Source organism: Sphingomonas donggukensis, assembly GCF_023674425.1.
GTDB classification, from domain to species: Bacteria; Pseudomonadota; Alphaproteobacteria; order Sphingomonadales; family Sphingomonadaceae; genus Sphingomonas; species Sphingomonas donggukensis.
Genome location: NZ_CP098401.1, coordinates 1,578,377 through 1,691,586, shown reverse-complemented (window position 1 = coordinate 1,691,586; position 113,210 = coordinate 1,578,377). Strand labels below are relative to the sequence as shown.

At 67.9% G+C, this 113,210-nt stretch carries 107 protein-coding genes, 3 tRNA genes and 1 pseudogene (2 of these 111 running past the window's edge); 51 read left to right on the top strand and 60 right to left on the bottom strand.

Annotated elements, in window-relative coordinates; translation table 11 throughout:
- Window positions 1–206: the end of a GspE/PulE family protein gene (locus tag M9980_RS08315; RefSeq protein ID WP_250749151.1), read on the top strand. It extends 1,282 nt beyond the left edge of the window; only the last 206 of its 1,488 coding nucleotides appear in the window; its start codon lies off the left edge, out of view; its stop codon occupies window positions 204–206.
- Window positions 207–348: 142 nt separating this feature from the next.
- Window positions 349–1,572, top strand: coding sequence for a type II secretion system F family protein (locus tag M9980_RS08310; RefSeq protein ID WP_250749149.1), 1,224 nt, complete (start codon window positions 349–351; stop codon window positions 1,570–1,572).
- Here M9980_RS08310 and gspN read toward each other — a convergent pair.
- Entirely contained in the window at window positions 1,569–2,198 is a 630-nt protein-coding gene (gene gspN / locus M9980_RS08305) for a type II secretion system protein N (RefSeq protein ID WP_250749139.1), read from the bottom strand. The genes M9980_RS08310 and gspN overlap by 4 nt on opposite strands.
- A 188-nt stretch (window positions 2,199–2,386) precedes the next feature.
- Between gspN and M9980_RS08300 the strand changes: the two genes are divergently transcribed.
- The 7 genes from M9980_RS08300 to M9980_RS08270 all read left to right on the top strand — a co-directional run bounded on the left by M9980_RS08300 (window position 2,387) and on the right by M9980_RS08270 (window position 11,544).
- Window positions 2,387–3,328, top strand: coding sequence for an ABC transporter substrate-binding protein (locus M9980_RS08300; protein ID WP_250749138.1), 942 nt, complete (start codon window positions 2,387–2,389; stop codon window positions 3,326–3,328).
- A 1-nt stretch (window position 3,329) separates the two neighbouring features.
- Window positions 3,330–3,863, top strand: coding sequence for a type II secretion system protein GspJ (locus M9980_RS08295; protein WP_250749136.1), 534 nt, complete (start codon window positions 3,330–3,332; stop codon window positions 3,861–3,863).
- Window positions 3,860–4,762 (top strand): type II secretion system minor pseudopilin, encoded by a 903-nt coding sequence (locus tag M9980_RS08290; protein WP_250749133.1) that lies wholly within the window; start codon window positions 3,860–3,862, stop codon window positions 4,760–4,762. The genes M9980_RS08295 and M9980_RS08290 overlap by 4 nt, the downstream gene beginning before the upstream one ends.
- Window positions 4,763–4,795: 33 nt before the next feature.
- Window positions 4,796–6,178 carry an L-serine ammonia-lyase gene (locus M9980_RS08285; protein ID WP_250749115.1) on the top strand — a complete coding sequence of 461 codons (1,383 nt, stop codon included), beginning with the start codon at window positions 4,796–4,798 and terminating at the stop codon, window positions 6,176–6,178.
- A gap of 275 nt (window positions 6,179–6,453) precedes the next feature.
- Window positions 6,454–9,612, top strand: a complete 3,159-nt coding sequence (locus M9980_RS08280; RefSeq protein ID WP_250749098.1) for a bifunctional cytochrome P450/NADPH--P450 reductase — start codon at window positions 6,454–6,456, stop codon at window positions 9,610–9,612.
- A gap of 119 nt (window positions 9,613–9,731) precedes the next feature.
- Entirely contained in the window at window positions 9,732–11,198 is a 1,467-nt protein-coding gene (locus M9980_RS08275; RefSeq protein WP_250749076.1) for a WS/DGAT/MGAT family O-acyltransferase, read from the top strand.
- The gene (locus M9980_RS08270) at window positions 11,191–11,544 is read left to right on the top strand and encodes a phasin family protein (RefSeq protein WP_250749073.1); all 354 of its coding nucleotides are present in this window, start codon (window positions 11,191–11,193) and stop codon (window positions 11,542–11,544) included. The genes M9980_RS08275 and M9980_RS08270 overlap by 8 nt, the downstream gene beginning before the upstream one ends.
- Before the next feature lie 136 nt (window positions 11,545–11,680).
- On the opposite strand, the gene M9980_RS08265 is transcribed toward M9980_RS08270, so the two are convergent.
- From M9980_RS08265 to M9980_RS08250, 4 genes are all read right to left on the bottom strand, one after another.
- Window positions 11,681–12,472: an esterase/lipase family protein gene (locus M9980_RS08265; protein WP_250749070.1), complete on the bottom strand. Its 792-nt coding sequence runs from the start codon at window positions 12,470–12,472 to the stop codon at window positions 11,681–11,683.
- A 61-nt stretch (window positions 12,473–12,533) separates the two neighbouring features.
- Window positions 12,534–13,064 (bottom strand): GNAT family N-acetyltransferase, encoded by a 531-nt coding sequence (locus M9980_RS08260; RefSeq protein ID WP_250749068.1) that lies wholly within the window; start codon window positions 13,062–13,064, stop codon window positions 12,534–12,536.
- On the bottom strand, window positions 13,061–14,146 hold the full coding sequence (locus M9980_RS08255; RefSeq protein ID WP_250749066.1) for an alpha/beta fold hydrolase: 1,086 nt from the start codon (window positions 14,144–14,146) through the stop codon (window positions 13,061–13,063). The genes M9980_RS08260 and M9980_RS08255 overlap by 4 nt, the downstream gene beginning before the upstream one ends.
- On the bottom strand, window positions 14,143–14,502 hold the full coding sequence (locus M9980_RS08250; RefSeq protein ID WP_250749061.1) for a poly(R)-hydroxyalkanoic acid synthase subunit PhaE: 360 nt from the start codon (window positions 14,500–14,502) through the stop codon (window positions 14,143–14,145). Before M9980_RS08250 ends, M9980_RS08255 begins: the two co-directional genes overlap by 4 nt.
- Before the next feature lie 110 nt (window positions 14,503–14,612).
- Between M9980_RS08250 and M9980_RS08245 the strand changes: the two genes are divergently transcribed.
- Together M9980_RS08245 and M9980_RS08240 are read left to right on the top strand one after the other, a co-directional pair.
- Window positions 14,613–15,557, top strand: coding sequence for a DUF808 domain-containing protein (locus tag M9980_RS08245; RefSeq protein ID WP_250749058.1), 945 nt, complete (start codon window positions 14,613–14,615; stop codon window positions 15,555–15,557).
- Window positions 15,558–15,755: 198 nt separating this feature from the next.
- A tRNA-Pro gene (locus M9980_RS08240) sits at window positions 15,756–15,832 on the top strand.
- A 22-nt stretch (window positions 15,833–15,854) separates the two neighbouring features.
- Here the strand turns inward: M9980_RS08240 and M9980_RS08235 are convergent.
- A complete protein-coding gene (locus M9980_RS08235; RefSeq protein ID WP_250749055.1) occupies window positions 15,855–17,153 on the bottom strand; it encodes an FAD-dependent oxidoreductase in 1,299 nt (432 codons plus the stop codon).
- Between the two features lie 62 nt (window positions 17,154–17,215).
- Between M9980_RS08235 and pnuC the strand changes: the two genes are divergently transcribed.
- A complete protein-coding gene (gene pnuC, locus M9980_RS08230; protein ID WP_250749052.1) occupies window positions 17,216–17,791 on the top strand; it encodes a nicotinamide riboside transporter PnuC in 576 nt (191 codons plus the stop codon).
- Window positions 17,788–18,300 carry an AAA family ATPase gene (locus M9980_RS08225; protein WP_250749050.1) on the top strand — a complete coding sequence of 171 codons (513 nt, stop codon included), beginning with the start codon at window positions 17,788–17,790 and terminating at the stop codon, window positions 18,298–18,300. The genes pnuC and M9980_RS08225 overlap by 4 nt, the downstream gene beginning before the upstream one ends.
- Before the next feature lie 9 nt (window positions 18,301–18,309).
- Here the strand turns inward: M9980_RS08225 and M9980_RS08220 are convergent, their stop codons facing one another.
- Window positions 18,310–19,287, bottom strand: coding sequence for a CsgG/HfaB family protein (locus M9980_RS08220; protein WP_250749047.1), 978 nt, complete (start codon window positions 19,285–19,287; stop codon window positions 18,310–18,312).
- A gap of 106 nt (window positions 19,288–19,393) precedes the next feature.
- On the opposite strand from M9980_RS08220, the gene lepA reads away from it, so the two are divergent.
- Both lepA and M9980_RS08210 read left to right on the top strand, forming a co-directional pair.
- Entirely contained in the window at window positions 19,394–21,187 is a 1,794-nt protein-coding gene (gene lepA / locus M9980_RS08215) for a translation elongation factor 4 (protein ID WP_250749044.1), read from the top strand.
- 345 nt (window positions 21,188–21,532) lie between these two features.
- A complete protein-coding gene (locus M9980_RS08210) occupies window positions 21,533–24,208 on the top strand; it encodes an HD domain-containing protein (RefSeq protein WP_250749027.1) in 2,676 nt (891 codons plus the stop codon).
- 81 nt (window positions 24,209–24,289) lie between these two features.
- On the opposite strand, the gene M9980_RS08205 is transcribed toward M9980_RS08210, so the two are convergent.
- The gene (locus M9980_RS08205; protein WP_250749024.1) at window positions 24,290–25,261 is read right to left on the bottom strand and encodes a hypothetical protein; all 972 of its coding nucleotides are present in this window, start codon (window positions 25,259–25,261) and stop codon (window positions 24,290–24,292) included.
- A gap of 131 nt (window positions 25,262–25,392) precedes the next feature.
- Here M9980_RS08205 and modA point away from each other — a divergent pair, with 131 nt between their 5' ends.
- The 4 genes from modA to M9980_RS08185 all read left to right on the top strand — a co-directional run bounded on the left by modA (window position 25,393) and on the right by M9980_RS08185 (window position 28,943).
- Window positions 25,393–26,160, top strand: a complete 768-nt coding sequence (modA, locus tag M9980_RS08200; protein WP_250749021.1) for a molybdate ABC transporter substrate-binding protein — start codon at window positions 25,393–25,395, stop codon at window positions 26,158–26,160.
- Window positions 26,161–26,275: 115 nt separating this feature from the next.
- Window positions 26,276–26,950 carry a molybdate ABC transporter permease subunit gene (gene modB, locus M9980_RS08195; RefSeq protein ID WP_250749018.1) on the top strand — a complete coding sequence of 225 codons (675 nt, stop codon included), beginning with the start codon at window positions 26,276–26,278 and terminating at the stop codon, window positions 26,948–26,950.
- Window positions 26,940–27,545: an ATP-binding cassette domain-containing protein gene (locus tag M9980_RS08190; protein WP_250749003.1), complete on the top strand. Its 606-nt coding sequence runs from the start codon at window positions 26,940–26,942 to the stop codon at window positions 27,543–27,545. The genes modB and M9980_RS08190 overlap by 11 nt, the downstream gene beginning before the upstream one ends.
- A gap of 93 nt (window positions 27,546–27,638) precedes the next feature.
- Entirely contained in the window at window positions 27,639–28,943 is a 1,305-nt protein-coding gene (locus tag M9980_RS08185; RefSeq protein WP_250748988.1) for a TolB family protein, read from the top strand.
- Window positions 28,944–29,131: 188 nt separating this feature from the next.
- Here the strand turns inward: M9980_RS08185 and rpoC are convergent, their stop codons facing one another.
- The 3 genes from rpoC to rpoB are packed head-to-tail and all read right to left on the bottom strand — an operon-like array spanning window position 29,132 to window position 37,791.
- The gene (gene rpoC, locus M9980_RS08180) at window positions 29,132–33,418 is read right to left on the bottom strand and encodes a DNA-directed RNA polymerase subunit beta' (protein ID WP_250748986.1); all 4,287 of its coding nucleotides are present in this window, start codon (window positions 33,416–33,418) and stop codon (window positions 29,132–29,134) included.
- Window positions 33,415–33,630 (bottom strand): hypothetical protein, encoded by a 216-nt coding sequence (locus tag M9980_RS08175; protein WP_250748983.1) that lies wholly within the window; start codon window positions 33,628–33,630, stop codon window positions 33,415–33,417. The genes rpoC and M9980_RS08175 overlap by 4 nt, the downstream gene beginning before the upstream one ends.
- A gap of 3 nt (window positions 33,631–33,633) precedes the next feature.
- Complete coding sequence (gene rpoB / locus M9980_RS08170; RefSeq protein WP_250748980.1) at window positions 33,634–37,791, bottom strand: DNA-directed RNA polymerase subunit beta; 4,158 nt, start codon at window positions 37,789–37,791, stop codon at window positions 33,634–33,636.
- Window positions 37,792–38,125: 334 nt separating this feature from the next.
- Here rpoB and M9980_RS08165 point away from each other — a divergent pair, with 334 nt between their 5' ends.
- The 5 genes from M9980_RS08165 (at window position 38,126) to M9980_RS08145 (ending at window position 45,208) form a co-directional block, all read left to right on the top strand.
- Window positions 38,126–39,454, top strand: coding sequence for a hypothetical protein (locus M9980_RS08165; protein ID WP_250748978.1), 1,329 nt, complete (start codon window positions 38,126–38,128; stop codon window positions 39,452–39,454).
- 366 nt (window positions 39,455–39,820) lie between these two features.
- Complete coding sequence (locus M9980_RS08160; protein WP_250748975.1) at window positions 39,821–41,740, top strand: CocE/NonD family hydrolase; 1,920 nt, start codon at window positions 39,821–39,823, stop codon at window positions 41,738–41,740.
- Between the two features lie 123 nt (window positions 41,741–41,863).
- Entirely contained in the window at window positions 41,864–42,667 is an 804-nt protein-coding gene (locus M9980_RS08155; RefSeq protein ID WP_250748961.1) for a hypothetical protein, read from the top strand.
- Between the two features lie 107 nt (window positions 42,668–42,774).
- A complete protein-coding gene (locus M9980_RS08150) occupies window positions 42,775–44,016 on the top strand; it encodes a threonine synthase (protein WP_422921348.1) in 1,242 nt (413 codons plus the stop codon).
- A 46-nt stretch (window positions 44,017–44,062) separates the two neighbouring features.
- On the top strand, window positions 44,063–45,208 hold the full coding sequence (locus M9980_RS08145; RefSeq protein ID WP_250748958.1) for a hypothetical protein: 1,146 nt from the start codon (window positions 44,063–44,065) through the stop codon (window positions 45,206–45,208).
- A 6-nt stretch (window positions 45,209–45,214) separates the two neighbouring features.
- Here M9980_RS08145 and M9980_RS08140 read toward each other — a convergent pair whose 3' ends face one another.
- From M9980_RS08140 to M9980_RS08105, 8 genes are all read right to left on the bottom strand, one after another.
- Window positions 45,215–45,991, bottom strand: coding sequence for a helix-turn-helix domain-containing protein (locus tag M9980_RS08140; RefSeq protein ID WP_250748956.1), 777 nt, complete (start codon window positions 45,989–45,991; stop codon window positions 45,215–45,217).
- 252 nt (window positions 45,992–46,243) lie between these two features.
- On the bottom strand, window positions 46,244–46,624 hold the full coding sequence (gene rplL, locus M9980_RS08135) for a 50S ribosomal protein L7/L12 (RefSeq protein ID WP_250748953.1): 381 nt from the start codon (window positions 46,622–46,624) through the stop codon (window positions 46,244–46,246).
- Between the two features lie 57 nt (window positions 46,625–46,681).
- Entirely contained in the window at window positions 46,682–47,197 is a 516-nt protein-coding gene (gene rplJ, locus M9980_RS08130; RefSeq protein WP_250754849.1) for a 50S ribosomal protein L10, read from the bottom strand.
- 464 nt (window positions 47,198–47,661) lie between these two features.
- Window positions 47,662–47,835 carry a hypothetical protein gene (locus tag M9980_RS08125; RefSeq protein ID WP_250748951.1) on the bottom strand — a complete coding sequence of 58 codons (174 nt, stop codon included), beginning with the start codon at window positions 47,833–47,835 and terminating at the stop codon, window positions 47,662–47,664.
- A 97-nt stretch (window positions 47,836–47,932) separates the two neighbouring features.
- On the bottom strand, window positions 47,933–48,139 hold the full coding sequence (locus tag M9980_RS08120) for a hypothetical protein (RefSeq protein ID WP_250748949.1): 207 nt from the start codon (window positions 48,137–48,139) through the stop codon (window positions 47,933–47,935).
- Between the two features lie 66 nt (window positions 48,140–48,205).
- Window positions 48,206–48,418, bottom strand: a complete 213-nt coding sequence (locus tag M9980_RS08115; protein WP_250748947.1) for a cold-shock protein — start codon at window positions 48,416–48,418, stop codon at window positions 48,206–48,208.
- A 682-nt stretch (window positions 48,419–49,100) separates the two neighbouring features.
- The gene (locus M9980_RS08110; protein WP_250748945.1) at window positions 49,101–49,439 is read right to left on the bottom strand and encodes a hypothetical protein; all 339 of its coding nucleotides are present in this window, start codon (window positions 49,437–49,439) and stop codon (window positions 49,101–49,103) included.
- Between the two features lie 14 nt (window positions 49,440–49,453).
- Window positions 49,454–50,974, bottom strand: a complete 1,521-nt coding sequence (locus M9980_RS08105; protein ID WP_250754846.1) for a L,D-transpeptidase family protein — start codon at window positions 50,972–50,974, stop codon at window positions 49,454–49,456.
- Window positions 50,975–51,476: 502 nt separating this feature from the next.
- Between M9980_RS08105 and M9980_RS08100 the strand changes: the two genes are divergently transcribed.
- Together M9980_RS08100 and M9980_RS08095 are read left to right on the top strand one after the other, a co-directional pair.
- Complete coding sequence (locus M9980_RS08100) at window positions 51,477–51,938, top strand: DUF2975 domain-containing protein (RefSeq protein WP_250748944.1); 462 nt, start codon at window positions 51,477–51,479, stop codon at window positions 51,936–51,938.
- On the top strand, window positions 51,938–52,174 hold the full coding sequence (locus M9980_RS08095) for a helix-turn-helix domain-containing protein (protein WP_250748942.1): 237 nt from the start codon (window positions 51,938–51,940) through the stop codon (window positions 52,172–52,174). Before M9980_RS08100 ends, M9980_RS08095 begins: the two co-directional genes overlap by 1 nt.
- Before the next feature lie 261 nt (window positions 52,175–52,435).
- Here M9980_RS08095 and rplA read toward each other — a convergent pair whose 3' ends face one another.
- Window positions 52,436–53,128 (bottom strand): 50S ribosomal protein L1, encoded by a 693-nt coding sequence (gene rplA / locus M9980_RS08090; RefSeq protein ID WP_250748940.1) that lies wholly within the window; start codon window positions 53,126–53,128, stop codon window positions 52,436–52,438.
- 4 nt (window positions 53,129–53,132) lie between these two features.
- Window positions 53,133–53,564 carry a 50S ribosomal protein L11 gene (gene rplK / locus M9980_RS08085; protein WP_250748938.1) on the bottom strand — a complete coding sequence of 144 codons (432 nt, stop codon included), beginning with the start codon at window positions 53,562–53,564 and terminating at the stop codon, window positions 53,133–53,135.
- A 200-nt stretch (window positions 53,565–53,764) separates the two neighbouring features.
- Between rplK and M9980_RS08080 the strand changes: the two genes are divergently transcribed.
- From M9980_RS08080 to M9980_RS08065, 4 genes are all read left to right on the top strand, one after another.
- Window positions 53,765–54,661 (top strand): hypothetical protein, encoded by an 897-nt coding sequence (locus M9980_RS08080; RefSeq protein WP_250748935.1) that lies wholly within the window; start codon window positions 53,765–53,767, stop codon window positions 54,659–54,661.
- A gap of 25 nt (window positions 54,662–54,686) precedes the next feature.
- A complete protein-coding gene (locus M9980_RS08075) occupies window positions 54,687–57,008 on the top strand; it encodes a GH92 family glycosyl hydrolase (RefSeq protein WP_250748933.1) in 2,322 nt (773 codons plus the stop codon).
- Between the two features lie 144 nt (window positions 57,009–57,152).
- Complete coding sequence (locus tag M9980_RS08070) at window positions 57,153–57,551, top strand: VOC family protein (protein ID WP_039097455.1); 399 nt, start codon at window positions 57,153–57,155, stop codon at window positions 57,549–57,551.
- 113 nt (window positions 57,552–57,664) lie between these two features.
- Window positions 57,665–57,919, top strand: coding sequence for a hypothetical protein (locus M9980_RS08065; RefSeq protein ID WP_250748916.1), 255 nt, complete (start codon window positions 57,665–57,667; stop codon window positions 57,917–57,919).
- Between the two features lie 236 nt (window positions 57,920–58,155).
- On the opposite strand, the gene nusG is transcribed toward M9980_RS08065, so the two are convergent.
- The 5 genes from nusG to M9980_RS08040 form a co-directional block, all read right to left on the bottom strand.
- Complete coding sequence (gene nusG, locus M9980_RS08060) at window positions 58,156–58,692, bottom strand: transcription termination/antitermination protein NusG (RefSeq protein ID WP_250748915.1); 537 nt, start codon at window positions 58,690–58,692, stop codon at window positions 58,156–58,158.
- Window positions 58,693–58,733: 41 nt separating this feature from the next.
- Window positions 58,734–58,931 (bottom strand): preprotein translocase subunit SecE, encoded by a 198-nt coding sequence (secE, locus tag M9980_RS08055; protein ID WP_250748897.1) that lies wholly within the window; start codon window positions 58,929–58,931, stop codon window positions 58,734–58,736.
- Window positions 58,932–59,184: 253 nt separating this feature from the next.
- A tRNA-Trp gene (locus M9980_RS08050) sits at window positions 59,185–59,261 on the bottom strand.
- Between the two features lie 51 nt (window positions 59,262–59,312).
- On the bottom strand, window positions 59,313–61,673 hold the full coding sequence (locus M9980_RS08045; RefSeq protein WP_250748894.1) for a putative bifunctional diguanylate cyclase/phosphodiesterase: 2,361 nt from the start codon (window positions 61,671–61,673) through the stop codon (window positions 59,313–59,315).
- A gap of 97 nt (window positions 61,674–61,770) precedes the next feature.
- Entirely contained in the window at window positions 61,771–63,528 is a 1,758-nt protein-coding gene (locus M9980_RS08040) for a fatty acyl-AMP ligase (protein ID WP_250748891.1), read from the bottom strand.
- Window positions 63,529–63,658: 130 nt separating this feature from the next.
- On the opposite strand from M9980_RS08040, the gene M9980_RS08035 reads away from it, so the two are divergent.
- From M9980_RS08035 to M9980_RS14300, 5 genes and pseudogenes are all read left to right on the top strand, one after another.
- Window positions 63,659–64,204: a regulatory protein RecX gene (locus tag M9980_RS08035; protein WP_250748888.1), complete on the top strand. Its 546-nt coding sequence runs from the start codon at window positions 63,659–63,661 to the stop codon at window positions 64,202–64,204.
- A 58-nt stretch (window positions 64,205–64,262) separates the two neighbouring features.
- Window positions 64,263–64,856: a cold-shock protein gene (locus M9980_RS08030; protein WP_422921397.1), complete on the top strand. Its 594-nt coding sequence runs from the start codon at window positions 64,263–64,265 to the stop codon at window positions 64,854–64,856.
- 2 nt (window positions 64,857–64,858) lie between these two features.
- Window positions 64,859–65,347, top strand: a complete 489-nt coding sequence (locus M9980_RS08025) for a DUF192 domain-containing protein (RefSeq protein WP_250748882.1) — start codon at window positions 64,859–64,861, stop codon at window positions 65,345–65,347.
- Window positions 65,348–66,215: 868 nt separating this feature from the next.
- Complete coding sequence (locus tag M9980_RS08020) at window positions 66,216–66,608, top strand: NADH:ubiquinone oxidoreductase subunit NDUFA12 (protein ID WP_250748879.1); 393 nt, start codon at window positions 66,216–66,218, stop codon at window positions 66,606–66,608.
- A gap of 124 nt (window positions 66,609–66,732) precedes the next feature.
- Window positions 66,733–67,101: pseudogene (locus M9980_RS14300) on the top strand (DUF2155 domain-containing protein); the annotation flags it as partial.
- 35 nt (window positions 67,102–67,136) lie between these two features.
- On the opposite strand, the gene aat reads toward M9980_RS14300, so the two are convergent.
- The 3 genes from aat to M9980_RS08000 form a co-directional block, all read right to left on the bottom strand.
- The gene (gene aat, locus M9980_RS08010) at window positions 67,137–67,886 is read right to left on the bottom strand and encodes a leucyl/phenylalanyl-tRNA--protein transferase (protein ID WP_250748876.1); all 750 of its coding nucleotides are present in this window, start codon (window positions 67,884–67,886) and stop codon (window positions 67,137–67,139) included.
- 67 nt (window positions 67,887–67,953) lie between these two features.
- A complete protein-coding gene (locus M9980_RS08005) occupies window positions 67,954–68,337 on the bottom strand; it encodes a hypothetical protein (protein ID WP_250748854.1) in 384 nt (127 codons plus the stop codon).
- A gap of 104 nt (window positions 68,338–68,441) precedes the next feature.
- Window positions 68,442–68,948 carry a hypothetical protein gene (locus M9980_RS08000; protein WP_250748850.1) on the bottom strand — a complete coding sequence of 169 codons (507 nt, stop codon included), beginning with the start codon at window positions 68,946–68,948 and terminating at the stop codon, window positions 68,442–68,444.
- Between the two features lie 105 nt (window positions 68,949–69,053).
- Between M9980_RS08000 and ppc the strand changes: the two genes are divergently transcribed.
- The gene (gene ppc / locus M9980_RS07995) at window positions 69,054–71,729 is read left to right on the top strand and encodes a phosphoenolpyruvate carboxylase (RefSeq protein ID WP_250748847.1); all 2,676 of its coding nucleotides are present in this window, start codon (window positions 69,054–69,056) and stop codon (window positions 71,727–71,729) included.
- 48 nt (window positions 71,730–71,777) lie between these two features.
- Here ppc and M9980_RS07990 read toward each other — a convergent pair whose 3' ends face one another.
- Window positions 71,778–72,173, bottom strand: a complete 396-nt coding sequence (locus tag M9980_RS07990; protein WP_250748845.1) for an acyl-CoA thioesterase — start codon at window positions 72,171–72,173, stop codon at window positions 71,778–71,780.
- A 66-nt stretch (window positions 72,174–72,239) separates the two neighbouring features.
- Between M9980_RS07990 and M9980_RS07985 the strand changes: the two genes are divergently transcribed.
- Window positions 72,240–72,455 (top strand): hypothetical protein, encoded by a 216-nt coding sequence (locus M9980_RS07985; protein WP_250748842.1) that lies wholly within the window; start codon window positions 72,240–72,242, stop codon window positions 72,453–72,455.
- 10 nt (window positions 72,456–72,465) lie between these two features.
- Here M9980_RS07985 and M9980_RS07980 read toward each other — a convergent pair whose 3' ends face one another.
- From M9980_RS07980 to M9980_RS07940, 9 genes are all read right to left on the bottom strand, one after another.
- Window positions 72,466–72,870 carry a hypothetical protein gene (locus M9980_RS07980; protein WP_250755078.1) on the bottom strand — a complete coding sequence of 135 codons (405 nt, stop codon included), beginning with the start codon at window positions 72,868–72,870 and terminating at the stop codon, window positions 72,466–72,468.
- 252 nt (window positions 72,871–73,122) lie between these two features.
- On the bottom strand, window positions 73,123–73,542 hold the full coding sequence (locus M9980_RS07975; protein WP_250748838.1) for an ExbD/TolR family protein: 420 nt from the start codon (window positions 73,540–73,542) through the stop codon (window positions 73,123–73,125).
- Between the two features lie 75 nt (window positions 73,543–73,617).
- Window positions 73,618–73,932 carry a hypothetical protein gene (locus M9980_RS07970; RefSeq protein ID WP_250748835.1) on the bottom strand — a complete coding sequence of 105 codons (315 nt, stop codon included), beginning with the start codon at window positions 73,930–73,932 and terminating at the stop codon, window positions 73,618–73,620.
- 22 nt (window positions 73,933–73,954) lie between these two features.
- Complete coding sequence (locus M9980_RS07965) at window positions 73,955–74,548, bottom strand: YdeI/OmpD-associated family protein (RefSeq protein WP_250748833.1); 594 nt, start codon at window positions 74,546–74,548, stop codon at window positions 73,955–73,957.
- A 39-nt stretch (window positions 74,549–74,587) separates the two neighbouring features.
- Window positions 74,588–74,932 (bottom strand): DNA primase, encoded by a 345-nt coding sequence (locus M9980_RS07960; protein ID WP_250748815.1) that lies wholly within the window; start codon window positions 74,930–74,932, stop codon window positions 74,588–74,590.
- Between the two features lie 76 nt (window positions 74,933–75,008).
- Window positions 75,009–76,277 (bottom strand): multidrug effflux MFS transporter, encoded by a 1,269-nt coding sequence (locus M9980_RS07955; RefSeq protein ID WP_250748812.1) that lies wholly within the window; start codon window positions 76,275–76,277, stop codon window positions 75,009–75,011.
- Window positions 76,278–76,329: 52 nt separating this feature from the next.
- On the bottom strand, window positions 76,330–78,084 hold the full coding sequence (locus M9980_RS07950) for an AMP-dependent synthetase/ligase (RefSeq protein ID WP_250754844.1): 1,755 nt from the start codon (window positions 78,082–78,084) through the stop codon (window positions 76,330–76,332).
- A gap of 106 nt (window positions 78,085–78,190) precedes the next feature.
- A complete protein-coding gene (gene ggt / locus M9980_RS07945) occupies window positions 78,191–79,975 on the bottom strand; it encodes a gamma-glutamyltransferase (RefSeq protein WP_422921347.1) in 1,785 nt (594 codons plus the stop codon).
- Between the two features lie 39 nt (window positions 79,976–80,014).
- Window positions 80,015–81,031: a quinone-dependent dihydroorotate dehydrogenase gene (locus tag M9980_RS07940; RefSeq protein WP_250748809.1), complete on the bottom strand. Its 1,017-nt coding sequence runs from the start codon at window positions 81,029–81,031 to the stop codon at window positions 80,015–80,017.
- 90 nt (window positions 81,032–81,121) lie between these two features.
- On the opposite strand from M9980_RS07940, the gene M9980_RS07935 reads away from it, so the two are divergent.
- The 9 genes from M9980_RS07935 (at window position 81,122) to M9980_RS07895 (ending at window position 87,592) form a co-directional block, all read left to right on the top strand.
- On the top strand, window positions 81,122–81,538 hold the full coding sequence (locus M9980_RS07935; RefSeq protein WP_250748806.1) for an RrF2 family transcriptional regulator: 417 nt from the start codon (window positions 81,122–81,124) through the stop codon (window positions 81,536–81,538).
- Entirely contained in the window at window positions 81,538–83,022 is a 1,485-nt protein-coding gene (gene sufB / locus M9980_RS07930) for a Fe-S cluster assembly protein SufB (protein WP_250748803.1), read from the top strand. The genes M9980_RS07935 and sufB overlap by 1 nt, the downstream gene beginning before the upstream one ends.
- On the top strand, window positions 83,019–83,327 hold the full coding sequence (locus M9980_RS07925; protein ID WP_250748800.1) for a cytoplasmic protein: 309 nt from the start codon (window positions 83,019–83,021) through the stop codon (window positions 83,325–83,327). The genes sufB and M9980_RS07925 overlap by 4 nt, the downstream gene beginning before the upstream one ends.
- Window positions 83,314–84,057 carry a Fe-S cluster assembly ATPase SufC gene (gene sufC, locus M9980_RS07920; protein WP_250748797.1) on the top strand — a complete coding sequence of 248 codons (744 nt, stop codon included), beginning with the start codon at window positions 83,314–83,316 and terminating at the stop codon, window positions 84,055–84,057. Before M9980_RS07925 ends, sufC begins: the two co-directional genes overlap by 14 nt.
- The gene (locus M9980_RS07915; protein ID WP_250748794.1) at window positions 84,054–84,398 is read left to right on the top strand and encodes a hypothetical protein; all 345 of its coding nucleotides are present in this window, start codon (window positions 84,054–84,056) and stop codon (window positions 84,396–84,398) included. The genes sufC and M9980_RS07915 overlap by 4 nt, the downstream gene beginning before the upstream one ends.
- On the top strand, window positions 84,395–85,468 hold the full coding sequence (locus M9980_RS07910) for a SufD family Fe-S cluster assembly protein (protein ID WP_250748791.1): 1,074 nt from the start codon (window positions 84,395–84,397) through the stop codon (window positions 85,466–85,468). Before M9980_RS07915 ends, M9980_RS07910 begins: the two co-directional genes overlap by 4 nt.
- Window positions 85,469–85,605: 137 nt before the next feature.
- Window positions 85,606–86,790 (top strand): cysteine desulfurase, encoded by a 1,185-nt coding sequence (locus tag M9980_RS07905; RefSeq protein ID WP_250754840.1) that lies wholly within the window; start codon window positions 85,606–85,608, stop codon window positions 86,788–86,790.
- Entirely contained in the window at window positions 86,787–87,239 is a 453-nt protein-coding gene (locus tag M9980_RS07900) for an SUF system Fe-S cluster assembly protein (RefSeq protein ID WP_250748776.1), read from the top strand. Before M9980_RS07905 ends, M9980_RS07900 begins: the two co-directional genes overlap by 4 nt.
- On the top strand, window positions 87,239–87,592 hold the full coding sequence (locus M9980_RS07895) for a HesB/IscA family protein (RefSeq protein WP_250748773.1): 354 nt from the start codon (window positions 87,239–87,241) through the stop codon (window positions 87,590–87,592). The genes M9980_RS07900 and M9980_RS07895 overlap by 1 nt, the downstream gene beginning before the upstream one ends.
- 89 nt (window positions 87,593–87,681) lie before the next feature.
- On the opposite strand, the gene M9980_RS07890 is transcribed toward M9980_RS07895, so the two are convergent.
- From M9980_RS07890 to hisG, 13 genes are all read right to left on the bottom strand, one after another.
- Window positions 87,682–88,845, bottom strand: coding sequence for an acyl-CoA dehydrogenase family protein (locus tag M9980_RS07890; protein ID WP_250748770.1), 1,164 nt, complete (start codon window positions 88,843–88,845; stop codon window positions 87,682–87,684).
- A 57-nt stretch (window positions 88,846–88,902) separates the two neighbouring features.
- The gene (trhO, locus tag M9980_RS07885; protein WP_250748760.1) at window positions 88,903–89,847 is read right to left on the bottom strand and encodes an oxygen-dependent tRNA uridine(34) hydroxylase TrhO; all 945 of its coding nucleotides are present in this window, start codon (window positions 89,845–89,847) and stop codon (window positions 88,903–88,905) included.
- A 7-nt stretch (window positions 89,848–89,854) separates the two neighbouring features.
- A tRNA-Phe gene (locus M9980_RS07880) sits at window positions 89,855–89,930 on the bottom strand.
- Window positions 89,931–89,965: 35 nt separating this feature from the next.
- Window positions 89,966–90,160 carry a DNA gyrase inhibitor YacG gene (locus M9980_RS07875; protein ID WP_250748758.1) on the bottom strand — a complete coding sequence of 65 codons (195 nt, stop codon included), beginning with the start codon at window positions 90,158–90,160 and terminating at the stop codon, window positions 89,966–89,968.
- The gene (locus M9980_RS07870) at window positions 90,138–91,166 is read right to left on the bottom strand and encodes a ribonuclease E/G (RefSeq protein ID WP_250748756.1); all 1,029 of its coding nucleotides are present in this window, start codon (window positions 91,164–91,166) and stop codon (window positions 90,138–90,140) included. Before M9980_RS07870 ends, M9980_RS07875 begins: the two co-directional genes overlap by 23 nt.
- Entirely contained in the window at window positions 91,159–91,737 is a 579-nt protein-coding gene (locus M9980_RS07865; protein ID WP_250748740.1) for a Maf family protein, read from the bottom strand. The genes M9980_RS07870 and M9980_RS07865 overlap by 8 nt, the downstream gene beginning before the upstream one ends.
- Window positions 91,738–91,757: 20 nt before the next feature.
- The gene (gene infA, locus M9980_RS07860; RefSeq protein WP_026325702.1) at window positions 91,758–92,003 is read right to left on the bottom strand and encodes a translation initiation factor IF-1; all 246 of its coding nucleotides are present in this window, start codon (window positions 92,001–92,003) and stop codon (window positions 91,758–91,760) included.
- Window positions 92,004–92,113: 110 nt separating this feature from the next.
- Entirely contained in the window at window positions 92,114–94,003 is a 1,890-nt protein-coding gene (locus M9980_RS07855) for an alpha/beta hydrolase family protein (protein WP_250748736.1), read from the bottom strand.
- Between the two features lie 186 nt (window positions 94,004–94,189).
- Window positions 94,190–96,346, bottom strand: a complete 2,157-nt coding sequence (locus M9980_RS07850; protein WP_250748718.1) for a sodium-translocating pyrophosphatase — start codon at window positions 96,344–96,346, stop codon at window positions 94,190–94,192.
- Window positions 96,347–96,476: 130 nt separating this feature from the next.
- On the bottom strand, window positions 96,477–97,349 hold the full coding sequence (gene thiL, locus M9980_RS07845; RefSeq protein WP_250748715.1) for a thiamine-phosphate kinase: 873 nt from the start codon (window positions 97,347–97,349) through the stop codon (window positions 96,477–96,479).
- A 132-nt stretch (window positions 97,350–97,481) separates the two neighbouring features.
- A complete protein-coding gene (gene nusB, locus M9980_RS07840) occupies window positions 97,482–97,952 on the bottom strand; it encodes a transcription antitermination factor NusB (protein WP_250748714.1) in 471 nt (156 codons plus the stop codon).
- Window positions 97,953–98,011: 59 nt separating this feature from the next.
- On the bottom strand, window positions 98,012–99,307 hold the full coding sequence (gene hisD / locus M9980_RS07835) for a histidinol dehydrogenase (RefSeq protein WP_250748713.1): 1,296 nt from the start codon (window positions 99,305–99,307) through the stop codon (window positions 98,012–98,014).
- 91 nt (window positions 99,308–99,398) lie between these two features.
- Window positions 99,399–100,058: an ATP phosphoribosyltransferase gene (gene hisG / locus M9980_RS07830; RefSeq protein ID WP_250748712.1), complete on the bottom strand. Its 660-nt coding sequence runs from the start codon at window positions 100,056–100,058 to the stop codon at window positions 99,399–99,401.
- A gap of 65 nt (window positions 100,059–100,123) precedes the next feature.
- On the opposite strand from hisG, the gene M9980_RS07825 reads away from it, so the two are divergent.
- Window positions 100,124–101,218 carry a DUF2332 domain-containing protein gene (locus tag M9980_RS07825; protein WP_250748701.1) on the top strand — a complete coding sequence of 365 codons (1,095 nt, stop codon included), beginning with the start codon at window positions 100,124–100,126 and terminating at the stop codon, window positions 101,216–101,218.
- A gap of 221 nt (window positions 101,219–101,439) precedes the next feature.
- Here the strand turns inward: M9980_RS07825 and M9980_RS07820 are convergent, their stop codons facing one another.
- The 4 genes from M9980_RS07820 to M9980_RS07805 form a co-directional block, all read right to left on the bottom strand.
- A complete protein-coding gene (locus M9980_RS07820; protein WP_250748700.1) occupies window positions 101,440–102,327 on the bottom strand; it encodes an alpha/beta fold hydrolase in 888 nt (295 codons plus the stop codon).
- 102 nt (window positions 102,328–102,429) lie between these two features.
- Entirely contained in the window at window positions 102,430–103,329 is a 900-nt protein-coding gene (locus M9980_RS07815) for a pirin family protein (RefSeq protein WP_250748698.1), read from the bottom strand.
- A complete protein-coding gene (locus tag M9980_RS07810; protein WP_250748696.1) occupies window positions 103,326–104,030 on the bottom strand; it encodes a glutathione S-transferase in 705 nt (234 codons plus the stop codon). The genes M9980_RS07815 and M9980_RS07810 overlap by 4 nt, the downstream gene beginning before the upstream one ends.
- A 2-nt stretch (window positions 104,031–104,032) precedes the next feature.
- Entirely contained in the window at window positions 104,033–104,320 is a 288-nt protein-coding gene (locus M9980_RS07805; RefSeq protein ID WP_250748694.1) for a BolA family protein, read from the bottom strand.
- A gap of 30 nt (window positions 104,321–104,350) precedes the next feature.
- On the opposite strand from M9980_RS07805, the gene M9980_RS07800 reads away from it, so the two are divergent.
- Window positions 104,351–104,971, top strand: coding sequence for a J domain-containing protein (locus M9980_RS07800; protein ID WP_422921345.1), 621 nt, complete (start codon window positions 104,351–104,353; stop codon window positions 104,969–104,971).
- 3 nt (window positions 104,972–104,974) lie between these two features.
- Here M9980_RS07800 and M9980_RS07795 read toward each other — a convergent pair whose 3' ends face one another.
- Entirely contained in the window at window positions 104,975–106,591 is a 1,617-nt protein-coding gene (locus M9980_RS07795) for a M20/M25/M40 family metallo-hydrolase (RefSeq protein WP_250748690.1), read from the bottom strand.
- An 84-nt stretch (window positions 106,592–106,675) separates the two neighbouring features.
- Between M9980_RS07795 and M9980_RS07790 the strand changes: the two genes are divergently transcribed.
- Window positions 106,676–107,689, top strand: coding sequence for a phytanoyl-CoA dioxygenase family protein (locus M9980_RS07790; protein WP_250748689.1), 1,014 nt, complete (start codon window positions 106,676–106,678; stop codon window positions 107,687–107,689).
- Window positions 107,690–107,696: 7 nt separating this feature from the next.
- Here the strand turns inward: M9980_RS07790 and M9980_RS07785 are convergent, their stop codons facing one another.
- Window positions 107,697–108,182 carry a DNA-deoxyinosine glycosylase gene (locus M9980_RS07785; RefSeq protein WP_250748687.1) on the bottom strand — a complete coding sequence of 162 codons (486 nt, stop codon included), beginning with the start codon at window positions 108,180–108,182 and terminating at the stop codon, window positions 107,697–107,699.
- A 51-nt stretch (window positions 108,183–108,233) separates the two neighbouring features.
- Here M9980_RS07785 and M9980_RS07780 point away from each other — a divergent pair, with 51 nt between their 5' ends.
- Complete coding sequence (locus tag M9980_RS07780; protein ID WP_250748685.1) at window positions 108,234–109,226, top strand: cysteine synthase A; 993 nt, start codon at window positions 108,234–108,236, stop codon at window positions 109,224–109,226.
- 113 nt (window positions 109,227–109,339) lie between these two features.
- Window positions 109,340–109,561, top strand: coding sequence for a hypothetical protein (locus M9980_RS07775; protein WP_250748683.1), 222 nt, complete (start codon window positions 109,340–109,342; stop codon window positions 109,559–109,561).
- A 318-nt stretch (window positions 109,562–109,879) separates the two neighbouring features.
- On the opposite strand, the gene M9980_RS07770 is transcribed toward M9980_RS07775, so the two are convergent.
- A complete protein-coding gene (locus M9980_RS07770) occupies window positions 109,880–111,187 on the bottom strand; it encodes a UDP-glucose dehydrogenase family protein (protein WP_250748681.1) in 1,308 nt (435 codons plus the stop codon).
- Window positions 111,188–111,300: 113 nt separating this feature from the next.
- Window positions 111,301–113,210, bottom strand: the 3' portion of a protein-coding gene (locus tag M9980_RS07765; protein ID WP_250748678.1) for a TonB-dependent receptor. 1,027 nt of this gene lie beyond the right edge of the window; the window shows 1,910 of its 2,937 coding nt (coding positions 1,028–2,937); its start codon lies beyond the right edge, outside the window; it ends in the stop codon at window positions 111,301–111,303.

Genomic DNA, 113,210 nt, shown 5'->3' with positions numbered 1-113,210 from the left:
GCTATCGCGGGCGTGCGGGCGTGTACGAAGTGGTGGCAGTCGACGAGCGGTTGCAGGCGATGATCCACAACGGCGCGTCGGAAGCCGAGCTGGAACGTACGGCGCGGGAGCGCAATCCGGCGCTTCTCGACGACGGCATCGCCAAGGTCCGCGCCGGGGTAACGACGGTCGAGGAAGTCGCGCGCGTCACGCGCGACGACGCGTGAGGGGTCGCACGCAAATCCTCCCCGGCACGGGGAGGTGGCACGCGCAGCGTGACGGAGGGGGGCCTCCGCAAACGCTTCACTTGCGGCCCGCCCCCTCCACCGCCTGCGGCGGTCCCCCTCCCCGTGCCGGGGAGGATTTCTGATGCCCGCCTTCGCCTACCAGGCCGCCGACCGCGCTGGCGCCACCCGCAAGGGCGTGGTCGACGCGTCGAGCGCTCCCGCCGCCCGCGCGATGCTGCGCGAACAGGGCCTGCTGCCTTTGTCGGTCGAGCCCGCCGCCGACAAGGGCGCGGCGATCGGCGCGATCCGGCTGCCGTTCGCACGGCGCGGCGTGACTTCTCGCCAACTGGCGACGATGACCCGCCAGATCGCGACGCTGGTCGGCTCCGACATCCCGGTCGAGGAGGCGCTCCGCCTCGTCGCCGCGCAATCCGAAGCGCGCAGCGTCAGCACGTTGCTGATGGAGGTGCGCGCCAGCATCCTTGACGGGCGCAGCTTCGCCGCATCGCTCGCCAACCATCCGAAGGCGTTTCCCGAATTCTATCGCGCCTCGGTCGCGGCGGGGGAGAGTTCGGGGCGGCTGACCGACGTGCTCAACCACCTCGCCCACTTCGTCGAGACGCGCCACGGCAACGCGCAGAAGCTCCAACTGGCCTTGCTCTACCCCGCGCTGCTCGCGACCGTGTCGATCGGCATCATCGTTCTGCTGATGATCTACGTCGTCCCCGATATCGTCCGCGTGTTCGTGTCGCGCGGGGCCGATCTGCCGTTCCTGACGCGCGCTCTGATCGCGATTTCGGCGTTCCTGCAGGACTGGGGATTGCTGCTGCTGCTCGTCCTGCTGGTCGGCGGGTTCGTGTTCGGGCGCTGGGTGCGGGTGCCCGCCAACCGCCTGCGCCTCGACCGCATGTTCGCCGAGCGCCGCCCGTTCAAGCGCTTCAGCCGGCAGCACAACGCCGCGCGCTTCGCCGGCAGCCTCGCGACCCTGGTCGAAAGCGCGGTGCCGCTGGTCGAGGCGCTCCACGCCGCCGCCGCGGTCACCCCCAACCGCCACGTCCGCGCCCGCGCACTGATCGTCGCGGCGCGGGTGCGCGAGGGGCTCAGCTTGCGCGCCGCGATGGCGGAGGCGGCGGTGTTCCCCTCGATGCTGACCGCGATCGTCGCGAGCGGCGAAAGCTCGGGCAAGCTTGCCCCGGCACTTGGCCGCGCGTCCGACGAACTGGAACGCGAACTCGACGCGCTGGTGGCGACACTCGTCGCGCTGGTCGAGCCGATGGTGCTGCTGATGATGGGCGGCATGGTGTTGATGATGGTGCTGGCGATCCTGCTGCCGATCATCAACCTCAACAATCTGGTGACGCTTTAAATCGCTCCCTTGATGCTCGCGCCCGGCGGCAGGCCGACGAACGGCAGCGCCGCGGCACCCTCCGGGGTCATGCCGATATCGACCGTGCCGCTTTCCGACAGGGTAATCGTCATCAGCGTCCGCCGCCGCTGGGTAGCCGGCGCCAGCCGAAGCCGGCTGATGTCGCCGACATGCTCGGCGGTCAGTATGAGCGGCGCGACGCTGGTCGGCGCACCGCCGCGCTTGGGCGTGCAGCTGCCGAGATCGCTGGTCAGCGTGCCCTGCGCCATCTGCCCCGACCCGCCCAGCTTGGCGCGCGGAAAGTCCATCTGCATCCGCATGTCGCAGGTGAAGGGCAGGTCTGGCTGGATCGCCTGAAGAAGCGTGCTGTCTGCCGATCCGCTCATCGCATCGACCGTCGTGGACGATGGCCCGACCAGCGCCCGGCCGCCAAGATTGGTATCGCTGCCCGTCGCACGCCAGTCGACCGCGAAGGCGAGGTTGACCAGGCTCCTGAGCGGCGCCCACTCCCATTCCAGTCTGCTGCCCCCGGCAAGGCCAACCTCGCCGTTCCAGATCGTCCCGCCGACGCCGGTGCGCCACGCGCCGTCATCGACGACGGCGCTGGCCGGGATCGTCGCGATCATGGCGACGGCGTAAGCGGCTATACCGATTGCGGAGAACGCGATAAGACGACGCCGCGCGCCTTCGCGTGCGATGTCGGAGGCGTGTGGTGAATCGTCGGGACGCTCTGAGGCTTCTGCGATCGAGCCTCGTCGTATCAGCGGCGTCATCCGTCGTATCCCCCCTCGCGTTCGGCGCCAAGAAACGGGACATGCGCCCCGTGGCGCTGCTGCTGCCGCTGACCGGCGAGCGCGCCGCGCTGGGGCTTAGCATGCAGCGCGCGGCCATGCTCGCGGAAACCGACGCGCGGTTGCTGGTCGCGCTCGACACCGCAGGGACAGCGGGAGGTGCGGCGACCGCAGCGCAGGCTGCACTGAAGCGCGGCGCGGCGATGATCCTGGGGCCGCTGACATCGTGGGAGGCGAGTGCCGCGGCACAGGTCGTCGCGAACCGCGTCCCCGTCATCGCCTTCACCAACAATCCTGCCGCTGCCGCGAACGGCGCCTATGTCTTTGGCCTGACCGCTCAGCAGGTGACGACGTCGGTGCTGGGGTACGCCCGGTCGCGCGGGGTGAAGTCGGTGGTCGTGGTCGGCGACGGATCGGCGTGGAGCAATGCCGCGAGCGAGGCGGCGGTGAAGGCGCAGGGCGGCGTCGGCCTGGACGTTCGCGCGATCACCGTGACCGCGGGCGGCACATTGCCCGCCGCCGGCGACCCGCCCGATGCGGTGCTGATCCCGGGCAGCGGCGACGCCTTGCTCGCCGCGGCGCGCAACCTGAAGGACAGCGGCATCCAGTTGCTCGGCACCGTCCAGGCACTCGATTACCGGCCCTCGGCGCTCGCTGCGCTTGACGGCGCGTGGATCGCCGCGCCGGATCCCAAGGCGTTCGGCGAGTTTGCCGCCGACTTCCAGGGCCGCAACGGTGGCGCGCCGGGTGCAGTCGCGGCCCTCGCATACGACGCGTCGAAGATCGCTAGTAAGCTGCGCGACGCGAATCAGCTGAACCGCGAGGGCCTGCTCGGCAGCGACGGTTTCGCCTGCGTCACCGGCGCGGTGCGCTTCCGCACCGACGGCAGCTGCGCGCGCGACCTGTCGATCCTGGTCGCCAGCCCCGACGGTTATGCGAGCGTCGCCACCAGCCGGGGTGCGTGACGTGACCCGGCGGGCCGAGGCGCCCGATGCCGGCTTCACGCTGATCGAGCTTCTCATCTCCCTGCTGCTGTTCGCGCTGATCGCGGTGGCGGGGATCGCGCTGGTCGACAGCGTGCTGGGGGTTGAGGGGCGGACGGGCGCTCGGCTCGATCGCCTCACCGATCTGCAACGCGCGATGCTGGTGGTGTCGGGCGACGTCGAGCAGGTGTCGGCAGGCGATATCACAGGCGGGGGCGCCAGCCTGACCTTCCGCCGCTCGGCACCCGGCGTCGGCGGCCCGCCGGTCACTGTCCGCTACGGCCTCGACCGCGGCGTGCTGGTCCGCGATGCGGGCAGCGGCACGCAGGCGGTGCTGCGTGACGTGGCGGGTGTGCGCTGGCGCTTCTACGAAGGCGGCTGGTCCGATCGCTGGCCGCTCGGCGAGGCGAAGGCGTGGCCGCGCGCGGTGGAGGTCGAGGTGACGCTGACCGGAACCCCGTCCGGCGCGGTGCGGCGGGTGATGCTGCTGCCGGTGCGGGCGAGGGACGTGTCGTGAAGCCCGCGCGAAACGACGAGGCCGGCATGATCCTGGTCAATGTGCTGATGTTCGTCGCGATCGCCGCCGGCCTCGTCCTGTTGATGATCGAGCGGGAGGAAATGGCGCTCGACCGGTCGCTGCGCGTGCGCGAAGCGGCGGTGGCGGCGGCGGCGGTGCGCGGGGGCGAGGTGTCGGCGATCGTGGCACTGCGCCGCGACCAGCTGGTCGCCCCGGACACCGACAGCCCCAGCGAACCGTGGGGGGCACTTGCCGAAAACAAGGCGCCGATCGCGGGCGGCACGTTCGATCTCGCGATTTCGGATGCCGAGGGGAAGTTCAACGTCAACAGCCTGCGCTCGGGCGCGGCGATGGCGTCGATCATGTTCGATCGTCTGGCCGAGGTTGCGGGGATCGATCACGATACGGCGCTGAAGGCGGTCGAACTGGTGCGCGCCCACGGTCCCTTCACCGACTTGCGGCCCCTGCGCTTCGCCGGGTTCGACCCCGCGACGGTCGCGCGGCTGGAGCAGCTGGTGACGGCACTGCCGGGCGAAACTGCGATCAACCTGAATACGGCGAGCCCGGAGGTTCTGGCCGTGTTGTTCCGCGATCCCGTCATCGCCGATCGTCTGGTGCAGGTCCGCGCGCGCCAGGGGTTTCTGACGACCAAGGACCTGGACGACCAGAACGTCACCCAGCCGCCCGGCACGTCGTTTCGGTCCAATACCTTCTGGGTGCGCACCCGCGCGACCGTCGGCGATACGGTGCAACAGGGCGCGACGCTGATTCAGCGGTCGCTCGACGAGCAGGGGGTGCGCCGGACGGTGCCCGTCGAACGCTGGCTCGGCGCCGCGGTGCCGCCCGATGCGCCGGCATTCGGGCAGGGCGATGGCGCGGTCGCCGCGCGCGCGGGATAGTATCGCGCGATACGAGACGCTACGGCATCCGCCATGACCGAAGCCAGCCTGTCCGTCCGCGCCAACATCGGTCGCCCGATCAGCGTCGTCGAGCTGTTCACGATCGGCATCGGCCCGTCGAGCTCCCACACCGTCGGCCCGATGCGCGCCGCCCGCGCCTTCGCCGGATCGGTCGCCGACCGCGACGTCGCGCGGGTGACGGCGACGCTGCACGGCAGCCTGGCGCTGACCGGGCGCGGCCACGCCACCGACACCGCGGTGCTGGTCGGCCTGTCGGGCTGGGAGCCGGAGAAGGTCGATCCGGATGCCGTACCCGACATCGTCGCCGGCATCGCGGGCACTCACCGGCTGATGCTCGACGGCGAACGCGCGATCGATTTCGATCCCGAGCGCGATCTGGTGTTCGACTACGGCTTCCTTCCCGGCCACCCCAACGGCATGACCTTCGTTGCGACGCTGGCCAACGGCGGCGACGTGACCGCACGCTATTATTCGATCGGCGGCGGCGCGATCGCGGAGGAAGGGGCGGTCGCCTCCCGCGCCAACGTCTCGCTGCCGTTCCCGTTTTCGTCGGGGGAGGACATGCTGGCGCTCGCCGCGGCGCAAGAGTGCTCGATCGCCGACCTGGAGCGTGCCAACGAAGCGGCTTGGCGCTCGCCGGAGGATACCGACGCCTTCCTCGACGAAGTGCGCCAGGCGATGTTCGACAGCATCGCCCGCGGCGTGCGCTGCGACGGCATCCTGCCCGGCGGATTGCAGGTGAAGCGCCGCGCGAAGGCGCTCCACACCTGCCTGATGGAACGCGGCCCCCGCAGCGATCCCAGCGCCGTGTTCGACTGGGTCAGCCTGTGGGCGCTGGCGGTGAACGAGGAGAATGCAGCGGGCGGGCGCGTCGTCACCGCGCCGACCAACGGCGCCGCGGGGGTGATCCCGGCAGTGCTCAAATATTACGAGGCATTCGTCCACGGCGCGACCCGCGCCGGCGCGCGCGACCTGCTGCTGACCGCCTCCGCGATCGGCAGCCTGTACAAGAAGCGCGCGTCGATCTCCGCGGCGGAAATGGGGTGCCAGGGCGAAGTCGGCGTCGCCTGTTCGATGGCCGCCGCTGGCCTCGCCGCGGCGCTCGGCGGCACGCCCCCGCAGGTCGAGAACGCTGCCGAGATCGGCATGGAGCACAACCTCGGCCTCACCTGCGATCCGATCGGCGGCCTCGTCCAGATCCCGTGCATCGAACGCAACACGATGGGCGCGATCAAGGCGATCAACGCCGCGTATCTGGCGCTCCACGGTGACGGCAGCCACGTCGTCAGCCTGGACGCGGTGATCGAGACGATGCGCCAGACGGGCGAGGACATGCGATCGAAGTACAAAGAGACCAGCCAGGGCGGGCTGGCGGTGAACGTGGTGGAGTGTTGAGCACTGTCCACGATCGCTAATGCCGTTAACCCTCCACCGTTCGTGTCGAGTAGAGACCGAGTAGCGGCGCAGCCGCGTATCGAGGGCTCGTATCGAGACAGTGTTGCTTGGGCGCGACCTCTCGATACGCGCTTTCGATACGGCCTTCGGCCTACTCAATCGCTACTCGAGGCGAACGGTTATGGCTAAACCGACCCCGCCGTAGCGGCGACGTCTTCCCCCTTGCACCCCGCTCGGAATCGTCCGACCCTGCACCGACAGCGCAGGAGAGAAGGTTGCCCGAGATCGCGACGATTCCAGCACCGCCGGGGTTGCCGGTCGTCGGGCACCTCCACCAGATCGCGCGGGCCGGGCTGATCGGACATCTGCTCAACGTCAGCCGCGATTTTCCGGACGGCATCTTCAAGCTGAAATTCGGGAGCCGCGTCGGCATCTTCGTGACCAGCGCCGATCTGGTCGCGGAGCTGTCCGACGAAACCCGCTTCCGCAAGGTGCCGGGGCCGGGCCTGCGCATCGTCCGGCGGTTTGCCGGCGACGGGCTGTTCACCGCCTTCACTGAGGAGCCGAACTGGGGTCGCGCGCATCGCATCCTGCTACCCGCCTTCAGCCAGCGGTCGATGCGCGGCTATTACGACGTCATCCTTCAAGTGTGCGACCAGCTGATCGCGAAGTGGGATCGGCTGGCGGGCACTGATGTCGAGGTCGCCGACGACATGACGCGGCTCACGCTGGACAGCATCGCGCTCGCCGGGTTCGGCCACGCCTTCAACAGTTTCGAAAAGGACCAGCTCGACAGCTTCCTAGAGGCGCTGGGCCGGGCGCTCGGCGAATCGCTCAACATGATTACGCGCCTGCCGATCCAGCAGCGCTTCGCGAAGAAGGCGCAGGCCGCGTTCGACGCCGACATCGCCGAGATGAACACGCTGGTCGACGGCATCATCGCCGACCGGCGGCAGAACCCCACCGACGGCAACGACCTGCTCAACCTGATGCTCACCGCGCGCGATCCGGAGAGTGGGGAGGGGCTCGACGACCTGAACATCCGCTACCAAGTGCTGACCTTCCTGATCGCGGGGCACGAGACGACCAGCGGGCTGCTGACGTTCGCTTTCCATCTGTTGCTGCGCCACCCGCATGTGCTGGCGCAGGCCTATGCCGAGGTCGACCGCGTGCTGCCCGGCGACACCCGGCCCGAATATGCACACGTCGCGCAGTTCCACGTGATCGAGCGCATCATCAAGGAAGCGCAGCGGCTGTGGCCGACCGCGCCGGCGTTCTCGCTCGGCGCGTATGAGGACGAGGTGATCGGCGGCAAGTATCTGATCCGCAAGGATCGCCCGATCAACGTCTTCGCCCCCGGCCTCCACCGCGATCCCAAGGTCTGGGAGCGCCCGGACGAATTCGACATCGACCGCTGGCTGCCCGAGGTCGAGGCGGCGCGCCACCCCCACGCCTACAAGCCGTTCGGCAACGGCGCCCGCGCCTGCATCGGCCGCCAGTTCGCGATCGTCGAGGCGAAGCTGGCGATGGCGATGATTCTCCAGAAGTTCGCGATCAGCGATCCCGTCGGCTACCGCCTGACGATCAAGGAAACGCTGTCGATCAAGCCCGACGCCTTCACGATACGGATCGCGAAGCGCCAGCCGCACGAGCGGATCGCCGTCTCTGCACCGGTCGCAATCGCGGATACCGCGCCGGTCGCGTCGGTAGCGGGGGAGGGGCAGCGCCTCGCTGTCCTGTATGGCACCTCGCTCGGCACCGCCCGCGACATCGCCGAAGAGATCGCCGATCGTGCCCGGCTGGATGGTTTCGATACCGTCGTGCGGGCGCTGGACGAAAGTTTCGCGCTGGGGCTGGAGGCGGAGGACCGGGTGCTCGTGGTCGTGACCGCGACCTACAACGGTCGCGCGCCCGACAGCGCGGTGCAGGTCGAAAAGGCGATCGAGCTCGGCCATTTCGACGCCGCGCGCTGGCCCGAGGCACGCTTCGCCGTGCTCGGCATCGGCAACAGCCAGTGGCCGAATTACCAGAATTTCCCGAAGACGATCGACGCCGCGCTGGAGAAGTCGGGCGCGACCCGGCTGATTGCGCGGGCGGAAGCCGACGGGCGCGGCGACTTCGACGGCGCGGTCGCGGCGTTCGTGCGCGACCTGTGGGCGGCGCTCGGCGGCACCGTGCCCTCGACCGTCGCCGCGCCCGCGCTCAGCCTGACGATGGTCGACAGCGGCGATGCGCGCGTCGCGGTGCTGCCCGACCACGCGCAGGTGCTGACGGTGATTGAAAACCGCGAACTCGTGCACCCCGCCGACGGCCTGTGGGATTTCGCGAAGGAACCGCCGCGCCCCTCGACCCGGTTCATCCGGCTGCGCCTGCCGGAGGGCGTGACATACCGCACCGGCGACCATATCGCGGTCTATGCCCACAACCGCCCCGAACTGGTCGCGCGCGTGCTGCGGCGATTGGACGTGCCCGCCGATGCGAAGGTGTCGATCGACGGCACCAGCGGACGTTTTCGTCATCTGCCGCTGGGGCGCACGGTCAGCGTGCGCGCGCTGCTCACCGATTTCGTCGAGTTGCAGGATCCGCTGCCCAAGCGCGCGCTCGACGTGATCGCGGCGCACACACGATGCCCGGATACGAAGGCGAAGCTGGCCGCACTCGACTGGGACGAGGTGACGGCGAAGCGGCTGACACTGATCGACCTGCTCGAAACACTGCCCGCCGCCGAGCTGCCGCTCGACGCCTTCGTCGAGCTGTCATCGGCGATCGCCCCGCGCTTCTATTCGATCGCCTCGAGCCCGCTGGTGTCGCCGAACGAGCCTGCGCTGATCGTCGGCACGATGGCGGCGCCGGCATGGTCGGGCCTCGGCGAGCACCAGGGGTTTGCCAGCACCTACATGCGCGATCTTGCGCCCGGCGACACGCTGTTCGGCTACGTCCGCAGCCCCAACCCTCCGTTCGCGCCGCCCGCCGATACTAGCGTGCCGATGATCCTGATCGGCCCCGGCACCGGCTTCGCGCCCCTGCGCGGGTTCATCGAGGAGCGCAGCGTCGCCGGCGGCGCGACGTCGCTGTTGTTCTTCGGATGCCGCCACCCCGACCACGACTGGTTCTGCCGCGACGAGGTGAAGGCGTGGGCGGCGGCGGGCGTGGTCGAACCGTTCGTCGCCTTCTCCGCGGTCGAATCGAGCCCGTGGACCTTCGTGCAGGACGCGCTCTGGGCCGAGCAGGAGCGCGTGTGGGCGGCGATCCGCGCCGGAGCGCAAATCTACCTCTGCGGCGACGGGCGCTACATGGCGCCCGCGGTCCGCGACACGCTGATCCGCATCCATATGCAGCAGGTTGGCACCGAACACGCGGTGTCGTCGGCGTGGCTGGAGGAGATGATCGAAACCGGGCGCTTCCACCAGGACGTGTTCGGGTTCGGGAAATAGGTGGAAAGCCCTCTCCCCGTTGGGGATAGGGTTGGGAGAGGGGCGGTGCGGCAGGTGGGCGGTCTCGGTGAGACGTCCCCCTCTCCCCGGCCCTCTCCCCAACGGGGAGAGGGAGACATATGCACCAACTATCCGGGCAGGATGCGTCGTTCGTCTATCTGGAAACCCCGCACACGCCGATGCACATCGGGTCGGTCGGCATCTACGATCCCTCGACCGCGCCGGGGGGCAGGGTGCGTTTCAAGGATATCCTCGCCTTCGTCGCGTCGCGGCTGGGCGGGGCGCGCAGCTTCCGCCAGCGGCTGGTGCGGGTGCCGCTCGACCTCGACCATCCGTACTGGATCGAGGATCCCGATTTCGACATCGAGTTCCACATCCGCCACATCGCGCTGCCCGCGCCGGGCGACTGGCGGCAATTGTGCATCCAGGTCGCGCGGCTCCACGCCCGTCCGCTCGACCTGAACAAGCCCTTGTGGGAATTCACCATCGTCGAGGGGCTCGACAATATCGCGGGGCTGCCAAAGGGCTGCTTCGCGCTGGTCGCCAAGGTTCATCACGCCGCCATCGACGGCATGTCGGGGGTCGAACTCTCCGCCGCGGTCCACGACCTGTCGCCCGACAAGCCCAACCGCATCCCCGACGACGACTGGTCGCCCGACAGCCTGCCCGGCATCGGCGACATGCTGATCCGCACCTATTTCAACAATCTGCGCGCCCCCTTCAAACATGCCGAGGTGCTGGCCAACACCATCCCCGGCCTCGCGCGGCTGACGAAGGGCGTCGGCAAGGGTGACGTGAGCCTCGCCGGCGTGAAGCCCGCGCCGAAGACCCGTTTCAACGGCAAGGTCGGTGCCCACCGCGTGTTCGATGCCGTGCCCATGAAGCTCGCCGACATCGCCGAGATCAGGAAGGCAGTGCCCGGCGCGACCGTGAACGACGTGATCCTCGCGGTCGTGGGCGGCGGCCTGCGCGGCTATCTGGAGGCGAGGGGCGAGCTGCCCGACGCCAGCCTGACCGCGATGGCGCCGATCAGCGTGCGCGGGGAGGGGGAGAAGGCGGCGCTCGGCAACCTCGTCTCCGCGATGGTCGTGGCGCTCGGCACGCATATCGCCGATCCGCTCGAACGGCTGCGCTATGTTCACGGCGAGGCGAGCAATTCGAAGGCGATGACGAATGCGGTCGGCGCCAAGACCTTGAGCGACTACAGCCAACTGATCCCTTCGGGCCTCGCCGGCCTGTCGGCGCGGCTCTACACGCGTGCCGGCGCGGCCAACGCCCACGCGCCGGTGTTCAACTGCGTCGTCACCAACGTGCCCGGCAGCCGCGTGCCGTTGTACTTCGCGGGCGCGCAGATGGTGGCGATGTACGGGACGGGGCCGATCTTCGATTCGATGGGCCTTATCAACACGGTGTACAGCTACGTCGACACGATCGCGATCAGCTTCACCAGCGACCGCGACATGATGCCGGACCCTCAAGACTATGCCGATGCGCTGAAATCGGCGTTCGAGGCGTTGAAGGCAGCAGCGGCGCCGAAACCCGCGCCGGCAAAACCCAGCAAGAAGGCAGGAGGCAAGAATGGCTGACCCGAAATCGACGACCGAGAAGGTCAAGGATACCGTGAACGAGAAGGTGATCGACCCGATGAAGCGCGCCGGCGAGGCGATGAAGGCGTCGGGCGAAAAGGTCGCCGAAGGCAGCTCGCAGGTCGGGCTGAAGGTGATCGACCAGGCCGAGCAGAACGCCCGCGAAGCCTTTGCCGCGATGCGGGCCGCGGCGGGCGCCAAGGATCTGTCTGAAGTGATGAAGATCCAGAGCGATTACCTGCGCGAACAGGGCAGCCGCAGCATGGCGCAGGCGCGCGAGATCGGCGAGCTCATCATGCAGTTCGGTCGGGAAAGCGCCGCTCCGTTCCGCGGGGACAAGGGCTAGGCCGAAACTCCTCCCCGGCACGGGGAGGGGAACCGCCGGAGGCGGTGGAGGGGGACTGCCGCGGGCGCTGCGCCGTCGGCTCGCCCCCTCCGTCATCGCTGCGCGATGCCACCTCCCCGTGCCGGGGAGGATTAGATCAATGCGCGTGGCCGCTCGACGGATACACGATCCGCCCGAGTCCGCGCCGTTCGAACCGCGCGAATGCCCCCTCCGGCTGCGCCAATCGGTCAACGATTGCGTTCAGCACGGCGGGGTTGACGCCCAGCCCGATGTGGCTGCCATACACTTCGATATTGTCGGTGTTGGCGCATTCGCCTTCGCGGCAGTTTTGCCATGCAACAACGCCGTCGCCCTTAGAGTAGATCGCCGTCGTCGGGACGGGCGGGGCGGAGGCGCTCTGTTCGCGTAGTTTCCGGGTGTGGTCGCCGTCGATGCGGTCGCCGGTCAGCGCCTCATAGGCGCGCCAGACGTTCGATGCCTTGGGGCTGCCCGCGAAGGGCGATCCCAGCGTGATGACCTGACGCACCAGATCGGGCCGCCAGTTGGCGAGCAGGCGCGCCATCACGCCGCCCAAGCTCCAGCCCACGAGGCTGACTTTCTGGCCGGTCAGGGCATGAACTTCCTCCAGCCGCGCGATTAGCTTCTCGCCCTCGCGCCCGATCGCTTTTGGCCCCAGGTTGCGCCCGAGGTTCCAGCTATGCGCCTCATAGCCCTTTGCGGTCAGGAAGCGGCGCAGGATGCCGGTCGAGATGTCGGTGGTGACGAACCCTGGCAGCACCAGCACCGGGTGTCCGTCGCCGCGCGGCCCGGCCATCAGCCACGGCGCCGTCCACGCCAAGCTGCCCAGTTCGAAGAGCGCGCGTGGCAATTCGGTCAGTGCCAGGAATTTTGAGGGCGGGGGCACCGCATTGCCGTCGATCGTCGCCATTCTTTGCGTCCTCTATGTTGCGCTGCGGTGTAACGCCCCGCAGTCGCGTAAATGTCCGCGGTTACGCGTCCTGCATCCCGAATGCCGTCTGGCGCACGGCCTCGCGCTCCAGATCGAGGCTGAGGATCGCGATATCGTGCAGCCGTCCCTGCCGGTCGATCGCGTGGTCCTTCAACAGCGCCTCACCGCGAAAACCCTGGCTTTCGAACAGCTCGATCGCCGCCGATTGATCCGGCGTCATCCGCGCGGTGAGCTTCTTCAGCCCGTGGTTCTGCGCCGTGCGAATGATCGCTGCCAGCAGCGCGCGCCCGACGCCCTGGCCCCGCGCCGCGGTCGCGACGAGCACACGGACCTCACCGACATGCCCCGACCAACCGAGCGGATCGCGGACCAGCGCGGCGGAGCCGGTGATGCGGCCCTCATCCTCATGCAGCAGGCTGTCGATATCCCCGTCCGAAATCGCCGCGGCCCAGGCATCGACGACGCGCGGATGGCGCAAATCGCGGCCGAGGAACATGAGGTCATGCTCGGGCAGCCCTTGCGCGAACGCCAGCATCGCCGTCCGGTCGTCGCTCGCGAACGCGCGGATCAAAGCGACCGCTCCTGCAGCCACTGATCGAGTTTCGGCCAAAGCCGCTTCTGCGCGTTCGCCCCCGCGACCAGGCTGACGTGCCCGCCCTTCAGCACCACCTGCTCCTTGTCGGTCGAGCCGACGCGCTCGATCAGCGGGGCCGATGCGGCGCTCGGGACGATATGATCGTGCTCGGCGACGACGTGGAGGAAGGGGAGGGTGATCGCCCCCAGATCGACCGCGCGCCCCGCGACATCCATCGTCCCCGCCATCAACCGGTTCTCCCACATCAGTTTCTTGGTCGTCTCACGGAAATATTCGCCGGCCAGCGGCAGCATGTCGGCGGCCCAGCGATCGAACATGCGATAGCTTTTGACGAATTCGTCGTTCCAAAGATTGTCGAACAGCCGGATATTGCCCGCGATGCGCGCGCCGGGGCGCAGCAGGTCGAACGCCTGGTACAGCATGTCCGCCGGGCACTGGCCGAAGGTGTCGACCAGCCGGTCGACGTCGAAAAACCGCGGGTCGGCCCACGCCTGGAACATCTCCATCGCCGCGAAATCCACCGGCGTGGTGAAGCACACCAGATTCTGCGCCGGGCCGTCCGGATGCAGTGCCGCCCACAGCACCGACAGCACGCCGCCGAAGCAATAGCCGACGACCGTCAGGTCGGGCTCGCCGGTTTCGTCCAGCACGCGGGTGATCGCCTCGGGCAGGAAGCCGAGCACATAGTCGGCGAGCGTCAGCTTGCCCTCGTCCGCGCGAGGCGCGGTCCAGTCGAGCATGAACACGTCATATCCGGCGTCGAGCAGGAATTCGACGAAACTCTGCCCCGGCACCATGTCGAAGATATAGCCGCGGTTGGTCGTCGCCATGACCAGCAGGATCGGCACGCGGTACACTTCATCGACGCGCGGATGATAATGGTAGAGCCGCATCGTGCCACGATCGATCAGCACGTCCTTCGCCGACGCGCCGAGCACCGGGGCGGGGGAGGCGAAATAGCCAAGCCCCTTGATGTTGCGCTGGAGCGCGCGGTCGAATTCGACCCGGGCCGCGGCGATCGGGTCGGCGGTCGACTGCTGTGCGCCGGTGCCGCTCAACCTTTCGCCTTGAGCGGCTTCTTGGAGCGGGCGGGCTTCGGGCGCGGCGCTGCGGTTTCGGCGGGGGCGCCGGCGATCCGCTCCAGCAGCGTTTCGATCCGCCGCAGCCGGTCCTCGACACCGGCCATGCGTTCGCTCAGGCCCGTCACTTCCTCGCGGCTCGGCATGTTGGCGGCGGCGAGCGCGCGGCCCATCGCGTCCTTCGAAGCTTGTTGCAGTTGAGCGCCGGCGCTCGTCGCGGCGCCCATCGCGCGCGCCGCCTCGGGCGACTTCATCGCCTGCGCGCCGTACTGGTTGGCCATGCTCTCCCACTGGCCGAGCATGTCCCGAAAGAAGGATGCGGGATCGACCGTCATTATGTGCGCGATCGTTGCCGGGTTCGCCGCGTCCGTCAAGCGCAACCAAATCTGGTGCGCCGCGGCATTTCGTGCGTTAGCGGGGTCGGACAGACCAGACAGGAATTGCGATGCCCGGTGGATTGGTAGCCCTGCTCGACGATATCGCGGCGCTCGCGAAGCTGGCGGGCGCGTCGCTCGACGATGTGTCGGCGGCCGCAGTGCGGGCGGGGACCAAGTCGGCGGGCGTGGTGATCGACGATACCGCAGTCACCCCGCAATATGTCCACGGCCTCAGCCCCGACCGCGAACTGCCGATCATCGGCAAGATCGCGCTGGGGTCGCTGAAGAACAAGCTGATCTTCCTGCTGCCCGCCGCCCTCGTGCTCAGCGCGTTCGCGCCGTGGGCGATCACCCCGATCCTGATGGTCGGCGGCGCATACCTGTGTTTCGAGGGCGTGGAGAAGGTCTGGCACGCACTGGGCGGCGGTGACCATGCCGAGGCCGTTGTCGAGATCACCGACCCGAAGGCACTCGAGGATCGCCAGGTGTCGGGCGCGGTCCGCACCGACTTCATCCTGTCGGGCGAGATCATGGCGATCGCTCTGTCGGACCTGGAGGGCGAGCCGCTGCTGACGCAAGGCGTGGTGCTCGCCATCGTCGGCATCGCCATCACCATCGGCGTGTACGGCGTGGTCGCGCTGATCGTGAAGATGGACGATGTCGGTCTGCGGCTGGCGAAGTCGGCCTCGGGGGCGAGCCAGGCGGTCGGCCGCGGGCTGGTCGCGGCGATGCCGAAATTGCTGAAGGCGCTGTCGATCATCGGCACCGCGGCAATGATCTGGGTCGGCGGCGGCATCATCGCGCACGGGCTGGATGTCTTCGGGCTGGGCGCCATCCCGCACGCCATCGAACACGCCGCGGAGGTCGCCGGTGCGGCGACGCTGGTCGCGCATGGCGCGGTCCACTGGCTGGTCGGCGCGATCGGCGCGGCCATCGTCGGCGGGATCGTCGGTGCGGTGATTGTCGTGGGGTATCAAGCATACACAAGGATGCGGGGCGGGGCAGCGCACTAAAATCCTCCCCGGCACGGGGAGGGGGACCGCGAAGCGGTGGAGGGGGCGGGCAGCAAACGCTGCGCTATCGGATGGCCCCCTCCGTCAGCGCTTTGCGCTGCCACCTGCCCGTGCCGGGGAGGATGGAAATAAGTCCACCACCACTTTCCCCTTGAACCCTGCGCGCCCGCCCGCTAGGCGCCGCACCCTGCAATGTGTCGGGGCGTGGCGCAGTCTGGTAGCGCACTGGTCTCGGGGTCCAGGGGTCGGAGGTTCGAATCCTCTCGCCCCGACCATTGCAGCGATGTCCCCGAAATTTCAGCCGCCGCGCGCATCCAGCATAGCATCGATGCCGACGAATTTCTCGCGCGGGGCGCCGACGCGGGCCTGTGCGACTTCGGCGGCGTCGATCCGCTGCCAGTCGCGGAAGGTGACGATGTCCACGCCGCGTGACGTCAGCAGCGCGTCGAGGCCGGCGCGGCCCGCCTTGCCCGAATCGCTTGGCATGTCCGCGGCGATCTTCTCGACGATCGCGAATCCGTCGGGGCGGTTGGTGCCTATTGTCCCCGTGGGCCCGCGCCGCGCCCAGCCGACCGCGTAGAGCCCGCCCGATATTCGACCGTCGTCGTTGGCGAACCGCCCGAGCGCCTCGTCATAGGGCACGCCTTCGATTTTGGGGGTACGATAGCCGATGCAGCTGACCACCATCGACGCCGGGATCGCATAGGTCTCGCCGGTCCCGCGCGCGCTGCCGTCGGGTTGCAGCGCGGTGCCCTCGACCACCACCCGCTCGACCCGCCCGTCGCCCTCGATCGCAACCGGCTTGGCGAAGAAGTCGAACACGATGCTTATCGGCTTGTAGTCGGAGCGGGCAGCGAAGTCCCGGAGGTGCGCGACCGACTTGCGCTGGCCTGGCTCCAGCGCGTCGTCATCCTCACGCGGCGGCAGGTCGGAGGGGTCGACGACCGGCATGGCGCGAGACAGGTGGCCAAGCTCGCCCAGTTCCTTCGGCGTCATAGCGATCTGGTGCGGTCCGCGCCGGCCGAGCAGCGTGATGTCGCCCGCGTGGCTCGCGCGCAGGCGGTCGAGCGCATGGCCGACGATGTCGGAGCCCGAAAACTCGTCCTCCGCCTTCGCCAGGATGCGCGCGACGTCCAGCGCGACATTGCCGTTACCGACGATCACTACGCCGCCGCCATTGAGCGCGGGGGCGAGCGCCGCGTGATCCGGATGGCCATTGTACCAGCCGACGAACGCCGCCGATCCGATCACGCCGGGCAGGTCGTCGCCCGGAATGCCGAGCGGTCGGTCGGCGGGCGCCCCGGTCGCCAGCACGACCGCGTCGTACAGCTCCAGAAGCTCCGGGATCGACACGTCGCGCCCCACCGCGACATTGCCGACGAAGCGCACATTGTCGCCGAGCGCCGTCGCCTCGTACCGGCGCGATACCGCCTTGATCGACTGGTGATCGGGCGCGACGCCGGTGCGGATCAGCCCGAACGGCACCGGCAGCCGGTCGACGATATCGACCCGCACGGTGTCCCCGAACGCCTTTTGTGCGGCCTCCGCAGTGTAATAGCCGGCCGGGCCGGACCCGATCACCGCGATATGCCGCATGCTGCTCTCCGCTTTTGGCGCGGATGCTAGCGGCTTGCCGGCGGGGCGGCTAGGAGGGGGACATGACATCGCTCGAATGGGTGGCCGCGGCACTGGGCCTGATCTGCGTCGCGCTCGCCGTCCGGCGCAATTTGTGGAACTACGCTTTCGGCATCGCCTCGACCGGGGTTCTTGCGTTCGTCGTGTTCGATGCGCGGCTGTACAGCCAGGCGCTGCTCCAGCTCTTCTTCGTCGCGATCAACGCCTACGGTTTCCTCAACTGGCGCCGCGCCAAGGCGGACGGCGGCGAGGTTGCGGTCGAGCGGATGAGCGCGATCGAGATCGCTTTGTGGCTCGCCGCCGCGGTCGTGGCGACGCTTGGCTGGGGCCTCGCGATGGACCGGCTGACCGACGCGGCGCAGCCGCTGGGCGATGCCGCGATCGCCGTCGCCAGCGTCGCCGCGCAGCTGCTTATGGCGCGGCGCAAGCTGGAGAACTGGCTGTTGTGGATCGCGGTCGATGTCGCGTCGGTGCCGCTGTTTCTCGCGCAGGGGCTGACGGTCGTCGCCGGCCTCTACCTCGTCTATCTCGCGCTCGCCGTCTGGGGCCTCGTCGACTGGCGGCGCGCGTATCGCCTGTCCGGAGCCGTTCCCGCATGACCCGAACCATCTGCCTCCACGGACCCGAGAGCACCGGCAAGTCGACGATCGCACCGCGGCTCGCCGCGCGGCTGGGCGGGGCGGTGATCGACGAATATGGCCGCACCTATGCCGAGGCCAACGGGATCGAGTTCACGATGGATGACCTCGTCGCGATCGCGAAGGGGCACGACGAACGCACCCGCGCCGCCATCCAGCGCGGGGTCGATCCGGTGATCCTCGACACCGACCCGCTGATGACCGCGGTGTGGGCCGACATGCTGTTCGGCCACCGCGACCCGTGGTTCGATGCGTGGACAGGCACCGCCGACCTGTACCTGCTGTTCGACATCGACCTGCCGTGGATCGAGGACGGGACGCGAATGTTCGGCCAGGCGGTGGAGCGTCGGCGCTTCTTCGACCTGTCCCGCGCCGAGCTGGAGCGGCGCGGCGTGCGCTGGGCGCTGGTGTCGGGGCAGGGCGAGGCACGCTTCCGCAGTGCGCTCACCGCGGTCGAGGACGCCGCCTGAGCGCCCGCGTCAATATGGCTGCTGCGACGGCGCCAGTTTCGTGTTCAGTACCCAGCCGACGTTGTCGTTCTCGTCGGCGACTTCCCACCACAGGCCGTTCTTGTTGCCGGTCGGATAGACGATCGAGCCGGCGGGTATCGTGCGGATGATCCGCCCCGACGCGGCGGCGGTGGATCGCATCGCCACCGCCCCTTGAGCGGTAAAGGTCTTTGCCGGCGCCGCCTCCGCCGTGCCGACCGCACCGGGCTGGACCAGGCCGAGTTCGTTGACCATCTTCGAATAGGCCTGGATGAAGGCGAGGGTCACGATCCGCCCGATGTCGGTGTTGTCGTAACCGCCACCGACCGCCGCCGCGGCGCCCCCGCCGAAGAAGCCGCCCCCGCCGCCGCCGAAGCTGACGCTGTTCTTCGCGGCATAGCCGTCGACCGTGGAAATCGTCTCGGTCGTGCGGACGTTCGTCAGCGACAGCACCGTGTTCGCCTCCATCTTGCGGCTGCTTACGCCGCCCAGCAGCCCGCCGACCGCACGCCCGCCCAGCAGCCCGCCGAGCGCCCCGCCAACCGCGCTGCCGCCCGAACTGCGGTTCGATGCCTGCACCTCCGCGATCAGCACGTAATCGGCGGCCTTGATCTGGCCCTGGCCGACGTTCGACCGGCGTTGCAGCCCCAAATTGCCGCCAATGTCGCGCTCGCGCTGCGCCGCCGACAGGCCGGATCCGCGATCGACCAGGTTGAAACACCCCGACCGCTGGACCAGCACCTTGATGAGCTTCTGTGGCCCGGTCAGCTGGAACTGCGTCCACCCCGACGGATCGTCGCCGTCCATCACCGACACCGTGCCCAGCTTGCGCGTGCAGCGCGGCACGTCGGTCGCCATCTGCTCTTGCGTGCGCTGGGTCTTGGACGGGCGGGCCTGTGCCAGCACGGGCGCGGGCACCAGCAGGGCCGTGAGCGCGAGGGAGCCGAACAGGCGTGCGTTGCGCGTCATATGGAGCCCCCGTCGAGTCGTTACGGGTCCAGCATATCCCTGTTGCCAGACGAAGCCAATCGGCGGCGGTTGTGCGGATCGGCGCGGCGCTGCTAGGGCGCTTGCCATGACTCCGCTCGACAAGATCCGCAATTTTTCGATCATCGCTCACATCGATCATGGCAAGTCGACGCTCGCCGACCGGCTGATCCAGACCACCGGGGGGCTGGCGGCGCGGGAGATGTCGGCGCAAGTCCTTGATAACATGGAGATCGAGAAGGAGCGCGGGATCACCATCAAGGCGCAGACGGTACGCCTGGAGTGGAAGGGCCATATCCTGAACCTGATGGACACGCCGGGCCACGTCGACTTCGCCTATGAGGTCTCGCGCAGCCTGGCCGCGTGCGAGGGTGCGCTCCTCGTCGTCGACGCCGCGCAGGGCGTCGAGGCGCAGACGCTCGCCAACGTGTACCAGTCGATCGAGCACGACCACGAGATCATCCCCGTCATCAACAAGATCGACCTGCCGAGCGCCGAGCCTGAGAAGGTGCGCCACGAGATCGAGGAGATCATCGGCATCGACGCGTCAAACGCGGTGCTGTCGAGCGCGAAGTCGGGGATCGGCATCGAGGAAATACTGGACGCGGTGGTCGAGCGTATCCCGGCGCCCAAGGGCGACAAGGACGCGCCGCTCAAAGCCATGCTGGTCGACAGCTGGTACGACCCGTACCTGGGCGTCGTCATCCTGGTGCGCGTGATCGACGGCATGATCCGCAAGGGCCAGCAGATCAAGTTCATGGCCGCCGGCACCACCCACCTGATCGACCGCGTCGGCGCGTTCCGCCCCAAGATCGAGCAGCTGCCCGACCTGGGCCCCGGAGAGATCGGCTTCATCACCGCGCAGATCAAGGAAGTCGCGCAGGCCCGCGTCGGCGACACGCTGACCGACGCCAAGCGCCCGACGCCCGAGCCGCTGCCGGGGTTCAAGGAAGTCCAGCCGGTCGTCTTCTGCGGCCTGTTCCCGGTCGACGCCGCCGATTTCGAGAAGCTGCGCGAGAGCATCAGCAAGCTGCGCCTGAACGACGCGTCGTTCAGCTTCGAGATGGAAACGTCGGCTGCCCTCGGCTTCGGCTTCCGCTGCGGGTTCCTGGGGCTGCTCCACCTGGAGATCATCCAGGAGCGGCTGATGCGCGAGTACGACCTCGACCTCATCACCACCGCGCCGTCGGTGGTGTACCAGATCGAGCTGACCCACGGCGCCGGGCACATCGACCTGCACAACCCCGCCGACATGCCCGAGCCCAACCGGATCGAGAGCATTGCCGAGCCGTGGATCCAGGCCGTCATCTACGTGCCCGACGAATATCTCGGCAGCATCCTGAAGCTGTGCCAGGACCGCCGCGGCATCCAGAAGAACCTGACTTATGTCGGCGGGCGCGCGCAGGCGACCTACGAACTGCCGCTCAACGAAGTGGTGTTCGATTTCTACGACCGGCTGAAATCGCTGTCGAAGGGCTATGCGAGCTTCGATTACGAGCAGATCGGGTACCGTGAGGGCGACCTGGTCAAGATGGGCATCCTGGTCAACGAGGAGCCGGTCGATGCGCTGAGCATGATCGTCCACCGCGGCACCGCCGAAGTGCGCGGGCGCGGCATGGTCGAGCGGCTGAAGGAACTGATCCCGCGCCACATGTTCAAGATCCCGATCCAGGCCGCGATCGGCGGCAAGGTGATCGCGCGCGAGACGATCAGCGCCATGCGCAAGGACGTGACCGCCAAATGCTACGGCGGCGACGCCACGCGCAAGCGCAAACTGCTGGACAAGCAGAAGAAGGGCAAGGCGAAGATGCGGGAATATGGCTCGGTGAGCATCCCGCAGGAGGCGTTCATTGCTGCGCTGAGGATGGGCGACGACGCCTGAGGCCAACGAGGGGATTGCGCAGCAATCGCCGAGTTGGACGAAGACCAGCGTCGCGCCCGGCCGGCGGCGCTACGAGCGCCGACCGACGACGCGGCTTTGCCGCGGCGGGTGCGGATTTGGGCTTTGCACGCCACTTATGGTCGATCAGCTTGCGTCAGTGAGGTTACGAAAGTGGTGCGCTTTTACCCGTTCACACGACTGCCGAAGATCGTGGTGTAACGCTTCGGTCTGAAGACCGGACTTTTTGGACGCGTTCTTCCGTTCCCAACGTCTCGCTGCAGTCAAGAGAAGATATGCCGTCTTGGTGAATTCCGACCATGCATCTAAGCTTGCAAGCGGACACCAATGGAGAGTTCGGTTTTGGGGCAATTTGAGGAGCTCGGGCTCTGGCATCGCAACATTGGAGAGGGCACGGCCCCCGACAGGCGCGAGCAATTGCGTGCTAGCTATCGCCAGTTCTGGAACAACGCGGTCGAATTATCGCGAGAGATTCAGCGGGACCTGCCGCAACTAACACTGCATGACGATCGGCATTTTGAGGCTTTGTGGGCTCGCGCGGATCAAGTCGCGGGCAATGAATTCAAACTGACTCCGCTCGAAGTTTTTGTCTTTGGTGGCGCCATCCTTCTACACGACGCCGCTAATTCGCTTGCTGCTTTCCCAGGTCGTCTGGCCGCGGTCGAGGCGACGTCAGAATGGCGCGACGCCTTGGCACAATGGGCCGAGCGACAAGATGAAGGCGCGCTCTCCGAGCCAGACGTTGAAACGAGACGAGCTCTGCTCCTAGACACGTTGCGTGCCATCCATGCGGAGCGCGCACTCGACCTTGCCGACTTCGAGGTTGAGACGGTCGGTCGACGCCACTATCTTCTGGACGACGATCAGCTACGGACCCATCTTGGCGCTCTAATCGGTGAGATTGCTGCCAGTCACCATTGGGATACGGGCACGCTGGCTAATCGCCTTGGGGGCACGCGCGGCTCACTTGCAGGTATGCCCGCTGACTGGACGATCCGGCCCATCTTGCTGGCCGGCCTGCTGCGCTGTGCCGACGCGACCCAGCTTGATCAGGATCGCGCACCCGATTTCCTTTTTGGGCTTCTGCAATTACGTGGCTTGTCCGAGCAGCATTGGCGTGCGCAGAACCGGCTTGCCCATCCATATGTCGATCCTGCGCAGCCCGAGGCACTGGTTTTCACGTCCACTCGGCCGTTCCTCGAGGAAGACGCGAGTGCTTGGTGGATAGCCTATGATGCGCTTAGCGTCGCGAATCGTGAACTTCAAGCGACGGACGCTCTCCTGCGCGATGTCGGCTTACCACCGCTACAAGTAAACCGGGTCCGCGGCGCCGAGACGCCAGATCGCCTCGCCGCGCTGGTTCAGGTCAGCGGCTGGCGCCCAGTGCTTGCCGACGTCAGAATTTCGCGGGTCGACAGAATCGTCGAGTTGTTCGGCGGCGAAAAGCTCTACGGCCATCAGATGTGGGTGCCAGTTCGCGAGCTGATTCAGAACGCTGCCGACGCAATTCGGTATAGGCGGGAGCTGGAACCGGAGAATAGCCCCTACAGCGGTCGGATCGTCGCACGTTTGCGCGATGATGGCGCGGACCACGTGCGGATTGAGATCGAGGATGATGGGCTCGGCATGTCGGAGGCGGTACTTACTGGGCCGCTCATCGACTTTGGCGAAAGCTACATCTCCTCCAGCCTCGTCAAAGCTGAGCGGCCCGGACTTTTGTCTAAGGGGCGCAAGCGTACCGGAAAGTTTGGCGTCGGCTTCTTCTCGACATTTATGATCGCTGACGAGATCACGGTGCTTTCGCGTCCTTTCGATCAAGGTCTAGATCAATCTCGAACGCTCAAATTTTCTAAGGGGGCTCCGACCCGGCCGATTCTACTTGATGCGGGTAATGTCACCGCGAGCGCGACAGTATCGACACGCGTCACGTTAAAGCTCGCCCGAACGATGTTGGAGCAAGTCCTGCACTTCGATTCGGCCTTCAGCCGCTCGGAGACACCCGTGACATTCACGGAAATGATCGGTGCTCTTTGCCCAATGCTTGATGTTGACATTTTTGTGGATGTGGCGGGGCAGAATACAAAAATTCACTCGCGTAACTGGTTTGATGAAGATCGGGCAGCTTGGCTGCGGCGCATCTCGCTCCCGCACGTGAACAAGGCCATCAACGTCTCAATTGAGGCGATCGAGGCAGAGATAGCCGAAGCAGCACCGCGACTGACGTTCTTAGACCCCGACGATCCGTCAGCCGGTCTGGCGGCGGTTTCTGGCGTGGCCGCGCGTGGTGTTCGCGCTGTCGGCATGTTCCGTGCAACCGAGGGGTTCAACCAGTACGCCAACGACTTTTGGGGAGCGGTCGACTATCAACCAGCTGGACCACGTCGATCCTTTGGACCTCCAAGATCACGTACCTTGTTGGCCGATTGGGCCACTAAACAGGCGCTGCTGGCAGCGCAATCGGTCCCAGTCGGACCGCAACAACGTGTTATTGCTCGGCGAGTTGCCGATTTCGACGGCGATGCAACGCCGATTGCCTCAATCAGCTTTGATCGTGAGTGGTTGAGCCTAGAGGAGGCTTTCGATAAGGCGTGTAGGGTCGGGCGGGTCTATGCGCCCATCATGCGATACGCCCGTCAGGCGGAAGCTTGGTCCATCGGAACGGTGCGCGAGCGGCAATCAGGCTTCATTGACAACTACTTCCCAAATGAACTGGAATTCCTCGTACCGATTATTGAAGGATCCGACTCAAGCGAAAATGCTTTCTACGCGATTCCAACTACTGACCGACCGGCGCATCATTCCTTTTTAGGGATGATGAACCGGCTATGTGCTTCACGCAGTGTGAATATCACTGGACGTTTCCTCGAACGTTTTGCGGCCGCGCGTTACGTCGGGGAGGATTCGCCTCGGCAGCGACTAACGCATGGCAGTTTGATCCACTGCAACGTTCTGGAGCTGACTTTCTCAAAACCAAGCGAAATGCTGGCCGCATCGCCTCGCTAATTGAGTCTTCTTAGTCTGGCTCCGAGTTACCCCCTGCCAATCCGCTACCAGCCCAACAGCAGCCGCCCACCCCTCTCCACCTCACCCTCGCCCCTCACACCAAGCCTTCCACCCCTCCGCCGTCCCCGCCGCTTCCCACTCGGCCTGCGCCTCGGCAATCCGCTTCGCCGCGGCGACCTGCACCGCCAGTCGCGCCTTGTCGTTATAGGCGTCGCGGCCGAAGCCGTTCTGGATGCGGGGCCTTCGCACGGGCGGGCGGGGCGGGGCGGCCTCCTTGGCCCATGCTTCCTCGCGGATCGTGGCGAGCAGGTCGCTGACTTCGCTGGCGTAGGGTTCGTCGCCGAGGGGCTCGCCGCGCGGGCCCATGCCGGTGGCGCGGTCGATCAGCGCCAGCGTGCGGCCGCCGGCGTCGAGGATCAGTTCGATGTGGGTGAGCTGGCGCAGGGTGAAGTCGGCGGCGACGACGCGGCCCTCCAGCCGCAGCCTGCGTTCTGCGCGGACCTTTGCCTCATAGCGTTTCAACAGCACCTCGTTGATGCGGTCGCTCTCGGCCTGGTCGGCCTCGGCGCGGTCTGCTTCCGTCTGGGCGGCTTCGGTCTGGGCGGCCGCGGCCTCTTCCCGCGCGATCGTGTCGGGGTGGCGGGTGCCGGTGGGGAGCGCGGCGAGGGCGCCGTAGCGGCGGGGCAGGTGGTGGCGCAGGATGAACATCAGCAGCCGATCGTTGTACCAGCGCTTCTCGCCGACCTGCTCGCCCTTCCAGAACACGGGGACGGGAACGCCCTCCCGCGCGCGTTCGATGGCGATGTCGGCGAGGCTCTGGACGCCGTGGTCGAGCGCGACTTCCCACGCCGCGGCGAAGCTTTCCGCGCCGGGCTGGCGACGGAGGTAATAGGCGCCCTCCGGACTCATGTTGATACGACCGGCGGCGGCCTTCACCGATCCGGTTTCCGCGAGCGCGGCGATGAAGGCGCGCTGGCGTTCGACGGTCCAGCCGTCATGCCGGTATTTCCGGGGGACGGGCTCGAACTCGCGGACCGGCCGCAGCGTAGGCACTCTGTTCTGCATGGCGCGCGCATATAACCATATCGGTTCGTGTAGGACAGGGGGTTCGTGCGCGCGCGCCTGTGGGCGCGGGGTGGCGCCGGCGTGCGCGCGCGATATAGCTGGGGCATGGGAGATGCCCGATGACCGCGATGTTCCGCCGACTGTCGATGCTCGCCGCGATGCTGGTCGCGATCGGTGCCGCGCCACCGCCCGCTGAGGGGCCGCGGGTGCTGGCGGCGGCGAGCCTGCAGGAATCGATGACCGCGGCGGCGGAGGCGTGGGCGCGCGCTGGTCACCCGCGACCGCGCGTGGCGTTCGCGGCGTCCTCGGCGCTGGCGCGGCAGGCGATGGCGGGGGCGCCGGCGGACCTGTTCGTGTCGGCGGACGAGGCATGGATGGACGTGCTGGAGCGCGGCGGACGGGTGCGGGCGGGGACGCGCGCCAACCTGCTCGGCAACCGGCTGGTGCTGGTGGCGCCGGCGGCGTCGCGGGTCGCGGTGCGGCTGGGGCGGGGCGGCAACCTCGCGGCGGTGCTGGGCACGGGGCGACTGGCGATGGCCGATCCGGCGGCGGTGCCGGCGGGGAAGTACGGGCAGGCGGCGCTGGAGCGGCTGGGCGACTGGCGCGCGGTGTCGGGCCGGGTGGTGCGGGCCGAGAACGTCCGCGCCGCGCTGGCGCTGGTCGAGCGGGGCGCGGCACCGCTGGGGGTGGTGTACGCCACCGACGCGCGGGCGTCGCGCGCGGTGCGGGTCGTCGCGGTGTTCCCGGCGGCGAGCCACCCGCCGATCCGCTATCCGATCGCGATCCTGAAGGGCGCGACGAGTGCGGACGCCGCGCCGTTCCGCGCGTTCCTGATGGGGCCGCGCGGGCGGGCGATCTTCGCGCGCTATGGGTTTGTCGTAAGGTGAGGCACCCGGGCCACAGTTTTCCGTTCGTTTCGAGCGTAGTCGAGAAACGCGAACGCGCGCCCGGGGCCGTTTCTCGACTGCGCTCGAAACGAACGGTCGGGGCATCGGCGCGATCATGCTGACGGCCGAGCAATGGGGGATCGTGGCGCTGTCGCTGAAGGTCGGCGGCGTTGCGGTGATCGCGACGTTGCCGGTGGCGTTCGCGCTGGCCTATCTGCTGGCGCGGGCGCGGTTTCCGGGGAAGCTGCTGGTCGATGCGGTCGTGCATCTGCCACTGGTGCTGCCGCCGGTGGTCACCGGATGGATGCTGCTGCTCGCCTTCGCGCCGGGGGGCGTGCTGGGGTTCGCGGGCGGGGGCGTGCTGTTTCGCTGGACGGGGGCCGCGATCGCGAGCGGGGTCATGGCGCTGCCGCTGATGGTGCGCGCGATCCGCCTGTCGATCGAGGGGGTGGACGCGCGGCTGGAGAATGCCGCGCGGACGCTGGGGGCGGGGCGGTGGCGGGTGTTCGCCAGCATAACGCTGCCGCTCAGCATCCCGGGCATCCTCGCCGCGACGATCCTCGGGTTCGCCCGCGCGCTGGGGGAGTTCGGCGCGACGATCACTTTCGTCAGCAATGTGCCCGGAGAGACCGACACGCTGCCGCTGGCCATCTACGCCGCGCTGCAGGTGCCGGGCGGGGAGGCGACCGCGTGGCGGCTGGCGGCGGTGTCGGTCGCGCTGTCGCTGGCCGCGCTGGTGGCTTCGGAGCTGATCGCGCGGCGCGCGGGGCGGGGGCAGCATGCGCTTTGACGTCGATGTCGCCGCCCGCGTGGGGGAGGCGGAGGTCGCCTGCGCCTTCGCCGCGGATGATGGCCTGACCGTGTTGTTCGGCCCGTCGGGGGCGGGGAAGACGAGCGTGCTGAACATGATTGCCGGGCTGCTCCCCCCGGCGCGCGGGCATGTGCGGGTCGGCGAGCGGACGCTGTTCGACGCTGCGGCGGGCGTGGACGTGCCGCCCGCGGCGCGGCGGATCGGCTATGTCTTCCAGGACTCGCGGCTGTTCCCGCACAAGCGGGTGCGCGCGAATTTGCTGTACGGCGCGGCGAGCGACGCGCGGCTGGCGGAGACGGTCGCCTTCCTCGGCATCGCGCACCTGCTTGATCGCTGGCCGAAGACGCTGTCGGGCGGAGAGGCGCGCCGCGTGGCGATCGGCCGGGCGCTGCTGAGCGATCCCGACATACTGTTGCTCGACGAGCCGCTGTCGTCGCTCGACGCGTCGCGCCGCGCCGAGATCGAGGGGGTGATCCTGACCCTGCGCGACACCGCGCGCCTGCCGATCGTGCTGGTGACGCACGATGCGGGGGAGGCGGAGCGGCTGGGGACGCAGGTGGTGGCGATGGGCTGAAGACGGGCGTTCGTCGTGTCTCACGCGCCGGTCAGGCCGCACTGCCGCCGCAATTGGCCGCGACACGAAAGCAGGTCATCGACGGGAGCCGGCATGCGGGGACTTGGTTTGCTGTGGCTCGCGTTCGTCCTGTGCCTCTCCGCGACCGACGCCGCCGCGCAGGCCCCCAGACACCCGATCACGATCGACGACGTGCTCGGCATGGAGCATGTCGACCGCGCCGTCTTCGCGCCGGATGGCGAATGGGCCGCGGTGGTGGTGCGGCGCGCGGCGACCGCCGACGAGGTTTACGGCCGCACCGCGTTCGAGGTCGATCCGGGGCGCAGCGACGTCTGGATCGTGTCGGCGAAAACCGGCGAGCGCCGGCGCATCACTGACGGCAAAGCGCGCGCGGCGGGATATTGGTGCGCCACCTGGTCGCCCGACGGTCGCCGCCTGGCAATGCTGTCGACGCAGCCCGAGGGCGCCGAGCCGCGCGGCGGCGACAACGTGCGGCTGTATGTGTGGGATCGCGCGAGCGGACGCCTGACGCGGCAGGGCGCCGCCGCGATGATGACGCAGACGCGCTACGGCAGCCCGCTGACCATGCCCGACCTGCGCGGCGGGGCCGATCGCGGGACGGTGCCGCATAGCTGTGCCGAGGAGGAAAATGCGCCCTTCGTCTGGCTCGACAACTACCGCATCCTCGCGGCCACGCTGCCGGCCGGGCGTGTCTCCGGACTGATCGATCAATATGGCCGCGCTTCGCGTGATGGTGTGCGCGATGCCGAGCGGGTGCGCGCCGGGCAGCAACCGACCGGCGTGGCGTTCGGCAGCGGTGCGGCGCAGGTGCCGGGTGACGCGGCCGAGCACACCATCCTGCGCATCGTCGATATCGCCACCGGCGCAGGCCACGAGGTTGCGCGGGTGCCCGTGTTTCCGCTGCTCGGCGCGATGAGCGTTGCCGTCTCGCCCGATGCCCGCCGCCTTGCCGTGCTGGCGACCACCGCCGCGCTGCCGCCGGTCGCGGGCAAACGACGCCCGTTCGTGTATGATGACATGTGGGCGGTCGAGCGGCGGCTGGGCTTCGTCGATCTGGCCGGCGGCGATGGCGTGCGCTGGGCGGTCCTGCCCGCCGCTGCGCGCTACCCGCTCGAACTCTATCACTGGTCGCCCGACAGCCGGCGGGTCGTGCTGCGCGCGCGAGCCGATTCGTTCGGCGACCGCACGCAACTCTACATCGTTCCCGCGTCGGGCGCCGGCGCGAGGGCGTTCGGCAGCGGGCCGATCGCGGTGGATACTGTTCGCACCGCGCCGACCGACGAGAGCCCGGTCGTCTGCGCGGATATCCGTGACATCCGTACTGGCTGGACACCGCGCACCGGCACCACACCGATCCGACGCTGCAAGCGGATCTAGGCCGCCCGAGGCCAGAAAAAAGCCGCCGCCCGGTGTCCCGGACGGCGGCTTTTTGTCTTGTCGAGTTCGCCACGCCGTCAGACGAAGCCGCTGTGCGCCGCGCCATCGGACGGAAACGGCTGCGCCGTTGCCACCGTCTGCCGTGGCGGGTTCCCGGATTGCTCGCGCAATCCGGGGCCGCCCGCGCCTCAGTCCTCGGTGTTCAGATACTCGCCGGCATCGGCGTCGGTGCCGGTACCGCTGGTGACGACCGCGGCGAGCGCGTCGTCGCCGGTGCCGGCTTCATCGCGGGTCGAGCGCATGGCTTCCGCCTCACGCTCCTGCTCGGCGGAGTCCGGCGCGATCACCATCGCTGCGGCCAGCGCGCGCTGCTGCGCACGCAGGGCTGCATCGCGGCTGGTGGCGGCGACGCGCATGCGATTCATGCCCGCACCCGTGCCCGCCGGGATAAGCCGGCCGACGATCACGTTCTCCTTCAGGCCGTTCAGGTTGTCGACCTTGCCCTGCACCGAAGCCTCGGTGAGCACGCGGGTCGTTTCCTGGAACGAGGCCGCCGAGATGAAGCTGCGGGTCTGCAGCGACGCCTTGGTGATGCCGAGCAGGACCGGCTTGCCCTGCGCACGCGCCTGCTTCTTGTCGAGCTTGGCGTTGTGCTCGTCCATCTCGTCGCGATCGACCTGCTCACCCTTCAGCAGCGTGGTGTCGCCGCCGTCGGTGATCTCGACCTTCTGCAGCATCTGGCGAACGATCACCTCGATGTGCTTGTCGTTGATCTTCACGCCCTGGAGTCGATAGACTTCCTGGATTTCCGACACGAGATATTCCGCCAGCGGCTCGATGCCGAGCACTTCCAGAATGTCGTGCGGGTCGGGCGAGCCGCCGATCAGATTGTCACCACGCTTGATGAAATCGCCTTCCTGAACGTCGATGACCTTCGACTTCGGGATCAGATATTCGACGATCTCGCTGCCATCCTCGGGCTGGATGCCGATCTTGCGCTTGGCCTTATAGTCCTTGCCGAACACGACCCGACCGGAAACCTTCGCGATGATCGCGTTTTCCTTGGGCGTGCGCGCCTCGAACAGTTCGGCGACGCGCGGCAGACCGCCGGTGATGTCGCGGGTCTTGGCGGATTCGCGCGCGACACGGGCAAGCACGTCGCCGGCCTGAACCGTCGCATTGTCCTCGACCGACAGCACCGCACCCGGCGCCAGCATGTAGCGCGCGGCATCGGCATCGCCGTTCTCACCGGTCAGGGTCAGGCGAGGACGCAGATCCTCCTTGGTCTTGGTGGTCGTGCGGTTCTCGGTCACGACGCGCTGGGTGATGCCCGTCGCTTCGTCGGCCTGCTCGGTCATCGTCTTGTTGTCGATCAGGTCCTGGTACTTCACGGTACCCGCCGTCTCGGTGATGACCGGCATGGTGAACGGATCCCATTCGGCCATACGGTCGCCGCGGGACACGATGTGCCCGTCGTCGAACAGCATGTAGGCGCCGTAGGGGATGCGATCCACCGACAGCTCGCGCCCGTCCATGTCGACGATCGCGACTTCGCCCGAACGGCTGAGCACCACGCGGCGCCCGCGCTGGTCCATGATGATGCGCAGGTCGCGGAACTCGACCGTGCCGTCGGCATGCGCCTCAAGGTTGGACGTTTCGTTGAGCTGTGCCGCACCGCCGATGTGGAAGGTACGCATGGTCAGCTGGGTGCCCGGCTCGCCGATCGACTGCGCCGCGATGACACCGACCGCTTCGCCGATGTTGACCGGCGTACCGCGGGCGAGGTCACGCCCGTAGCACTTGCCGCACACGCCGATCTTGGCCTCGCAGACCAGCGGGCTGCGAATCTTCATGCCGGGCACGTTCAGCGCCTCGATCTGCGTGATCATCGGCTCGTCGAGCAAGGTGCCCGACGGGATGACGACCTTGCCGTCCTTGTCGACCACGTCCTCGGCCGTGGTGCGGCCCAGGATACGCTCGCCGAGCGACGCGATCACGCTGCCGCCCTGGACGATCGCCTTCATCTCCAGCGCGCGCTCGGTCCCGCAATCCTCCTCCATGATGACGCAGTCCTGCGACACGTCGACCAGGCGGCGGGTGAGGTAGCCCGAGTTGGCGGTCTTCAGCGCGGTGTCCGCGAGGCCCTTGCGGGCGCCGTGGGTCGAGTTGAAGTATTCAAGGACGGTCAGGCCCTCCTTGAAGTTCGAGATGATCGGCGTCTCGATGATCTCGCCCGACGGCTTGGCCATCAGGCCGCGCATGCCGGCCAGCTGCTTGATCTGCGCCTGCGAGCCGCGGGCACCCGAGTGGGCCATCATGTAGATCGAGTTGATCGGCATCTCGCGACCCGTTTCCGGATCCTTCTTCACCGCCTTGATCTCGTCCATCATGGCGCTCGCCACCTGGTCGCCGCAACGGCTCCAGGCGTCGATCACCTTGTTGTACTTCTCTTGCTGCGTGATCAGGCCGTCCTGATACTGCTGCTCGAAGTCCTTCACGAGCGCCTTGGTCTCATCGACCATACCGACCTTCGCGTCCGGAATGATCATGTCGTCCTTGCCGAACGAGATGCCCGCCTTGAACGCGTGACGGAAGCCCAGTGCCATGATCGCGTCGGCGAACAGCACGGTCTCCTTCTGGCCGGTGTGGCGATACACCTCGTCGATCACGTCGCCGACGTCCTTCTTGGTGAGAAGGCGGTTGACGGTCTCGAACGGCACCTTGTGGCTCTGCGGCAGCGTCTCGCCCAGCAGCATGCGGCCCGGAGTCGTCTCGTAGCGCTTCAGGTACTGCTTGCCGTTCTCGTCGGTCTGCGGAACGCGGCTGACGATCTTGGTGTGGAGCGTGACCGCGCCGGCCTGCAGCGCCTGATGCACTTCCTGCATGTCGGAGATCAGCATGCCCTCGCCGGGCTCGCCTTCCTTCATCATCGACAGGTAATACAGGCCCAGCACCATGTCCTGCGACGGCACGATGATCGGCTTGCCGTTGGCGGGCGACAGGATGTTGTTGGTCGACATCATCAGGACGCGCGCTTCCAGCTGCGCTTCGAGGCTCAGCGGAACGTGGACGGCCATCTGGTCGCCGTCGAAGTCGGCGTTGAATGCCGAGCAGACGAGCGGGTGCAGCTGGATTGCCTTGCCCTCGATCAGCACCGGCTCGAACGCCTGGATGCCCAGGCGGTGGAGAGTCGGCGCGCGGTTCAGCATCACGGGATGCTCGCGGATCACTTCGTCCAGGATGTCCCAGACTTCCTTGCGCTCCTTCTCGACCCACTTCTTGGCCTGCTTCAGGGTCATCGACAGACCCTTGGCGTCGAGGCGCGCGTAGATGAACGGCTTGAACAGCTCGAGCGCCATCTTCTTTGGCAGGCCGCACTGATGCAGCTTCAGCTCCGGACCGGTCACGATGACCGATCGGCCCGAATAGTCGACGCGCTTGCCGAGCAGGTTCTGGCGGAAACGGCCCTGCTTGCCCTTGAGCATGTCGGACAGCGACTTCAGCGGACGCTTGTTGGCGCCGGTGATCGTGCGACCGCGGCGACCGTTGTCGAACAGCGCGTCGACGGCCTCCTGTAGCATGCGCTTCTCGTTGCGGACGATGATGTCCGGCGCGCGCAGTTCCATCAGTCTTTTCAGACGGTTATTGCGATTGATGACGCGGCGATACAGGTCGTTCAGATCCGACGTCGCGAAACGACCGCCGTCCAGCGGCACCAGCGGGCGCAGCTCGGGCGGGATGACCGGCACGACGTCGAGGATCATCCACTCCGGGCGGTTGCCCGAATCGATGAAGCTCTCGACGACCTTCAGGCGCTTGATGATCTTCTTGGGCTTCAGCTCGGACTTCGTCGTCGCCAGTTCCTCAAGAAGCTCCTTGCGCTCACCCTCGAGGTCGAGGTCCATGAGCATGATCTTGACCGCTTCCGCGCCGATGCCGGCGGTGAAGGCGTCCTCGCCATATTCGTCCTGTGCGTCGAGCAGCTCGTCCTCGGTCAGCAGCTGGAACTTCTCCAGCGGCGTCAGGCCCGGCTCGGTGACGATATAGCTCTCGAAATACAGCACGCGCTCGAGCTGCTTCAACTGCATGTCGAGCAGCAGGCCGATGCGGCTCGGCAGCGACTTCAGGAACCAGATGTGCGCCACGGGAGCTGCGAGCTCGATATGGCCCATCCGCTCGCGGCGGACCTTCGACACGGTTACCTCGACGCCGCACTTTTCGCAGACGATGCCCTTGTACTTCATGCGCTTGTACTTGCCGCACAGGCACTCGTAGTCCTTGATCGGACCGAAAATGCGCGCGCAGAACAGGCCGTCACGCTCGGGCTTGAACGTGCGGTAGTTGATCGTCTCGGGCTTCTTGATCTCGCCGAACGACCAGCTGCGGATGCGGTCGGGCGAGGCGATGCCGATCTGGATCTGGTCGAAGGTCTCGGGCTTCGCGATCGGATTGGCGAAATTGGTCAGTTCGTTCATTTGTCGCTTCCCTTATGTGGGGAAAAAATCTGCTGGTTCGATTTATCGACCCAGGCTCCGAAATGTTTGCGGCTCAGTCCGTAGCAGATCGCTCCACCAGCAAAGACCAATCCGAAGATCAGCAGCTGGATCGCAATGCCATCTTGGAACCAGGCAATCAGACCTGACCAAAATAACAACTGCGCGACCACAGCTACTGTCTTCCAGTCCATGCGTTACTCCGCCGCCTGCGCCAGCGGTTCGCCGTCGGCGTCGAGTTCGTTGTTCTTCAACTCGACGTTCAGACCCAGCGAGCGCATTTCCTTGACGAGCACGTTGAAGCTCTCCGGAATGCCGGCCTCGAAGGTGTCGTCGCCCTTGACGATCGCTTCGTACACCTTGGTGCGGCCGACGACGTCGTCCGACTTCACCGTCAGCATTTCCTGCAAGGTGTACGCCGCGCCGTAGGCCTGGAGCGCCCAGACCTCCATCTCGCCGAAACGCTGTCCGCCGAACTGCGCCTTGCCGCCCAGCGGCTGCTGGGTGACGAGGCTGTACGGCCCGATCGAACGCGCGTGGATCTTGTCGTCGACCAGATGGTGGAGCTTCAGCATGTAGATGATGCCGACGGTGACCTTGCGGTCGAAGGCATCGCCCGTGCGCCCGTCGTACAGCACCGACTGGCCCGACGTATCGAGGCCCGCCAGCTCCAGCATCGCCGACACGTCGCTTTCGCGCGCGCCGTCGAACACGGGCGTGCCCATCGGGACGCCGGTGCGGATGTTGTGCACCAGCTCGGCGACCTGCTCGGGGGTGCGCGACTGGATGTCCTCGGCATAATGGTCGCCGTAGATCTCGACCAGGCGATCCTTCACCGCCGCGGGCATCTCGCCCGCCTGCGCATCCGGGTTTGCCTCTCGCCAGTCCTCCAGCGCCGATGCGACCTGCATACCCAGGTTGCGCGCGGCCCAGCCGAGATGCGTCTCGAAGATCTGCCCGACGTTCATGCGCGAGGGCACGCCGAGCGGATTGAGCACCAGGTCGACCGGCGTCCCGTCGGCGAGGAACGGCATGTCCTCCGCCGGCAGGATGCGCGAGATCACGCCCTTGTTGCCGTGACGGCCGGCCATCTTGTCGCCCGGCTGCAGCTTGCGCTTCACCGCGACGAAGACCTTGACCATCTTGAGCACGCCCGGCGGCAGCTCGTCGCCCCGCTCCAGCTTCTCGCGGCGGTCGTGGAACTTGTCCTGGATGCGCTTGGCGGCTTCGTCATACTGCGCCTTAACGGCTTCCAGGTTCGACTGGACCGTGTCGTCGGCGACCGAGAACTTCCACCACTCATGGCGATCGACGCCGTCGAGCAGATCCTGGTCGATGGCGACGCCCTTCTTGATGCCCTTCGGCGCCGCGGTCGCGGTCTGGCCGATCAGCATGTCGCGCAGACGGCTCCACGTCGCGCGGTTCAGGATCGTGCGCTCATCGTCCGAGTCCTTCTTCAGGCGCTCGATCTCCTCGCGCTCGATCGCCATCGCGCGCTCGTCCTTGTCGATGCCGTGGCGGTTGAAGACGCGGACGTCGACGACCGTGCCCGACACGCCCGGCGGCAGGCGCAGCGACGTGTCGCGCACGTCGGACGCCTTCTCGCCGAAGATGGCGCGGAGCAGCTTCTCCTCCGGCGTCATCGGCGATTCACCCTTGGGGGTGATCTTGCCGGCCAGGATGTCGCCCGGCTCCACTTCGGCGCCGATGTAGACGATGCCCGCCTCGTCGAGGTTGCGCAGCGCCTCCTCGCCGACGTTCGGGATGTCGCGGGTGATGTCCTCCGGCCCGAGCTTCGTGTCGCGGGCCATCACCTCGAACTCGTCGATGTGGATCGACGTGAACACGTCGTCCTTCACGATCCGCTCGCTGATGAGGATCGAGTCCTCGTAGTTGTAGCCATTCCACGGCATGAACGCGACGAGCGCGTTGCGCCCGAGCGCCAGCTCGCCGAACTCGGTCGAAGGACCGTCGGCCAGCACGTCGCCGGCGGCGACCACGTCGCCCACCTTCACCAGCGGTCGCTGGTTGATGCAGGTCGACTGGTTGGACCGCTGGAACTTCATCAGCGTGTAGATGTCGACGCCCGACTGGCCGGCGTCGATCTCACCGCTGGCGCGGATCACGATGCGCGCGGCCTCGACCTGATCGACGATACCGGCGCGGCGGGCCGAGATGGCGGCGCCCGAATCGCGCGCGACCGTCTCCTCCATGCCGGTGCCGACGAACGGCGCCTCGGCCTGGACCAGCGGCACCGCCTGGCGCTGCATGTTCGAACCCATCAGCGCGCGGTTGGCGTCGTCGTTTTCCAGGAACGGGATGAGCGACGCGGCGACCGACACCAGCTGCTTGGGGCTCACGTCCATCAGCGTGATCTGCTCGGGCAGCGCCATCAGGAACTCGCCCGCCTGACGCGCCGACACCAGTTCCTCGGTGAAGCGGTTGGCGTCGTCGAGGTCGGCGTTGGCCTGCGCGATGGTGTGCTTGGCCTCCTCCATCGCCGACAGATAGACGACGTCGTTGGTCACCGCGCCGTCGACGATGCGGCGGTAGGGCGTCTCGATGAAGCCGTACTTGTTGACGCGGCTGAAGCTCGCCAGCGAGTTGATGAGGCCGATGTTCGGGCCTTCCGGCGTCTCGATCGGGCAGATGCGGCCGTAATGGGTCGGATGCACGTCGCGGACTTCGAAGCCCGCGCGCTCACGCGTCAGACCGCCCGGCCCGAGCGCCGAGACGCGACGCTTGTGCGTCACTTCGGACAGCGGATTGGTCTGATCCATGAACTGCGACAGCTGCGACGAGCCGAAGAACTCGCGCACTGCGGCAACCGCGGGCTTGGCATTGATCAGGTCGTTCGGCATGACCGTCGACACGTCGACCGACGACATGCGCTCCTTGACCGCGCGCTCCATGCGGAGAAGCCCGACGCGGTACTGGTTCTCCAGCAGCTCGCCGACCGAACGGACACGGCGGTTGCCGAGATTGTCGATATCGTCGACTTCGCCCTTGCCGTCCTTCAGGTCGACCAAAGTCTTCACGACCGCCAGGATGTCCTCGATGCGCAGCGTCGTCATCGTGTCGGGCGCGTCGAGATCGAGGCGCATGTTGAGCTTCACGCGGCCCACCGCCGACAGATCGTAGCGTTCCGGATCGAAGAACAGGCCGGCGAACAGCGCCTCTGCCGTCTCCAGCGTCGGCGGCTCGCCGGGGCGCATGACGCGGTAGATGTCGCTGAGCGCCTGCTCGCGCTCCTCGGCCTTGTCGGCCTTCAGCGTGTTGCGGATCCACGGCCCGGTCGACATGTGGTCGATGTCGAGCAGCTCGATGCGCTCGATCCCGGCCTTGTCCAGCAGTTCCAGGTTCTCGGCCGAAACCTCGTCGCCCGCCTCGATATAGATCTGGCCGGTCTTCTCGTTGATCAGGTCATAGGCCGAATAGCGTCCGAAGATTTCCTCGGTCGGGATCAGCAGGTCAGTCAGGCCGTCCTTGGCCGCCTTGTTCGCGGCGCGCGGCGAAATCTTCTGGGCGGCGGGGAACACGACCTCGCCCGACTTCGCATCGACGATATCGAACGACGGCTTCGCGCCGCGCCAGTTCTCCGGCGCGAACGGGATCTGCCAGCCGCCCGAACCGCGGACGAAGGTCACGCGGTTGTAGAAATGGTTGAGGATTTCCTCGCCCGACATGCCGAGCGCGTACAGCAGCGTCGTGACCGGCAGCTTGCGCTTGCGGTCGATGCGGACGTTGACGATGTCCTTGGCGTCGAATTCGAAGTCGAGCCACGAACCGCGATACGGGATGACGCGCGCGGCGAACAGGAACTTGCCCGACGAATGGGTCTTGCCGCGATCATGGTCGAACAGGACGCCCGGCGAGCGGTGCATCTGGCTGACGATCACGCGCTCGGTGCCGTTGATGAAGAAGGTGCCGTTGCCCGTCATCAGGGGCATGTCGCCCATGTAGACGTCCTGCTCCTTGATATCGATGACCGACTTGGCTTCGGTATCGGGATCAACCTCGAACGCGGTCAGGCGCAGCGTGACGCGCATCGGGGCGGCATAGGTGATGCCGCGCTGGCGGCATTCCTCGACGTCGAACTTCGGATCCTCGAGAACATAATCGTCGAAGTCGAGATAGGCGGTGCCCGCGAAATCCTGGATCGGGAAGACGCTGCGCAGCGTCTTTTCCAGGCCCGAGACATGGCCCGTCGACTTGTCGGAGCGCAGGAACTGCTCATAGCTTTCGCGCTGAACCTCGATCAGGTTCGGCATCTGCACCACTTCGTGGATGTCGCCGAAGACCTTGCGGATGCGGCGCTTGGTGGTGCCGCCCGGTACGATCGCTTTAGTCGCCATGAAATTCCTGCCTCGTCAGCCGTCTAGCCCCGGATCAGACCCGCGGGGCGCGGACGCAGCACAGGACGCCAAAAGGGCGCTCGCATCCCATCTTCGGGATCCGGCACCTTTTCGAGAGCGTCCTGTATCAGAACCGCCAGTCTCCATTCGTACGATGCGCTGCGCGACGGCGCATCATGTCCCGAAACTGTGGTAGGAGACGCCATATAGGTGCGCCGCAACATCGTGTCAAACCGGCGACGATTTCTCAGTTCATCGACAGATAAGCACGGTTCGGCGCTAAAACGATCCGTTTCGGGGCCGGAATCTTCGGCTGGTTCATTGTCACAGCGATATGAAACAGGATCGAACCCCCGCCCGCCGCGCGGCTTGGCTGCTGCTTGCCGCCCCCGCGCTTTTGGTCACGCCTGCCTATGCGCAGGACACTCCGCAGACCGCGCCGCCGCCGGTGCAGCGCACCGTGCCCGACGCGCCCGCGCCGGTCACGCAGGCCGCTCCGACGCCGACGACCGACACCACGTCGACCACGTCGCGCACCACGATCGCGCCCGGAGCGCGTGAGGTTGTCGACGAGGCGCGGATCGCGGCGCAGCGCGCGGCACCCGCGCGTCAGGCGAGCCGGGCGCCCGCCCGTGCGATGCGGACGGTGACGACGCGCACCACCACGGCGCGGGCCCCGGCTGCTGCCGCGCCGGTCGCCGCACCGGCGCCGGCGCCCGTCGCCGCTGCGCCCGCCACCGACCCGATCGCGCCGCCCCCCGCCACCGATCCGGTTGCGCCGACCGCGAACGACGCGACTGCACCGGTGGAGGCGCCCGTCGCAGCCGATACGCGCACGACGACGACCGAGACCGGCGGCGCGCCGCTGTGGCCGCTGGTGCTGATCGCGGGCCTCATCATCCTGGCCGGTGCCGGGTACGCGATGTGGAGCCGCCGCCGCCGCGCGCAGGCCGAGCTGTATGAGGCGGAGCCTGCGTATTACGAGGAGCCGGTGGCCTATGCCGAGCCGGTCGAGGAGCCTGCCTATGTCGCTCCGGTTGCAGCAGCAGCACCCATTGCCGCAGCCCCGCTGATGGCGCGTGACACCGCGACAGACGTCGAGTCCGTCGCGGCAGAGGATGCGACGCTGACCGAGGCGGAGGCCGAGGAAGTCGCCGCGCTGACCGGCGGTACCGCGCCGGTGTCCAACCGCCCGTGGCTCGAATTCGCGATGCGCCCGGTGCGCGCGGGAACCAGCGCCGACGAGGCGGTGGTCGAGATCGAGCTGACCGTCGCCAATTCGGGCAGCCAGGCCGCGCGCAACGTTCGCGTCTCCGCCTTCATGCTGAGCGACCGCGAGGCGACCGACATGGAGCGTCTGCTGCTCGACCGCCCGGGTGATGCCGCGGTCGATCCGGTGACGATCGAGCCGGGCGAGGGCGCCCGCATCGATGCGACGCTGGCGGCTCTGAAGGCCGACATCGGCGAGGAAGGCGCGTTTTCGCCCGTCGTGATTGCGGATGCCCGCTACACCCTGCCCGACGGCAGCGAAGGGCGCACCTTCGCGTCGTTCGTGGTCGGGATCACCCGCGAAGGTGGCGAAATCTCGCCGATCGACCTGGCCGACAGGGTGATGCGCGAAGACATAGAGGCGCGCCTCCACGGCCAGCCGCAACACGCCTGATACTCCCGAAAGGGATGTAACCGCGGCCCGCTCCTCGCTTGCGAGGGGCGGGCCGTTTGGTTTGCGGCGCAGAAGAAGGAATGGTTCAGGGAAGGCACGAAGGCGCGAAGGAGTAGCAGGATTGTTCACGCGGAGACGCGGAGATTGTGTGGCGTGTCCCACCTTCCGCGAAGCGGCCTCAGCTCTTTTGTGACTGAGGCGATAAGCGCGCTCCGCGCGATACATTCCTTCGCGTCTCCGCGCCTCCACGTGAACAAATCTTCTTCGCGCCTTCGCGCCTTCCCTGAACCATTCCTTCTCCCCTTGCGCCGCCCCCACGCACACGCCTAGCTTCGCAACCATTCCTCCCCCGGAGCCCGTACGCCCATGACCAAGTTCTTCCTGCTCGCCGCCACCGCGCTCGCCGTCACGCCTCTCGCCGCGCAGCAGACCGCGCCCGCGGGCGGGGACGTGCCGGCGAACTACAGCGTGCCCAAGACGAACTACGATTACGACAAGCGCGTGGTCATGGTGCCGATGCGCGACGGGACGAAGCTGTACACCGTCATCGTCGTGCCCAAGGGCGCGAAGGATGCGCCGATCGTGCTGACGCGCACGCCGTACAACGCCGCGGGCCGCGCCAACCGCATGGACAGCCCGAAGATGCTCTCCGCCCTGCCGCTCGCCGACGAGGCGTTCGTGAAGGACGGCTATATCCGCGTCTATCAGGACGTCCGCGGCAAATACGGGTCGGAGGGCGACTATGTCGTGACGCGGCCCGTCATCGGCGCGCTCAATCCGACCAAAGTCGATCACGTCACCGACGCCTATGACACGATCGACTGGCTGGTGAACAAGGCCAATCTGCCCGAATCGAACGGCAAGGTCGGGATGATCGGGTCGAGCTACGAGGGGTTCACCGTCGTCATGGCGCTGCTCGCCCCGCACCCGGCGCTGAAGGTCGCCGCGCCCGAAAGCCCGATGATCGACGGCTGGATGGGCGACGACTGGTTCCACTACGGCGCCTTCCGCCTCGCCAACATCGCCTGGCTGGGCGGGCAGACCGGGTTCAAGGGCGCGGGCAAGGCGCCTCCGACTGGCGGTTACGACGACTACGACAACTTCCGCACGGGCTCCGCGGGCGACTGGGCAAAGCGCGCCGGCTACGACACGCTGCCCTACTGGCAGCGGATGCAGGCGCATCCCGATTACGACGCGTTCTGGCAGGGCCAGGCGCTCGACAAGCTGCTCGCGGCCAATCCCTCCAACGTGCCGACCATCTGGGAACAGGGGCTGTGGGATCAGGAGGACATGTACGGCGCCATTACCGCGTGGGAGGCGTTGAAGGCCAAGGGGAAGCTCGGCAACAATTTCCTGGTCATGGGGCCGTGGCGGCATAGCCAGATCAACCGCGAGGGGCGCGAGCTCGGGCCGTTCAAATGGGACGGCGACACCGCGCAGCAGTTCCGCGAGCAGATGGTGCTGCCGCTGTTCAACCAGTATCTGAAGGACGGGCCGGCGGCGAACCTGCCGCAGGCTGCGATCTACAACACCGGCGAGAACAAGTGGGACCGGCTGACCCAATGGCCGCTGGCGTGCGAGAGCGGGTGCGCCGCGCCGCTGAAGCCCATCTATCTGCAGATGGGCGGCAAGCTCGGCTGGGAGAAGGGCGGGGCCGGCGGTGACAGCTATGTCTCCGATCCCGCCAAGCCCGTCCCGCACCTGCCACGCCCGGTCAATTTCGGGGACGGGCGCTGGGGCGACTGGCTGGTCAGCGACCAGCGCCATGCCGATGGCCGCACCGACGTGATGACCTACCAGACCGACGTGCTGACCGCCCCCGTCCGCGTGTCGGGCGCGCCGTTTGCGGAGATTTTCGCCAAGACCACCGGCACCGACGGCGATTTCGTGGTGAAGGTGATCGACGTGTTCCCCGACGAGGTCGCGAGCGATCCGAAGATGGGCGGATACCAGTTGCCGATCAGCCTCGACATCTTCCGCGGACGCTACCGCGACAGCTTCGCCAAGCCCTCTGCGATCCCCGCAGGCAAGGTCCAGAAATACCGCTTCCGCCTGCCGACCGTGAACCACGTCTTCCAGCCCGGCCACCGCATCATGGTGCAGGTCCAGTCGAGCCTGTTCCCCCTCTACGATCGCAACCCGCAGACCTATGTGCCCAACATCTTCCTGGCGAAGCCGTCGGACTACCAGCCCGCGACCGTTACGCTGGAACGCGGTGGCACGCAGGCGAGCGCGGTGTGGCTGCCGGTGGTGGCGGTGGACCAGAGGGGAGTGATGGCGCGGTAGTCGGCGCGGACCCGCCGCGGCGGGGAGCGGGATCGAGGGGCATCTGGCAATGCGTCCGCACCGATCGCTTGCTCGCACGCACCACGGCGTTACGCTGATGTCTAAAGACCGTGAGGGGGCGCAATGTTCACTGCACTTGCCGTGACAGCCATATTCCTTGCGGATGTCGCGACCGGGTCCGAGCCTTCGACCGCGCGCTGGTCTTTGCAGGTAAAGCCGGGCCGTTGCAGCCTGGAGAGGCAAGGTCCTGGAACGGTGTCCGCCGTAGCAATCGACACGACGCCCGGAAGCGACAGCTATCGTTTGGCAATCGTGGGCGACGTGCGTGGGGCGTCTGCCTCTCTAGCCCCCGCCTCGCTGACCTTTGCACCATCACAGCAGGTCACGACGGGCTTCGTCAGGGCGGTGAAGCCGTCGAGCACCACCCCGGTTCTGCTGATGCAAGGCTTGCCACCTTCGGTGCTGGACGGTCTGTCTGGTGCCTCCGCCGTGACCGTGAATGTCAAGGCGGGAGGGACGATGTCCGTGGCACTCATCGGCACCGCCAAGGCCGTCGAAGCTCTGCGCAAATGCAGTGCCGATCAGCTCGTTGAATGGGGCGCTGATCCTGCGCAGTTCCTACCTGGCGGCACAATGCCGATCGCGCTGAAGCCTCGTGACGACTGGATTTCGAACAGTGAGCTTTTGAAGCTTGCGCGCCAGACAAGGCGACCTGTGGTCGACGACGACTTCCGCCTGATCGTGGCAACCGATGGGCGCATCTCCGAGTGTCACGCTTTGGCAGAAGCCACCGAATCGGAATTCGCCAAGGTCGCCTGCGCCGCCGTTATGGGAAGAAAATTACTCAACCCGGCAAGAGACGCCAGCGGCAACGCCGTCCTGGGCGCTGTGACGTTCCGGGTGAGCCTTGTGCGCAGCCCATCCTAGACTCCGCCTTGGATCTTGTCGCTTTTTGCGAATGCACGGTGATTTGGACAGCTCCCCACTCGATCCCGAACATTGACCTTCCCACGGCATCGTCCGACAGGCGACGCATGATCGCATCGAACGCCAACCTCACCGCCGCCCGCCAGAGTTTCGTCACCCATCTCGAATGTTCGATGACGGGCGAGCGGTACGAGGCCGATACGCTCCACGGGCTCTCGGCGGTCGGGCGGCCGTTGCTGGTGCGCTACGACCTCGACGGCGTTCGCGGGGCGATGACGAAGGACGTGCTCAGCCGCCGGCCTGCCGACCTGTGGAAGTACCGCGAACTGCTCCCCGTCCGCTCGCCCGACAACATCGTCAGCCTGGGCGAGCAGGAAACCCCGCTCGTCACGCTCGACCGGGTCGGCGCCAAGCGTGGTGCTCGCGCGCCGATCGTCAAGGACGAGGGGCGGTTGCCCACCGGCAGCTTCAAGGCGCGCGGGCTGGTGATGGCGGTCAGCATGGCCAAGGCGCTGGGGGTGCAGACCATCGCCATGCCGACCAATGGCAATGCGGGCGCCGCTGCCGCCGCCTATGCCACCCGCGCCGGCATCGAGATGGTCGTGTTGTGCCCAGACGACACGCCCGAGATCAACGTGCGCGAGATCGCGGCGCAGGGGGCCCGCGTGTACCGCGTCAACGGCCTGATCGACGATTGCGGCGCCATCGTTGGCGCGGCGTGCAAGGCGAACGGCTGGTTCGATTTTTCGACCCTGAAGGAGCCGTATCGGATCGAGGGCAAGAAGACGATGGGGCTGGAACTGGCCGAGCAGCTCGGCTGGGAGATGCCCGACGCGATCTTCTACCCGACCGGCGGCGGCACCGGCCTGATCGGCATGTGGAAGGCGTTTGACGAGCTTGAGGCGCTGGGCTTCATCGGCGCCGAACGCCCGCGCATGTATGCGGTGCAGGCAGAGGGCTGCGCACCGATGGTCCGCGCGTTCGAGGCGGGCGTCGAGCACGCCGATCGCTGGGAGGACGCACACACCGTCGCCGCGGGCATCCGCGTGCCCAAGGCGGTCGGCGACTTCCTGATCCTGCGCGCGGTGCGCGACAGCGGCGGCGCGGCGCTGGCGGTGAGCGATGCCGCGCTGCTGGCGGCGGTGGACGAGGCCGCGGGCGACGGCCTGCTACTGTGTCCGGAGGGGGGCGCGACGCTCGCCGCCTACGACCGCGCGCTCGACGCGGGAAAGGTCGGGCGCGACGAGCGCGTCGTGCTGTTCAACTGCGCGACCGGCCTGAAATACCCGATGCCCGACAAGTCGCGCACGATCGACCGCCACGCCGCGATCGACTTCGCGAGCCTGTAAGCCCATGCAGCCGATGTTCAGCTTGCCCGCCCTAGCGCCCCGCGGCGTGACTCGTCCCATCCTTCGTGCGTTGCTGCTGGCCGGCATATTGGCCGCGCCCGCGCTGGCGCAGGACAATGTCCAGGCGCCGCCGGTCCAGACGACGCCGACGCTCAACAACTTCAGCCTGCCGCCCGGCACGCCTACGCCCACGCCGACCCCCAGCACGGTGCCGACGCCCGCGCCGACTGCCGCTCCGCCACCGGTCGTCCCGACCGTGCGCGCGACGCCGACGCCGGCAGCGACGCCGGCGCCGCGTGCGACCCCGCGGGCAACGCCGACGGCTGCTCCGACGGCTGCGGCTACGACGCCGCCCGAATCAGTCGCGCCCGCGCCAGAGGCGGTGGCCACGCCTGTCGCGCCGGCGCCCACGCCCACGCCGCTGCCAACCGGATCGCCGCTGGCCGAGCCTTCGCCCGTCCCGACGGCTTCCCAGCCGGCCTCGAACGCGCTGTGGTGGCTGGGCGGTGGCGTCCTGCTGCTGCTCGCCGGTGCGGTCGGTTTCGTGCTGTGGCGCCGTCGCGAGACAGACGACGCGATGGCCGAGGATGTGCCCGCCCAGGACGACGACGCGATCGCCTATGTCGCCCCGGTTCCCGCGCCGTCGCCGCCCGCCGCACCCGTGCAGGCCGCGCCGACGCCCGCGGTCGATACCCCGCCGGGCCGCAGCCTCGTCACGACGCTGCGCCCGCGCGAGATGTGGACGCAGGGGCCCGACGCGGTGCTGGCGTTCGAACTCGTCGTCACCAACCACGGCACCGCGAGCGCCGACGCCATCCGTACCACGATCGCGCTGACGAGTGCCGGTCGCGACACCGCCGCCGAGATCGCGGCGTTCCAGGCGGGTGCCGATTTCGCCGGCGGGCCGGAGCCCTTCACGTTGCAACCCGGCGAAAGCTTCGTGCTGGGCGGCGAAATCCTGCTGCCCGGGGACGCGATGCGCGTGAACGAGGTGGGCGACCGCGCGATGATCGTGCCGGTCGCGATGGTCGCGATGCGCTGGCGCGGCGGGCTGTCGGTGCGGACCGCGGGCGATGCGTTCGTGATCGGCACGGGCGATGCGGGGGCGACGCGCCTCGGCCCGATTTGGGTCGACCGGGCGGGCGTGCGCTTCGCCAAGCTCGACGCCCGCCGCTTCGTCGCGCGGGGGTAACGCGCGCTATTCGATCCAGACGCCGACGACCCGCCACGCCCCGCCTTCGCGGTCCAGCGATACGGTTTCGATCGCTTCGGCCTTGTTGGCGAAGCGGGTGCGGAACTTGACGATTTCATAGCCCGCGGGCGGCGCCGGCACGCTCTGCTGGTCGATAAACGTGCGGGAGATCATGGCGCCAAGCGGCGTGCGCGCCTTCACCGATGCCGCGGCCCACACTTCGGCGGTGTTGAGCTTCCGGAAGGACGCACCGGTCGCGCGGTAGCTCTCGTCCCACCGCCCCTGATCCACCAGCGCCATCCACTGCCGCGCCGCCTCCGCCACCTCTGACGCGGGCGCGACCGCCGACGGGGCCGCGGTCTGCTCTGGGAGCGATGCGGTGTTGGGCATGGCAATCAGGGCGACGAGACTGAGGGCGAGGGTCATGACGAGCACTCCAAGGACGATCCGGGGACGGCGGATGGCCGACCCCACGCCGCTGTCCGGCGCCACCTCCTGATCCACCGGGGCGCGGGGCAAATCTGCCCCGAATTCCGCGTCCCCGAGAATATGGGGGTGCGCCGGCCCGTCGCTTTCGACCGCCAGCAGCAGGCGCGCCGCCTCGCGGCTGCTCGACACCGCCAGCTTGCGCCGCGCATCGCGGAGCCGTTCGTTGATGGTGTGGACCGACAGGTCGAGGCTGCGCGCGATCGACTTCGCATCGTGCCCCCGCACGATCAGCCGCAGAGTCTGCTTTTCCTTTTCGGACAAGGTTCCGACGGACGCGGGGACGTGGACGTTCATGCGGGGCGAAAATTAGGGGTGGTGGGGGCGGCGGGCTACCCCCAAAAAATTGTGGCCGGGGAGTGAGGGGTGTCGGGAGCCGGTACGCATGCGAGGAGCACGAAAAAGGGCGACCCGCTTGTGGCGGGCCGCCCTTTTTCTTTGGCTTGGCCGTCAGAGGAGTAAATCCCCTGACGTCGGACGGCGCTTCGCGCCGCCGGCCGGCCTTGTGCGAGGTCGGGCTGGCGTCGCCAGCCCGTCCCGCACTGCGGCTTACTTGATCTCGACAGTCGCGCCGGCTTCTTCCAGCTGCTTCTTGATCTTCTCGGCCTCGTCCTTCGACACGCCTTCCTTGACGGCCTTCGGAGCCGACTCGACCAGCGTCTTGGCTTCGGTCAGGCCGAGCGAGGTGATCGCGCGGACTTCCTTGATGACGTTGATCTTCTTGCCACCGTCGCCGGTCAGGATCACGTCGAACTCGGTCTGCTCTTCGGCAGCCGCAGCGCCACCGCCGGCGCCGCCGGCAGCAGGAGCCGCCGCAACCGCAGCGGCGGCCGAGACGCCCCACTTCTCTTCGAGCAGCTTCGACAGCTCAGCGGCCTCGAGGACGGTCAGCTCGCTCAGGGCGTCGACCAGCTTGTTCAGATCAGCCATTGTAAATCTCCAGTTTCAATCGTGTGTCGGGTTCAAAATTCGCTCGCGCAACGGATGTTACGCGGCTTCCTTTTCCGCATATGCCGAGAGCACGCGGGCGATCTGCGCCGCCGGTGCCTGGGTGATGGTCGCCAGCTTCGTGGCGGGTGCAACGAGCAGCCCCACGAGCTTCGCCCGCAGCTCGTCGAGCGACGGCAGCGATGCGAGCGCCTTCACGCCCTCCGCGTCGAGGATCTGGCTGCCCATTGCGCCGCCCACGATTTCGAACTTGTCGTTCGTCTTCGCGAAATCGATCGCAGCCTTGGCGGCGGCGACCGGGTCGACGGAAGTGGCGAGCCCGACCGGACCGGTCAGCAGGTCGGTGAGACCCGCATAATCCGTGCCCTCGAGCGCGATCTTGGCAAGCTTGTTCTTCGAGACCTTGTAGGTCGCGCCGGCGTCGCGCATCTTGCCGCGAAGCACCGTCGACTGGGCGACGGTCAGACCCAGGTTGCGGGTGACGACCACCACGCCGACCTGGCCGAAGTTTGCATTCAGCGCGGCAACGGCGTCGGTCTTTTGCGAACGATCCATGCCATTCTCCTCAAATTGAACGGCCGCCAGATGGCAGCCGCCCGGTTCAATCACCCGGCGTCGCCGCCGGGCGTCACTTGTCCGTGAGGGGAGGGGAGTGGCTGACGCGGCACAAGGCGCGCGCATGGCCGAACCCGACAGCACCGGCGCGTGTGGCCGGCATGGTCGGTGAAACTCTTATCCCCGTCTCGGTGGGAGATTAAGGCCGGCGAACCGGCCACCCACTGTCTCGGACGGCGACCGGCGGCCGGGGCCACCGATCAAGGGCGCGCACTTAGCGGATTGCGGCGGGGAGTCAATGGCGGAAGGCGCGTTGCTCATCACCTGCCGTTCGCCTCGAGTAGGGATCGAGCTTGTCGAGAGCCCGTGTCGAGAGCGCTCGCGAGTGAGGCACCCACCTCTCGATACGCCGTCTCGACAAGCTCGACGGCTACTCGAGGCGAACGGCAGATAAAGACGACTGCTTACCCCAGCGTCGTGACGACACCCTCGCCACCGAAACGCGCTCTCTGGTCGTGGATGGCGCGGGCGTAGCCGGCGGCGAGGCCGCGGTGGCTGGAGCGGGCCTCGCGCGTGGTCGCGGCGGCGGCGCGCATGACGGAAATCTGGTGACGGGAATACAGATAGTTCAGGTCCATTCGGACTCCATGTGGGAAAGGCGGGCGTCCAGTCGGACGTCCGCTGCAATCAAGCGGGAACAGGAATAAGCGCGCCGACCGATCGGCGTGCGGGATATCAGGACGCGGCGATCTCGACGCGGTGCTGGGTCGCGGCTTCGCGGTCGGCGCGCAGCTTGGTGACGCGCTCGGCGCTGGCGGCCATCGCTTCGAAGGCGGCGACGGAGCGCATCGCGCGGTCGCGGACGTTGTCGAGCTGCGCGGCATCGGCGTCGGCACGCGCGCGGTCGGCTTGGGCCCGGAAATAACTCGCGTCGTTCGCCATCGGATACCTGCTTTCGGTAAAGGAGAAAACGGCGGCGCCGGGGTGGTCCCGGCGCCGCCGCGGGTATCAGTCTGCCGGCTGCAGATTCACTGCGCTGGTCTTGCCGCGGTTGTCCTGCTCCAGCTCATAGGTGACGCGCTGGTTCTGGTTCAGCGTCGCCATGCCGGCGCGCTCGACTGCCGAGATGTGCACGAACGCGTCGTTGCCGCCGGTTTCGGGCGCGATGAAGCCATAGCCCTTGTCGGCGTTGAAGAATTTGACGGTGCCGGTGATGGCCATGAGGATTTCCTTCTGTGCTTGACCGACCCGAAAGTGAGCCGGCCGATGCTCAAGGGGCAGGGAAAGAAGGAAGTAGGTGCCGCAAAGCGCCGAAGACCGTCGATGTGCGACTGTAGCGGAGGCAATGTGGGGACGCGCAGGGCGGTGCGCAAGGGGTGGGGGTGGGGGTTGCGACGCCATCTGGCGCGGCGATCCGATCACCCGGCACCCGGCACCCGGCACCCGGCACCCGGCACCCGTTACCCGTTACCCGGCACCCTCGCCCGTCACCCCCACCCGTTCGCTTCGAGTAGGGATCGAGCTTGTCGAGAGCCCGTATCGAGAAGTCCCCTCCAAGAGGCAACCACCTCTCGATACGTCGTCTCGACAAGCTCGACGACTACTCGAGGCGAACGGGGGAAATGGTGGCGATGACGAGGAAGGGCGCCCCCCCCTACCGTTTCTCTTCCGACACCGTCGTGTCCGCCGGCTGCGTCTCTTCCTCCGACGCGCTGTCGCGCGCACCGCACACCCATCCCGTTCGCCTCGAGTAGGCGTCGAGCCTGTCGAGACGCCGTATCGAGAGGCGGGTGCCTCGGGGAGAGAACCTCTCGATACGGGCTCTCGACTGCGCTCGATCCCTACTCGAGGCGAACGGCAGGGTTGGCGGGCAGTACTACGAAAGCCAGGTTGGGTTGCCCCCTTACCTTTTCTCTTCCGACACCGTCGTGTCGGCCGGCTGCGTCTCTTCCTCCGCCGCGGTGTCGCGGTTGACGCGCGCGGTCATGCCGGTGGCGTCGGCGTCGTCCTGCACCTGCGCCTCGGGTGGCGGGGGCGGGGCGGCATCGGCGGTGTTGCCGGGCGTCGGCGTGGGCGACGGCATCGCCAGCGGCGCTTCCTCGACGTTTGCCGCCTCGCTCGTCACGTCGAGCATCTCGGCGCCGTTGTCGGCGGCGGGGGGCGCTTCGGGTTCCGATCCCGAACAGGCGGCGAGCAGCGCCAGGGCGGAAAGCGCGGCCACGGCGGGGAGCATCTTCTTCATCGTCGTTGTCCTTGTCAGCGGGCGATCGTCGCCGCCTGGATGGCGGACCGCTTCTCGATCTTGTCGGCCAGGATGCCGTCCCAATTATAGGGGTCGGCGCGGAAATTCATCGTGCCGTTGGCCGATGCAAAGGCGGTCCAATACAGCAGGTACACGGTCACCGCCTCGGGCAGCTTCGCGCGCGTCGTCTTGCCGCCGGCGATCGTCGCCTGGATCGCCTCGGGCGTCCAGTCGGGCGACCCCTGCAACAGCAGCCGCGCGAGGTCGGCGGGCTTTTCCAGCCGCACGCAGCCGTGGCTGGCCAGCCGGTCGAAGCTCGCGAACTTGGCCTGAGCGGGGGTGTCGTGGAGGTACACGGCATAGGGGTTGTCGAAGTCGAACTTGTAGCGCCCGAGTGCCGACAGCGGCCCGGCCTGCTGCTGCAAGCGCTTGTTCGGACCCTCGCCGATCACCTTGAATCCATTGGTCTTCAGATAGCCCGCACCTTTCGGCCACAGCTCGCGCTCGGCGATGCCGCTCGGCACGTTCCACGGCGGGTTCAGCACCACCGAGTGGATCGACGACTGCAGCATCGGCGTCTCGTCGCCCGGTCGTCCGGTCACGCCCTTCATCGACATGATCGGCTGGTCGCCGTCGAACACCGTCAGCACCGCGGCGGCGATGTTGACCTGGATGCGCTTCTTGGCGAGCTCGGCGGGCAGCCAGCGCCACCGCTCCATGTTCGCCATGATCTGCTTCACGCGGTTGTCGGCGCTGACGTTCAGCGCGGCCAGCGTCTGCGTCGCGACCGAACCGGTGGGGTTGAGGCCGTAGCGCCGCTGCGCGCGCTGCACCGCCGCGGTCAGTTCCTTGTCGTACACGTCGCCCAGCGGCTCGACGCTCTTGTCCTCGATCGCCAGACGCTGGCGCAGCGCCCGCACGCGCGGCCCCTTGGCGCCCGGCACCAGGTCGCTGCCCGCGGCAAGCGTCTTCCATCCGCCGCGCGCGGCGATCGCGCGGTAGGCGGTCAGCCCCTTCTGCAACCCGTCATAGCCCGAATAGGGTGGCGGCAGCATCGCGATCCAGCGCGCCAGCCGGTTGCCCTGAACGGCGGCGGCGAAATCGGGCAGCGGATCATAGGCCGCGGGGCGCAGACCCCAATCCTCCTGGAAATCCGCCGTCGCCAGCCGCCCGGCATGGACCGCGCGGGCATAATCGAGCGCAGCGCGGACCAGCCCGTCGTTGTCGGCAGGCGGCGGGGTCGCCGACGCCTCGTGCCGCAGCCCTTGCGCAAAGCTGCCCCCGGCGAGCATCGCGGTGATCTGCTTCGCCTGTTCCGGGCTCAGTTGCGGCAGGGGTACCGACGGCGCGACGACCGGCACGGGCGCGGCCTGTGCCTGGGGCGCAGCCGGGGTGGCCTGCGGCACGGGCACCTGCGGGGTGGGCGCGGGTGCCGGCTTGGCCGCCGGCGGCAGGATCGATTGCGGCGCATTCTGGGCCACGCCGGTCGATACGGTCATCAGGGTCGCGGTCGCGAAAATCGCGGATCGATACATGGTACGCATGGTGATGGTTCGCCTGGGGAAAGAGCGTTCGACGCCCGTGTACAGGATAGAGCCGTGCGGATTCAAAGGGAAAAGCCGGGGCGGGACCAGGAAATCGCGGCGGAGCGGCTGCGCCGCCGTGGCGTGACGGGGTCGAGCCCCGCGCGGCGGCGGTGCGATGCGTTCGGTCGGCCCGCCATGAAGCGGGGGAGGGCCTGTGTCAGCCGGCCTGCCCTCCAAAACCGTTCGTGCTGAGCGTGTCGAAGCACATGCCCGGAACGTGAGGGGCGGTGCGTGGAACATGTCCTTCGACAGGCTCAGGACGAACGGGGTGGGGATGAGCGCGGGCATTCGCGTGGGCTGGCGCGCGGGGGGGCGGGTTCGGTGCGGCGAGTGGTGCGCATCAATCGCTTCCACCGGACCGCACACTCCAGAAATTTAACTGCAAGTTAGATCTTGACAGTCCCGAGTTTAAGTCCGACTTAAAACTTACCGAAGTCGAAAGGGAACGCTCATGTCGATCACCGAACTCCGCAAACGCGCCCGCCTGCTCAAATGGCTCGTGACGATCCCGTTCGTCGCGCTGGTGCTGCTCGCGGTCGCGCTGGTCGGCAACATCGTGTGGCAGGGCGGGCGCTATGCCGATGGCGTCGCGATCTACTATCTGCCGATGTGCCTGTACCTCTGGGCGATCTGGATGGTTCGCGTGGCGCTGGGGCAGATCGCCGAGGGGAGGCTCTTTGGCGAGGTGGTGCCCAAGCTCCTGCGCCGGGTCGGCCTCGCGCTGTTCGGCGGGGCGGTGTTCACCGTGTTCGGCATTCCGCTGATGACCGCGCTGCGGTTCGACAAGCCGCATATCGCGACCTTCGAACCCTCGCCGGTCACGCTCGGTGTCGTCGGCGCGGCGCTGGTGGTCTTCGCCGAACTTCTCGGGCGCGCCGCAGCGATGCGCGAAGAGATCGAGGAATTCTTCTGATGCCCGTGGTCGTCACCCTCGATGCCATGCTCGAGCGGCGCGGCATGACGGGCAAGCACCTCGCCGCGCGGATGGGCATCAGCGAGACCCAGCTGTCGCTGTTCAAGTCGGGCAAGGTGCGCGGCATCCGCTTTGCCACCATCGCACGGATGTGCGCGGCGCTCGACTGCACCCCGGGCGACCTGCTCGACTATCGCTTCGATCCCGCCGACTTGGACGCCGCCGACGAGGACTGAGCGGGCGGGGCGGACGCAAGAAGGGCCGGCGGATCGCTCCGCCGGCCCTTTTTGTTTGGCTCGTGGGGGATCGAAGTGAATCCGATCCCCGTCGGTCGGGTTTCACCCGCCGGCCGGCCGACGTTGCCGCTGTCGCGGCGCCGGCGCGTAGCTTACGCGCCCGCCACGTCGGCGTGGGATCGAAGTGAATTCGATCCGCGTCGGTCGGGTTTCACCCGCCGGCCGGCCGACGTTGCCGCTTTCGCGGCGCCGGCGCGTAGCTTACGCGCCCGCCACGTCGGCGGTGTCGACCTTCACGCTCGGGCCCATCGAGCTCGAGACGGCGACCTTGCGGACGTACTTGCCCTTGGCGCCCGCAGGCTTGGCCTTGACCACCGCGTCGACCAGCGCGTCGAAGTTCGCGCGCAGGTCTTCCGCCGGGAACGACGCCTTGCCGATGCCCGAATGGATGATGCCGGCCTTTTCGACGCGGTATTCGATCTGGCCGCCCTTGGCTGCCTTCACCGCTTCGGCGACGTTCATCGTGACGGTGCCGAGCTTCGGGTTCGGCATCAGGCCCTTCGGACCCAGCACCTTGCCCAGGCGACCGACGACGCCCATCATGTCCGGGGTCGCGATGCAGCGGTCGAAGTCGATCGTGCCGCCCTGGACGATCTCCATCAGATCCTCCGCGCCCACGACGTCGGCGCCGGCCTCACGGGCCTCGTCGGCCTTCGCGCCCTTGGCGAACACGCCGACGCGGACGGTCTTGCCGGTGCCCTTGGGCAGGGTGACGACGCCGCGGACCATCTGGTCGGCGTGACGCGGATCGACGCCCAGGTTCAGCGCGACCTCGATCGTCTCGTCGAACTTGGCGGTGGCGTTGGACTTCACCAGGCCGATCGCCTCGTCGACGCCGTGCAGGCGCTCACGATCGACGGTCAGCGCCTTCTGCTTCTTGCTCACGAAAGCCATGATCTCAGCCCTCCACCACTTCGAGGCCCATCGCGCGGGCGGAACCTTCGATGATCTTGGTCGCAGCCTCGATGTCGTTGGCGTTCAGATCCTTCATCTTCATCTCGGCGATCTCGCTCAATTTCGAGCGCGCGATCTTGCCTGCCGAAATCTTGCCCGGCTCCTTCGAGCCCGACTTCAGGTTCGCGGCCTTCTTGATGAGGTAGGTCGCAGGCGCGGTCTTCGTCTCGAACGAGAACGAACGGTCGGCATAGACGGTGATGACGGTAGGCAGCGGCGTGCCCTTCTCGACGTCGCCGGTCTGCGCGTTGAACGCCTTGCAGAATTCCATGATGTTGACGCCGCGCTGACCCAGCGCCGGGCCGATCGGCGGCGACGGATTGGCAGCGCCGGCGGGCACCTGCAGCTTGATATAGCCGGTAATCTTCTTTGCCATGAGGCAACCTCACTCTGTAGATGGGCGCGGGCGCTCAAGCGTCCGGCCCGGTTCAAGTTTAGCGGTCCGATCGGACGCGAACGCCCTCCCGCATGTTTCCAGCGATGACCCGGTGGAAGGCGGCGCGCCTAGCAGAGGTGGGGCCGCAACGCAACCAGGGCTTGATTTGTAGGATTTGGCCTGCAACCTGTCCGCGCCTGATGAGCAGGTCCTTCACCCGTGCGCAGGCGCTCCAGAACGCCGCCTTCCTCCGCGCGTTGCGTCAGACGGGCAACGTCCACGAGGCGGCCCGCAGTCTCGGCGTCCACCGCTCGACCTATACCAAGCGACGCGCTCGCGACCCCGGTTTCGCCGCCAAGTGGGACGCCGCACTCGCCGTCGCCCACGCCGCGCTGCACGACGCCGGCTGCCCGACCGCCGCGGAGCCCCGCGTCGTTCGCACCACCGCCGGTCGGCGCCAGCTGCGCCCCGCCCAGCCGGGACGCCTTACCCGCGCCGCCGAACAGGCGTTCCTCGCTGCGCTCAGCGCCACCGCCAACATCCGCCTCTCGGCGGCAGCGGCGGGATTCAGCCACGCCGCCTTCTACCACCGGCGCAAGACCAGCCTCGCCTTCGCCCGCGAGATGCGCCTCGCTCTGGCGGCGGGCTATGAGCAGGTCGAGATGGCGCTCCTCGCCGCCGGCCTGCCCGACGCGCATGCCGATGACGCGTGGCGGCACAACGCTCCTCCACCGATCCCCCCGATGACCGCGAACCAGGCGCTGCAACTCCTGTACCTCCAACAGAAGGAAGCCCGCCTCGGCGGTGCGCCAGAGCCGCTGCGCCGCCAGCGCGGCGAAAGCGCTGCCGCCCGCGACGAACGCCTGACCCTGATGGCCGAACACCGTAGGACGCGCGACCGCGAAGCGTTCCTGGTCGCCGAAGCCCAGCGCAAGGCGAAGGGCGGCGCGGCGGCGGGCGGGGATCGGCCGATCCTCCCCGATCTGGCGCAGGTCACCGGCGGGTCGAAGGCGCAGCGCAGCTCCGCCGACATCGCGACCGCCCCCGAACCGAACCACGCTCGCTTCGGCGGGCGGCGGCTGGGGGATGGCAACTGACGCGCGGCGGTGCTTAGCTGTCCGCATGATCCCTCGCTTCATCACCCAGCTGACCCTGACGGCGTTCCTCGCGGCGTCGCCATCCCTGGCGCAGTCCACCTACGATCACGTCGATCCGATGATAGGCACCGGTGGGCAGGGGCATACCTTCCCCGGCGCCGTCGCGCCGTTCGGGATGGTGCAATTCTCGCCGGACACCGACACGGGCTGCGTCATCCGCGACTGTTACGCGCACGCCGCGGGGTATCGGTACGAGGATCCGACGATCCAGGGCTTCTCGCTGACCCATTTCTCGGGCGCGGGGCATTCCGATCTCGGCGACTTCCTGATGATGCCGGTGACCGGCGCCACCGTCCCGCTCGAGCCCGGTGACGCCGCGAAGCCCGGTTCCGGGTATCGCTCGCGGTTCGACCATGCGAGCGAGGTCGCGCGCCCCGGCTACTATTCGGTGCGGCTGCGCGACACGGGCGTCACCGCGCAGCTGACCGCGGGCACGCGCATCGGCGTCGCGCGCTATGCCGCAGCGGACCGGACGAAGCCGATGCACCTCGTACTCGACCTGCGCAGTTCGCTCTACAATTATCCGGGCAAGATCCTGTGGTCCTCGGTGCGGCTGCGTCCCGACGGCACCGTCACCGGGTGCCGCGACACGCGTGGCTGGGCGCCCAATCGTAAGCTGTGCTTCGCGATGCGCTTCTCGGCCCCGCTTACGGGGCACGCCTTCGTCTCCACCGAAAAGGACGTCACCTACAAGGGCTTCCAGGGCCCCGGCCGCGGCAGCGACACGCTGGCCGAGCGGGCGGGCCGCGCGCTGGTCGCGCGTTTCGACTTCGGCACGCTCGACCGGCCGCTCGAGGTCCGGACCGCAATCTCCTCGGTCGACGAGGCCGGCGCGGTCGCCAATCTGGCGAGCGAGCCGGGCGACTTCGACGCGGTGCTGGCAAAGACGACCGCCGCGTGGCGCCGCGCGCTCGACGTGCTGAAGATCGAGGCCCCGGCGCCGATGCGCACGTCGGTCGCGACGGCGCTCTACCACAGCCTGCTCGCGCCGTCGGTCGCGGGCGACGCCGACGGGCGCTACCGCGGCGCCGACAACCAGGTGCATGTCGCCCGGGGCTACACTTTCCGCTCGACCTTTTCGCTGTGGGACACGTTCCGCGCCGAGCATCCGCTGCTCACCCTCGTCCAGCCGGCGAGCACGTCGAGCGACATCGTCCGCTCGCTGATCGCCAGCCGCGCCGACAGCCCCGACGGCATCCTGCCGGTGTGGCAGTTCCAGGGGCGCGAGACGTGGACCATGATCGGCTATCACGCGGTTCCGGTGATCGCCGACGCCTATCTGAAGGGCATCCGCGGCTTCGACGCCGACGCCGCGCTCGACGCGATGGTCGCAAGCGCGACCTACGCTCCCTATGGCGGGCTCGGCGACTATATGAAGCTCGGCTATGTGCCGATCGACCGCGAGCCGGAAGCCGCGTCGAAGACCGTCGAATACGCCTATGACGACTGGATGATCGCGCGCATGGCCCGCGCGATGGGGCGGCGGGACGTCGCCGCGACGTTCGAGAAGCGGGCGGGCAACTGGCGCAACAGCTTCGACCCGAAGACCGGGTTCGTCCGCGCGCGCAAGGCGGACGGCAGCTTCCGCACCCCCTTCGATCCGACCGCGATCAACTACGGGTCCGATTATACCGAGGGCAATGCCTGGCAATACAGCTGGTTCGTGCCGCAGGATCAGGCGGCGCTGACCACGGCGCTGGGCGGCGACGCCGCTACGGTCGCGAAGCTCGACGCGATGTTCGATTTCGACACCTCGAAGCTCGACTACAGCCATGCCGAGGACATCGCCGGGTTGATCGGCCAGTATATCCACGGCAACGAACCCAGCCACCACGTCGCCTATCTCTACAGCCACGCCGGCGCGCCGTGGCGCACGCAGGCGCGGCTGAAGCAGATCGTCGACAGCCAGTATCGCGCGACGCCCGACGGCCTGTCGGGCAACGACGACCTGGGGCAGATGTCGGCGTGGCTCGTCTTCACCGCGCTCGGCTTCTACCCGGTGACGCCCGGCAGCCTGGAATATGTCATCGGCCGCCCCTTCGTCGACCGCGCGACCCTGACCCTGCCCAATGGCAAGCGGCTGGTGATCGTCGCGGACGGCTTGGATGGCGGTCATCCCTATGTCGGTTCGGTCACGCTGAACGGCGCGCCCGTGACGAATGCCTATCTGCGCCACGATCAGATCATGGGCGGCGGCGAGCTGCGGTTCGCGATGCAGGCTCAGCCGAACCGGGCCTGGGCGAGCGGGGCGGGGGATCGCCCGTATTCGATGAGTGTGCGGCGGTGAGGGGGATGAGCGGTCAGCTTTGGTATGACCGCTAATGCCCAATTGCGGACATTTCGACGACCCGGGGATGACCGCGTCCTATGGGCCGGTTAGGGGAGAAGGCTAGTGGCGATCGGAAGTCGATCAGCCTCAAGGAGAGCCCGCATGCTTTTTCACACCATGGTCGGATCGAACGACATTGAACGGTCGAAGCGCTTCTACGACACGGTGCTCGCCACTTTGGGGGCAGGCGAAGGGGCGCGGAACATCGCCGACAGCGGCCATACACGGCTGATCTATAATAATGGCAACGGAACCAACTTCATCGTCAGCCAGCCGATTAACGACGAACCGGCAAGCGTAGCCAACGGCAGCACCGTCGCCTTTTCGTGCAACTCGCCTGAACAAGTGAAGCAGCTTCATGATACCGCGGTCGCCAACGGCGGCACCTCGATCGAAGCCCCGCCCGGCCCGCGTAATACGGCATCGCTGGGGACAGTCGAACTTGCCTATTTTCGCGACCCAGACGGCAACAAACTATGCGGAATTCATTTTCCTGCCTGATCTGTCCGACACGGGTCCGCTTTTGACCCTAGCGGACCCGGATTTTGCGATCGCGCGAGTGTCCGCGTCCCACCCAATTGCGGACATTTCGAGCGAGGCGCATAGCGCGCTGGATGGATCGTTTTAAGAGCTACCGAAGCTGGTGGCGGCCGTTGCCCGCTTGGCTCAAGCTGATCACGGTGCTGGGCATCTACCCCGCGTGGTTATTCATCGTCTATTGCGCGTGCACCAGTGCATCCAAGAGCCAAGACGCTCTTCTCGCATTTGGCGTTTTCGCACTCGGGACCGTGCTTCACATAGCGTTTGATCGTCGCAATCGCGGCGCGGGTCCAGAACAGGGCGGCGATGACATCGTCGGCGGCGAATGACCGCTTCCCACCAATATCGGACGGTCCAAGTGCTGCGTCATAATTGGCAGCGCTGCGCGGACCACTGAACGCTGGCTGAGACTAGAGTATTATATCGCAGCAGCGCGACTCGGGAGTGAATCCCGCGTCTTCACGTCGGACGGGCCTGGCTGCGCCGACATGCCGGCCGGTCTCGCGCGTTGTCTCGCGGAATAGCGTGGCTATTCCGCGTGCGGTCGCTGCGTTCGGCTCTCGCCTTACTTGCTGCGCTCGACTTGCTCGAAGTCCAGTTCGACCGGGGTGGCGCGGCCGAAGATGCTGACCGACACCTTGACCTTCGCCTTGTCGAAATCGAGTTCCTCGACGATGCCGTTGAAGGTCGCGAACGGGCCGTCCAGCACCTTGACCGAATCGCCGATCTCGAAATCGACCTTGATCTTCTGCTTGGGCGCGGCGGCGGCTTCTTCCTTGGTGTTCAGGATGCGCGCGGCCTCGGCCTCGCTGATCGCCTGCGGCTTGCCCATGCTGCCGAGGAAGCCGGTCACCTTCGGCGTGTTCTTCACCAGGTGATAGACGTCGTCGTTCATGTTGAGCTTCGCCAGCACATAGCCGGGGAAGAACTTGCGCTCGGACTGGACCTTCTTGCCGCGGCGGACCTCGGTCACCTGCTCGGTCGGCACCTCGACCGCCTCGACCAGCGCGTCCAGGCCCATGCGGGTGGCATCCGCCAGGATCTGGTCGCGGACCTTGTTCTCGAAACCCGAATAGGCGTGGATGATGTACCAGCGCGACATGTCTAACCCTTTGATAATGCGTGTTGAGGCGGCGGAGGCGCCTATTCGGCGAGCGACAGCAGCCCCTTGACGATCGCGTCGAACACGGTGTCGACTCCGAAGAAGAACAGCGCCAGCAACGTCGTCATGATGACGACCATCACGCCGGTCATCACGGTTTCCTTGCGCGTCGGCCAGACGACCTTCTGCGTCTCGGCCTTCACCTGGTTCAGGAATTCGAGCGGGCTGGGCTTCGCCACGGATAGTGATCCTTCGTCGTTCGGGTCCGGGGATCGGAAGAGTGCTTTCCGGACATAGGTCCGCCGTCGGTGCCTTGCGAGGCCCCGACGATGAAAACTTCCGATTTCGGATTGGGGAGGGCTGTAGCCGGGGACGGCGGATGGCGCAAGCGGGGGTGGGGGCGTTGCTGGAATGGGAAGCCGTCATGGGAGTAAATCCCATGACGTCGGACGCGGCTAAGGCCGCGCCGGCCGTCCTCACTGCTGTTCGGAATGGCAGGGGAGCTCGGACTCGAACCGAGGGCCTTCGGTTTTGGAGACCGACGCTCTAACCAACTGAGCTACACCCCTGTGCCCTCGCGCCTCTACCCCGCTCGTTCGCGGTTCGCAAGCATCGAGCGACTATGCCGCGCGGGCGGAGGCGCGTGGGTCTATCGCCAGCGAGCGGGCTTCGCCGACGGGCAGGGGGCGCCCGAAATAATAGCCCTGGACCTTGGTACAGCCGAGCCCCTGGATCATCGCATGCTCGTCCTCGGTCTCGACCCCTTCGGCGGTCGTCGCCATGCCGAGCGACTGGGCGAGCGCCACGACGGCGCGGATGATCGCGATCGCTTCCTTCTCGCCCTTCGACGCGCCCTGCACGAAGCTGCGGTCGATCTTGATCGAGGAGAAGCGCGTGCGGCTGAGATAGCCGAGCGACGAATAGCCGGTGCCAAAATCGTCGAGGCTCAGGCGGATGCCGAGGTCGAGCAGGCTTTCGAGCACGCGGATCGCGCCGGTCCCCTCGCGCATGAACACGCTTTCGGTCACTTCCAGTTCGAGCCGGTCCGGCGACAGGCCCGAATTGGCGAGCGCCTGGGTGACGACCGAGACGAAGGCGGGGTTGTGGAGCTGTTCGGGCGAGACGTTCACCGCCACCCGGATCGATCCGTCCCACTTGGCCGCCTCGTCGCAGGCGGTGCGCAACACCCACTCGCCGATCGGCGCGATCAGCCGCGCTTCCTCGGCCAGCGGCACGAATTTCGCCGGGCTGATCGGCCCGAATTCGGGGTGGGTCCAGCGCAGCAGTGCCTCGAACCCGGTCAGCCGCCCGGTGCCGGCGTCGACCACTGGTTGATAGTTGAGCGTCAGTTCGTCCTTTTCGAGCGCGTTGCGCAGCGCGATTTCGAGCACGCGGCGCTCCTCCGCCACCAGGTGGAGCTGCGGCTCATAGGCGTGAAACGACCCGCCTCCGGCATCCTTCGAGCGATAGAGCGCGAGGTCGGCGGAGCGGATGAGCATTTCGGGCGTGCGCCCGTCGCGCGGGCCGATCGCGAGCCCGACCGAGGCGCCGATGTACAGCGTGTGCGCATCGACGTCGTAGGGCGCCGACAGCGTCGCGATGATCGTGCGCGCCATCCGCTCCATTGCCTGGCGGTCGCTCGCATCGCGCACCACGACCGCGAATTCGTCGCCGCCCAGACGACCGATCATCTCGTTCTCGGTCATCAGGCTCTTCAGCCGGTCGGACACGCGGCCCAGCAGCCGGTCGCCGACCGGATGGCCGAGCGTGTCGTTGACCGCCTTGAACCGGTCGAGGTCGATCATCATGAAGCCGCAGCGCGATCCCCATTTGTCGGCCTCCGCCATCGCGCGGGCGAGCGATTCGTGGATCAGCAGGCGGTTGGGCAGGCCGGTCAGCGTGTCGAAGCGCGCCATGCGGCTGATCTTGTCCGCCGAGGCGCGCTGTTCGGTGACGTCGGAGCCGACGCCGCGGAAGCCGACGAAGCCGCGATCCTCGACGATGCGGGGGCTGGCGGACATTTCCCACCAGCGTTCCTCGCCGTCGACATAGACGGGGAGCAGCAGGTCGCGGAACGCCTCGCGCGCCTTCAGCTTCTCGGCCAGGTCGCGCAGTCCTTGCGCGAAATTGCCGTTCTGCCAGGTCGGCCCGGCCAGGATCTCGAGGAAGCCCATGCCGTTGATCGACGCGGGATCGACCCCGATCGAGCGGGCGAAGCGCGGGCTGGCGCGGACGACGCGGCGCTGGGCGTCGATCTCCCACAGCCAGTCGGCATTGGTTTCCTGCTCGGTCTCGCGCAGCAGCAGGCTGACCGTCTCGTCGCGCTCGGCAAGCGCCAGCTCGCCCGCGCGGATCACGACGAGCGCTCGACCGCGTGCGAAACATCCGATCATCAAGAGGCCGGTAAACAGCGCCAGATTGGCCGCCACCCCCTCCAGGTCGAGCCAGGCGAAAATGCCCGCCGTCGAGCCGCCGAGGATGAACAGGAACAGCAGCGTCGCCAGCGGCAGCGCCGCCATCGAGATCGCCGCCGCAGCCATCAGCACGACGACGACCGCGACCAGCCCCAGCAGCGCGCCGCCGTCGCCGGACAGTCCGAAATAGAGCGGCGCGATCGCCCATACCCCGCCCAGCGCCAGCCCGTCGACGAAGGTGCCGCGCACATCCGCGAGCGTCGCGGTGGCGTCGGTGCGATTGCGGTTCGACAGGCGCCTGACCGCGATCGTCGTCGCGACTACCGCGACCAGCGCAGCCCACGCACCCAACTGCCACAGCGGCATGAGCCGACCGAACGCCAACGTCACCAGCGCCGCGCCGACCACGTTGGCCGCCAGCATGAACAGCGCCATGTGGCTGCCCGAGGCGATCTGCGCGGCGCGGATCGGCGCCCAGTCGGTGGTGTCCGCGGGGTCGTAGAGGCCAAGCAGCGCGCGCGCGTCGATGCGCGGCTGAGCGAATTGGGAGGAAGTGGGCCCGGTCACCCGCCGACCCTAAAAGCCACAGGGTTGACGGAAAGTTAGGGTCGCGGCGAAAATCGGACGGTCGGAGCGGCGTTTTGACGCGCCGCTCCCCGCGCCATCACGCGGCGACGGCGTAAGGCTTGATGTCGCCGTTCAGATACAGGTTCCGCGCCTTGGCCCGGCTGAGCTTGCCCGAGCTGGTGCGCGGCAACGTGCGCGGCGGCACGAGTTCGATGACGCAGTTCATGCCGGTCACCGCGCGCACGCGTTCACGGATCGCGTCGCGCAGGCGGATGCGTTCGCCATGGTCGCTGGTGCGGCACTGGACGAGCACCGCCGGCGTTTCCTCACCGCCCGGCGTGGTGATCGCGAAGGCGGCGATATCGCCCTGCTTGAAGCCGGGCAGCTGCTCGACCGCCCATTCGATGTCCTGCGGCCAGTGGTTGCGGCCGTTGACGATGATCATGTCCTTGGCGCGGCCGACGATGTAGAGATAGCCGTCGCTCAGATAGCCCATGTCGCCGGTGTCGAGCCAAACGCCGCCTTTGGAATCGGGCGCCATGCACGCATCGGTCGATTCCTGGTCGCGGAAATAGCCGACCATCACCGACGATCCGGCGCACCAGACCTTGCCGACGGCGCGCTCGGGGAGCGGAGTGCCGTCCTCCTCGCGGATTTCGACGGTCATGCCCTGCACGGGCTTCCCGCAATTGACGATGGCGCGGAACCGCTGGGGGCGATCCTCGCCGGCGGCGACGCCCGAAAGCTGCGTTTCCTCGACCAGCTCGACGACGATGCCCTCGCCCGGCGGCATGATCGAGACGGCGAGCGTCGCTTCGGCAAGGCCGTAGCTCGGCAGGAAGGCGCTGGCCTTGAACCCGGCCTCTCCGAACGCGTCGACGAAGCTCTGCATCACGTCGGGGCGGATCATGTCGGCGCCGTTGCCCGCGACGCGCCAGCGCGACAGGTCGAAACGGTCGCTGGCCTTCGTCTGGCTCGACATGCGGCGCGCGCAGATGTCGTAGCCGAAGGTCGGCGAATAGCTGAGCGTCGTGCCCGCATTGCGACTGATGAGGTCGAGCCACGCTAGCGGGCGGCGGGCGAAGTCCTCGGTCTTCAGATAATCGGTCGATACCTGGTTGGCGACGACCGAGAGCATGCAGCCGACCAGGCCCATGTCGTGATACCACGGCAGCCACGACACGCAGCGATCGGCGGGCTCCAGCTGCATGCCATGCGCGTGCGCGGCAAGATTGTTGAGCAGCGCGCGGTGGGTGATGGCGACGCCGTGCGGGAAGCGCGTCGATCCGCTGGAATATTGCAGATAGGCGATGTCGTCTGCGGTCGTCGCCGGCAGGGCCACGTCCGGCGCGTCACGCCCGGCGAGATCGGTCCAGTCGACGCCCTGCGTGCCCGCCTGGCGTGCGGCTTCGCCGGCCATTTCGGCAAGCTCCGCCGGATAGATCAGCATCTTGGGATCGCAGCTGTCGAGCTGGACCTTCAGCTGGTCGATATAGGATTGCGCCCCGCCGAAGCTGGTCGGCAGCGGCAGCGGCACCGGCCAGGCACCGGCATAGACGCAGCCGAAGAACAGCGCGGCGAATTCGGGGCCGGTCTCCGCGATCAGGGCGATACGGTCCTCGGGCTGGACGCCCATCGCAATCAGCCGGTGCGCCTGCGTCAGCGAATCGCGGCGCAGCTCGGCGAAGGGATAGGGGCGGGTGAGCGTCCCGCGCGCGTCGTGGAAGTTGAGGCCGCGCACACCGCGCGCCGCATAATCCAGCGCATCGCCGACCGTTTCGAAGTCGGAGAACCGCCGCGGCAACGCATCCTCGGTCGGTGTCGCCACCGGTGCCGCCTGCTCTGCTGCCGTCATGTCCGTCACCATCGATCTGTTTTCCGTTCCTGTCGCTGTCGGCAAGAAAGTCGCCACGCGCGCAAGGGGATCGGCGCATGTCACGCCCGCGCGTTCAAATTCCGATCCCACTGTGGCACAATCAAGGCGCATGAAGGAACCGCGCCGTACCCCCCCGCCGCTCGACGCCGCCGCGCTCGATCGGCTGGCGCTGCGCTACGTCGAACGCTTCGCCACCACCAGAGCGAAACTGACCGACTATCTGGCGCGCAAGCTGCGCGAGCGCGGCTGGGCGGGGGAGGCGCCCTCCGATGCGCGCGCGGTCGCCGAGCGGATGGCCGCCCTTGGCTACATCGACGACCGCGGCTTTGCCGAATCGCGCGCGGCGGCGATGGGCCGGCGGGGGCTGGGCGGTCGGCGGATCGCCGGGGCGCTGCGCCAGGCCGGGATCGACGAGGCCGATGCCGAGCACGTCCGCCCCGCGATCGAGGAACGCGCCGAGGCGAGCGCGCTGGCCTTCGCCCGGCGACGGCGGTTGGGCGCATACGGGGTGCAGCCTGCGGATCGCGCCGCCCGGGAAAAGGCGCTGGCCGCCATGCTGCGCGCGGGCCACGATTATGATCTGTCGCGGCGGATCATGGCGATGAGCATCGACGAACTGTCCGAGTTCGAGGCGGATGTGGCGGCGCGCGACTGAATGCGGGGTCTTTGCGCGGCTTCGCGGCCATGTCATACGCGGCCCAGGGGAAGTGATGATGCGTAACGATGCGCGTGGGTTGGATACCGGGGATACAGGATCCGCCGCCGCACCGGTCGGCGACGGCGCCGCCGCCGCGCCTGCCGCGCCCGCAGCCGATGTGTTCGGCGGCGTGGTCAAATGGTTCGACGTGACGCGCGGATTCGGCTTCATCGTCGCGGACGATGCGGACGTGGGCGACATCCTGATCCATTTCTCGGTCCTGCACGATCATGGCCGCCGCAGCCTGCCCGAGGGCGCGCGCGTGGTGTGCGAGGCGGTGCGCCGCGACCGCGGGTTCCAGGCGACGGCGATCCTGTCGATCGATCTGTCGACCGCGGTCGAGCCGGTCCGCGCCCGCACCGGCGGCGACCGCATCGACCGGGTGAAGATGATCGACGATGCCGGCGATTTCGAACCGGTCGCCGTCAAATGGTTCAACCGGCTGAAGGGCTATGGCTTCCTGGTACGCGGCGACGGGCGCGACGTGTTCGTCCACATGGAAACGCTGCGCCGCGCCGGCATCGAGGAAGTCGAGCCCGACGAGCCGCTGACCGCGCGCATCGTCGATGGCGAGAAAGGGCCGCTGGCCGTGGTGGTCGAGAGGAAGTGACGATGAATGCTCGAATCTGGCGCGGCGCGGCGATCGCCGTGGGGCTGGCCCTCGCCCTGCCGGGGTGCGCAGGCGGCAGCGCCGACGCCAACCAGGCGGCGGTGGCGAAGACGATCCCGGTCACCATCACCTCGGCGAACGGCGCGCACGTCTTCGCGGTCGAGGTCGCGAAGACTGCGGCGGAGCAGGAGCGCGGGCTGATGTACCGCACCGACCTGAAGAAGGACGGCGGCATGATCTTCGCGCCCTATCCCGCGGGTGGCGGCGCCCCGCGCGAGGCGAGCTTCTGGATGAAGAACACGCCGACCGCGCTCGACATTATCTTCATCCGCCCCGACGGCACGATCGCGACGATCGCGGAGAATACCGTGCCGTTCAGCGAGACACCGGTTGCCAGCGGCGAACCGGTGAGCGCGGTGCTGGAAATTCTCGGTGGACGTGCGGGGGAATTGGGGATTGCGCCGGGGGACAAGGTGAGCTGGGCGAAGTAGGGCGGGGGCGGATAGTATCCGGCAGACGACGTAGAGTGCTGCTACGCCGAGCGTCCGCGATTGGTGGTTAGCGGACTCTGACCATATCGCCGCAAGTCGCTATCTTTAGCGAAGTAAGGTGCCGCCTGCCAGGAGGCGCACGTCGCACCCCTCGACAATCGAGGATTACGATCGCGCGCTCCTGTCTTGGGCGCGCCGAATTTTGTTGTCTGATTTACTCAATCGTCGCGGCAATCATCGCTCACTGCCGTCGGCCGATCTCTATCACCTTGTCGAGATGTTCGACATCGGTGGAAGCAGTGCGGCACATTTGTTAGGTTGCCCCGGTCGCAGGACACAGTCCGTGGGTCGGGGGGGCTTAGCCAGCAGCTTTTTACATTCAGCAGCTGCTAGTGCAGCATCGACCCCAGCCTTCTTCGCCGTCCGACAATGCTCACCTTTGTTTGTTTTTGCACTTACGTCATCTTTAGCTTCCGAGGCGGTGCCAGACATTAGCGTGAACGTCGCGATGAAAATTGCGCTTAGCAGCACCTTCATGATCTGGCCCCCTGTAAACTCGATAATAACCGACGCGTCGTTCGTCCAAGCGGAAGGGACTAAAACTGCGGGCCTTTGTTACGAGAGTCAAGCCAAACCCGGTGTCTGTCTTTGCTCTTGCCGTACGCGGGTGGATGACCAAAGCGCGGCATTGCCGACACTAATATGTCTGCTTTTGGGGCGTGAGCGGCCACTCATCATATTACAACGCCGCTAAACGGTTTCTCTGCGCGATCTTGCTTCCCGCCGTGGCGAGTCGGCGATTTGCTAACGCAAATCCGCCGCCGCCGGCGCCTTGCCCAATCTCCGCCCGCCCGCTAATCGCGGGCGCATGGGCATCAATCTCAATCCCTTCACCTGGTGGAACGGCGCCACCATCGGCACGTGGTTCGGGCTGCGCGGCAAGGGGCGCGTCGGTGAGGATGCGCTGGGCAACGTCTATTATCAGGGCGGCAGCGACACGAGCGGCAACCCGCGGCGCTGGGTGATCTACAACGGATCGAACGACGCGAGCCGGATCGCGCCCGAATGGTTCGGCTGGCTGCACCATCAGATCGACGACGTGCCCGATCGCGCACTGCCGCCCGCGAAACCGTGGCAGCAGCCGGCGGTCCCGAACCTGACCGGCACGCCGCTTGCCTATCGTCCCGCGGGTGCGCTGGGTGCGGGCGGCAAGCGCGCGCCCGCGACCGGCGATTACGAGGCCTGGACCCCCGGTGACTGACCGCGCCCCGCCGGAGGGTGGGCGGTCGGAGCGCACGCCGACGCGGTGGCTCGGTGGCGCCGCGATCGGCGTGGTCGCGATCGTCGCCGCCTGGGCGGGGCTGCAGTTCGCCGCGCCGCAGGCGATGCCCGACTGGCTGCCGCGCCTGCCCTTCGGTGCGACTCCCGCCGCTGCCCCCGTGCAGCAGGCCGCCGTGCCGCAGACGCAGGGCGCGACCGTCACCAACGCTGCGACCGCACAGGCGCCCGGCGCGACGCCGATGGCGGAGCGCGTCGCGGTGATCGGCGTCCTCAACAAGCGTAACGGCGATGCCCGCGACGTGCAGATGAAGCCGGGCCAGGCGTACCGCATCGGCGACGCCATCGTCCGCCTGCGCGCCTGCGAGCAGACCGCGCCGTGGGAAGAGGAGCAGCTGACCGGCGCGTTCCTGCAACTCGACGTGCGCGGGTTCGACGGGCGCTGGCGGCGGCATTTCTCGGGCTGGGTGTACAAGGAGCGGCCCGCGCTGAACGTCGTGCCGAGCGCGCTCTACGACGTCTGGCCCAAGAGCTGCACGATGCGCTTCCCCGAGGGGCCCGCGGAGACGGTGAGCGAGGCGTCGCCTGCGTCGTCGCCAAGGCGGTCGAGGGCGGACCAGTCGCCCGACACGACCGGCGCGCCGCCGACCAGCCCGGCGACCCCGTCGCCCAGCGCCTCGCCCAGCACCACCGAATAGGCGCTGCGCGGCAGCTCCACAGTCCCCATCGTCGCGAGATGGTCGGTCTGGAACTGGCAGTCGAGCAACGCGAAGCCACCGAGCCTGAGCCGTGCGACGAGCCAGGCGAGTGCGACCTTCGATGCATCGCGTGCGCGGCTGACCATGCTTTCGCCGAAGAACGCGCGACCCAGGGCAAGGCCGTAGAGCCCGCCCACCAGCGCGTCGCCGTCCCACACCTCGACCGAATGAGCGAAGCCGCGGGCGTGCAGCTGGCGGAAGACGGTTTCGATCGACGCGTTGATCCACGTGTCGGGCCGGTCGTCCGCGGATTCGGCGCACAGCGCGATGATGCGGTCGAACGCGGTGTCGGCGGTCACGCGAAAGCGGTCGCGCGCGATCGTGCGGGCGAGCGAACGCGACAGGTGGAAGGCATCCAGCGGCAGCACCGCGCGCTGTTTCGGCTCGACCCAGTAGATGCCGGGCGCGTCGCGCGCGTCGGCCATCGGGAATACCCCCATCGCATAGGCCCGCAGCACCAAGTCGGGGTCGATCGTCTCGGTCGGGATCGTCGGGCGGCTCATGGCAGGCAAACGAAAAGGGCCGGCGGATCGCTCCGCCGACCCCGATGTCGGTTGGAAGGCAGGACGATCAGGCCTTGCAGCTGAGCGCCGACTTGCCCGGCGCCGTGTACTGGATCGACTTCGGCGTGCCCGACACGGTGTAGCCACCGCCGGTGTAGGGCTGGCCGGCCTCGGGCGCGGTCAGCATGGTGGGCGTGCCGCCCTTTTCGGTGCGCAGGTTGGCCATCTTGTTGCCGTCGAAGAAGTCGACATAGACCAGGCTGTTGCCCGGCTGGCAGCGGAAGGTGACGCTGGCGGTGACTGCCGGCGGCAGCTCGACCGGGGCGGCGTTCTTCAGCTGCTCGGCCATGGGATCGGGCGCGCGGCTGTCGACGACTTCGGGCTCGCTCTTGCAAGCGCCGAGGGAGAGGAGCGCGAGCGCGGCGGCGGTGGGGAGGATACGATGGATCATAGCGCCCCCCGCTTCGCGCATGCAGCATCCGACGTCAAGGCGGTTGGCGCTTGCGTCCGGGCATTTCGCGGCTTGCGTCCGCGCCCGCACCGGGCGCGACGGCGCTATCCGCCGATCGCCAGCGTGCTTTCGCTGCGCCCGTTGCCGACCGACCTGGTGGTCAGGCGGAACGGCTTGCCCTCGTCGGTGGTGCCCGAGAGGTTGTCGCCCTCGGCGGTCAGCTTGAAGCCCTCCGCGGCCAGCTTCCCCTGGAACCATTCGCGCACGCCCGCGGTGCCGGTCGGGCTCGTGAAGCGCACGTTGACGCTTTCGCCCGCGGCGCCGTTGCCCTTTTCGTTGCCGTCGATGTTCATCGATTCGATCGTCGATCCGGCGGGCAGGCCGACGCCGTTGATGTCGAAATCGCCGGCATCCAGCTTCACCTTGGGCAGGTTGATCGCGGCCTTGAACCCCGGCGCGTCGATCGACACCCTGCCGTCCTTGCCCATGCCCGCCGAAAACTCGCTGCCGGTGCCGCCCTTGATCGAAATCTCGGTACCGTCGTCGGCGCTGCCGCCGCCGTTGCACGCGGCCAGCAGGGCAGCCGGGGCGAGGATCAGAAACGCACGCATGTCGCTCTCCTGTATTACTTGACTAGTACAGTTAAGGCGGGCTTGCGGCAGCGTCAACGGTTTCTGCGTTGACCCCGGTGTCTGCGGCGGTGCAGCATCGCCGGCATGGCCAGCCTTCCCCCCATCGCAAACAATCCTGATGTCCGCTTCCTCGGCAAGCTGCTCGGCGACGTGATCCGCGCTTATGGGGGAGAGGCGCTGTTCCGCCGGATCGAATATATCCGCAGCGTCTCGGTCGATCGCGCGCGCGGGGTGGCGGGTGCGGAGGCGATCGACCCGGGGCTCGACCGGCTGACGCTTGACGAGACGCTGGATTTCACGCGCGGCTTCATGCTGTTTTCGATGCTCGCGAATTTGGCCGAGGATCGCCAAGGCGTCGCCGCCGAAACGGGGGCCGACGTCGCCCATGCGATCGAGCGGCTGGCGGCGGACGGCATCGGACGGGACGCGGTGCTGGCGCTCCTCGACACCGCGCTGATCGCGCCGGTGCTGACCGCGCACCCGACCGAGGTGCGGCGCAAATCGATGATCGATCACCGCAACCGCATCGCCGACCTGCTGGCGCTGAAGGACCGCGGGCTGGAGGAAACCGGAGACGGCGACCGCATCGACGACGCGATCCTGCGCCAGATCGCGCTGCTGTGGCAGACGCGGGTGCTGCGGCGCGAGCGGCTGTACGTCGCCGACGAAGTCGAGACCGCGCTCAGTTACCTGCGCGACGTGTTCCTGCCCGCGCTCCCGGCGCTGTATGCGCGGTGGGACCGGGTGGTGGGCGAGCGGGTGCCGTCGTTCCTGCGCCCCGGCACGTGGATCGGCGGCGACCGCGACGGCAATCCCTATGTCGACGGCGCCAGCATGACGCTGGCGCTGGCGCGGGCGAGCGAGGCGGTGCTCGGCTATTATCTGGAAGCGGTCCACGCGCTCGGTGCCGAACTGTCGATCTCGACCGAACATGCCCGCGTCGCAGCCGGTGCGCTGGCGCTCGCCGAGGCGAGCGGCGACACCGCGGCGAGCCGGGCCGACGAACCATACCGCCGGGCGCTGTCGGGCATCTATGCGCGGCTGGCGGCGACGCATCTGGCGCTGACCGGCAAGCCCGCACCGCGACCCGGCCCGCTGACCGGTGCGCCCTATAGCGATCCCGCTGCGTTCCGCCACGACCTGGCCGAGATCGCGCATGCGCTGGCGGGCGAGGGGGAAGGGCCGCTGGCGTCGGGCGGGGCGCTCGGGCGGCTGATCCGCGCGGTCGAAACCTTCGGCTTCCATCTCGCCACGCTCGACATGCGGCAGAACAGCGCGGTGCACGAGCGGGTGGTCGCCGAATTGCTGCGCGCGGCGGGGGTGGCGGACGACTATCTGGCCCTCGACGAAGATGCGCGGGTCGCGCTGCTCCGCCGCGAACTGGCGAGCGCGCGGCTGCTGACCAGCCCCTATGCGACCTATTCGGACGAAACCGCCTCGGAACTCGGCGTCGTGCGCGCAGCCGCAGCGGCGCATCGCACCTACGGGCCGGCATCGATCGTCAACTACATCGTGTCGATGGCGCAGTCGGTGTCGGACCTGCTGGAGGTCCATGTGCTGCTGAAGGAGGCCGGGCTGTACCGCCCCGGCAAGCCGCCCGAGGCGGCCATCATGGCGATCCCGCTGTTCGAGACGGTCGCCGATCTGGAACGCGCGCCGGGCATCATGGCCGACTGGCTGGCGCTGCCCGAGGTCGCCGCGATCGCCTCCGCGCGCGGCGTGCAGGAAGTGATGATCGGCTATTCCGACAGCAACAAGGACGGCGGCTACCTGACATCGACCTGGCAATTGTCGAAGGGGTCGTCGGCGCTGGCCCCGGTGTTCGAGGCGGCGGGTGTCCGGATGCAGCTGTTCCACGGGCGCGGCGGCGCGGTCGGGCGCGGCGGGGGCTCCGCCTTCCAGGCGATTCAGGCGCAGCCGCCCGGCACCGTGCAGGGCCGCATCCGCATCACCGAACAGGGCGAGGTGATCGCCGCCAAATACGGCACCCGCGCATCGGCGATGACCAACCTCGAGGCGATGACGGCGGCGACGTTGCTCGCCAGCCTGGCGCCGTCGGAACTGCCCGAGAAGGACCGCGCGCGCTTCCATGCGGCGATGGATACGCTGAGCGACACCGCGTTCCGCGCCTACCGCGGGCTGGTGTACGAGACCGACGGCTTCCGCACCTTCTTCCGCCAGGCGACGCCAATCGCCGAGATCGCGGGGCTGAAGATTGGATCGCGCCCGGCGAGCCGCAAGAAAAGCGACGCGATCGAGGATCTGCGCGCGATTCCCTGGGTCTTCAGCTGGGCGCAGGCGCGGATCATGCTGCCCGGCTGGTACGGCGTCGGCCAGGCGATCGCGGGCTTCGAGGACAAGGAATTGCTGCGCGAGATGGCGGGCGCCTGGCCGCTGTTCGCCGCGACGCTCGCCAACATGGAGCAGGTGTTGGCGAAGTCCGACATGGACCTCGCCGCGCGCTACGCGGCGCTGGTCGAGGATCGGGCCTTGGGCGACGGCATCTTCACGCGCATCCGGGACGGGTGGCAGCAGACCCACGACGGCCTGCTCGGCATCACCCGCCAGACGCGGCTGCTGGAAAAGCACGCGGCGCTGGAGGCGTCGATCCGGCTGCGCTTGCCCTATATCGAGCCGCTCAACCTGCTCCAGATCGAACTGCTGAAACGCCACCGCGCCGGCGAGGACGACGCGCGGATCGGCGAGGGCATTCTGCTGTCGATCAACGCGATCGCGACGGCGCTTAGGAATTCAGGGTAGGGTCGCGACGCCTTCTCCCCTCAATTTCAGGGAGGGGAGTATGTTCGCTCACGCCCCCAAAAACGGCGCGGCCACTTCCTTCGGGACGCGCACCAGCCGTCCCGTCGCGCGGTCGAGGATCGCCCAGGTCGTCCGCGCCTCGACCTTCACCTTGCCGTCGTCGCCCACGAAGCGGACGTGGCGGTCGAAGCGGGCGCCCTTGGGCGGATCGCCGATCCAGGTTTCGGCGGTCACCGTGTCGCCCGCGACCATGTTGCCGCGATAGTCGATCTCGTGCCGGGTCACGACCCAGATATAGGCATCGTGATGCGCCGGGTCCGCCACCGCGTGCCAGTGGGCGACGGCGATGTCCTGGATCCAGCGGACCCAGACCGCATTGTTGACGTGGCCGAGCTCGTCGATGTCGGCGGGATCGGCGGTGAAGCGCATGGCGAAGGGCGTCATTGGTCAACGCTAGGCTCACCTTCCCTTCGAGCGAAGCCTTCATCGGTCATGGGCTAGGGCCGGGCGATGCTTCCGATCCCCAATTCCAAGGTCTTTCGCAGCCGCAAGGGCGCGATCTGGTGGTCGTTCTGGGTCATCGTCGCGGCGGTGATGACGGTCGGCTTCGGCGACGCGCCGGAAAAGGGCGCCGCCCCCACGAAGGCGGTCGCGACCGATGCGCTGGGCCAGCCGATCGACGACAAGAACCTGAAGGACCTGATGAAGGTGATGGAGGCGAGCTGACCCGTCCCCGCTATCGTGCGGAAGGCGTCGCCGGTTGCAGCTCGATCGAGCGGATGCGCCAGCTGCGCTGGGCGGCGGTGGCGCCGTCGATGTCGGCAGTACGGTGGAGGATCGCCGAGCCGTTCCGTGCAAACGCGCCGCCCGCCGACAGCTTTCCATAGGTGCGGACCGGCACCGTCACATAGCGTTGGCCCGCACCGGCATCGACTCGCCCGGGGGTGCCCACCGTGGCGTGATACTCGGCATATTGCGCGAAACTGGCCCTGAATTGCGATCGGGTGTCGCCCGCCGCCTGCGGCTCCCAAAGGTCATAGGCCTGGGCGAAGCGCCCCGTCTCGATCAGCGCGAAATAGCGTTCGACGATTCCTGCCGCCGCCTGGGCGCCATCGTCGTCGGCGACCGGCGTCTCTGGCATCGACGGAGATGCTGCGGACCGGCTCGCAGCCGGGACGGGGGCCGGAGACGGTGCAGCAGGTGTCGGGGCCGGAGCGGGCAGCGGCGTTCCAGCCCCGCGCGAGACCTCGGCGCCATCGCGATGCGCGTTCATGTCGCGCGGCGCTTCGCTGCATCCCGCCATCAGAGCCATCGCCGCCACGCCCAATCCGATCCGCATGCTGTTCTCCGTCCGTCCTGCGGCGGTCGAACGCTTCGGCGCGGGCGCCCGTTCCTAGCGCAGGCTGTCCACCATCGCGGCGTCGCCGATGAAGGCGAGACGGGTGACGTTCGCGCGCTTCACCTCGGCCAGCGTCTGGTCGAAGCGTTCGTAGCGGGCGAGCGGGTCGGTCTGCATGTGCAGCACGCCGCTGCCCTCGCGCGCCAGCCCCTCCAGCAACGGCTTCAGTTGCGCGTCGGCGATCGTCCGCCCGTCCCACGACAGCGCACCGTCCCCCGCGATTCCCAGGCGATGCGGCTGCTCCGGGGGCGCGGCCTTGGGGCCGGGGGCGGGCAGGTCGATCGGCACCTTGTGCGCGACGACCGGGATGGTCAGGATCAGCATCACGATCAGGACCAGCAGCACGTCGATCATCGGCGTGATGTTGATCGCGGAGAAGGGCTCGGTGGCTTCGGAAGTGCGGACGCTGCGCATGGCCGGGGCTCCTTGATGTGATGATGCATCATCACGCATCGCACTGGAAGCGTCAACCCGCCTCCGCGGACGCGCTCAGCGCGGGACGGCGGAGTCGGGAACGATCGGCAGGCGCCGCTCAGGATGGGCACCAATCCCTTCGCGCAGCACGATCGGCCGGGGGCATCCATCGACCGTGCGGTAGAGCGCGTAGAGGCGCGCGGCGGGGGGCTGTTGGGCAAGTGGGCTCGGGCCGGCCCTGCGACCGACATGGCCGGCGATGCGGTTGCCGCCGCAGCGATCGGGCATCGGATTCGCTATGACTCGCGGCGAGGCCTTCATCGCCTGTCCGGCGGCGGGAGGCGACAAGGGGACGGCCAGGGCGGCAATCAGGATCGGGGACAGCGGCATCGTCGATCTACTTTGTGGCGGGTCAGCAGCTTTCATGCTTCCAATGGCGGCGCTTGCCCTCGCGCAGCCAGGCGACGGCATCGGCGACGCGGCGGTCGCGGGTGTCGGCGCGTTTCGCCTCGGCGATCCATTCGCAATAGTCTCGGCGACAGCTTGGCGGGAAAGCGTGGAACGTAGCAGCGGCGGCGGCATCGCCGGCGAGCGCGGTCGCGAGGGCCGGCGGAACCACGGCTTCGGGCTTTGGCGTCCGGGCGGCGCGCGCGGGCTTCGCACCGCTGTCGATCCGCGCCATCGCGGCACGGACCTGATCTTCGACTACTTCGGCGGGCGGCAGGTCGGACAGGCGCTCGATCCGGCCATATTGGCCCATCGCCTCACCCTCCATGCCGGTCGCCAGCGCCTGACGGTCCCAGAAGCCGAAGGTGGCATGCCCCTTGAACGCCGCCATATTGGCCAGCGGACGACCGCGGTACAGGAAGGCCGGCATGCTCCACTTGATCGCCTCCTCCACCTCGGGGCAGGCGGCGTGGACGCGCTGCCGCAACCAGGCGAGGATCGACTGCGCGAAGTCGGCGCGAGCGTCGATATAGGCGTCGATGCGCGGGTCGGTCGGCATGGCGGCGATGCTGCGCCCGACCGCCGACCCGCGTCAAGATCAGGGCTGGAGCGCCACGTCGTCGCCATCGTCGCGGACCTCGTCGGCGTCTTCCGCGTCGTCCTCGAAATCGACCTGCGCCGAATCCTCGGCCATGTCGTCCTCGTCCTGTTCGGCGTCGTCGTCCTCCTCGGCGACCTCGTCGGCGAGCATATCGATCTCGTCGTCGTCCTCGTCGTCGAGCGGCTCGCGCCCCAGATCAGGGTTCATGTCGGTCAGGATCGTGCCGTCGCTCGGCCCGTCGCCGGTCGCCTCCAGAATCTCGGCGCGCTGGCTTTCGTCATAGCCGTCCTCGTCATAGCCGTCGTCGCTGGTGCCTACGCCCGGTATCTGATGGCCGCCCATGATCGTCCTTTCTGGCGGGAACGGCGGGATGCCGACCCTGTGACGGACGAACGGCGGGGGCGCGGACCTGTTCCGTTCAGGCGCGACGAGCCGCCGGTTCGTGCGCCGGACGGAACAGCCGCCCGCGCTCCGCGACCAGCACGATGACAAGCGCGAGGACGCCCATCGTGGTGAAGCCGACGTACAGCGGCACCGTGGTCCCGTCGTAGCTCTGGCCGACATAGGCACCGATCAGCGCCGCGCCGAGCGTCGCGACGAAGCCTTGCAGGCTGGCGGCGGTGCCGGCGATGTCGCCCATGTTCTCCATCGCCATCGCCGAGAAATTGGACGTGGCAAGGCCGAAGCACGCCATCATCAGCGCCTGGACGACGATGAAGTTCGCCAGCGTCTCGGCGCCCGACAGCGAGATCATCAGGTGCGCCACCGCGAAGATGATGAAGCCGATCAGCGCGGTGTGCGAGATGAGCCGCGTGCCGAGCTTCATCACGATGCGCGAGTTGAGGAACGATCCGACCGCCATCGTGCCGGCGACCGACGCGAACACGACGGCGAGCAGGTGCGGCACCCGGAACACGTCGAACACGATCTGCTGGATCGATCCGATGAAGCCGAACAGCGCGCCCTGGAGCATCGTCGCCGCCAGCGTATAGCCGACCGCGTAGCGATCGCCCGCCACCCGCTTCGTGCCCGCGACCAGCAGGCCGAGGCGCAAGGGCCGCCGGTCCTCGATCGCCAGCGTCTCGGGCATGCGCAACACGAACCAGGCGAGGATGCAGGCGGTGACGAGCGCGATGCCGCCGAAGATCCACCGCCAGCTGGCGAACAGCAGGATCAGCTGGCCGAAGGTCGGGGCGAGCACGGGCGCTGCCATGAACACGATGAAGGCGAGGCTCATCACCCGCGCCATCGCCCGGCCCGAGAAACAGTCGCGCACCAGCGCCACCGTGACCGTCCGCGCGCCCGCCACCATCGCGCCCGAGGCGAGGCGGGCGATCAGCAGCAGGTCGAAACTGCCCGAAATCGCCGCCAGCAGATTGGTCGCGACATAGCCGACGAGGGCCACCACCAGCACGCGGCGCCGCCCGAACCGGTCGGTCATCGGGCCATAGACGAGCATCGCGAAGGCGAACCCGACCATGAAGGCGGTGATGACGAACTGGCGGCGATTGGGCTCGGCCACGTCGAGCGCGTCGGCGATGGCGGGCAGCGCCGGCAGCATCGAATCGATGCCGAGCGCGGTCAGCGCCATCAGCGCGGCGATCAGCGCGACGAACTCGACGAAGCCGATCGGCGCGCGGTTCTGGCTGTCTTCGGGAGCGTGGCCGGTCATGGTGCGGTGCGTCATGGCGCAAAGGGCGGGCGGCGGGAACCCCTTGCGCACTACCGCGTGACCGGCCTCAATGCTTGTACAGGGCGTCGAGCCTTTCGCCGTACACTGCCCGCAGGACGTGACGGCGGATCTTCAGGCTGGGGGTCAACTGCTCGTTCTCGATCGTGAACGGGCCGTCGGCGATGATGAAGCGGCGGATGCGCTCAGTGACCGACAGATCCTTGTTCACCCGCTCCACCGCGGCACCGATCGCGGCGCGATATTCGTGATTGGCCTTCAGCTTCTCGAAATTGCAGCCCGATCCGGTCTTCGCACACCATTCCGCGGTCCATTCGGGATCGGGGACGATTACCGCGGTCATGTACGGGCGGCGATCGCCGGCGATCATCGCCTGGACGATCTCGTTCTGCAGGGTCAGCATCCCCTCGACCTTCTGCGGCGCGACATTGTCACCCTTGTCGTTGACGATGATGTCCTTCTTGCGATCGGTGATCTGGATGCGGCCCTTGGCATCGATCACGCCGATGTCGCCGGTGTGGAGCCAGCCGTCCTTCAGGACGCGCGCGGTTTCCTCCTCGTTGCGCCAATAGCCGTGCATGACGAGCTCGCCGCGGACGAGAATTTCGCCATCCTCGGCGATGCGGACTTCGGTATCGACGAGCGGCGGGCCGACGGTGTCGTGCTTCAGGCCGGCGGCGGGGCGGTTGCAGGAGATGACGGGCGCCGCCTCGGTCTGGCCATAGCCTTGCAGGAAGGTGAGCCCGATCGAGGAGAAGAAGGTGCCGACCTCTGGATTGAGCGGCGCGCCGCCCGATACCATCGCCTTCATCCGCCCGCCGAACTTCTTGCCGATCTTGGGCTTGAACAGCGAATTCACGATCAGGCGCATCGGCAGGTCCAGCGCGGACGCGCTGCCCGCGGCTTCCTTGCCGCCGATCGAGACGGCGCGGTCGAGCAGGTAGCTGCTGAGCTTGCCCTGCTTCTCGATCGCTTTGGTTATGCGGGTGCGCAGCACTTCGAACAGGCGCGGCACCACTACCATGATCGTGGGGCGCGTCTCCTCGATATTGCTCGCAAGCTTGTCGAGACCCTCGCTGTAGTAGATCTGCGCGCCCAGCCCGATCGGGAAATGCTGCCCGCCGGTATGTTCATAGGCGTGGCTGAGCGGCAGGAACGACAGGAACACCTCGTCCTCCCAGCCGAAATCCTCGCTGATGACGGTGCAGCAACCGTTGACGTTGTGCAGGATCGCGCCGTGATGCTGCATCACCCCGCGCGGCGCGCCGCCGGTGCCGCTGGTGTAGATGATGCAGGCGAGATCGCCGCGCTGCGCGGTCGCCTCCGCGGTAACCTTGGCGACGTCGCCGCGGTCGGGCGCAATCAGATCGGCCCAGTGGTGGAAGTCGATCGATCCGGGCTGGCCCAGCCGGAAATCCTCGATCGCGATGACGATCCGCGCCGCCGATCCACGCAGCACCGCGGGCATCAGCGTCTTGGCGAGCTTCGCGGTCGACACGACCACCGCGCAGGCGCCCGAGTTTTCCAGGATGTGCTGGTGGTCGCGTTCGGTATTGGTGACATAGGTCGGCACGGTGACGCAGCCCGCGGCCATGATGCCCAGGTCGGCGATGCACCATTCGGGGCGATTTTCGCTGACCAGCATCACCCGGTCGCCCTTGCGCAGGCCCATCGCGCGCAGGCTGGTGGCAAGGCTCGCGACCTGCTGCGCGGCCTCGGCCCAGCTCATCGACTGCCAGCCGCCGTCTTCCTTGTGCCACAGGAACGGCGCGTCGCCCTTCTCACGCGCGCGGGTGAAGAACATCGTCACCAGATTGGGGAAATGTTCGAGGGTTCTGGCGGTCACGTATCTCTCCTGCGGTGCGGCGTCTTGTATGATCGCGCCGCTCTCCAAATTCGTCTGGGGTCGTTTATTCGGGCGGCCGGCTGGGGTCGCTGCCGAAGCGACGAATCTTCGTGACGGTCCCGGCCTCGTCCTCTGCGACGCCTTCGCTGCGCGGATCGGCGGCGCCGACCCAGCGCCCGCCGACCCATTCGACCGCATTCGCCTTCAGCCCCAGCGGGCCGACCGCGACGCGCTCGCCGAGCGCCTGCAGCGCCGGGACCATGCCTGCGCGCTCGGTACCACTTTCGGCGACCGCCTGCATGCCCGGCGCATAGAGCAGCCCCATCGCAATCGCGTCCTGTGCGGGCAGGCCGAAATCGATCACGCCCATGATCGCCTTGGCGATCTGCGCGATGATCGTCGGGCCGCCGGCGGCACCGATCGACAGGCGAACGCGGCCTTGCGCGTCGTACACGATCGTCGGCGCCATCGAGCTGCGCGGGCGCTTGCCGCCCTCGACCCGGTTGGCGACCAGATAGCCGTCCTTCTCGGGCACGGTGTCGAAATCGGTCAGCTGGTTGTTGAGGACGATGCCGTTGACGGTCAGTCCCGATCCGAACACGCCCTCCACCGTCGTCGTGACCGCGACGACGTTCCCCTGCGCGTCGGCGACCGACAGGCTGGTCGTTCCCGGCACCTCGGCGGGCGCGGCGCGGACGCGCGGCGGGGCGTCCGGCGGAGTGCCGGCGGCGACGCTCGCCATCGTGCGGTCGGGCGCGATCAGCGCCGAGCGGCCGGCGAGATAGGCGGGGTCGAGCAGGCCGGCGACCGGCACGCGCACGAAATCGGGATCGCCGATGTACAGGTTGCGATCGGCATAGGCGAGGCGCGACGATTCGGCGAACAGATGCCACGCGGTCGCGCTGTCCTTGCCCAGCGCGCCCATGTCGAAGCGTTCGAGCTGCTTCAGGATCATCAGCACGGTCAGTCCGCCCGACGACGGCGGACCCATCCCGCAGATACGGTAGCTGCGGTACGGCACGCACACCGGATCGCGCGGTTTCGCGGCATAGCTCGCCATGTCGCCGGTCGTCATCTGCGACGGGTTCTGCGCGGCGTTCCTGACCGTAGCGACCAGCGCCTGCGCATCGGGACCGACGTAGAAGCTGTCGGCACCGCGCGACGCCAGCCGTTCGAGCAGCGCCGCCTGGGCAGGGTTGCGCACCGTCGCCCCGGCCGGCAGCGCGACGCCGCCGGGCGAGAAGATTGCCCGCATCTCGGGCGTGATGTGCGTGCCGTTGCGCGCCAGTCCGTCGACGAAGCGCGGGGTCAGCTGCCAGCCGTCGCGCGCAATGCGGATCGCCGGCGCGAACAGCCGGGCCCACGGCAGCTTGCCGCCCGATCGGTACGCCAGCGCCATGCCGCGCAGCGCGCCCGGCACGCCGACCGACTTGCCGCCGGGCACCGCCACGCGGTGGTCCATCGGCTGGCCGTCGGCGGTGTAGAACAGCCGCGGCCCCGCGGCCATCGGCGCGGTTTCGCGTGCGTCGATCGTGTCGAGGCCGCCCTTGGCCGAATGCCGCACCCAGAAGCTGCCGCCGCCCATCCCCGAGCTCTGCGGCTCGACGACGCCGAGCGCGAGCATCGTCGCGATCGCCGCGTCGGTCGCGCTGCCGCCCGCCTTCAATATCTCGACGCCCGCGGCGACCGCGCGCGGATCGGCGGCGCTGACCATGCCGGGTGCGCGCGCGCGGGTCGCCTCGGCAACGGGTGCCTGCGTGCTCGGCGCTACGGATGCGGCAGCAGGTCGATCGGCTAGGGGCGCGCACGCGGCGACCAGCGGCACCAGCGCGAGGAACAGGGCTTTCATGGGACGCGACCCTAACGCGCCGCCGCGAGTGCGCAAGCGTCAGCCCGCGCCGACCGCGTCCCCGATATGCGCAAAGCCGTCGCGGGCGAGCAACGCGTCGAGCCCGCGGGCGATGCGGCGGGCGAGGCCGGGGCCTTCGTACACCAGCGCCGAATAGAGCTGGACCAGCGACGCGCCCGCGCGGATGCGGGCGTAGGCTTCCTCCGCGCTGTCGATGCCGCCGACCGATATGAGCGGGAGCGCCGCCCCGGTCGCGACGCGGAACTCGGCAAGGCGCTGGCGGGAGAGGGTGGCGAGCGGCGCGCCCGAGAGGCCGCCGGCCTCGCCCGCGTGACGCGATCGTAAGGGCGGGCGCGAGACGGTGGTGTTGCTGACGATCAGCGCGTCGATGCGGTGATTGATCGCGGCCCGGGCGATATCGTCGATATGCGCGGGCTCGAGATCGGGCGCGACCTTCAGGAACAGCGGCGTCCGCCCCGCCGCGGCGCGCGACGCCGCCAGCAATTCGGCGAGCGCGGCGCCGTGCTGCAAGTCGCGCAGGCCGGGGGTGTTGGGGGACGAGATGTTGATCGTGACGTAGTCGGCATGCGCGGCTGCCTTCGTTACGCCCGTCGCATAGTCGGCGATGCGGTCGGCGGCATCCTTGTTCGCGCCGACGTTGACACCGAGAATGCCGGAGCGTTCGCGCGGGAGGCGGTTGAGTGCGGCGTCGATGCCGCCGTTGTTGAAGCCCATGCGGTTGATGACGGCACGGTCCTCGACCAACCGGAACAGCCGCGGCTTCGGGTTGCCGGGCTGCGGCAGGGGGGTGAGCGTGCCGACCTCCACGCTGCCGAAGCCCAGGCCGAAGAAGCCGGGGATAGCCTCCGCATCCTTGTCGACGCCCGCGGCCAGCCCGACCGGATTGGCGAAGTGCAGGCCGGCGACGATCTGCGCGAGCCGCGGCGTGGTTTCGACCCGTCCGGTGCGCGCGCCGGCAATGGCGAGCGCGCGGATGGTCAGGCGATGGGCGCGCTCGGCGTCGAGGGCGAACAGCAGCGGATGGTACCAGGGCATGGCCGGCCTTATCGCGGTTGTGTTGCGGGGCACAAATCCCTATCTGACCAATCGGAACGATTTCCTCCGATTTGAGAACCGCTCGCAACTATGCGTCTTTCCAGCCTCGCCGATTATGCCGTCGTGATGATGTCGGCAGCCGCGCGCCATTGCGGCGTCAGCGGGCGGCTGAACGCGACCGTGATCGCGGGCGAGACCGGGCTGCCGCTGCCGACCGTGCAGAAGCTGGTGAGCAAGCTCTCCGCCGCGGGCCTGATCGAAAGCACGCGCGGGACCGGTGGGGGCTTCCGGCTGGCGCGGCCACCGGTCAGCATTACGCTCGCCGATATCGTCGAAGCCATAGAGGGGCCGATCGCGGTCACCACCTGCGTCGATGCAGCCGCGCACGACTGCGCGGTCGAGGGCAATTGCCGCGTCCGCCCGCACATGGGCCATGTCAACGGCGCCGTCCGCGGGGCGCTCGCAGGCGTCAGCCTCGCCACCCTTTCCGCCGGAGTTGCCGCGTAATGGCCACCAAGAACGCCGAGGCGCATGCCGCCGCGAACAAGACGTACGAATGGGGTTTTCATTCGGACATCGAGCAGGAATTTGCGCCCAAGGGTCTAACCGAGGACACCGTCCGCTTCATTTCGGCCAAGAAGAACGAACCGCAGTGGATGCTCGACTGGCGGCTGAAGGCGTTCGCTTTGTGGCAGACGATGGAGGCGCCCGACTGGGCGAAGCTGAACCTCGATCCGATCGACTATCAGGACGCCTATTATTACGCCGAGCCCAAGGCAAAGCCGAAGCTCGGAAGCCTGGACGAGGTCGATCCCGAAATCCTGCGCGTGTACGAGAAGCTGGGCATCCCGATCGCCGAGCAGAAGCTGCTGGCGGGCGTCGAGGGTGGTGAGGAGGGCGGCTTGCCCCAGCGGCGCGTGGCGGTGGATGCGGTGTTCGACAGCGTGTCGGTCGCGACCACGTTCCGCAAGGAGCTGGAGGCGGCGGGGGTGATCTTCCGCTCGATCAGCGAAGCGATCCGCGAATATCCCGACCTGATCCGCAAATGGCTGGGCAAGGTGGTGCCGCAGCACGACAATTACTTCGCGACGCTTAATAGCGCGGTCTTTTCCGACGGGACGTTCGTGTACATTCCGGAGGGCGTGCGCTGCCCGATGGAGCTCAGCACGTATTTCCGCATCAACGCCGAGAATACCGGCCAGTTCGAACGCACGCTGATCGTCGCCGACAAGGGGTCGTACGTCTCGTATCTGGAGGGCTGCACCGCGCCGATGCGCGACGAGAACCAGCTCCACGCCGCGGTCGTCGAACTGGTCGCGCTGGACGATGCCGAGATCAAATACTCGACCGTCCAGAACTGGTATCCCGGCGACGAGAACGGCAAGGGCGGCATCTACAATTTCGTGACCAAGCGCGCGCTGTGCCAGGGGCGCAACAGCAAGGTGTCGTGGACGCAAGTCGAAACCGGCAGCGCGATCACGTGGAAATATCCGAGCTGCGTGCTGAACGGCGAGAACTCGGTCGGCGAATTCTATTCGGTCGCGGTCACCAACAACCGGCAGCAGGCCGATACCGGCACCAAGATGATCCACAACGGCAAGGGATCGCGTTCGACGATCGTGTCTAAGGGGATTTCGGCGGGCCGCAGCGACAACACCTACCGCGGCCTGGTGCGCGTCGCACCGGGGGCGGAGGGCGTGCGCAACTTCACCCAGTGCGACTCACTGCTGCTCGGCGACCAGTGCGGCGCGCATACCGTGCCGTACATCGAGGTGCGCAACCCCTCGGCGCAGATCGAGCATGAAGCGACGACGTCGAAGATCAGCGACGACCAGATGTTCTACGCCATGCAGCGCGGGCTCGACAGCGAGGCGGCGGTCGCGCTGATCGTCAATGGCTTCGCGCGCGAAGTGCTGCAGCAGCTGCCGATGGAATTCGCGGTCGAGGCGCAGAAGCTGCTGGGGATTTCGCTCGAGGGGAGCGTGGGGTGAGTTTCGACGTCGCTACGTTGCGTGCCGCTCACAAGCACTGCGCCGCGCATCGTAGCGAAGTTCAAGCGAGCGACATGTGTGGCTGCTTCTCTTGCGTTTCGACCTTTCCTCCCAGCTTCATCGATCGATGGATTGAGGAGACGGGTGGCGAACTGGCGAAGCGGCCGGACCCTTGGACGGCGCTTTGTCCTGAGTGCGACATTGATGCCGTGATCGGTAGCAAGTCCGGCTACCCTGTGCATGACCTAGCCTTCTTGAAGGCGATGAACGGTGAATGGTTTGGTGAAGTAGATGCTCAAAATTGATAACCTCCACGCCGAGATCGACGGCAAGCCGATCCTCAAGGGCTTGACCCTCACCGTGAACGCGGGCGAGGTGCATGCGATCATGGGGCCTAACGGGGCGGGCAAGTCGACGCTCGGCTATGTGCTGGGCGGGCGGCCCGGTTACGACGTGACCGAGGGCTCAGTGACCTTCGACGGCGCCGACCTGCTCGAAATGGAGCCGCACGAGCGCGCCGCTGCCGGCGTGTTTTTGGGCTTCCAGTATCCGGTCGAGATTCCCGGCGTGTCCAACGTGCAGTTTCTGCGCGAGGCGCTGAATGCGCAGCGCAAGGGGCGGGACGAGAAGCCGCTGTCGGGGGGTGAATTCCTGAAGCTCGCCCGCGCGCAGGCCGATCTGCTGAGCATGGATCACGACATGTTGAAGCGTCCGGTCAACGTCGGCTTTTCGGGCGGCGAGAAGAAGCGCAACGAGATGGTGCAGATGGGCATCGTCGATCCGAAGTTCGCGATCCTCGACGAGACGGACAGCGGCCTCGACATCGATGCGCTGCGGATCGTCGGCGACGGAATCAACCGCATCATGCGGCGTCCCGACAAGGCGGTGCTGCTCATCACCCACTACCAGCGGCTGCTCGATTACGTGAAGCCGGACTTCGTCCACGTGCTCGCCGACGGGCGCATCACGCGGTCGGGTGGCGCGGAGCTGGCGCACGAGCTGGAGGCGCAAGGGTATGGCGCGGTGGCCGCATGATCCTCGCGGCGCTCCTGATGATGCAGGCGGCTCCGGCGGCGACCGAGGCTGCGATGGCGACCCGGCTCGACCAGCGCTGGCGCGGGTCGCTGAAGGGCGGCGCGTGCGTCACGAAACGTTCGACCGGCGATGTGGACGTCGATCGCATTGGCTGCTCGGCGATGGAGACGTGCCAGCCGCAGTTCGATTCGCGCCTGCAGGCCGCAGGCGATCGCGCGATCCCGGCGGGGACGAAGAAGGTCATGCGCGCGGCGCTGACTGCGGAGCTGGCGAAATGCGTGACCGATGCGCGCCGGGCAGGGATCGCGGCGCTGTCGGCGCAGCGGGGGGCGGCCCTGTGAGCGTGCTCGACCTCCCGTCGACCCGTCAGGAAGCATGGCGTTGGGCCGATATGGCGGCGCTGGAGGCGGCTGCCGCGGCGCCGCGCGTGCCGGCACTGGCAGCGCAGTTCCTCGACCTCGGCGGCGCGCGGCTGGTGTTCGTCGATGGCGTCTTCGATACTGCGCAGAGCATGCCCGGGCGCGTCGCAGTCGAGGCGCTGAACCTCGCCACCGACCACCCGCTCGGCAGCCGTGCGACCGGCACCGGCTGGACGCTGACGCTTTCCGCCGCGCAGGCCGAAATCAGTGTCGAGATCGTCCATGTCTCGACCGGGGGCAAAAACCATGTGCCCGCGCGCATCGCGCTGGCCGAGGATGCGGTCGCGTCGGTCGTGGAGACGTTCGTCGGCACCGGCTGGGCCAACCGGCTGACCCAGGTTACGCTCGCCAAGGCGGCGCGGTTGCAGCGCGCGGTGCGTATCCTCCACGACGACGGCTTCGTCTCGACCCGCGACGAGGTTCAGGTGGGCGAGGGCGCGAGCTATGTCGCGACGGTGCTGGGCGCAGGCGGCATGGCAAGCCGCGTCGATGCGCAAATCGACATCGTCGGCGACGCCGGGTTCGCGGAAATGGGCGGCGCGCTGCTGACCCGCGACGCGCTGCACCAGGAATGCGCGGTGGCGATCCGCCATGCCGCCCCCAACGGCGCGAGCCACCAGACGTGGCGCGCGGTCGCCGCTGACCGGTCGCAGGCGAGCCTTGCCGCCCGGGTCGAGGTCGCGCGCGATGCGCAGAAAACCGACGGCGTGCAGTCGCTGCGCGGCATCCTGTTGAAGCGCACCGCGACGATCAACCTGAAGCCCGAGCTGGAAATCTTCGCCGACGACGTGAAGTGCGCGCACGGCGCGACCGTCGGCGAGCTCGACGCCCGCGCGCTGTTCTACCTCGCCAGCCGGGGCATCGCGCCGGCTAAGGCGCAGGCGATGCTGACGCGGGCGTTCGTGGCGGACGCGCTCGACCGCATTGGCGATGAAGCCGTGCGCGAGGCTTTCGCGGCGGATGCGGATGCGTGGCTGGAGGCGGCGTTGTGATGGACGACGCGCACATCCTCCCCGGTACGGGGAGGGGGACCGCCGAAGGCGGTGGAGGGGGCCCTCCTCCCGCGGAGCATGTGCGGCCCACCCCCCACGTCGCGCTGCGCGCGCCACCTCCCCGTGCCGGGGAGGAATTGAACACGCTCGCCGATTTCCCTGCCATCCCGGCGGGCTGGGCATACCTCGACACCGCCGCCACGTCGCAGAAGCCGCAGGCGGTGATCGACGCAATCACGCGCGGTTACGACCGCGATTACGCGACGGTGCATCGCGGCGTGTACCAGCGTTCGGCCGACATGACACTCGCGTATGAAGCCGCGCGGCGGCGGGTGGCGAGCTTCATCGGCGGGCGCGAGGACGAAATCGTGTTCGTGCGCGGCGCGACGGAGGGGATCAACCTGGTCGCGCAAAACTGGGCGGGGACGCAATTGGAGGCGGGCGACCGCATCCTGCTTTCGACGCTCGAGCACCACAGCAACATCGTGCCGTGGCAGATGGTTACCGAGCGGGTCGGCGCGGCGATCGACGTCGTGCCGCTGACCGCCGACCACCGCATCGATCTCGACGCGATGGCGGCTATGCTGACCGAGCGGCACAAGCTGGTTGCGCTCGCCCATGTCTCGAACGTGCTGGGGTCGGTGCTCGACGCACGTCGCGCCGCCGATCTCGCGCACGGGGTGGGTGCGAAGATCCTGATCGACGGGTGCCAGGCGGTTCCACGGATGGCAGTCGATGTCGCGGCACTCGACTGCGATTTCTACGTGTTCTCCGGCCACAAATTATACGGACCGACCGGAATCGGCGTGCTGTGGGGCCGCGCCGAGCTGCTCGACGCGATGCCGCCGTATCAGGGCGGCGGGTCGATGATCGACCGGGTGACCTTCGCCAAGACCACCTACGCCCCCGCGCCGACCCGGTTCGAGGCGGGGACGCCGCATATCGTCGGGGTGCTGGGGCTCCACGCCGCGATCGACTATGTCGAGGGCATCGGCCTCGATCGCATCCACGCGCACGAAACCGCACTGGTTGCAGAGGCGCGCGCGCGCCTGTCGCAGATCAATTCGGTCACGCTGTTCGGACCGGAGGATTCGGCGGGCATCGTCAGCTTTGCGATAGAGGGGGTGCATCCGCACGACATCGGCACCATCTTGGACGAGGATCGCGTCGCGATCCGCGCCGGGCATCACTGCGCGCAGCCGCTGATGGATGCGCTCGGCGTGCCGGCGACCGCGCGGGCGAGCTTCGGGGTCTACAACACGCTGGCCGATGTTGAAGCGCTGGCCCGCGGCATTGAACGGGTAACGAGGATTTTCGGATGAAGCCCGAGGTTGAGGAAGTCGAAACCGTCAGCGCGCCGCCCCGCGCGCGGGTCGAGGACGCGCGCGACACATTCGAGCGCAAGCGCGACTATCTCGAAGGATTTCTCGCGCAGAAGCCGCGGGGGCTGAGCGCGGGAGAGCCGGGGGGTGAGACCTATGAGGCGATCATCACCGCGCTCAAGGAAATCTACGATCCCGAAATCCCGGTCAACATCTACGAACTGGGCCTAATCTACGGTGTCGAGGTGACCGCCGACGGCCATGCCGCGGTGCAGATGACGCTGACGACGCCGCACTGTCCGGTCGCCGAATCGATGCCCGCCGAGGTCGAGCTGCGCGTCGGCGCCGTGCCGGGGGTAGGGACGGTCGACGTCAACCTCGTCTGGGACCCGCCCTGGGACCCGTCGAAGATGAGTGACGAAGCCAAGCTCGAACTGGGGATGCTGTGATGGCGACGACGACCCGCGCCCGGCCGGCCGTGCTGAACCTGACCGAGCGGGCCCACGCCCGCATCGCCGACCTGATGTCGCGCGCGCCGGAAGGGGCGATCGGCGTCAAGCTGTCGACCCCGCGGCGCGGGTGTTCGGGGCTGGCCTATTCGGTTGATTATGTGACCGAGGCGAACCACTTCGACGAAGCGATCGAGACGCCCGGCGGGACGTTGTTCGTCGATGGCGCGTCGGTGCTGTATCTGGTCGGGTCGACCATGGACTGGGTGGAAGACGACTTCGCCGCGGGCTTCGTGTTCGAGAACCCGAACGCCAAGGGTGCGTGCGGGTGCGGGGAAAGCTTCACGGTCTGACCGAATTTGCTCCCGCGCAGGCGGGAGCCCAGGGCCACAGGCGGTAGCGCGAGTGGCTCTGGACCCCCGCCTTCGCGGGGACACCGGTTTTAAAGGCTGCGCGCGATCAACACCTTCATGATCTCGCTCGTGCCGCCGTACAGCCGCTGCACCCGCCCGTTTCGCCACATCCGCGCGATCGGATAGTCGTTCACATATCCGTAGCCGCCATGCAGTTGCAGGCAGTCGTCCAGAATCTCCCACTCGGTCTCGCACACCCACAGCTTGGCGATGGCGGCGGTGGTCAGGTCGAGCGTGCCGGCCATCTGCCGCTCGATACAGTCGTTGACGAACACCTTGGCGACGGTCGCCTTCGCCTTGGCTTCGGCGAGCTTGAACTGGGTGTTCTGGAAATCCAGCACCGGCTGCCCAAACGCTTTCCGCTCGCGGACGTAATCGGTGGTGACGGCGATCGCCTTCTCCATCGTCTGCACCGATCCGACCGCGATGATGAGGCGCTCGCGGGGCAGCTCGGCCATCAGCTGGCGAAACCCCTGGCCTTCGGCAGGCCCGAGCAAATTCTCGCTCGGCACCCACACGTCGTCGAAGAACAGCTCCGACGTATCCTGCGCATCCTGCCCGATCTTGTCGAGCGCCTGCCCGCGCCGGAATCCCTCGACCTGGTCGGTTTCCACCACCAGCAGCGACACGCCCTTGCCGCCGAGCGACGGGTCGGTCTTTGCCACCACCACGATCAGGTCGGCGATCTGGCCATTGGAGATGAAGGTCTTGGCGCCGTTGATGCGATAGCCGTTGCCGTCCTTCAGCGCGGTCGTGCGGATCGATTGCAGGTCGCTGCCCGCGCCCGGCTCGCTCATCGCGATCGCCGACACGCGCTCTCCGGAGCACAGGGCGGGGAGCCAGCGGCGCTTCTGCTCCTCCGTGCCGTGGGCGAGGATGTAGGGCAGGATGATGACGTTGTGGAGCGACAGCGCGAAGCCGTCGACGCCCGCCTTCGCCACCGCCTCCACCAGCACGACGTCGTGGCGGAAATCGCCGCCGCCACCGCCATATTCGGTCGGGATCGCCGCGCCGAGCAGACCCGCCGCGCCCGCCTGTCGCCAGAAATCGCGCTCGACCTGACCGGCGTCGCGCCATCGGGCGACGCGTTCGGGCGGAGCCTCGCGCGCGAAGAACCGCGCGGCGCTGTCGGCCAGCATTTCCAGTTCGGGATCGCGCATGCAGGCGGGTGGCGGCACGTCGAGGGCGGGCATCGTCTCTCCTGGTCGTTGGCGCGAGCCTCGCAGAGCGGAGGCGCGACGGCAAGCGCGTCAGGATCTGGGAAACACCGCTCCGACATGACGCTCGCCACGCGCCTCGGCCAGCCGCGCCTGGCGCTCGCGCTCGGCATAGCCTTGGCGCTGCGCGTCGTCGCGCTCGGCATGGCAGGCGGGGCAGCTGACGCCCTCTACGTACAGCGGCGACGCGCGGTCGGCCTCGCTCACCGGCATGCGGCAGGCGTGGCATAGCGCGTGGCTGCCTTGGGCGAGGCCATGGGTGATGGCGACGCGCTGGTCGAACACGAAGCATTCGCCCGCCCACAGGCTCTCGGCGGCGGGCACCTGTTCCAGATAGGACAGGATGCCGCCCTTCAGGTGATAGACCTCGTCCAGCCCCTCGGCTCGGGCGAGTGCGGTGGCTTTCTCGCAGCGGATGCCGCCGGTGCAGAACATCGCGACCTTTCGCCCCTCGAGCTGTTCGCGGTTGGCGCGCAGCCATGCCGGGAAATCGCCGAAGCTGCGTGTGGCCGGATCGACCGCGCCGGCAAAGCTGCCGATGCGCACTTCGTAATCGTTGCGGGTGTCGACGACGACCGTGTCGGGATCGGCGATCAGCGCGTTCCAGTCTGCGGGAGCGACATAGGTGCCGGTCGCGGTCGGATCGATGGCGGGCTCGCCCATCGTCACGATCTCGCGCTTCAGCCGCACCTTCATGCGGTGGAAGGGCAGCGTCGGGCTGCGCGATTCGCGCACGTCGAGCGTGTCGCAACCGGGCAGGGTGCGGATGTGGGCCAGCACCGCCTCCACCCCGGCATCGCTGCCCGCGATCGTGCCGTTGATCCCTTCGGACGCCAGCAGCAGCGTGCCGAACACGCCGTTCGCGGTGCAAACCTCCAGCAGCGGCGCGCGGACTGCGGCGGCGTCGAGCGGCGTGAACCGGTACAGCGCGGCGACCCGGACGGCATCGGCGAAAGGGGGCGGGGGGGTGTCTGTCATGGGATCATGGTGCCTGGGGACGGGATCGAACCGCCGACACTGCGATTTTCAATCGCATGCTCTACCAACTGAGCTACCCAGGCATTTCGGGCAACAGGGCCGCGAAAGAGCGTCGCCTTTAGTCGGGGGTTCCGGGGCTGTCCAGCCCCGGATCGCCAAAAGGATCGGCGGCAGGGCCGGGAATTCGGTATCCCTCGCCCAGCCATTGCAGCAGGTCGCGGTCGCGGCACCCCTGGCTGCAGAACGGGGCGTGCGGCGCCTGCGCGGGCGCGCGGCACAGTGGGCAGAGATTACGGGTGGCGGGCCTGGACATGCCCCGCCGATATGGCGAGCGCAGGGTCGGCCCGCAAGGCGATCGGCACGCCCAATGTCCGCGACAGAGCTGCGATCCAGTCGGGCGTGATCGCGGCGATGACCGCGGGGTGCGCAGCGATGGTGCGCTCGCCGGCGCCGGGGGTGCGCTCGGCCCGGCGCAGCAGCGCGCGAGCGTGGGCAGCGACACCGTCGCCGGCGAACACTTCGATCAGCGAACGGCGGCGGCGGGGTCGCACGATCTGCACGAAGCCGAAGCCATTGACCGCGGTGCGCTCGAATGGTTGCGGCAGGACGCTGTCGATGGCGGCGGCGGCGGCGTGCCGCGCGGCCTTGTCGGCGGCGCTCGGCAGGTCGATGCCGATCGATCCGCCGATATCGAGCCGCCGGATCGCCTGCGCCGCGGCGTGGGCGCCGGCGACGGCCAGCGTGTTGGCGTGCGCCCAGCCATCAACGTCGATCAGCGTCATCGCCGGGGTGGGGTGGATCGAGAGGCTGCCCCCGTCGAAGGCGATCGAGAGGTTGGCGGCCTCCTCGATCAGTTCGTCCCACCCGGCGGCGGCGAAAAGGTCGGGGTCGGTGGGGCGCAGCGCGCGCGTCTCCAACCCGTTCGTTTCGAGCGAAGTCGAGAAATCTTGGGTAGCGCCAGAACCTGTTTCTCGACTTCGCTCGAAACGAACGGGAGTATTAGCGGTGGTGGCAGGCGCCGGCCGTGCCCGTGCGCGTTTGGGCTTGCCGGGTTCGGGCAGGGCGGGTCGGACGATTTCGATGCGGGTCATCGCCCCTTGCGTGACGCCGGCGGGCAGCGGCACGACCAATGCCTCACCGCAGTCCCACGCCACAATGCCCTGGTTGCGCTCCGGCATCCGCGCGATTAGCCGGGCGTCGAGGATGGTGCCGGCGATAAGCTCGCCGTCGGGCAGGATGCGTGCCTCGACGATGCGACCGTCCTCGACCAGCGCGGCACGGGTTTCGCCCAGGCCGCGTTCGATCAGCCACTCAGCCAAGCTGCAACCCGCTCGCAACCAGTAGTGCGCGCGTCTCGAACAGCGGCAGGCCGACGACTGCGGAATTGCTGCCCGACAGGAAGCGGACGAACGCCTCGGCGCGGCCCTGGATGGCGTAGCCGCCGGCCTTGCCCATCCCTTCGCCGCTGGCGACGTACCAGTCGATCTCGCTGTCGCTCAGCCGCTTGAAGGCGACGACGGTCTCGGCATGGCGCACGCGGGCGCGGCCGTCGCGGTCGATCACGCAGACGCCGGACACGCAGCTATGGCGGCGGCCGGACAGCAGGCCGAGCATGCGGCGCCAGTCGGCCTCGTCCACCGGCTTTTCGAGGATGCGGCGCCCGACGGCGACGGTCGTGTCGCCGGCCAGCACGATCTCGTCCGCCGCCCGCGACACCGCGCGTGCCTTCGCCTCCGCCAGGCGGGTGACGTATGCGACCGGGGTTTCGCCCTTCAGCGGAGTCTCATCGACGTCGGGGGCGGCCAAGCGCGCGGGCACAACGCCGATCCGCGCGAGCAGCTCGCGCCGGCGCGGCGAGGTCGAGGCGAGAACGAGGTCAGGCACGGTCATGCCCGCGAAATTTGACGACGTTATTGCGGCCCCGGACCGCCGCGGCCCGGCATGAAGCGATAGGTGATGCGGCCCTTGGTCAGGTCGTACGGGGTCAGCTCGACGAGCACCTCGTCGCCGACCAGCACGCGGATGCGGTTCTTGCGCATCTTGCCCGCGGTGTGGCCCAGGATTTCGTGGTCGTTCTCCAGCCGCACGCGGAACATCGCGTTCGGCAGCAGCTCGACCACCTGGCCGCGCATCTCGAGCAGTTCTTCCTTGGCCAAACAAAAACCTCTGAATTCTAGGATAGTGACGTCGCCCGCGCCCTTAGCGGCTGGGCGCGCAAAAGGGAAGCGGGCGACGCGGTGCCGGGTGCGCCCCGGCCATTCTTCCGTCAGACCGGATTATTCTTGTCCAGGAACGCCTGCATGGCTTTCAGAAACTCGAGGCGGTCTTCAGCGCGCGAGAAATGGTGATCGGCCTCCGGCTGCTCGATATACGTCACGGGTTTGTTGATCTTGCGCAGGCGCTCGACGAATTCGCGCGACTGGTCGATTGGCACCACCGTGTCCTTGCGGCCATGCACGATCAGCAACGGCAAGGCCGTCTTCTCCGGCGTCGTGATCGGCGACACGCTGCGGAAATCGGTGGCCTGCAGGCGCAGCCAGTCCATACGCGCGCCAGATGAAAGGAACTGGCCATCGTAACGGCGCAGACGATCCAGATCCGACACGCCGGCGTAAGATATCGCGCAGCGATAGGTGGCCGCGTCACGCTGCGACGCGCGCATGGCGGCGTACCCGCCATAGGATGCACCCGCGATGCAGACGCGCTTCGGGTCGGCCACGCCCTGTTTCGCAAGATACGAAACCGCGTCGATCAGATCGTCCTGCATCGCCAGCCCCCATTGGCCCTGGCCTTTCTTCGCAAATGCGGAACCGTAACCGGACGAGCCACGATAATTCGGTTGAACCACGGCATAGCCGCGCTCAGCAAGCGACTGGCTCCACCAGTCCCAATCCTCGGAATCACGCGCAAAGGGGCCGCCGTGCGGCATCACGATCAGCGGCAGCCCGGTTGCCGGCCGCCCTCGCGGCAGTGTCAGGATCGCCGGAATTTCCAGGCCGTCGCGAGCCTTGTAGCGCACCGTCTTGACGGGATTGAGCCGCGCCGAACGGATCTGCGCATTGGCGTATCCAAGCAGGTTCATCCTGCCGGTCGAGCGATCATAGAGGTAGAAGCCCCCCGGCGAATTGGAGGCGCCGACCTGGACGATGGCCCGCTTGTGATCGCGGCTGTAGGTCGCGATGCTTGCCGACCCGCCCGACACCGCCTTGGTGATTTCCGCCTGCATCGCGGCGAGATCAGAGTCGATCCAGTCGGTGCGCGCCTTGTCGTCGAGATAGGAAACACCTGCCAGCCCGTCGCGCGTCGTGGTCGGAATCAGTCCGTCCACGTCGTGCCCCGAACTGCCGTAAAGCCGCTTCCCGAGCTTCAGGTTGGTCAGGTCATACTCGTAGATGCCCTGCATCCCGGCGTCGTCCTCGGCAAAGGCGAGCGCCTTGGAGGGATCGGCCATGAACAGAGACGGGACCACGATATCCTCGCGGCCGCGCGTTTCCCGGACGATTTCCTTGAAGGGTGTGTCTGCGGCGGGTCGATAGAGAACCCGCGTCGAGCGACCGTCCCTGGAATGGCCGATTCCCATGCGGACGACGCCCTTGCCGTCCGCCGACCACGACATCACGCCTTCGCGCGAGCCCATCGCCCGACGGCTCTTGCCAGTCGAGACATCGACTTCGACCACTTCGGGCCAGAACGCCAGATTATCAACGTAGATCGACTTCTGCAGCGACAGGAGGATGCGCGGGGTTCCGTCGTCCGCCACCCAGATAACGTCGTCCGCCGCCTGTGCGGCTTCGCGCGCCATAAGCGGCACGACCTTGTCGCCCGCGGCACTGACGCCGATGGCGCGGCGCAGGTACCAGTCACCGATGCCCGGCATCGGGACCTTGTTGCCGATGCCGACGACCATCCAGTCGTCGTTGACCCAGCGCCACCAGTTCAGGTCGTTGTCACCCGTCGCGACGAAGCGGGGCGGCCCACCCTCGATCGGGATGATCGCCAGATACTGCTTTCCGCGCGAGGCGACCTGGGCGGCGATGAGCTTCCCGTTCGGGGAGATCTTGGGGCCCATGAGGGTCGGCAATTCGGCGAATTGCTCGATCGGCCTCGGCACGAAATTCGTTTGCGCTGTCGTGGTTGACGAACCCAGTGTCGCCACCGCTGCCCCGACCAGCAGCGCCGCTGTAAATCTACCACGCATCACATAACTCCCCCGAGATTTTAGGTCGCAGGCTATCGTCGAACGCGTCGGCAGGCAATCCGCCAAGTCCATGACCTGACAGAAAAAAGGGGGCCGCCCGGATTCCTCCAGACGCCCCCTCAGACACGCTATGGATAACGAAGCTTAGCCCGCCGCGAGCGCCGCCAAAAGCAGCAGCGCCACGATGTTCGTGATCTTGATCATCGGGTTGACCGCCGGACCGGCGGTGTCCTTATACGGATCGCCGACGGTGTCGCCGGTCACCGCGGCCTTGTGGGCTTCGCTGCCCTTGCCGCCGTGGTTGCCGTCCTCGATGTACTTCTTGGCATTGTCCCATGCGCCGCCGCCCGAGGTCATCGAGATGGCGACGAACAGCCCCGACACGATCACGCCGAGCAGCAGCGCGCCGAGTGCCGCGAAGGCGCTCGCCTGGTCCGCCACGGCAAGGATGATGTAATAGACCGCGATCGGCGCGAGCACCGGCAGCAGGCTGGGGACGATCATCTCCTTGATCGCGGCGCGCGTCACCAGGTCGACGGTGCGGGCGTAGTTGGGGCGGCTGGTCCCTGCCATGATGCCCGGATTGTCGCGGAACTGGGCACGAACGTCCTCGACCACCGAGCCTGCCGCGCGACCCACCGCGGTCATCCCGAACGCGCCGAAGCTGAACGGCAGCAGCGCGCCGAGCAGCAGCCCAACGATGACATAGGGGTTGGACAGCGAGAAATTCACAACGATGTCGGGGAAATAGATGCCGAGATCGGTGGTGTACGCCCCGAACAGCACCAGTGCTGCGAGCGCGGCGGAGCCGATCGCATAGCCCTTGGTGACTGCCTTGGTCGTGTTGCCGACTGCGTCCAGTGCGTCGGTGCGATGGCGGACGTCATCCGGCAGGCCCGCCATCTCGGCGATGCCGCCGGCATTGTCGGTGACCGGGCCGTAGGCATCGAGCGCCACGACCATGCCGGCGAGCGCCAGCATCGACGTCGCACCGAAGGCGATGCCGATGATGCCGCCAAGCTGATAGCAGGCGACGACCGCGACCGAGATGACGATCGTGGGCAGCGCCGGGCTTTCCAGGCTGACGGCCAGGCCCTGGATGACGTTGGTGCCGTGGCCGGTTTCCGATGCCTTGGCGATTGACTTCACCGGGCGATAGTTGGTGCCGGTGTAATATTCGGTGATCCACACCAGCACGCCTGTCAGCGCTAGGCCGATCATCATGCACCAGAACAGCTTCATGCCGGTGAAGGTGATCGTGGTCGCACCGACCGCTGCCGCGGGCGTCAGGAACGCGCTGTCGCCCAGCGCCGTCGATCCGCCGATCAGGGCGTTCATATCGCCCACCACATATTGCGTGGCGAAGTAGATCGCGGGGATCGAAAGCACGACGGTCGTCCAGAAGCCCTTGTACAGCGCCCCCATGATCGAGCCCTTGCCGAGCCGGACCATGTAGGTGCCGATGATCGAGGTGATGACGCACACGCCGCCGACCAGCAGCGGCAAGGTCATCAGCTGGAACAGATGGTCGGCGTTGGGCAGCAGCAGCGCGATCGACGCCATCGTCACGCCGATGGTGACGACATAGGTTTCGAACAGGTCGGCGGCCATGCCGGCGCAGTCGCCGACGTTGTCACCGACGTTGTCGGCGATGGTGGCGGGGTTGCGGGGGTCGTCCTCCGGGATGCCGGCCTCGACCTTGCCGACCAGGTCGGCGCCGACGTCGGCCGCCTTAGTGAAGATGCCGCCGCCCAGACGCGCGAAGATCGAGATCAGCGACGCGCCGAACGCCAGCGCGACGAGGGTGTCGACGATGACGCGGCGGTCTTCACCGACCGACAGGTCATAATGGCCAAGCGTCAGCAGGCCCCAGAACATGACCGAGATCGCCAGCAGGCCAAGGCCCGCCACCAGCATGCCGGTAATCGCGCCCGACCGGAACGCCATCGTCAGCCCGCCTTGCAGCGAGGTGCGCGCAGCCTCCGCGGTGCGGACGTTCGCCTTCACCGACACGTTCATGCCGATGAAGCCGGTCACGCCCGACAGGATCGCACCCAATGCGAAGCCCGCGGCAGAGATCGGTCCCAGGAACCACGCGACCAGCGCCGCGACGACGACGCCGACGATGGCGATGGTGCGATACTGCCGCCCGAGATAGGCGCGCGCGCCCTCCGCGATGGCGGCGGCGATGTCCTGCATCTTCGCGTCACCCGCCGGCGCCTTCAGCACCTGTGCGGTCGTGACGAGGCCGTAGAGCACGGCGATGACGCCGCACGCGATGGCCAGATAAACGATTCCCATGTCCTGATCTTCCCCCATTTGCTCAAATTGGATTGAGCGCGGCCCGGTTCGTTGATGACCGGGTCCGCGGACGAAGGGGGAGCGTATGGAAGCCCCACAGGGTTGGCAAGCGGCACGAAAGGCCGAGGCGTCAGCGGTGTTGCCACCCCAGGGTCGGGGGCAGCGGGACCGGCGCGCCGTCGCGCGTGAGGGTCAGGCCGGCGCCTTCGGACATGCTGCCGATGCGGGTCGCGGCGACCGGCGGCTCCATGCCGGACGGAAGCGTGAACAGCAGTTCGTAGTCGTCGCCGGCAGTCGCCGAAGCCAGCGCGTCGCCGCCCCAGGCGCGATACTTCGGCGACAGCGGCAAGGCGTCAAGCGCGATCGTGACGGCGCAGCCGCTCGCCGCTGCCAGCCGCTCGGCGTCGATCAGCAGGCCGTCGGACACGTCCATCATCGCGGTGACATGAGGGGCAAGCGCCTGGCCCTCCGCCAGCCGCGGCGTCGGGCGGCGATAGCGGGCGAGCAGCGCCGCCGGGCCGTCCGCACCGCGCGCGATGGCGAGGCCGGCGCCGGCGTCGCCGATCGTGCCGGTGACCCAAAGGGTGTCGCCGGCCTGCGCACCGCTGCGCGTTGGGCTGACGGTGGCGCGCCCGATCGCGGTCAGCGCATAGCTGCGCCCGCCCGACACGGTGTCGCCGCCGAGCAGCGCACAGCCGAAGGTGGTGAGAACGTCCCGCAAACCATCGAGGAACGCGGCGTCCCACTTATCGTCGCGTAAGGGGTAGCCGAGCAAAACCCCCTCCGGCACCGCGCCCTTCGCGGCGAGGTCAGAGAGGTTGGCCGCGACCAGCTTCCACGCGACGTCGCCGGGCGAGTCGTCGGGCAGGAAATGCACGCTCTCGACGATCAGGTCGGTGGTGAGGACAAGCTCTCCGAGCCGGGCGGCATCGTCGCGCAAGTCCAGCGCGCCGGGGTGGAGCGGCAGGGTGCGCAGGGCGGCGAGGAAGTCGGCTTCGGTCATCGAGATCAAATTCCTCCCCGGCACGGGGAGGGGGACCGCCGAAGGCGGTGGAGGGGGGGCGCCTCGACCACAGCGTTTGCGGCCCGCCCCCTCCGTGACGCTACGCGCGCCACCTCCCCGTGCCGGGGAGGATCAGCCACGCACATCCTTCGCGATCGCGTCGAGCAGGCCGTTGACGAAGCCCTTCTCGCGCTTCTCGTAAAACGCGTCGGCGACGTCGAGATATTCGCTGATGACCGCGCCCGCCGGCACGTCGGCGCGGGCGAGGAGCTCGTAGGTGCCGGCGCGCAGGATACCGCGCATCGGCTTGTCCAGCCGCTCCAGGCTCCAGCCCGCGGACAGCTTGTCGGCGATGCGGCGGTCGATTTCCTCGCTACGGGCGTTGGCGCCGGTCACGATATCGTCGAAGAAATCGACGTCGGGCTCGGCATATTCGACGTCGTCGATCGTCGCGCCCAGGCGGTGGTTGTGGAATTCGTTGAGCAGCTGGATAAGCGGCGTGCCCTCCATATCCTGCTGGTACAGCGCCTGGACGGCGGCAAGGCGGGCGGCGGCACGCGCGGTCGATCGCGCGCGGGTGCGGGGCGTGGCTTTGGTGGTCATGATGACCCTCCTTTGCCGTTCGTTTCGAGCGAAGTCGAGAAACCTGTGCCTGAAACGCGTCAGCGGGTCAGTCGTAACGCCACCGACTTTGCGTGCGCGGGCAGCCCCTCTGCCTCCGCCAGCGCCACCGCAGCGGGGCCGATCGCGGCGAGTGCGTCCGCGTCGCAGGCGATGAAGCTGGTGCGTTTCATGAAGTCGAGCACCGACAGCCCCGACGAAAACCGCGCGCGGCGGCCGGTCGGGAGGACGTGGTTGGGACCGGCGACGTAATCGCCGACCGCCTCTGGCGTGTGGCGGCCGAGGAACACCGATCCGGCATGGCGGACGCGGTCGAACAGCCCCTGTGCCACGTCGGCGTCGCACGCGAGCTCGAGATGTTCGGGCGCGAGCGCGTTCACCAGCGGGATCGCCTCGTCCAAGGTCGCAGTCACGATGATCGCGCCGTTGGCGTCCCACGCCGCGCGGGCGACTGCCTTGGTGGAAAGCGTGCCGATCATCAGGTCGACCGCATCGGCGACCGCGGTGGCCAGCGTGGCGCTGTCGGTGATGAGGATCGACTGGCTAGTCGGGTCGTGCTCGGACTGGCTGAGCAAATCGGCGGCGATCCACTGCGCGTCATTGTCGCCGTCGGCGACGACCACGATCTCGCTCGGGCCCGCCACCATGTCGATGCCGACGACGCCGTAGAGCTGGCGCTTGGCCTCCGCGACCCAGGCATTGCCGGGGCCGGTTACGACGTCGACCGCGCCGATGCGGGCTGTGCCATAGGCGAGCGCGGCGATCGCCTGCGCCCCGCCGACGCGCCAGATCTCGTCCACGCCCGCGACGTGCGCGGCGGCGAGGACGAGGGGGTTGATCTCTCCCTTGGGCGTGGGCGTGACCATGACGAGCCGCTCGACGCCCGCGGCCTTGGCCGGCAGCGCGTTCATCAGGACCGACGACGGATAGGCCGCGCGCCCGCCCGGCACATAGACGCCCGCCGCATCGACCGGGCGCCACCGCGCGCCGAAGCGAACGCCGCTGGCGTCGGTTTCGTCGCGGTCCTCGGGGATCTGCTTGGCGTGATAGGCGGCGATGCGGGTCGCGGCGAGGTCTAGCGCGTCCCGGAGTTCCTCGCTCAATCCCTGATACGCCGCGAGGCAATCGGCGCGCTCGATCCGCCAGCCGGTATCGTTCAGGTCGTGGCCGTCGAACCGCTGAGTATATGCGGCAAGCGCGGCATCGCCTTCGTCGCGGACGGCGGCGACGATGGTGCGGACATCGCGTGCGACATCGGCGTCGGCCTCCCGCCGCGCGCCGACCAGCGCATCGAACGCGGCGGCGAAGCCGGGGTCGGAGGTGGAGAGTTTCAGCATCCAATTTCCGTTCGTTTCGAGCGAAGTCGAGAAACTTCTGTGTCGTGTCGGGCGATGATTTCTCGACTTCGCTCGAAACGAACGGGGAAAGTCATGCCGGCTGCACCGCAACCGCGCGCCGGAATGCGTCCACCAGCGGCACGACCTCGCCGCGCGTCTTGAACGCGGCGCGGTTGACGATCAGGCGGCTGGTGACCTCGGCGATCACTTCGACCTCGACCAGCCCGTTTTCCTTCAGCGTGCGGCCCGACGACACTAGATCGACGATGCGCGGGGCAAGGCCGAGGACGGGGGCGAGTTCCATCGCGCCGTTCAGCTTCACGCACTCGGCACCCACACCGCGCGCCTCGAAATGGGTGCGGGTGACATGGGGGTATTTGGTGGCGATGCGGACGTGGCTCCAGCCGCGCGGATCGTCCTTTGCCGCCATCGCCGCGGGCTCGGCGACCGACAGGCGGCAATGGCCGATGCCTAGGTCGACCGGCGCGTAGAGCTCCGAATAGGCGAATTCCATCAGCACGTCCGACCCGACGATGCCGAGATGCGCGGCGCCGTGCGCGACGAAGGTCGCGACGTCGAACGCGCGCACCCGGATCAGGTCGATGTCGGCGCGGTTGGTCGAGAAGCGCAGCGCGCGACTGGCGTCGTCGCTGAATGCCGGTTCGGGGACGATCCCGACCCGCGCAAGCAGCGGCAGCGCCTCCTGCAGGATGCGCCCCTTGGGCACCGCGATGATGATCGGATCGGCCATGTCGAGGCGGGCTTTACGAGAGGGGTGGGGAGGGCGCAACACACCTGCCGACGGAAGGGGAAGACATGGGCACAGAGGCCGAGAACCGCGAGGCGTTTCGTATCCAGGCGGGCTATTGCGCGGCGATGGCGGCGCCGGTGACGGCGCGGATCGCTGGCGCGCTGGCCGGCGCGATCGACCGGGTGAGCGTGACCGGGCGGCGGGTGCTCGACTGGGCGGGCGAGCCGGTCGCCGATGCGGTGGCGCTGCGGCTGGTCGGCGGGCTGCACGCTTTGCACCGGACGGGCGTGGATGCCGCGCTGTCGCGGGTGTTCGCGGGCGCGGTGAGCGATCCGGTGGCGGTCGAGGCGACGCTGCGCGAGACGCTGCGGACGCATGACGCCGCGCTGTCGCCGTGGCTTGATGGCCCGCCGCAGACCAATGAGGCGGCGCGCTCGGCAGGCTTGATGACCGGGCTGCTGCATCTCGCCGCACGCTATGGCCCGCGGCTGGAGCTGATCGAGATCGGGTCGAGCGCGGGGCTGAACCTGCTGATCGATGACTATGCGTTCGATCTGGGCGGGGTGCGCGCCGGGCCGGCGAATGCCGCGGTGACTATCCGGCCCGAGTGGCGCGGACCACCGCCGCCGGACGTGCCGGTCGAGATCGTCTCGACGCGCGGGGTCGATATCGCGCCGATCGACCTGTCGGACCCTGCCGCGGCGGAGCGGTTGCAGGCCTATGTCTGGATCGAAGCCACCGAGCGTGCCGCGCGGCTGGCGCAGACGATCGCGCTGGTGCGGGCGCGGGGCGTGCGCCTCGATCGCGGCGATGCCGCCGACTGGGTCGCGGCGCGGCTGGCCGAACCGCAGGCGGCAGGCGTCACGCGGGTGCTGATGCACTCGGTGGTGTGGCAGTATCTCGGCGCGGAGCGGCAGGAACGCATCCGCGCGGCGATGCACGCGGCGGGCGGGCGGGCGACGGCGGAGCGGCCGCTCGGCTGGGTGATGATGGAGCCCAACCGCGACCTCCACCGCCACGAAGTCCGCGTCCGCGGCTGGCCGGGGGAGCGTGCGATGGAGCTCGTCGGGCTGACGCATGCGCACGGGGCTTGGGTGGAGGGGCTTGCGGAGCCCTATTCCACGGCGGATTATGTGATGCGGGGGGTGGCACCGGAGTAGAAGTGAAACGGTTCAGAGAAGGCGCTAAGGCGCGAAGAAGAATAGGGTATTTCGCGCAGAGGCGCAGCGGGGTTGCGGTCCTTTTGCGCGAAGCGCCTTATCAACGCACCGTGTCGAATGTCTTCCGATCGCCAGGCGAGCGACACCACAGCGTCCTTTGCGCCTCGGCGTGAAATATCCTTTTCTTAGCGCCTTAGCGCCTTCTCTGAACGATTTCTCTTCTAAACTCCCCAGTCGCGCATCGCCGCCACCACCGCAGGCGCATTTTCCCACGGCACGAAATGCCCGGCCTCCACTTTCGTCACCGTCAGGTCGGGGACCAAGGCATCCAGCCCCTCCAACTGCACCGGCAGCAGGGCGATGTCGCCCAGGCCCCAGATCACCAACGTCGGCTGGGTGACCGGCGGGAACGGGCCGTCGAGGAACGCGGGGCGCTCGGGCGTCGCGTCCATCGCCGGCACCTGCACCGCGCTGGCGCGATACCAGTTGAGCATCGCCGTCATCGCGCCGGGCTGGCTCCACTGATCGATGTAGATGGCGCGCTCGTCCGCGCCCATCTTGGCGGCGTCGGCGTGGCGGGCGAAGGTCGTCTCGAAGAACGCGGCGACGCCGATGCGGTCGATATAGGCCTCGATCTCCGGATTGCGGAACGCGGTGATGTACTGGCTCGCGGCACGCTGCGCGGGGTCGTCGAACAAGGATTTCTGGAAGACGAAGGGGTGCGGCGCGTTGACGATCACCAGCCGCGCGACGCGCGCAGGCTGCTGCAACGCCGCCATCCACGCGATCGCGCCGCCCCAGTCGTGGCCGACGAGCGTAAAGCGGTCGATTCCGAAATGATCGGCGAGCGCGATCAGGTCGGCGACCGGCTTGTCGGGGGTGTAATTCTCGACGCCCGCGGGCTTCGACGACCGCGCGAAGCCGCGCTGGTCGGGGGCGAGGACGAAATGATCGCGGGCAAGGTCTGGGATGACGTCGCGCCACGTGCGGTGCGATTCGGGGAAGCCGTGGAGCAGAATGACGGGCGGATGCGCCGGGTCGCCGGCGACCGCGACGTCGAGGTCGACGCCGGTGGGAAGGGCGATGCGCTGAAGGTCGAAGTCGGTCATAATTCCCCTCCCGCTTGCGGGAGGGGCAGGGGAGGGCCTGTCACTTCACGCAGGTGCTCCACATGCCCTCCCCCAACCCCTCCCGCAAGCGAGAGGGGAGAATCAGGGATAGCTGACCGTCTTGGGCACCTCGGGAATCGGGATGAATTCCTCGCTGTCGCCGGGCACGACCGGGAATTCGCCCGCCTTCCACGCGCGCTTCGCTTCGTTGATGCGGTCGCGGCGGGAGGAGACGAAATTCCACCAGACGTGGCGCGGGGTCATCGCTTCGCCGCCGCACAGCATCACCCGCCCGCCGCGTTCGGAGCGCAGCGTCGCGGCGATGCCGGGGCGCAGCACGGTCAGGTGGGTGGGATCGAGCGCCACGCCCTCTACGCTCGCTTCGCCGTCGCACAGGTACAGCGCGCGCTCGTCGGCGTCGGTGTCGATCGGGATAGAGCCGCCCGGCGCCAGCACGATGTCGGCGTAGATGGTGTCGGCATAGGTGTCGGTCGGCGCGCGGCGGCCCCAGAGCGACCCCATGATGACGCGCGCCTTGGCGCACCCGTCCTCGACCACCGGCAGCTCGTCACGCGTCACGTGCTGGAAGGCGGGATCGGTCTCCTCGACCGCCTCGGGCAGCGCGATCCAGGTCTGGATGCCCGACAGCTCCGGCCCCTTCGCCCGCTCGTCGCCGGGCGAGCGTTCGGAATGGACGATGCCGCGCCCGGCGGTCATCAGGTTGACCGCGCCGGGCTCGATCCGCGCCTTGGTCCCCAGCGAATCGCGGTGATCGATCGCGCCGCCGAACAGATAGGTGACGGTCGCCAGATTGATGTGCGGGTGCGGGCGCACGTCAATGCCGGTGCCGGCGTCGAGGATCGCTGGCCCCATCTGGTCGAAGAACAGGAACGGCCCGACCATCGTCCGCGCCTTCGCCGGCAACGTGCGGTGAACCTTGAACCCGCCCAGATCATGGGTGACCGGGGTCAGGATCTGCTCGATCAGATCGTCGTGGGTCATGCGGCGTCCAGTTCCGGATAGTGGCGGAATATGCCGTCCTGATTGAAGGGCAGGCGGCGGTCGCTTTTCAGATATGCGCGCAGTTCGGGAAGGGCGGCAACCTGATCGCGGATGGCGATGACGCCGGGATACTCCTGCTCGATCGCCGCCATCCGCTTCGGGAACATGTAGCGCAGCCCCTCAACCAACTGGAAGATCGAGGTGTCGGCGTAGGTCCAGCGATTGTCGATCACCCAGTCGCCGGCATTGGCGGTGGCGACACCCTCAAGATACGCCAGGAATTTCGGCAGGCGCGTCTCGCGGAACTGGTGCGCGGCGCGGGCGGCCTCTGTCTGCTGGTCAGCATAATAGGCGCCGGGTTCCACCGGGTGGTGGACGTTGTGCACCTCCGTCACGCAGTCGGCGATCGTCAGCTGGACCTGCGTCAGCCAGTAGCGGTCGCCGAGCCGCGACGGTGCCAGGCCGTGCTGCGTGCCGAGGAAGGCGAGGATCGTCGCCACCTGCGCGATCACCAGCCCGTCATACTCGAGATAGGGCGGCGCGAACGGCCCGCGACCACCGTGGCGCTTCATGTCGGCGACCAGCGCATCGACGCCGCGGGTGCGGGCGCAATCCTCATAGTCGATTCCCGCGGCCTCGAGCGGCAGGCGGATGAACTCGCCGCGCCCCGGGATCGTCGGCCAGTACCAAAGGGTGTACATCGTCACTGTCCCCCCGGTGCCGACGCGCGGATCGCCAGCGCGTGGATGCGAGTGGCGAGCAGGTCGGCGAGTGCATGGTTCACCAACCGCTGGCGCGCGACGCGGTTCAGCCCGGCGAAGGCGGCGCTCTCGATGACGACCGTGAAGTGCGACTCGCCGGTGCCGTCGTCGCCCATGTGGCCGGCGTGGTGGTGGCTGTCGTTGACGACCTCCAGATGCGTCGGGTCGAGCGCCGCGGTCAGGCGGGCGGCCATGATTTCGGCGAGTGGAGCGGTAGCGGTGTCGGTCATCGCACCTATATAAGCCGCTTTTTCGCGGGAATGGCAGTGGCGCGGGGCGAACCCCATAAAGATCGACCGAACACGCGCTTCCACGGCCGGGTGGAGGCGGACGGACGGCTGTGCGACCAGCCGGGCTGCACCGAACCCGGCGAGTTTCGCGCGCCGCCCGCGGAGGGCACCGGCGCTACGGGCGAAGGGCCGGGCCAGTTCCGCTGGATGTGCCTGGACCATGTCCGGGCGTTCAACGCCGGCTATAATTTCTTCACCGGCATGACCACCGACGAGATCACCGCGGCGCAGCGCCCCTATGCGGGGTGGGAGCGCGAGACGCGGGCGTTCGCCTCGAACGGCGCCGACGCGCCACCGAAATGGGCCGACTTTTCCGATCCGCTCGACGCGATCAGCGCGCGGTTCCGCGAGCGGATGGCGGAGGCGAAGGGTCGCGCCGACGGCAAGCCGCTGACCGGCGACGACCGCCGCGCGCTGAAGATGCTGGGCCTTTCCGCCGACGCCGATCGCCATGCCCTGCGCAGCCGCTATTCGGAACTGGTCCGCAAATTCCACCCCGATCGCAACGGCGGCGACCGGCGACACGAGAGCGCGCTACAGGCGGTGGTCGAGGCGTATCAGCATCTGCGCAAGGCGCCCGCCTTCGCCTGACGCTCAGCGCGGAGCTGACGCCTCACGCACCGCCTTGAATTCCGACCCCGCGCGCCACGTCGGCCAGCGCGTCGAGTTGGCGAGGCTGGTACCGATCGTGCGGACCAGATCGACGTCCTCGGCGGCCCCAGCGAAGTCGAGCGTCGGCGACCACGCGTCGCAGGTCTGGTGGTAACAGGCCATATAGTCCTTCAGCCACGCCTCGCCGCCGGCACGACCGCCCTTCACCAGATCGGGCGCGCCGCTGATCGCCATCAGCAGCAGCGTCGGCACCCCGCGGCGCGCGAGCGGGAAATGGTCGGCGCGGTAGAACAGCCCGCGCTCGGGCAGCGCCTCGGGCGTCACCACGCGGCCCTGCGCCTTGGCCGCAGCGGCCAGTTCGTCCTCCAGGCTGTTCTGGCCGTTGCCGACCAGCATGACGTCGCGCGCCTTGCCGCCGGTATTGAGGATGTCGAGCGTCAGGTTGGCGACCGTCTTCGCCGCCGGATAGACCGGGTTGGCGGCATAGCTTTCCGACCCGATCAGCCCGCGTTCCTCGGCGCTCCAGAAGGCGAAGACGGCGCTGCGGTCGGGGCGCTTGCCCGCCTGCATCACGCGCGCGATCTCCAGCAGGCCGGCGACGCCCAGCGCATCGTCGTTGGCGCCGGGGCGGATCGTGCGGCCTTGCGCATCGGGCTTGCCCTTGCCGTACGCGTCCCAATGCGCGCCGAACATCACCACTTCGTCGGGACGTTTCGCGCCGGGGATGCGGCCCAGCACGTTGCTGCTGCGGCTGGTCGAATGGGTGACGGCGATGTCGGCGGTCAGCGTCTGGCCGGTGAGTTCGCGCGGACGGAACGCGGCGGAGCGTGCCTCGACGCGCAGCTTGGCCAGGTCGAGGCCGGCTGCGGCGAACAGCTTCGTGGCGGCCGCCCCCTCGATCCAACCCTGCACCAGCACGCGGTCGTTGGGCTCGGGGCGAACGATGTCGTAATTCTCGCCGCCGGGCGCGGTCACGGTCGCCCAGCCGTATCCGGCGCCGGCGGTGTCGTGGACGATCAGCGCCCCGATCGCGCCGCGCCGCGCGGCCTCCTCGAATTTGTATGTCCAGCGCCCGTAATAGGTCATGCGCCGGTCGCCGAATTTCCCGCGCGCGTCGTCGCCCGCGGCGGCTTCGAAATCGGGATCGTTGACCAGGAAGACCGCGACCTTGCCCTTCAGGTCGACGCCCTTGAAATCATCCCAGCCGCGTTCGGGCGCGGTGACGCCGTAGCCGACGAAGACCAGCGGTGCATTCGCGAGGGCGACGCGGTCGACCGGGCGAACCGTGCTGACATACACGTCGCGCCCGCGCTCCAGCGTGGTGCCGCCGACCGCGATGGTCCCTGCGCCCAATTGCGTGCGGACCAGCGGCACGTCCTGCGTCCACTGGCCGTTCGGGCCGCCGGGGGCGAGCTTCAGCGCCTTCATCCGCGCGATCAGCCACGCGACGGTCTTGTCCTCGCCCGCCGTTCCCGGGCCGCGCCCCTCGAACGCATCCGACGCCAGCGTCTTCACGTCGGCGGAAAGCCGCGCGGACGAGATCGTCTGTGCCGCGGCGGGGGCGGCAGAGATCACAAGGGCAAGCAGCAGGCGTCTCACGTGCGGTTCTCCTCGGCGGAATATCCTGCGCCTACGCGCTCGCGGCGTCTTGCGCGAGGGGGACGGGCACGGAATGATGCGGCGATGACCTCCACCGTTCCGTCGGGCGATGCGCTCGCCGACTCTCCGCTTTCAGCCATTCGCGGCGTGGTCGATTATTGGGAGCGCCAGACGCTGCGCTCTGCGCGCCCGACGGCCAGCGCCATGGCCGACAGGATCCTGCTCGACGTGCTCGGGATCGGCATCGAACAGGCGTTGACGTACCTGCCGGTGACCCGGCCCGATTTCAGAGCGTTCGAGGACTGGGTGATCGCGACTGCGGGCAGGCCCGACGCGGAATCGGTGGCGCGCTATCACGCTTGGCTGGACGGACACGCCCCTCCCGCAGCGACCGCCGCGCGATTGGCCGCAGTCGATGTAGCACAACCTGTGCTAGGCCTCGACGAGCTAAAGCAGTGGGCGGAAAGCGGATACGTCGTCCTGCGCGGCGCGATTTCCGCGTCCGAAGCGGCGGCGGCTGCCGATCTGCTGTGGCAGGTGACGGGCGCCGCGCCAGACGACCCGGCCAGCTGGTACGGCGCGCGGACCAACGGCATCATGATCCAGTCCTTCCAGCATCCCGCGCTGGAAGTCGCGCGCCGCGCGCCGCGCATCCACAAGGCGTTCGCGCAGTTGCTCGGCACGTCCGACCTGTGGACGGCGACCGACCGGATGAGCTTCAACCCACCGGCAACCGCCGCGCACCCGTTTCCGGGGCCGCGCCTGCACTGGGATACCAGCCTCGCGCACCCGATTCCGCTGGCGGTGGGGGGAATCCTGTACTTGACCGATACGGCAGCCGATCAGGGCGCCTTGCAGGTGGTGTCGGGACTGCACCTCCGCCTGCGATCGTGGATCGAGGGACTGGACGGGGTCGATCCGCGCACCGCCGACCTGTCGGCCGATGCGGTGACGGTGCCCGCCGGGGCCGGCGACCTCGTGATCTGGCGGCAGGAACTCGCCCACGGCGCCAGCCCCAACACGAGCGATCGGCCACGACTGGCGCAATATGTGGCGATGTACGACCCGGCGGTGCCGCCACACGCCGAGTGGCGCTGACGCTCCCTCAGCCGAGATAGCGAGCAAGCACATCCCACGCCGGCTGCTTGGCGGCAAGGCCGACGGTATGAAGCGGGCTGGACGAGGGCAACGCGATGACGGCGAGGCTGTCCGCGACGTGGCGACGACCATGGGCGAGGGCGGTGGCGCCGTTGAAGGCGACCGCGCGGAGATCGGGCAGCGCGGCGATGAGCGCGGCGAGGTCGTTGCCGACCGGCTCACGGATCGCGGCGTCGGTGCTGCCGGTGCGGCGGGCGGTGGCGACGACGTCCCACAGGCCGATGCGGGCGGCGCGAAGCGCGGCGAGGCGGGCGTCATAGTCCAGCGCCGCGAGGTCGATGCCGATCGCCCCGCCCACCAGTCGCCAGAACTGGTTCTGCGGATGCGCGTAATAGCGCCCCTCCGCCAGCGATCGCTCACCCGGCAGGCTGCCGCAGATCAGCACGCGGGTGCCGGCATCGACCACCGGCGGGAAGGATCGCTTGATCGTCACGAAGCGGCGTTAGCATTGCCGCGGGGCTCCGCGCACGCCATCTTGCGCGCCATGCAGACTGCGCACGACACGCTCGCCCTGATCGGCAACACCCCGCTGGTGCGGTTGAAGGGGCCGAGCGAGGAGACCGGCTGCGACATCTTTGGCAAGTGCGAATTCGTCAATCCGGGCGCCAGCGTGAAGGACCGCGCCGCGCTGTTCATCGTCGAGGATGCCGAGGCGAAGGGCCAGATCGCGCCCGGCGGCACCATCGTCGAGGGGACGGCGGGCAACACCGGCATCGGCCTGGCGCTGGTCGCCAACGCCAAGGGCTACAAGACGATCATCGTGATGCCCGAGACGCAGAGCCGCGAGAAGATGGACACGCTGCGCGCGCTGGGCGCCGAGCTGGTTCTGGTCCCTGCCGCGCCCTATTCGAACCCGGGGCATTTCGTGCACACCAGCCGCCGCATCGCCGAGGAAACCGACAATGCGATCTGGGCGAACCAGTTCGACAACATCGCCAATCGCCGCGCGCACATCGTCGGCACCGCGGAGGAAATCTGGGCGCAGATGGACGGGCGGATCGACGGCTTCACCTGCGCCGCGGGCACCGGCGGGACGATCGCCGGCGTGGGCCTCGGCCTGAAGGAAAAGGATGAGGGCGTGACGATTGCCTTGAGCGATCCGCACGGCGCCGCGCTCTACGAATATTACGCGCACGGCGAGTTGCGGGCGGAGGGCAGCTCGGTCGCCGAGGGAATCGGTCAGGGGCGAATCACCGCCAATCTGGAAGGCGCGCCGATCGACACGCAATACCGGGTTTCCGACGAGGAGGGCATGGAATGGGTCCGCCGCCTGCTGGCGGAGGAGGGGCTATGCCTGGGCCTGTCGTCGGGGATCAACGTGGCGGGCGCAGTGCGGCTGGCGCGCGAACTGGGACCGGGCAAGCGCATCGCCACCATCCTGTGCGACACCGGATTTCGCTATCTGTCGACGCTCTACAATCCCGAATGGCTGGCGGCGAAGGGGCTGGACGCACCCGCGCACGGCGCCAACGGCTGACCGCCCGACAGGCTCGGCTCGACAGCGGCAGCGACATGCGTTACATTATTGTCACAGCCATGACGCCATCCGGTCCAGAACCTTCGCAGTCGATGCAGCGTGTCCGGGTCGCGATGACGGGTCTGCTCGCGGTCTTCGTGCTGATCGTCGTCGCCAGCGTGCTGTTCAACCTGACCAACCGCGAGCCCCCCGTGACCGCGATCGGCGCAGCGAAGCCCGACGTGGTGGCGAACATGACCGACGCGCCCCCCGCCAACACGACGATGAGCGAGCCGCTGTCGGATCTGGGCGTGCTGCCGGCGGCGACGGGAAATTCGGCGGCCGGGGCGAAGTAGGCGGCGAGGGCGTTTCGAACCCCCGTTCCAGTCAGTTTCGCACCTGCCTCACCCGCTTGTTTCGCGCCCCGTCCATTCGTTTCGCGCCTCTCCCACCCGTTCGTTTCGAGCGTAGTCGAGAAACTGCCCCGGGCGCCTGCGTGGCGGTTTCTCGACTACGCTCGAAACGAACGGGTTTGAGCGGGGGGCACCCGGCGCGCTCCGTTCGCCCTGAGCTTGTCGAAGGGCGTGTTCCGGGCACGTACTTTGACAGGCTCAGCACGAACGGAGATGGGGAGGACGGGGGGCAGGCGAGAGGTTAGGCGTGGCGGCTGACGCCTACGCCCTGCCGATTCCCGTCAGCTTCAGCCCCGCGCGCGCGGCTTCCTCGGGCGGATACACGTTGCGCAGGTCGACCAGCACCGGATCGTTCATCGACTTCGCGATTCGCGACAGGTCGAGCGCGCGGAAGGCATCCCATTCGGTGACGATCACCAGCGCGTCGGCACCCTCCGCCGCGGCGTAGGGCGACGCGGCGAACTCGACATCGGTCAGCATCGGGCGGGCCTGCTCGAACCCTTCGGGATCATAGGCCTTCACGGTCGCGCCGGCGTCCTGCAGCGCCTGGATCAGCGCCAGGCTCGGCGCGTCGCGCATGTCGTCGGTGTCGGGCTTGAAGGTGAGGCCCAGCACGCCGACGGTCTTGCCGCGCGCCTCTCCGCCCATCGCCTTGATGACCTTGCGCCCCATCGCGCGCTTGCGGGCGTCGTTGACCTGCACCGTCGCCTCGACGATGCGCAATGGTACTTCGTTATCGCCGGCGGTCTGGAGCAGCGCCAGCGTATCCTTCGGGAAGCACGACCCGCCATAGCCCGGCCCGGCGTTCAGGAACTTGCGCCCGATGCGGTTGTCCAGGCCGATGCCGCGCGCGACCTCCTGCACGTCGCCGCCGACCGCTTCACAGAGATCGGCGATCTCGTTGATGAAGGTGATCTTGACCGCCAGGAACGCGTTGGCGGCGTATTTGATGAGCTCGGCGGTGCGGCGCCCGGTGAAGACCAGCGGCGCCGACTGGTTGAGCGACAGCGGGCGGTAGATTTCGCGCAGCACCTCGCGCGCGCGCTCGTCCTCGGCGCCGATCACGACGCGGTCGGGGCGCTTAAAATCGGCGATCGCCGCGCCCTCGCGAAGGAATTCGGGGTTGCTGGCGACGGTCGCACCGACGTCGGGTGCGACCTCGGCCAAAATCCGTTCGACCTCGTCGCCGGTGCCGACCGGCACGGTCGATTTGGTGACGATGACGGCGGGCCTGGTCAGCGCCTCCGCCACCTCGCGCACGGCGGCGAAGACATAGGTCAGGTCGGCGTGCCCGTCGCCGCGGCGCGACGGCGTGCCGACCGCGATGAACACGGCGTCGGCGTCCTTCACGCCCGCCGCCAGGTCGGTGGTGAACGAAAGGCGCCCCGCACGCACATTCGCGCCGACCAGTTCGGCGAGGCCGGGTTCGTAGATCGGCATCACGCCGCGGTGCAGCGCCTCGATCTTGGTCGCGTCCTTGTCGACGCAGACGACTTCGTGCCCGAAGTCCGAAAAGCAGGCGCCGGACACCAGCCCGACATACCCCGTTCCGATCATCGTGATGCGCAAAGCCGTAACCCCTTCGTCCGAATGTCCTCCGGGCGTCTAGCCGCCGTTGCGCCAACAAAAAAGGGGCGGCGACCGCGATCGGTCGCCGCCCCGTCAGGCTCGCGAGGATCGCGTCAGAGCTTGAAGCGCGCGCCGACCAGGATCGTGCGACCGAAATGGTTGTTCTCGTAATTCCGCTGCGCGTCGAGATCGGTGTAGCGGAAGCGGTATTCGTCGGTCAGGTTCACGCCCTCCACCGACACCTCGACCCAAGGCGTCAGCTTGTAGCGGACAGAGGCATCGACGTTCAGCGTGTCGCCATAGCCTTCGAACACGTTGCCGGTGCCCGAATTGGCGTCGACATAGCCCTCACGGAACGAGCCCGAGACGCGTGCCGAGAATTTCTTGTCCTCATAGTAAAGCGTGCCGTTGAACGCCTTTTTCGACAGGCCGAACAGCGTGGTCGTGCGGTCGGCCTGGACGTTGGGCCCGAGCGCACAGAGCCCGGTGGTGGCGTTGCGGACGCACGCGGTGGCGATCGCGCCGTTGACGCGGTAGGTCGCGCTCGAATCGATGAAGGTCGCGTTGGCGATCGCGCCGAAGTGCTTCAGGAACCCCGGCAGGAACGTGAACTGCGTCTGGAGCGACAGCTCGACGCCCTTCAGCGAAGCGCCGGTGCCGTTGGTGATCGACGTGATGTTCCACAGCCGCCCCTCGGGGTTGAGCGCAGCCGGGCTCGACGGCGGGATGATCGAGGTCGGCAGGCCGGTCGAGGCGAAGGTGCCCGAGCGCGTGACCCCGATCGGGAAGCTCTCCACGTCCTTCTTGAACAGCGCGACCGACAGGATCGATCCGCGCGCGAAATACCATTCGGCGGCCAGATCGAACGCGGTCGCGCGGAACGGCAGCAGGTTGGGGTTGCCGAAGCTGACGTTGTAGTTGAACCCGTCGACCGAGCCGCCCGGCGTCAGATTGCCGAGCGAGGGGCGGGTGATGACCTTGGCGATCGCACCGCGCAGGATGATGTCGTCGGTCGGGAACAGCGCGACGTTCATCGATGGCAGCCAGTCGTCGTAGGTCCGCTCGACGGTGACGGGCGCGCCGCTCGACAGGCCCGACGAGCTCTGGTCGGTGTGGACGTAGCGGACGCCGGCATTGGCGGCATAGCGCAGGCCGAAGATGTCGCCCTTCGCATCGAATTGCAGGTATCCGCCGCTGACCGTCTCGATCACCGAGCGGGTGTTGCCCGCATCGACCGCGAGCGCGCGGCTGTAGAGCTTCGTGAAGTCCGCCGATTTCTGGATGTCGGGGATCAGGAACTGCGTGGTCGTGCCGCTCGGCTGGCCGGCGTTGCCGAGCGTGAACAGCTCGCCGAGATTGGTGGCGGGGAAGCCGTACACCGCCGTCGGCCCGAACGCGCTCGATGCCGAGCAGGTGAGGGTGCCGAGCACGCGATCGACGCCGCCGTTGCCGCACACCACGGTGTCGCGAGTGAACGCCTTCGAATCGAAGCTGAAGCGCCGGTACACGCCGCCCGCCTTGATCGTGAAGGCGTCGGGCACGACGTCCCACTCGGTGCGCAGCTGCGCGGTGCGGAACTTGTTGGTGACGTTCGACGGACGGTCGCGGATTTCGGCGAGCTGAAAATTAGCCGGGTCGGTGACGCTGGTGCCGAACGTCAGCTTCGGAAATTCCATGTCGCGATAGTCGTAGCTGTAGTTCTGCGCATCGCGGTCATCGAACACGAACGTCGTCTCGACCGGGATGTTCGCATCCGATTTCGACACGCCGCCCATCACCGTGAAGCGGAACCGGTCGCTGACGTCCTGGTCCCAGCTGCCGCCGACCTGATAGAATTTGGTGTTCGACTGGCGCAGATAATGTTCGGTCCGCACCCACGCATCGTTCAGCGTCGCGGCGATCATGTTGCCGCTGGTGTCGTACACGGGGTTGGTCACGTCGATCGAGCGTTCGTTGGAGCGCAGCAGCACCTCGCCCCACTTTTCCTCGCGGTCCTCCTTGAAGCGCGAGAACAGGCCGTCGA

Excerpts from the sequence above, each read along its gene's own strand:
- M9980_RS08250 (WP_250749061.1), bottom strand. The coding sequence starts at position 14,502 with ATGACGGTCGATCCCGCATCCTTCTTTCGGGACATGCTCGGCCAGTGG.
- M9980_RS08095 (WP_250748942.1), top strand. The coding sequence starts at position 51,938 with ATGCCCGTGGTCGTCACCCTCGATGCCATGCTCGAGCGGCGCGGCATG.
- M9980_RS07980 (WP_250755078.1), bottom strand. The coding sequence starts at position 72,870 with ATGCCAGAGACGCCGGTCGCCGACGACGATGGCGCCCAGGCGGCGGCA.
- M9980_RS07805 (WP_250748694.1), bottom strand. The coding sequence starts at position 104,320 with ATGACCGACACCGCTACCGCTCCACTCGCCGAAATCATGGCCGCCCGC.
- modB (WP_250749018.1), top strand. The coding sequence starts at position 26,276 with ATGCTGACGGCCGAGCAATGGGGGATCGTGGCGCTGTCGCTGAAGGTC.
- M9980_RS07875 (WP_250748758.1), bottom strand. The coding sequence starts at position 90,160 with ATGTCCAGGCCCGCCACCCGTAATCTCTGCCCACTGTGCCGCGCGCCC.
- M9980_RS07790 (WP_250748689.1), top strand. The coding sequence starts at position 106,676 with ATGACCTCCACCGTTCCGTCGGGCGATGCGCTCGCCGACTCTCCGCTT.
- gspN (WP_250749139.1), bottom strand. The coding sequence starts at position 2,198 with ATGATCGCGACGATCCCGGCCAGCGCCGTCGTCGATGACGGCGCGTGG.
- M9980_RS08265 (WP_250749070.1), bottom strand. The coding sequence starts at position 12,472 with ATGGCGACGATCGACGGCAATGCGGTGCCCCCGCCCTCAAAATTCCTG.
- M9980_RS08155 (WP_250748961.1), top strand. The coding sequence starts at position 41,864 with ATGTTCACTGCACTTGCCGTGACAGCCATATTCCTTGCGGATGTCGCG.
- M9980_RS08275 (WP_250749076.1), top strand. The coding sequence starts at position 9,732 with ATGCACCAACTATCCGGGCAGGATGCGTCGTTCGTCTATCTGGAAACC.
- rplL (WP_250748953.1), bottom strand. The coding sequence starts at position 46,624 with ATGGCTGATCTGAACAAGCTGGTCGACGCCCTGAGCGAGCTGACCGTC.
- M9980_RS07955 (WP_250748812.1), bottom strand. The coding sequence starts at position 76,277 with ATGACGCACCGCACCATGACCGGCCACGCTCCCGAAGACAGCCAGAAC.
- M9980_RS08035 (WP_250748888.1), top strand. The coding sequence starts at position 63,659 with ATGAAGGAACCGCGCCGTACCCCCCCGCCGCTCGACGCCGCCGCGCTC.
- M9980_RS07965 (WP_250748833.1), bottom strand. The coding sequence starts at position 74,548 with ATGCCGACCGACCCGCGCATCGACGCCTATATCGACGCTCGCGCCGAC.
- M9980_RS08020 (WP_250748879.1), top strand. The coding sequence starts at position 66,216 with ATGGGCATCAATCTCAATCCCTTCACCTGGTGGAACGGCGCCACCATC.
- pnuC (WP_250749052.1), top strand. The coding sequence starts at position 17,216 with ATGACATCGCTCGAATGGGTGGCCGCGGCACTGGGCCTGATCTGCGTC.
- rplA (WP_250748940.1), bottom strand. The coding sequence starts at position 53,128 with ATGGCTTTCGTGAGCAAGAAGCAGAAGGCGCTGACCGTCGATCGTGAG.
- M9980_RS07960 (WP_250748815.1), bottom strand. The coding sequence starts at position 74,932 with ATGGGCGGCCATCAGATACCGGGCGTAGGCACCAGCGACGACGGCTAT.
- M9980_RS08030 (WP_422921397.1), top strand. The coding sequence starts at position 64,263 with ATGCGTAACGATGCGCGTGGGTTGGATACCGGGGATACAGGATCCGCC.
- M9980_RS08245 (WP_250749058.1), top strand. The coding sequence starts at position 14,613 with ATGCCCGGTGGATTGGTAGCCCTGCTCGACGATATCGCGGCGCTCGCG.
- hisD (WP_250748713.1), bottom strand. The coding sequence starts at position 99,307 with ATGCTGAAACTCTCCACCTCCGACCCCGGCTTCGCCGCCGCGTTCGAT.
- M9980_RS08285 (WP_250749115.1), top strand. The coding sequence starts at position 4,796 with ATGACCGAAGCCAGCCTGTCCGTCCGCGCCAACATCGGTCGCCCGATC.
- M9980_RS07935 (WP_250748806.1), top strand. The coding sequence starts at position 81,122 with ATGCGTCTTTCCAGCCTCGCCGATTATGCCGTCGTGATGATGTCGGCA.
- M9980_RS08235 (WP_250749055.1), bottom strand. The coding sequence starts at position 17,153 with ATGCGGCATATCGCGGTGATCGGGTCCGGCCCGGCCGGCTATTACACT.
- M9980_RS08025 (WP_250748882.1), top strand. The coding sequence starts at position 64,859 with ATGAATGCTCGAATCTGGCGCGGCGCGGCGATCGCCGTGGGGCTGGCC.
- M9980_RS08105 (WP_250754846.1), bottom strand. The coding sequence starts at position 50,974 with ATGTATCGATCCGCGATTTTCGCGACCGCGACCCTGATGACCGTATCG.
- M9980_RS07915 (WP_250748794.1), top strand. The coding sequence starts at position 84,054 with ATGATCCTCGCGGCGCTCCTGATGATGCAGGCGGCTCCGGCGGCGACC.
- M9980_RS07975 (WP_250748838.1), bottom strand. The coding sequence starts at position 73,542 with ATGCGCAGCGTCCGCACTTCCGAAGCCACCGAGCCCTTCTCCGCGATC.
- rplK (WP_250748938.1), bottom strand. The coding sequence starts at position 53,564 with ATGGCAAAGAAGATTACCGGCTATATCAAGCTGCAGGTGCCCGCCGGC.
- M9980_RS07940 (WP_250748809.1), bottom strand. The coding sequence starts at position 81,031 with ATGCCCTGGTACCATCCGCTGCTGTTCGCCCTCGACGCCGAGCGCGCC.
- M9980_RS07850 (WP_250748718.1), bottom strand. The coding sequence starts at position 96,346 with ATGGGAATCGTTTATCTGGCCATCGCGTGCGGCGTCATCGCCGTGCTC.
- nusB (WP_250748714.1), bottom strand. The coding sequence starts at position 97,952 with ATGACCACCAAAGCCACGCCCCGCACCCGCGCGCGATCGACCGCGCGT.
- M9980_RS08220 (WP_250749047.1), bottom strand. The coding sequence starts at position 19,287 with ATGACGCGCAACGCACGCCTGTTCGGCTCCCTCGCGCTCACGGCCCTG.
- M9980_RS08300 (WP_250749138.1), top strand. The coding sequence starts at position 2,387 with ATGCGCCCCGTGGCGCTGCTGCTGCCGCTGACCGGCGAGCGCGCCGCG.
- nusG (WP_250748915.1), bottom strand. The coding sequence starts at position 58,692 with ATGTCGCGCTGGTACATCATCCACGCCTATTCGGGTTTCGAGAACAAG.
- ppc (WP_250748847.1), top strand. The coding sequence starts at position 69,054 with ATGGCCAGCCTTCCCCCCATCGCAAACAATCCTGATGTCCGCTTCCTC.
- M9980_RS07775 (WP_250748683.1), top strand. The coding sequence starts at position 109,340 with ATGACGGGTCTGCTCGCGGTCTTCGTGCTGATCGTCGTCGCCAGCGTG.
- M9980_RS07950 (WP_250754844.1), bottom strand. The coding sequence starts at position 78,084 with ATGTTCTTCACCCGCGCGCGTGAGAAGGGCGACGCGCCGTTCCTGTGG.
- M9980_RS08185 (WP_250748988.1), top strand. The coding sequence starts at position 27,639 with ATGCGGGGACTTGGTTTGCTGTGGCTCGCGTTCGTCCTGTGCCTCTCC.
- modA (WP_250749021.1), top strand. The coding sequence starts at position 25,393 with ATGACCGCGATGTTCCGCCGACTGTCGATGCTCGCCGCGATGCTGGTC.
- M9980_RS07780 (WP_250748685.1), top strand. The coding sequence starts at position 108,234 with ATGCAGACTGCGCACGACACGCTCGCCCTGATCGGCAACACCCCGCTG.
- M9980_RS08075 (WP_250748933.1), top strand. The coding sequence starts at position 54,687 with ATGATCCCTCGCTTCATCACCCAGCTGACCCTGACGGCGTTCCTCGCG.
- M9980_RS08310 (WP_250749149.1), top strand. The coding sequence starts at position 349 with ATGCCCGCCTTCGCCTACCAGGCCGCCGACCGCGCTGGCGCCACCCGC.
- M9980_RS08120 (WP_250748949.1), bottom strand. The coding sequence starts at position 48,139 with ATGGCGAACGACGCGAGTTATTTCCGGGCCCAAGCCGACCGCGCGCGT.
- M9980_RS08140 (WP_250748956.1), bottom strand. The coding sequence starts at position 45,991 with ATGAACGTCCACGTCCCCGCGTCCGTCGGAACCTTGTCCGAAAAGGAA.
- M9980_RS07895 (WP_250748773.1), top strand. The coding sequence starts at position 87,239 with ATGGCGACGACGACCCGCGCCCGGCCGGCCGTGCTGAACCTGACCGAG.
- sufB (WP_250748803.1), top strand. The coding sequence starts at position 81,538 with ATGGCCACCAAGAACGCCGAGGCGCATGCCGCCGCGAACAAGACGTAC.
- M9980_RS08040 (WP_250748891.1), bottom strand. The coding sequence starts at position 63,528 with ATGACGGCAGCAGAGCAGGCGGCACCGGTGGCGACACCGACCGAGGAT.
- M9980_RS07865 (WP_250748740.1), bottom strand. The coding sequence starts at position 91,737 with ATGACCGTGCCTGACCTCGTTCTCGCCTCGACCTCGCCGCGCCGGCGC.
- rpoB (WP_250748980.1), bottom strand. The coding sequence starts at position 37,791 with ATGGCGACTAAAGCGATCGTACCGGGCGGCACCACCAAGCGCCGCATC.
- M9980_RS08225 (WP_250749050.1), top strand. The coding sequence starts at position 17,788 with ATGACCCGAACCATCTGCCTCCACGGACCCGAGAGCACCGGCAAGTCG.
- thiL (WP_250748715.1), bottom strand. The coding sequence starts at position 97,349 with ATGACCGAAGCCGACTTCCTCGCCGCCCTGCGCACCCTGCCGCTCCAC.
- M9980_RS07990 (WP_250748845.1), bottom strand. The coding sequence starts at position 72,173 with ATGACGCCCTTCGCCATGCGCTTCACCGCCGATCCCGCCGACATCGAC.
- M9980_RS07825 (WP_250748701.1), top strand. The coding sequence starts at position 100,124 with ATGGGCACAGAGGCCGAGAACCGCGAGGCGTTTCGTATCCAGGCGGGC.
- rpoC (WP_250748986.1), bottom strand. The coding sequence starts at position 33,418 with ATGAACGAACTGACCAATTTCGCCAATCCGATCGCGAAGCCCGAGACC.
- M9980_RS07985 (WP_250748842.1), top strand. The coding sequence starts at position 72,240 with ATGCTTCCGATCCCCAATTCCAAGGTCTTTCGCAGCCGCAAGGGCGCG.
- ggt (WP_422921347.1), bottom strand. The coding sequence starts at position 79,975 with ATGAAAGCCCTGTTCCTCGCGCTGGTGCCGCTGGTCGCCGCGTGCGCG.
- lepA (WP_250749044.1), top strand. The coding sequence starts at position 19,394 with ATGACTCCGCTCGACAAGATCCGCAATTTTTCGATCATCGCTCACATC.
- sufC (WP_250748797.1), top strand. The coding sequence starts at position 83,314 with ATGCTCAAAATTGATAACCTCCACGCCGAGATCGACGGCAAGCCGATC.
- aat (WP_250748876.1), bottom strand. The coding sequence starts at position 67,886 with ATGAGCCGCCCGACGATCCCGACCGAGACGATCGACCCCGACTTGGTG.
- M9980_RS08125 (WP_250748951.1), bottom strand. The coding sequence starts at position 47,835 with ATGGACCTGAACTATCTGTATTCCCGTCACCAGATTTCCGTCATGCGC.
- M9980_RS08065 (WP_250748916.1), top strand. The coding sequence starts at position 57,665 with ATGGATCGTTTTAAGAGCTACCGAAGCTGGTGGCGGCCGTTGCCCGCT.
- M9980_RS08270 (WP_250749073.1), top strand. The coding sequence starts at position 11,191 with ATGGCTGACCCGAAATCGACGACCGAGAAGGTCAAGGATACCGTGAAC.
- M9980_RS08070 (WP_039097455.1), top strand. The coding sequence starts at position 57,153 with ATGCTTTTTCACACCATGGTCGGATCGAACGACATTGAACGGTCGAAG.
- rplJ (WP_250754849.1), bottom strand. The coding sequence starts at position 47,197 with ATGGATCGTTCGCAAAAGACCGACGCCGTTGCCGCGCTGAATGCAAAC.
- M9980_RS07815 (WP_250748698.1), bottom strand. The coding sequence starts at position 103,329 with ATGACCCACGACGATCTGATCGAGCAGATCCTGACCCCGGTCACCCAT.
- M9980_RS08190 (WP_250749003.1), top strand. The coding sequence starts at position 26,940 with ATGCGCTTTGACGTCGATGTCGCCGCCCGCGTGGGGGAGGCGGAGGTC.
- M9980_RS08110 (WP_250748945.1), bottom strand. The coding sequence starts at position 49,439 with ATGAAGAAGATGCTCCCCGCCGTGGCCGCGCTTTCCGCCCTGGCGCTG.
- M9980_RS08210 (WP_250749027.1), top strand. The coding sequence starts at position 21,533 with ATGGAGAGTTCGGTTTTGGGGCAATTTGAGGAGCTCGGGCTCTGGCAT.
- M9980_RS08115 (WP_250748947.1), bottom strand. The coding sequence starts at position 48,418 with ATGGCCATCACCGGCACCGTCAAATTCTTCAACGCCGACAAGGGCTAT.
- M9980_RS07970 (WP_250748835.1), bottom strand. The coding sequence starts at position 73,932 with ATGCCGCTGTCCCCGATCCTGATTGCCGCCCTGGCCGTCCCCTTGTCG.
- M9980_RS08150 (WP_422921348.1), top strand. The coding sequence starts at position 42,775 with ATGATCGCATCGAACGCCAACCTCACCGCCGCCCGCCAGAGTTTCGTC.
- M9980_RS07900 (WP_250748776.1), top strand. The coding sequence starts at position 86,787 with ATGAAGCCCGAGGTTGAGGAAGTCGAAACCGTCAGCGCGCCGCCCCGC.
- M9980_RS08005 (WP_250748854.1), bottom strand. The coding sequence starts at position 68,337 with ATGATCCATCGTATCCTCCCCACCGCCGCCGCGCTCGCGCTCCTCTCC.
- M9980_RS08165 (WP_250748978.1), top strand. The coding sequence starts at position 38,126 with ATGAAACAGGATCGAACCCCCGCCCGCCGCGCGGCTTGGCTGCTGCTT.
- M9980_RS08080 (WP_250748935.1), top strand. The coding sequence starts at position 53,765 with ATGAGCAGGTCCTTCACCCGTGCGCAGGCGCTCCAGAACGCCGCCTTC.
- M9980_RS08160 (WP_250748975.1), top strand. The coding sequence starts at position 39,821 with ATGACCAAGTTCTTCCTGCTCGCCGCCACCGCGCTCGCCGTCACGCCT.
- trhO (WP_250748760.1), bottom strand. The coding sequence starts at position 89,847 with ATGACAGACACCCCCCCGCCCCCTTTCGCCGATGCCGTCCGGGTCGCC.
- M9980_RS08175 (WP_250748983.1), bottom strand. The coding sequence starts at position 33,630 with ATGGACTGGAAGACAGTAGCTGTGGTCGCGCAGTTGTTATTTTGGTCA.
- M9980_RS07890 (WP_250748770.1), bottom strand. The coding sequence starts at position 88,845 with ATGCCCGCCCTCGACGTGCCGCCACCCGCCTGCATGCGCGATCCCGAA.
- M9980_RS07820 (WP_250748700.1), bottom strand. The coding sequence starts at position 102,327 with ATGACCGACTTCGACCTTCAGCGCATCGCCCTTCCCACCGGCGTCGAC.
- M9980_RS08100 (WP_250748944.1), top strand. The coding sequence starts at position 51,477 with ATGTCGATCACCGAACTCCGCAAACGCGCCCGCCTGCTCAAATGGCTC.
- hisG (WP_250748712.1), bottom strand. The coding sequence starts at position 100,058 with ATGGCCGATCCGATCATCATCGCGGTGCCCAAGGGGCGCATCCTGCAG.
- M9980_RS07800 (WP_422921345.1), top strand. The coding sequence starts at position 104,351 with ATGGCAGTGGCGCGGGGCGAACCCCATAAAGATCGACCGAACACGCGC.
- M9980_RS08000 (WP_250748850.1), bottom strand. The coding sequence starts at position 68,948 with ATGCGTGCGTTTCTGATCCTCGCCCCGGCTGCCCTGCTGGCCGCGTGC.
- M9980_RS07810 (WP_250748696.1), bottom strand. The coding sequence starts at position 104,030 with ATGTACACCCTTTGGTACTGGCCGACGATCCCGGGGCGCGGCGAGTTC.